Annotated in this window: 113 protein-coding genes and 1 pseudogene (2 of these 114 running past the window's edge); 53 read left to right on the top strand and 61 right to left on the bottom strand. The window is 74.2% G+C overall.

Going from position 1 to position 114,323, the window contains the following annotated elements; all coding sequences use genetic code 11:
• The 7 genes from prcA to CLV37_RS01710 form a co-directional block, all read right to left on the bottom strand.
• Window positions 1-211, bottom strand: the 5' portion of a protein-coding gene (gene prcA / locus CLV37_RS01740; RefSeq protein WP_106206340.1) for a proteasome subunit alpha. The gene continues 503 nt to the left of window position 1, outside the view; the window shows 211 of its 714 coding nt (coding positions 1-211); it begins with the start codon at window positions 209-211; its stop codon lies beyond the left edge, outside the window.
• 2 nt (window positions 212-213) lie between these two features.
• Window positions 214-1,101, bottom strand: coding sequence for a proteasome subunit beta (gene prcB / locus CLV37_RS01735; protein WP_106206338.1), 888 nt, complete (start codon window positions 1,099-1,101; stop codon window positions 214-216).
• An 85-nt stretch (window positions 1,102-1,186) separates the two neighbouring features.
• The gene (locus tag CLV37_RS01730; protein ID WP_106206336.1) at window positions 1,187-1,378 is read right to left on the bottom strand and encodes a ubiquitin-like protein Pup; all 192 of its coding nucleotides are present in this window, start codon (window positions 1,376-1,378) and stop codon (window positions 1,187-1,189) included.
• A gap of 127 nt (window positions 1,379-1,505) precedes the next feature.
• Window positions 1,506-3,101, bottom strand: a complete 1,596-nt coding sequence (gene dop / locus CLV37_RS01725; protein ID WP_106206334.1) for a depupylase/deamidase Dop — start codon at window positions 3,099-3,101, stop codon at window positions 1,506-1,508.
• Between the two features lie 47 nt (window positions 3,102-3,148).
• Window positions 3,149-4,294 (bottom strand): ABC transporter permease, encoded by a 1,146-nt coding sequence (locus CLV37_RS01720; RefSeq protein WP_425433599.1) that lies wholly within the window; start codon window positions 4,292-4,294, stop codon window positions 3,149-3,151.
• A gap of 50 nt (window positions 4,295-4,344) precedes the next feature.
• Window positions 4,345-5,031, bottom strand: a complete 687-nt coding sequence (locus tag CLV37_RS01715) for an ATP-binding cassette domain-containing protein (RefSeq protein ID WP_106207340.1) — start codon at window positions 5,029-5,031, stop codon at window positions 4,345-4,347.
• A gap of 29 nt (window positions 5,032-5,060) precedes the next feature.
• Window positions 5,061-6,491 (bottom strand): efflux RND transporter periplasmic adaptor subunit, encoded by a 1,431-nt coding sequence (locus CLV37_RS01710; protein ID WP_106206330.1) that lies wholly within the window; start codon window positions 6,489-6,491, stop codon window positions 5,061-5,063.
• Between the two features lie 115 nt (window positions 6,492-6,606).
• Between CLV37_RS01710 and CLV37_RS01705 the strand changes: the two genes are divergently transcribed.
• Together CLV37_RS01705 and CLV37_RS01700 are read left to right on the top strand one after the other, a co-directional pair.
• Window positions 6,607-7,191 (top strand): NUDIX domain-containing protein, encoded by a 585-nt coding sequence (locus CLV37_RS01705; RefSeq protein ID WP_106206328.1) that lies wholly within the window; start codon window positions 6,607-6,609, stop codon window positions 7,189-7,191.
• A gap of 45 nt (window positions 7,192-7,236) precedes the next feature.
• A complete protein-coding gene (locus CLV37_RS01700; RefSeq protein WP_106206326.1) occupies window positions 7,237-8,271 on the top strand; it encodes an acyltransferase family protein in 1,035 nt (344 codons plus the stop codon).
• A 15-nt stretch (window positions 8,272-8,286) separates the two neighbouring features.
• Here the strand turns inward: CLV37_RS01700 and arc are convergent.
• Window positions 8,287-9,924, bottom strand: a pseudogene (arc, locus tag CLV37_RS01695) (proteasome ATPase); the annotation flags it as partial.
• A gap of 269 nt (window positions 9,925-10,193) precedes the next feature.
• Between arc and CLV37_RS01690 the strand changes: the two are divergent.
• From CLV37_RS01690 to CLV37_RS01675, 4 genes are all read left to right on the top strand, one after another.
• A complete protein-coding gene (locus tag CLV37_RS01690; RefSeq protein WP_106206322.1) occupies window positions 10,194-11,453 on the top strand; it encodes a kynureninase in 1,260 nt (419 codons plus the stop codon).
• On the top strand, window positions 11,450-12,349 hold the full coding sequence (gene kynA, locus CLV37_RS01685) for a tryptophan 2,3-dioxygenase (protein ID WP_170126999.1): 900 nt from the start codon (window positions 11,450-11,452) through the stop codon (window positions 12,347-12,349). The genes CLV37_RS01690 and kynA overlap by 4 nt, the downstream gene beginning before the upstream one ends.
• A complete protein-coding gene (locus tag CLV37_RS01680) occupies window positions 12,346-13,440 on the top strand; it encodes an alpha/beta hydrolase (RefSeq protein ID WP_106206320.1) in 1,095 nt (364 codons plus the stop codon). Before kynA ends, CLV37_RS01680 begins: the two co-directional genes overlap by 4 nt.
• A gap of 75 nt (window positions 13,441-13,515) precedes the next feature.
• On the top strand, window positions 13,516-14,562 hold the full coding sequence (locus CLV37_RS01675; RefSeq protein WP_106206318.1) for a YihY/virulence factor BrkB family protein: 1,047 nt from the start codon (window positions 13,516-13,518) through the stop codon (window positions 14,560-14,562).
• Here CLV37_RS01675 and CLV37_RS01670 read toward each other — a convergent pair.
• Entirely contained in the window at window positions 14,473-15,459 is a 987-nt protein-coding gene (locus tag CLV37_RS01670) for a bile acid:sodium symporter family protein (RefSeq protein WP_106206316.1), read from the bottom strand. The two genes, CLV37_RS01675 and CLV37_RS01670, sit on opposite strands and share 90 nt — an antisense overlap.
• Before the next feature lie 23 nt (window positions 15,460-15,482).
• The gene (locus CLV37_RS01665) at window positions 15,483-16,838 is read right to left on the bottom strand and encodes a M20/M25/M40 family metallo-hydrolase (protein WP_106206314.1); all 1,356 of its coding nucleotides are present in this window, start codon (window positions 16,836-16,838) and stop codon (window positions 15,483-15,485) included.
• 38 nt (window positions 16,839-16,876) lie between these two features.
• Between CLV37_RS01665 and CLV37_RS01660 the strand changes: the two genes are divergently transcribed.
• From CLV37_RS01660 to CLV37_RS01650, 3 genes are all read left to right on the top strand, one after another.
• Window positions 16,877-17,716 carry a sulfurtransferase gene (locus CLV37_RS01660; RefSeq protein WP_106206312.1) on the top strand — a complete coding sequence of 280 codons (840 nt, stop codon included), beginning with the start codon at window positions 16,877-16,879 and terminating at the stop codon, window positions 17,714-17,716.
• Window positions 17,717-17,829: 113 nt separating this feature from the next.
• Window positions 17,830-18,912, top strand: coding sequence for a Gfo/Idh/MocA family protein (locus CLV37_RS01655; protein ID WP_106207336.1), 1,083 nt, complete (start codon window positions 17,830-17,832; stop codon window positions 18,910-18,912).
• Window positions 18,909-19,643: a ThuA domain-containing protein gene (locus CLV37_RS01650; protein WP_106206310.1), complete on the top strand. Its 735-nt coding sequence runs from the start codon at window positions 18,909-18,911 to the stop codon at window positions 19,641-19,643. Before CLV37_RS01655 ends, CLV37_RS01650 begins: the two co-directional genes overlap by 4 nt.
• A 4-nt stretch (window positions 19,644-19,647) precedes the next feature.
• Here the strand turns inward: CLV37_RS01650 and CLV37_RS01645 are convergent, their stop codons facing one another.
• Together CLV37_RS01645 and CLV37_RS01640 are read right to left on the bottom strand one after the other, a co-directional pair.
• Window positions 19,648-20,709 (bottom strand): tRNA (adenine-N1)-methyltransferase, encoded by a 1,062-nt coding sequence (locus tag CLV37_RS01645; protein WP_106206308.1) that lies wholly within the window; start codon window positions 20,707-20,709, stop codon window positions 19,648-19,650.
• A 38-nt stretch (window positions 20,710-20,747) separates the two neighbouring features.
• Window positions 20,748-21,884, bottom strand: coding sequence for a site-2 protease family protein (locus tag CLV37_RS01640; protein WP_106206306.1), 1,137 nt, complete (start codon window positions 21,882-21,884; stop codon window positions 20,748-20,750).
• 120 nt (window positions 21,885-22,004) lie between these two features.
• On the opposite strand from CLV37_RS01640, the gene CLV37_RS01635 reads away from it, so the two are divergent.
• A complete protein-coding gene (locus CLV37_RS01635; protein WP_245885191.1) occupies window positions 22,005-22,928 on the top strand; it encodes a RecB family exonuclease in 924 nt (307 codons plus the stop codon).
• 8 nt (window positions 22,929-22,936) lie between these two features.
• Here CLV37_RS01635 and CLV37_RS01630 read toward each other — a convergent pair whose 3' ends face one another.
• Window positions 22,937-23,659 (bottom strand): HAD family hydrolase, encoded by a 723-nt coding sequence (locus tag CLV37_RS01630; RefSeq protein ID WP_106206304.1) that lies wholly within the window; start codon window positions 23,657-23,659, stop codon window positions 22,937-22,939.
• 25 nt (window positions 23,660-23,684) lie between these two features.
• Here CLV37_RS01630 and CLV37_RS01625 point away from each other — a divergent pair, with 25 nt between their 5' ends.
• The 7 genes from CLV37_RS01625 to CLV37_RS01595 all read left to right on the top strand — a co-directional run bounded on the left by CLV37_RS01625 (window position 23,685) and on the right by CLV37_RS01595 (window position 29,160).
• Complete coding sequence (locus CLV37_RS01625) at window positions 23,685-24,581, top strand: PAC2 family protein (RefSeq protein WP_281260493.1); 897 nt, start codon at window positions 23,685-23,687, stop codon at window positions 24,579-24,581.
• A 136-nt stretch (window positions 24,582-24,717) separates the two neighbouring features.
• On the top strand, window positions 24,718-25,224 hold the full coding sequence (locus CLV37_RS01620) for a DUF805 domain-containing protein (protein WP_106206302.1): 507 nt from the start codon (window positions 24,718-24,720) through the stop codon (window positions 25,222-25,224).
• A gap of 161 nt (window positions 25,225-25,385) precedes the next feature.
• Complete coding sequence (locus CLV37_RS01615; RefSeq protein WP_106206300.1) at window positions 25,386-25,850, top strand: DUF805 domain-containing protein; 465 nt, start codon at window positions 25,386-25,388, stop codon at window positions 25,848-25,850.
• A gap of 126 nt (window positions 25,851-25,976) precedes the next feature.
• Window positions 25,977-26,606, top strand: coding sequence for an AIM24 family protein (locus CLV37_RS01610; RefSeq protein ID WP_211298294.1), 630 nt, complete (start codon window positions 25,977-25,979; stop codon window positions 26,604-26,606).
• Entirely contained in the window at window positions 26,606-27,274 is a 669-nt protein-coding gene (locus CLV37_RS01605) for an AIM24 family protein (RefSeq protein ID WP_106206298.1), read from the top strand. Before CLV37_RS01610 ends, CLV37_RS01605 begins: the two co-directional genes overlap by 1 nt.
• Complete coding sequence (locus CLV37_RS01600; RefSeq protein WP_106206296.1) at window positions 27,274-28,047, top strand: AIM24 family protein; 774 nt, start codon at window positions 27,274-27,276, stop codon at window positions 28,045-28,047. The genes CLV37_RS01605 and CLV37_RS01600 overlap by 1 nt, the downstream gene beginning before the upstream one ends.
• A 69-nt stretch (window positions 28,048-28,116) precedes the next feature.
• Window positions 28,117-29,160 carry a dipeptidase gene (locus CLV37_RS01595; RefSeq protein WP_106206294.1) on the top strand — a complete coding sequence of 348 codons (1,044 nt, stop codon included), beginning with the start codon at window positions 28,117-28,119 and terminating at the stop codon, window positions 29,158-29,160.
• Between the two features lie 15 nt (window positions 29,161-29,175).
• Here CLV37_RS01595 and mshC read toward each other — a convergent pair whose 3' ends face one another.
• From mshC to CLV37_RS01575, 4 genes are read right to left on the bottom strand one after another with little or no spacing between them, the layout of a single operon-like run.
• Complete coding sequence (gene mshC, locus CLV37_RS01590; RefSeq protein WP_106206292.1) at window positions 29,176-30,435, bottom strand: cysteine--1-D-myo-inosityl 2-amino-2-deoxy-alpha-D-glucopyranoside ligase; 1,260 nt, start codon at window positions 30,433-30,435, stop codon at window positions 29,176-29,178.
• Between the two features lie 29 nt (window positions 30,436-30,464).
• Window positions 30,465-31,340 carry an SCO1664 family protein gene (locus CLV37_RS01585; RefSeq protein ID WP_170126998.1) on the bottom strand — a complete coding sequence of 292 codons (876 nt, stop codon included), beginning with the start codon at window positions 31,338-31,340 and terminating at the stop codon, window positions 30,465-30,467.
• On the bottom strand, window positions 31,310-31,858 hold the full coding sequence (locus CLV37_RS01580) for a DUF3090 domain-containing protein (protein ID WP_106206290.1): 549 nt from the start codon (window positions 31,856-31,858) through the stop codon (window positions 31,310-31,312). Before CLV37_RS01580 ends, CLV37_RS01585 begins: the two co-directional genes overlap by 31 nt.
• Before the next feature lie 9 nt (window positions 31,859-31,867).
• Window positions 31,868-32,596, bottom strand: a complete 729-nt coding sequence (locus tag CLV37_RS01575; RefSeq protein ID WP_106206288.1) for a histidine phosphatase family protein — start codon at window positions 32,594-32,596, stop codon at window positions 31,868-31,870.
• 129 nt (window positions 32,597-32,725) lie between these two features.
• Here CLV37_RS01575 and corA point away from each other — a divergent pair, with 129 nt between their 5' ends.
• Window positions 32,726-33,778 carry a magnesium/cobalt transporter CorA gene (gene corA, locus CLV37_RS01570; RefSeq protein WP_106206286.1) on the top strand — a complete coding sequence of 351 codons (1,053 nt, stop codon included), beginning with the start codon at window positions 32,726-32,728 and terminating at the stop codon, window positions 33,776-33,778.
• 36 nt (window positions 33,779-33,814) lie between these two features.
• On the opposite strand, the gene CLV37_RS01565 is transcribed toward corA, so the two are convergent.
• Together CLV37_RS01565 and CLV37_RS28325 are read right to left on the bottom strand one after the other, a co-directional pair.
• Entirely contained in the window at window positions 33,815-34,657 is an 843-nt protein-coding gene (locus tag CLV37_RS01565; RefSeq protein ID WP_106207324.1) for an undecaprenyl-diphosphate phosphatase, read from the bottom strand.
• A gap of 140 nt (window positions 34,658-34,797) precedes the next feature.
• On the bottom strand, window positions 34,798-35,169 hold the full coding sequence (locus CLV37_RS28325; protein ID WP_245885190.1) for a primosomal protein: 372 nt from the start codon (window positions 35,167-35,169) through the stop codon (window positions 34,798-34,800).
• A 79-nt stretch (window positions 35,170-35,248) separates the two neighbouring features.
• On the opposite strand from CLV37_RS28325, the gene CLV37_RS01555 reads away from it, so the two are divergent.
• The 4 genes from CLV37_RS01555 (at window position 35,249) to CLV37_RS01540 (ending at window position 38,584) form a co-directional block, all read left to right on the top strand.
• Window positions 35,249-35,452, top strand: coding sequence for a DUF5703 family protein (locus CLV37_RS01555; protein WP_106207321.1), 204 nt, complete (start codon window positions 35,249-35,251; stop codon window positions 35,450-35,452).
• Between the two features lie 17 nt (window positions 35,453-35,469).
• Window positions 35,470-36,975, top strand: a complete 1,506-nt coding sequence (locus CLV37_RS01550; protein WP_106206284.1) for an amino acid permease — start codon at window positions 35,470-35,472, stop codon at window positions 36,973-36,975.
• A gap of 75 nt (window positions 36,976-37,050) precedes the next feature.
• Complete coding sequence (locus CLV37_RS01545) at window positions 37,051-38,148, top strand: CE1758 family FMN-dependent luciferase-like monooxygenase (protein WP_106207319.1); 1,098 nt, start codon at window positions 37,051-37,053, stop codon at window positions 38,146-38,148.
• Window positions 38,141-38,584: a MarR family winged helix-turn-helix transcriptional regulator gene (locus CLV37_RS01540; RefSeq protein ID WP_211298291.1), complete on the top strand. Its 444-nt coding sequence runs from the start codon at window positions 38,141-38,143 to the stop codon at window positions 38,582-38,584. The genes CLV37_RS01545 and CLV37_RS01540 overlap by 8 nt, the downstream gene beginning before the upstream one ends.
• Here the strand turns inward: CLV37_RS01540 and CLV37_RS01535 are convergent.
• The 4 genes from CLV37_RS01535 to CLV37_RS01515 all read right to left on the bottom strand — a co-directional run bounded on the left by CLV37_RS01535 (window position 38,550) and on the right by CLV37_RS01515 (window position 43,258).
• Window positions 38,550-38,972, bottom strand: coding sequence for a hypothetical protein (locus CLV37_RS01535; RefSeq protein ID WP_106206282.1), 423 nt, complete (start codon window positions 38,970-38,972; stop codon window positions 38,550-38,552). The genes CLV37_RS01540 and CLV37_RS01535 overlap by 35 nt on opposite strands.
• A gap of 425 nt (window positions 38,973-39,397) precedes the next feature.
• Window positions 39,398-41,266, bottom strand: a complete 1,869-nt coding sequence (locus CLV37_RS01525) for an ABC transporter transmembrane domain-containing protein (protein ID WP_170126997.1) — start codon at window positions 41,264-41,266, stop codon at window positions 39,398-39,400.
• Between the two features lie 64 nt (window positions 41,267-41,330).
• Window positions 41,331-42,665 (bottom strand): hypothetical protein, encoded by a 1,335-nt coding sequence (locus CLV37_RS01520; protein ID WP_146149254.1) that lies wholly within the window; start codon window positions 42,663-42,665, stop codon window positions 41,331-41,333.
• Window positions 42,666-42,721: 56 nt separating this feature from the next.
• The gene (locus CLV37_RS01515) at window positions 42,722-43,258 is read right to left on the bottom strand and encodes a hypothetical protein (RefSeq protein ID WP_146149253.1); all 537 of its coding nucleotides are present in this window, start codon (window positions 43,256-43,258) and stop codon (window positions 42,722-42,724) included.
• 70 nt (window positions 43,259-43,328) lie between these two features.
• On the opposite strand from CLV37_RS01515, the gene CLV37_RS01510 reads away from it, so the two are divergent.
• Window positions 43,329-44,000, top strand: coding sequence for a hypothetical protein (locus CLV37_RS01510; RefSeq protein WP_106206274.1), 672 nt, complete (start codon window positions 43,329-43,331; stop codon window positions 43,998-44,000).
• On the opposite strand, the gene CLV37_RS28750 is transcribed toward CLV37_RS01510, so the two are convergent.
• On the bottom strand, window positions 43,960-46,326 hold the full coding sequence (locus CLV37_RS28750; RefSeq protein ID WP_170126996.1) for a DUF2201 family putative metallopeptidase: 2,367 nt from the start codon (window positions 46,324-46,326) through the stop codon (window positions 43,960-43,962). The two genes, CLV37_RS01510 and CLV37_RS28750, sit on opposite strands and share 41 nt — an antisense overlap.
• Entirely contained in the window at window positions 46,323-47,456 is a 1,134-nt protein-coding gene (locus CLV37_RS01500; protein WP_106207313.1) for an AAA family ATPase, read from the bottom strand. The genes CLV37_RS28750 and CLV37_RS01500 overlap by 4 nt, the downstream gene beginning before the upstream one ends.
• A gap of 115 nt (window positions 47,457-47,571) precedes the next feature.
• On the opposite strand from CLV37_RS01500, the gene CLV37_RS01495 reads away from it, so the two are divergent.
• Complete coding sequence (locus tag CLV37_RS01495) at window positions 47,572-49,074, top strand: sensor histidine kinase (RefSeq protein ID WP_146149251.1); 1,503 nt, start codon at window positions 47,572-47,574, stop codon at window positions 49,072-49,074.
• On the opposite strand, the gene CLV37_RS01490 is transcribed toward CLV37_RS01495, so the two are convergent.
• Complete coding sequence (locus tag CLV37_RS01490) at window positions 49,047-49,724, bottom strand: response regulator transcription factor (RefSeq protein WP_106206268.1); 678 nt, start codon at window positions 49,722-49,724, stop codon at window positions 49,047-49,049. The two genes, CLV37_RS01495 and CLV37_RS01490, sit on opposite strands and share 28 nt — an antisense overlap.
• An 85-nt stretch (window positions 49,725-49,809) precedes the next feature.
• Window positions 49,810-51,222 carry an amino acid permease gene (locus CLV37_RS01485; RefSeq protein ID WP_245885188.1) on the bottom strand — a complete coding sequence of 471 codons (1,413 nt, stop codon included), beginning with the start codon at window positions 51,220-51,222 and terminating at the stop codon, window positions 49,810-49,812.
• Window positions 51,223-51,394: 172 nt separating this feature from the next.
• Between CLV37_RS01485 and CLV37_RS01480 the strand changes: the two genes are divergently transcribed.
• The gene (locus tag CLV37_RS01480; RefSeq protein ID WP_106206263.1) at window positions 51,395-51,862 is read left to right on the top strand and encodes a PPOX class F420-dependent oxidoreductase; all 468 of its coding nucleotides are present in this window, start codon (window positions 51,395-51,397) and stop codon (window positions 51,860-51,862) included.
• Window positions 51,863-51,894: 32 nt separating this feature from the next.
• Here CLV37_RS01480 and CLV37_RS27345 read toward each other — a convergent pair whose 3' ends face one another.
• A complete protein-coding gene (locus CLV37_RS27345; protein WP_170126995.1) occupies window positions 51,895-52,065 on the bottom strand; it encodes a DUF1059 domain-containing protein in 171 nt (56 codons plus the stop codon).
• Entirely contained in the window at window positions 52,062-53,195 is a 1,134-nt protein-coding gene (locus CLV37_RS28745; protein ID WP_170126994.1) for an EAL domain-containing protein, read from the bottom strand. Before CLV37_RS28745 ends, CLV37_RS27345 begins: the two co-directional genes overlap by 4 nt.
• A gap of 243 nt (window positions 53,196-53,438) precedes the next feature.
• On the opposite strand from CLV37_RS28745, the gene CLV37_RS28740 reads away from it, so the two are divergent.
• On the top strand, window positions 53,439-54,596 hold the full coding sequence (locus CLV37_RS28740; RefSeq protein ID WP_211298290.1) for a lytic transglycosylase domain-containing protein: 1,158 nt from the start codon (window positions 53,439-53,441) through the stop codon (window positions 54,594-54,596).
• Between the two features lie 34 nt (window positions 54,597-54,630).
• On the opposite strand, the gene CLV37_RS01455 is transcribed toward CLV37_RS28740, so the two are convergent.
• Window positions 54,631-55,392, bottom strand: a complete 762-nt coding sequence (locus CLV37_RS01455; RefSeq protein WP_106206257.1) for an anti-sigma factor family protein — start codon at window positions 55,390-55,392, stop codon at window positions 54,631-54,633.
• Entirely contained in the window at window positions 55,392-55,898 is a 507-nt protein-coding gene (locus CLV37_RS01450; RefSeq protein ID WP_106206255.1) for a sigma-70 family RNA polymerase sigma factor, read from the bottom strand. The genes CLV37_RS01455 and CLV37_RS01450 overlap by 1 nt, the downstream gene beginning before the upstream one ends.
• Window positions 55,899-55,982: 84 nt before the next feature.
• Here CLV37_RS01450 and CLV37_RS01445 point away from each other — a divergent pair, with 84 nt between their 5' ends.
• Together CLV37_RS01445 and CLV37_RS01440 are read left to right on the top strand one after the other, a co-directional pair.
• Entirely contained in the window at window positions 55,983-56,747 is a 765-nt protein-coding gene (locus CLV37_RS01445) for an aminoglycoside 3'-phosphotransferase (RefSeq protein WP_245885187.1), read from the top strand.
• Window positions 56,748-56,764: 17 nt separating this feature from the next.
• Window positions 56,765-57,427, top strand: a complete 663-nt coding sequence (locus CLV37_RS01440) for a pyridoxine/pyridoxamine 5'-phosphate oxidase (RefSeq protein WP_106207307.1) — start codon at window positions 56,765-56,767, stop codon at window positions 57,425-57,427.
• An 18-nt stretch (window positions 57,428-57,445) separates the two neighbouring features.
• Here CLV37_RS01440 and CLV37_RS01435 read toward each other — a convergent pair whose 3' ends face one another.
• Window positions 57,446-58,228 carry an ABC transporter ATP-binding protein gene (locus CLV37_RS01435; RefSeq protein WP_106206253.1) on the bottom strand — a complete coding sequence of 261 codons (783 nt, stop codon included), beginning with the start codon at window positions 58,226-58,228 and terminating at the stop codon, window positions 57,446-57,448.
• A gap of 37 nt (window positions 58,229-58,265) precedes the next feature.
• Between CLV37_RS01435 and CLV37_RS01430 the strand changes: the two genes are divergently transcribed.
• Complete coding sequence (locus tag CLV37_RS01430) at window positions 58,266-59,063, top strand: hypothetical protein (protein ID WP_211298289.1); 798 nt, start codon at window positions 58,266-58,268, stop codon at window positions 59,061-59,063.
• A 222-nt stretch (window positions 59,064-59,285) separates the two neighbouring features.
• Window positions 59,286-60,542 (top strand): MFS transporter, encoded by a 1,257-nt coding sequence (locus CLV37_RS01425; RefSeq protein WP_342762218.1) that lies wholly within the window; start codon window positions 59,286-59,288, stop codon window positions 60,540-60,542.
• On the opposite strand, the gene CLV37_RS01420 is transcribed toward CLV37_RS01425, so the two are convergent.
• Together CLV37_RS01420 and CLV37_RS01415 are read right to left on the bottom strand one after the other, a co-directional pair.
• Complete coding sequence (locus CLV37_RS01420; protein WP_245885186.1) at window positions 60,433-61,017, bottom strand: isoprenylcysteine carboxyl methyltransferase family protein; 585 nt, start codon at window positions 61,015-61,017, stop codon at window positions 60,433-60,435. The genes CLV37_RS01425 and CLV37_RS01420 overlap by 110 nt on opposite strands.
• On the bottom strand, window positions 61,014-62,093 hold the full coding sequence (locus CLV37_RS01415) for a type III polyketide synthase (RefSeq protein ID WP_106206247.1): 1,080 nt from the start codon (window positions 62,091-62,093) through the stop codon (window positions 61,014-61,016). The genes CLV37_RS01420 and CLV37_RS01415 overlap by 4 nt, the downstream gene beginning before the upstream one ends.
• Window positions 62,094-62,171: 78 nt before the next feature.
• Between CLV37_RS01415 and CLV37_RS01410 the strand changes: the two genes are divergently transcribed.
• The gene (locus CLV37_RS01410; protein ID WP_106206245.1) at window positions 62,172-63,125 is read left to right on the top strand and encodes an epimerase; all 954 of its coding nucleotides are present in this window, start codon (window positions 62,172-62,174) and stop codon (window positions 63,123-63,125) included.
• A 54-nt stretch (window positions 63,126-63,179) separates the two neighbouring features.
• Here CLV37_RS01410 and CLV37_RS01405 read toward each other — a convergent pair whose 3' ends face one another.
• Window positions 63,180-63,962: an IclR family transcriptional regulator gene (locus tag CLV37_RS01405; RefSeq protein ID WP_106207302.1), complete on the bottom strand. Its 783-nt coding sequence runs from the start codon at window positions 63,960-63,962 to the stop codon at window positions 63,180-63,182.
• 149 nt (window positions 63,963-64,111) lie between these two features.
• On the opposite strand from CLV37_RS01405, the gene CLV37_RS01400 reads away from it, so the two are divergent.
• Genes CLV37_RS01400 through CLV37_RS01390 form a run of 3 tightly spaced genes read left to right on the top strand, consistent with a single transcriptional unit; the run spans window position 64,112 to window position 66,714 of the window.
• Entirely contained in the window at window positions 64,112-64,840 is a 729-nt protein-coding gene (locus tag CLV37_RS01400; protein WP_106206243.1) for a CoA transferase subunit A, read from the top strand.
• 48 nt (window positions 64,841-64,888) lie between these two features.
• On the top strand, window positions 64,889-65,557 hold the full coding sequence (locus CLV37_RS01395; protein ID WP_106206241.1) for a CoA transferase subunit B: 669 nt from the start codon (window positions 64,889-64,891) through the stop codon (window positions 65,555-65,557).
• Window positions 65,554-66,714 (top strand): acetyl-CoA C-acyltransferase, encoded by a 1,161-nt coding sequence (locus tag CLV37_RS01390; protein WP_106206239.1) that lies wholly within the window; start codon window positions 65,554-65,556, stop codon window positions 66,712-66,714. The genes CLV37_RS01395 and CLV37_RS01390 overlap by 4 nt, the downstream gene beginning before the upstream one ends.
• Window positions 66,715-66,745: 31 nt before the next feature.
• On the opposite strand, the gene glgA is transcribed toward CLV37_RS01390, so the two are convergent.
• Window positions 66,746-67,936: a glycogen synthase gene (gene glgA, locus CLV37_RS01385; protein WP_106206237.1), complete on the bottom strand. Its 1,191-nt coding sequence runs from the start codon at window positions 67,934-67,936 to the stop codon at window positions 66,746-66,748.
• An 85-nt stretch (window positions 67,937-68,021) separates the two neighbouring features.
• On the opposite strand from glgA, the gene glgC reads away from it, so the two are divergent.
• From glgC to serB, 3 genes are read left to right on the top strand one after another with little or no spacing between them, the layout of a single operon-like run.
• Window positions 68,022-69,257, top strand: a complete 1,236-nt coding sequence (glgC, locus tag CLV37_RS01380; protein WP_170126993.1) for a glucose-1-phosphate adenylyltransferase — start codon at window positions 68,022-68,024, stop codon at window positions 69,255-69,257.
• Window positions 69,254-70,066, top strand: a complete 813-nt coding sequence (locus tag CLV37_RS01375) for an LLM class F420-dependent oxidoreductase (protein ID WP_106206233.1) — start codon at window positions 69,254-69,256, stop codon at window positions 70,064-70,066. Before glgC ends, CLV37_RS01375 begins: the two co-directional genes overlap by 4 nt.
• Before the next feature lie 27 nt (window positions 70,067-70,093).
• A complete protein-coding gene (serB, locus tag CLV37_RS01370) occupies window positions 70,094-71,308 on the top strand; it encodes a phosphoserine phosphatase SerB (RefSeq protein WP_170126992.1) in 1,215 nt (404 codons plus the stop codon).
• A 94-nt stretch (window positions 71,309-71,402) separates the two neighbouring features.
• Here serB and fabG read toward each other — a convergent pair whose 3' ends face one another.
• Window positions 71,403-72,128 (bottom strand): 3-oxoacyl-ACP reductase FabG, encoded by a 726-nt coding sequence (fabG, locus tag CLV37_RS01365; protein ID WP_106206231.1) that lies wholly within the window; start codon window positions 72,126-72,128, stop codon window positions 71,403-71,405.
• Window positions 72,129-72,175: 47 nt separating this feature from the next.
• Here fabG and CLV37_RS01360 point away from each other — a divergent pair, with 47 nt between their 5' ends.
• The 4 genes from CLV37_RS01360 (at window position 72,176) to CLV37_RS01345 (ending at window position 74,725) form a co-directional block, all read left to right on the top strand.
• A complete protein-coding gene (locus CLV37_RS01360; protein WP_211298288.1) occupies window positions 72,176-72,523 on the top strand; it encodes a DUF3099 domain-containing protein in 348 nt (115 codons plus the stop codon).
• A 137-nt stretch (window positions 72,524-72,660) separates the two neighbouring features.
• Window positions 72,661-72,873: a hypothetical protein gene (locus CLV37_RS01355; protein WP_106207298.1), complete on the top strand. Its 213-nt coding sequence runs from the start codon at window positions 72,661-72,663 to the stop codon at window positions 72,871-72,873.
• 51 nt (window positions 72,874-72,924) lie between these two features.
• Window positions 72,925-73,872, top strand: coding sequence for an SURF1 family cytochrome oxidase biogenesis protein (locus tag CLV37_RS01350; protein ID WP_106206227.1), 948 nt, complete (start codon window positions 72,925-72,927; stop codon window positions 73,870-73,872).
• A gap of 100 nt (window positions 73,873-73,972) precedes the next feature.
• A complete protein-coding gene (locus tag CLV37_RS01345; RefSeq protein WP_106206225.1) occupies window positions 73,973-74,725 on the top strand; it encodes an SDR family oxidoreductase in 753 nt (250 codons plus the stop codon).
• A 36-nt stretch (window positions 74,726-74,761) separates the two neighbouring features.
• On the opposite strand, the gene CLV37_RS01340 is transcribed toward CLV37_RS01345, so the two are convergent.
• From CLV37_RS01340 to CLV37_RS01310, 7 genes are all read right to left on the bottom strand, one after another.
• Entirely contained in the window at window positions 74,762-74,980 is a 219-nt protein-coding gene (locus tag CLV37_RS01340) for a helix-turn-helix domain-containing protein (RefSeq protein WP_106207296.1), read from the bottom strand.
• Window positions 74,981-75,337: 357 nt separating this feature from the next.
• Window positions 75,338-76,936: an ABC-F family ATP-binding cassette domain-containing protein gene (locus tag CLV37_RS01335; protein ID WP_106206223.1), complete on the bottom strand. Its 1,599-nt coding sequence runs from the start codon at window positions 76,934-76,936 to the stop codon at window positions 75,338-75,340.
• 105 nt (window positions 76,937-77,041) lie between these two features.
• The gene (locus CLV37_RS01330; protein ID WP_106206221.1) at window positions 77,042-77,383 is read right to left on the bottom strand and encodes a metal-sulfur cluster assembly factor; all 342 of its coding nucleotides are present in this window, start codon (window positions 77,381-77,383) and stop codon (window positions 77,042-77,044) included.
• Between the two features lie 28 nt (window positions 77,384-77,411).
• Window positions 77,412-78,170: a Fe-S cluster assembly ATPase SufC gene (sufC, locus tag CLV37_RS01325; protein WP_106206219.1), complete on the bottom strand. Its 759-nt coding sequence runs from the start codon at window positions 78,168-78,170 to the stop codon at window positions 77,412-77,414.
• Complete coding sequence (sufD, locus tag CLV37_RS01320) at window positions 78,171-79,388, bottom strand: Fe-S cluster assembly protein SufD (protein ID WP_106206217.1); 1,218 nt, start codon at window positions 79,386-79,388, stop codon at window positions 78,171-78,173.
• Entirely contained in the window at window positions 79,388-80,824 is a 1,437-nt protein-coding gene (gene sufB, locus CLV37_RS01315; protein ID WP_106206215.1) for a Fe-S cluster assembly protein SufB, read from the bottom strand. The genes sufD and sufB overlap by 1 nt, the downstream gene beginning before the upstream one ends.
• Entirely contained in the window at window positions 80,821-81,549 is a 729-nt protein-coding gene (locus CLV37_RS01310) for a helix-turn-helix transcriptional regulator (RefSeq protein WP_211298286.1), read from the bottom strand. The genes sufB and CLV37_RS01310 overlap by 4 nt, the downstream gene beginning before the upstream one ends.
• 183 nt (window positions 81,550-81,732) lie before the next feature.
• Here CLV37_RS01310 and CLV37_RS01305 point away from each other — a divergent pair, with 183 nt between their 5' ends.
• From CLV37_RS01305 to CLV37_RS01295, 3 genes are read left to right on the top strand one after another with little or no spacing between them, the layout of a single operon-like run.
• Complete coding sequence (locus CLV37_RS01305; RefSeq protein WP_106207294.1) at window positions 81,733-82,668, top strand: ABC transporter ATP-binding protein; 936 nt, start codon at window positions 81,733-81,735, stop codon at window positions 82,666-82,668.
• A complete protein-coding gene (locus tag CLV37_RS01300; RefSeq protein ID WP_106206213.1) occupies window positions 82,665-83,414 on the top strand; it encodes an ABC transporter permease in 750 nt (249 codons plus the stop codon). The genes CLV37_RS01305 and CLV37_RS01300 overlap by 4 nt, the downstream gene beginning before the upstream one ends.
• Window positions 83,411-83,698, top strand: a complete 288-nt coding sequence (locus CLV37_RS01295) for a hypothetical protein (protein WP_245885184.1) — start codon at window positions 83,411-83,413, stop codon at window positions 83,696-83,698. Before CLV37_RS01300 ends, CLV37_RS01295 begins: the two co-directional genes overlap by 4 nt.
• A gap of 75 nt (window positions 83,699-83,773) precedes the next feature.
• Here CLV37_RS01295 and CLV37_RS01290 read toward each other — a convergent pair whose 3' ends face one another.
• A complete protein-coding gene (locus CLV37_RS01290) occupies window positions 83,774-84,793 on the bottom strand; it encodes a heme o synthase (RefSeq protein WP_106206211.1) in 1,020 nt (339 codons plus the stop codon).
• Window positions 84,794-85,168: 375 nt separating this feature from the next.
• Here CLV37_RS01290 and tkt point away from each other — a divergent pair, with 375 nt between their 5' ends.
• The 5 genes from tkt to pgl all read left to right on the top strand — a co-directional run bounded on the left by tkt (window position 85,169) and on the right by pgl (window position 92,085).
• Window positions 85,169-87,262 carry a transketolase gene (gene tkt, locus CLV37_RS01285; RefSeq protein WP_106206209.1) on the top strand — a complete coding sequence of 698 codons (2,094 nt, stop codon included), beginning with the start codon at window positions 85,169-85,171 and terminating at the stop codon, window positions 87,260-87,262.
• Between the two features lie 93 nt (window positions 87,263-87,355).
• A complete protein-coding gene (gene tal / locus CLV37_RS01280; protein WP_106206207.1) occupies window positions 87,356-88,480 on the top strand; it encodes a transaldolase in 1,125 nt (374 codons plus the stop codon).
• Complete coding sequence (gene zwf / locus CLV37_RS01275) at window positions 88,477-90,018, top strand: glucose-6-phosphate dehydrogenase (RefSeq protein ID WP_106206205.1); 1,542 nt, start codon at window positions 88,477-88,479, stop codon at window positions 90,016-90,018. Before tal ends, zwf begins: the two co-directional genes overlap by 4 nt.
• 31 nt (window positions 90,019-90,049) lie before the next feature.
• Window positions 90,050-91,339: a glucose-6-phosphate dehydrogenase assembly protein OpcA gene (locus CLV37_RS01270; protein WP_106206203.1), complete on the top strand. Its 1,290-nt coding sequence runs from the start codon at window positions 90,050-90,052 to the stop codon at window positions 91,337-91,339.
• The gene (gene pgl / locus CLV37_RS01265) at window positions 91,336-92,085 is read left to right on the top strand and encodes a 6-phosphogluconolactonase (protein WP_106206201.1); all 750 of its coding nucleotides are present in this window, start codon (window positions 91,336-91,338) and stop codon (window positions 92,083-92,085) included. Before CLV37_RS01270 ends, pgl begins: the two co-directional genes overlap by 4 nt.
• A gap of 43 nt (window positions 92,086-92,128) precedes the next feature.
• On the opposite strand, the gene CLV37_RS01260 is transcribed toward pgl, so the two are convergent.
• Window positions 92,129-92,602, bottom strand: coding sequence for a MarR family winged helix-turn-helix transcriptional regulator (locus tag CLV37_RS01260; protein ID WP_106206199.1), 474 nt, complete (start codon window positions 92,600-92,602; stop codon window positions 92,129-92,131).
• Window positions 92,603-92,664: 62 nt separating this feature from the next.
• On the opposite strand from CLV37_RS01260, the gene CLV37_RS01255 reads away from it, so the two are divergent.
• A complete protein-coding gene (locus tag CLV37_RS01255; RefSeq protein WP_106206198.1) occupies window positions 92,665-93,033 on the top strand; it encodes a VOC family protein in 369 nt (122 codons plus the stop codon).
• 63 nt (window positions 93,034-93,096) lie between these two features.
• Here CLV37_RS01255 and CLV37_RS01250 read toward each other — a convergent pair whose 3' ends face one another.
• The 9 genes from CLV37_RS01250 to uvrC form a co-directional block, all read right to left on the bottom strand.
• Entirely contained in the window at window positions 93,097-93,447 is a 351-nt protein-coding gene (locus CLV37_RS01250; RefSeq protein ID WP_106206196.1) for an RNA polymerase-binding protein RbpA, read from the bottom strand.
• A gap of 13 nt (window positions 93,448-93,460) precedes the next feature.
• Window positions 93,461-93,712 (bottom strand): preprotein translocase subunit SecG, encoded by a 252-nt coding sequence (secG, locus tag CLV37_RS01245; protein ID WP_106206194.1) that lies wholly within the window; start codon window positions 93,710-93,712, stop codon window positions 93,461-93,463.
• Window positions 93,713-93,769: 57 nt separating this feature from the next.
• Window positions 93,770-94,555 carry a triose-phosphate isomerase gene (gene tpiA / locus CLV37_RS01240; RefSeq protein WP_106206192.1) on the bottom strand — a complete coding sequence of 262 codons (786 nt, stop codon included), beginning with the start codon at window positions 94,553-94,555 and terminating at the stop codon, window positions 93,770-93,772.
• Between the two features lie 33 nt (window positions 94,556-94,588).
• Window positions 94,589-95,827 carry a phosphoglycerate kinase gene (locus tag CLV37_RS01235; RefSeq protein ID WP_106206190.1) on the bottom strand — a complete coding sequence of 413 codons (1,239 nt, stop codon included), beginning with the start codon at window positions 95,825-95,827 and terminating at the stop codon, window positions 94,589-94,591.
• Window positions 95,828-95,933: 106 nt separating this feature from the next.
• Window positions 95,934-96,938, bottom strand: a complete 1,005-nt coding sequence (gene gap, locus CLV37_RS01230) for a type I glyceraldehyde-3-phosphate dehydrogenase (protein WP_106206188.1) — start codon at window positions 96,936-96,938, stop codon at window positions 95,934-95,936.
• Between the two features lie 198 nt (window positions 96,939-97,136).
• A complete protein-coding gene (whiA, locus tag CLV37_RS01225) occupies window positions 97,137-98,117 on the bottom strand; it encodes a DNA-binding protein WhiA (RefSeq protein ID WP_106206186.1) in 981 nt (326 codons plus the stop codon).
• 55 nt (window positions 98,118-98,172) lie between these two features.
• Entirely contained in the window at window positions 98,173-99,150 is a 978-nt protein-coding gene (locus tag CLV37_RS01220) for a uridine diphosphate-N-acetylglucosamine-binding protein YvcK (protein WP_170127048.1), read from the bottom strand.
• Between the two features lie 110 nt (window positions 99,151-99,260).
• The gene (gene rapZ / locus CLV37_RS01215) at window positions 99,261-100,184 is read right to left on the bottom strand and encodes an RNase adapter RapZ (RefSeq protein ID WP_106206184.1); all 924 of its coding nucleotides are present in this window, start codon (window positions 100,182-100,184) and stop codon (window positions 99,261-99,263) included.
• Between the two features lie 116 nt (window positions 100,185-100,300).
• Complete coding sequence (gene uvrC, locus CLV37_RS01210) at window positions 100,301-102,310, bottom strand: excinuclease ABC subunit UvrC (protein ID WP_106206182.1); 2,010 nt, start codon at window positions 102,308-102,310, stop codon at window positions 100,301-100,303.
• Between the two features lie 266 nt (window positions 102,311-102,576).
• Here uvrC and wecB point away from each other — a divergent pair, with 266 nt between their 5' ends.
• Window positions 102,577-103,689, top strand: a complete 1,113-nt coding sequence (gene wecB / locus CLV37_RS01205) for a non-hydrolyzing UDP-N-acetylglucosamine 2-epimerase (RefSeq protein WP_211298360.1) — start codon at window positions 102,577-102,579, stop codon at window positions 103,687-103,689.
• Window positions 103,690-103,814: 125 nt separating this feature from the next.
• Window positions 103,815-104,276 carry a PH domain-containing protein gene (locus tag CLV37_RS01200; RefSeq protein WP_106206180.1) on the top strand — a complete coding sequence of 154 codons (462 nt, stop codon included), beginning with the start codon at window positions 103,815-103,817 and terminating at the stop codon, window positions 104,274-104,276.
• 50 nt (window positions 104,277-104,326) lie between these two features.
• Here the strand turns inward: CLV37_RS01200 and CLV37_RS01195 are convergent, their stop codons facing one another.
• The 5 genes from CLV37_RS01195 to uvrA all read right to left on the bottom strand — a co-directional run bounded on the left by CLV37_RS01195 (window position 104,327) and on the right by uvrA (window position 112,187).
• The gene (locus CLV37_RS01195; RefSeq protein WP_211298283.1) at window positions 104,327-104,851 is read right to left on the bottom strand and encodes a P-loop nucleotide/nucleoside kinase family protein; all 525 of its coding nucleotides are present in this window, start codon (window positions 104,849-104,851) and stop codon (window positions 104,327-104,329) included.
• Between the two features lie 231 nt (window positions 104,852-105,082).
• Window positions 105,083-106,456 carry a protoporphyrinogen/coproporphyrinogen oxidase gene (locus CLV37_RS01190; RefSeq protein WP_170126991.1) on the bottom strand — a complete coding sequence of 458 codons (1,374 nt, stop codon included), beginning with the start codon at window positions 106,454-106,456 and terminating at the stop codon, window positions 105,083-105,085.
• The gene (locus CLV37_RS01185; protein WP_106206177.1) at window positions 106,453-107,772 is read right to left on the bottom strand and encodes a glycosyltransferase; all 1,320 of its coding nucleotides are present in this window, start codon (window positions 107,770-107,772) and stop codon (window positions 106,453-106,455) included. Before CLV37_RS01185 ends, CLV37_RS01190 begins: the two co-directional genes overlap by 4 nt.
• 14 nt (window positions 107,773-107,786) lie before the next feature.
• Window positions 107,787-109,055 carry a glycoside hydrolase family 127 protein gene (locus CLV37_RS01180; RefSeq protein ID WP_106206175.1) on the bottom strand — a complete coding sequence of 423 codons (1,269 nt, stop codon included), beginning with the start codon at window positions 109,053-109,055 and terminating at the stop codon, window positions 107,787-107,789.
• 237 nt (window positions 109,056-109,292) lie between these two features.
• Window positions 109,293-112,187 (bottom strand): excinuclease ABC subunit UvrA, encoded by a 2,895-nt coding sequence (uvrA, locus tag CLV37_RS01175; protein ID WP_342762214.1) that lies wholly within the window; start codon window positions 112,185-112,187, stop codon window positions 109,293-109,295.
• 254 nt (window positions 112,188-112,441) lie between these two features.
• On the opposite strand from uvrA, the gene CLV37_RS01170 reads away from it, so the two are divergent.
• Window positions 112,442-113,029, top strand: coding sequence for a MarR family winged helix-turn-helix transcriptional regulator (locus CLV37_RS01170; RefSeq protein WP_106206171.1), 588 nt, complete (start codon window positions 112,442-112,444; stop codon window positions 113,027-113,029).
• 118 nt (window positions 113,030-113,147) lie between these two features.
• Here CLV37_RS01170 and uvrB read toward each other — a convergent pair whose 3' ends face one another.
• Window positions 113,148-114,323: the 3' portion of an excinuclease ABC subunit UvrB gene (gene uvrB / locus CLV37_RS01165; protein ID WP_106206169.1), read on the bottom strand. Its footprint extends 972 nt past the window's final position; the window shows 1,176 of its 2,148 coding nt (coding positions 973-2,148); its start codon lies beyond the right edge, outside the window — the gene reads right to left on this strand; its stop codon occupies window positions 113,148-113,150.

The raw sequence follows: 114,323 nt of genomic DNA, 5'->3' as shown, positions 1-114,323 counted from the left end.
ACTCGTTGTACTTGCCGACGGCGGCGAACGCGACGCGGTCGTAGATCTCGGAGATCTTGTGCAGCGCCCGGGAGGCGTTCTCGGAGGCGAACACGATGCCGTCGGCGAAGGCCACGACGACGACGGCGCGGCCGCGGGCGATGCCCTTGCGCGCGTAGTCGGCCTTGTCCTTCATCAACTGCTCGGGCGAGACGTAGAACGGAACGCTCATGCTCAGGCCTCCCCGCCCGTGATGCCGGGGTTGCCCCCGGGGTTGCCGCGCCGGCCGGCCACGACGGCCTCCACGACGGGTTCGAGCTCGGCGTCGGGGACCTGGCGGAACCCGGCGGCGGTGACGACGGCCACCACGGGCCAGATCTTGCGCAGCAGGTCCGGCCCGCCGGTGGCGGAGTCGTCGTCGGCGGCGTCCCACAGGGCCTCGACGGCGACGCGAACGGTCTCGGCCTCGCTCATGGCGGGCCGGTACAGCTTCTTCAGCGCGCCGCGGGCGAAGATCGAGCCCGACCCGACGGTGTGGTGGTCCTTCTCCTCCGAGCGGCCGCCGGTGACGTCGTAGCCGACGATGCGCCCGCGGCCGGCGTCCAGGTCGTACCCGGCGAACAGCGGGACGACGGCCAGGCCCTGCATGGCCAGGCCCAGGTTGCCGCGGATCATCGTCGAGAGGCGGTTCGCCTTGCCCTCGAAGGACATCAGCGTCCCCTCGAGCTTCTCGAAGTGCTCCAGCTCCACCTGGAACAGGCGGATCATCTCCACGGCCAGCCCGGCGACGCCGGCGATCCCGGCGCAGGAGTGCTCGTCGGTCTGGAAGACCTTCTTGATGTCGCGCTGGGCGATCATCGGCCCGGCGGTGGCGCGCCGGTCACCGGCCATGACGACCCCGTCGGCGAAGACCAGCGCCACGATCGTCGTGGCGTGCGGCGCCTCCCCGTTGCCGGGCCCGCCCCCGGGCAGGCCCCCCGCGCTCGGCAGCGGGCGGGCGGCGGGCAGCAGTTCGGGTGAGTACTCGCGCACGAAGTCGGTGAAGGAGGCCGAACCGGGCCGCAGGAAGGCGGCCGGCAGCCGGCCCGCCTGGTCCCTCGACTGATCGCTGGTGTGGTTCACCCCTCGGACCCTACCCGGCGCCCCCGGCGCGTGCCGGGAGTGCCGGGCGGGACGCGGGAGGGTCCGCGCCGGCCCGTCGCGGGGGCTACTGCCCGCCCTTCTGGACGAAGCCGCGCACGAACTCCTCGGAGTTGGACTCCAGGACCTCGTCGATCTCGTCCAGCAGGGCGTCGACGTCGGCGTCGGTCTCGGTGGCCTTGGCCTGCGCGGGGACCGCCGCGGCGTCCTCGACCTCGTCCTCGCGCCGGCTCGGGCGCTGCTGCTCCTGTCCAGGCATGGCTGGCTCCCCCTGACGTCTCGTCCGCACCGGACCACGCGGTCCGGTTCCGTCCGACACTAACCCCGCGACCCGGGCCGACGCCGGTCGCGGCGCGAGTCGTCACCCGTTCGTGAGGCCCGGCCGCTCAGCCGGTCAGGGCGGCGACGAGCTCCTCGGCGGTCTCGCACCGGTCCAGCAGCGCCCCCACGTGCTCGCGGGTGCCGCGCAGGGGTTCCAGCGTCGGGACGCGCTGCAGGGCCCCGCGCCCGGCGACGTCGAAGATCACCGAGTCCCAGCTGGCGGCCGCCACCCGCGGCCCGTACCGGGCCAGGCACTCGCCCCGGAAGTAGGCGCGCGTGTCGGTCGGGGGGTGGTCAACGGCGTGGCGGACCGCGGCCTCGGGCACGAGCCGTTCGACCTGGTCGCGTTCGGCCAGCTTGAGGTAGAGCCCCTTCTCGGGCCGCACGTCCGACCACTGCAGGTCCACCGCGGCCAGCCGGGCGTTGTCCCAGTCCAGGCCGTCGCGGGAGCGGTAGCCCTCCAGCAGGCGCAGCTTGGCGACCCAGTCGACCTCGCGGGCGGCGGAGAACACGTCGGTCTCCAGCCGGGTCAGGACCTGCTCCCAGCGGGTGAGGACCTCGGCGGTGTCGGCGTCGACGTCGTCGCCGTAGCGGTCGGCGACGTAGGCGCGGGCGGCCTCCAGGTAGGCCCACTGCAGCTGCACGGCGCTGAGGCGGCGGCCGTCGCGCAGCCGCACGAGGTGCCGCAGGGACGGGTCGTGGGAGACCTCGTGCAGGGCCCGGACCGGTTCGGACAGCAGCAGCCGCCCCGCGGGGCTGTCCTCCAGCCAGCCGGACTCCAGCATGGCCAGGACCAGGGACGTGGTGCCGACCTTCAGCAGCGTCGCGACCTCGCACATCGTCGCGTCGCCGACGATCACGTGCAGCCGGCGGTACTTCTCCACGGTCGCGTGCGGCTCGTCGCGGGTGTTGATGATGGGCCGCTTCATGGTGGTCTCCAGCCCCACCTCGACCTCGAAGAAGTCGGCGCGCTGGCTGATCTGGAACCCGGCCTCGCGCGAGTCCTGGCCGAGACCGACCCGGCCGGCGCCGGCGAAGACCTGCCGGGAGACGAAGAACGGCGTCAGGTGCCGCACGACGTCGCCGAACGGCGTCGAGCGGTTCATCAGGTAGTTCTCGTGGGTGCCGTAGGAGGCGCCCTTGCCGTCGGTGTTGTTCTTGTAGATCGTCACCGGCGTCAGCCCCGGGGTCGCCGCCACCCGGCGCAGCGACTCCAGCAGGATCAGCTCCCCCGCCCGGTCCCACGTCACCGCGTCGCGGGGGGTCAGGACCTCCGGGGAGGAGTACTCCGGGTGGGCGTGGTCGACGTAGAAGCGGGCCCCGTTGGTGAGGATGACGTTGGCCATCGTCGGGTCCTCGGTCTCGGCGCTGACGACGTCGGAGGCGTTCGGCGCGGCCCGCCGGCCCTCGCCGGCGGCCCTGCCGGGGGCGTCGGTCAGCTGGGAGGGGTGGGCACGGGCGCGCTCGACCTCGAACCCGCGCGCGTCGCGCAGCGGGGCCTCGTCCTCGTAGTCCCACCGCGGCCGCGACCGCCCACCCGTCGTGGCGGTCGCGTAGGCGTTCACGACCTGCGCCGACAGCAGCATCGGGTTCGCGCCCGGGTCCCCCGGCACCGAGATGCCGTACTCCGTCTCCAGCCCCACGACCCGCCGCACCGTCATGTCCGCACCCGTCCGCTCGTCACGGGCACGACCCTACGTGCGGCCGATCACTCGGTCCGCAGCGCCACCACCGGGTCCAGCCGGCCGGCCCGGCGCGCCGGGAAGACCCCGAAGAAGATCCCCACCGCGGCCGAGACCACGAAGGCCACCACCGGGCTCCACCACTCGATCGTCGCCGGCAGCGGCGAGAGCTGGTTCACCGCGATCGAGCCGGCGACCCCGATGGCGATGCCGATGGCCCCCCCGACGCTGGTCAGCAGCACGGCCTCGACGAGGAACTGCACGAGCACGTCGCGCTGGCGGGCGCCCAGGGCCTTGCGCAGCCCGATCTCCCTGGTCCGTTCCCGGACCGAGACGAGCATGATGTTGGAGACCCCGACCCCGCCGACGAGCAGCGAGATGCCCGCGATGGCGGCCAGCACCCCGGTCAGCAGGCCGAGGATCTGCCCGATGACGCCCAGGATCTGCGTCTGCGTGATCGCCGAGAACGTCTGGTCGGGGTACTTCTCCTTCATGGCCTTCCACAGCCGGTCCGACAGCGCCCCCACCCCGGACGCCGAGGGCGCCTTCACCGCGAACGCGTCGACGCGCTGGATGCTGAACATCCGCTGCGCCGTGGTGATCGGGATGTGGATCTCGTTGTCCTGGGAGACCCCGAAGCTCTCGCCCTGCTCCTTCAGGACCCCGATGACCTCGAAGCGGGTCCCGGCGATCGTGACCTGCCGGCCCACGGGGTCGGCCCCGGGGAACAGCACGCGCGCCGAGACCGACCCCAGCACCGCCACCCGCCGGCGCGTGTCCACGTCGACGGTCGAGAAGTACTGCCCCTCGGCCAGCGGCCGGTTCATGACGCGCGGCAGGTTCTGGTCGGCGCCCTGGATCGTCTGGAAGTGCTCCGAGCCCCCCGCGGCCCGCACCTGGGCCCCCGTGCTGACGCGGGCCGTCACCGACTGCGGGTCGCCCGTCACCGCGGCCAGGACCTCGGCGTCGGCGATCTGCATCGTCGAGGTCGCCGCCGCGCTGCGCGAGAGGTTGTTCGTGTCGAACTGCCCCGGCACCACGAGGATGAGGTTCGAGCCCAGCCCCTCGACCTGCTTCTCGATCTGCTGGCGGGCCCCGGAACCGATCGAGACGACCACGATGACCGCCGCGATCCCGATGATGATGCCCAGCATCGTCAGCAGGCTGCGCATCCGGTTGCCGCGCAACGCGTCCAGCGCGACGCGGAACGCCTCCCAGCCCTTCACGCGATCAGCCCGTCGCGCACCCGCACCTGACGGCGGGCCCGGCCGGCGACCTCGTCGTCGTGCGTCACCAGGACCACCGCGACCCCGCGCGCGGAGTTCAGCTCCTCCAGGATCCGCATGACCTCCGCCCCGTTCCTCGAGTCCAGGTTGCCCGTCGGCTCGTCGGCCAGCAGGATCCGCGGCTCACCCACGAGGGCCCGCGCGATCGCCACCCGCTGCTGCTCCCCGCCGGACATCTGGGTGGGCCGGTGCGTCAGGCGGTGCCCCAGGTTCACCGCCGTCAGCGCCGCCGCCGCCCGCTCGCGCCGCTCGGGGGCCTTCACCCCGCGGTACAGCAGCGGCAGCGCGACGTTGTCCACCGCGCTGGAGCGCGGCAGCAGCTGGAAGGCCTGGAACACGAACCCGATCTCCCGGTTGCGCAGGTCCGCCAGCTCGGCGTCGGACAGCTGCGACACGTCGCGCCCCCCCACCCGCAACGTGCCCGACGTGGGCCGGTCCAGGCACCCCAGCAGGTGCATCAGCGTCGACTTGCCCGAACCGCTGGGCCCCACGATCGCCGCGTACTCGCCCTCGGCGACGGTGAAGCTCACCCCGCGCAGCGCCTCGACGGTCGTGTCCCCGAACCGGTACGACCGCCTGACGTCGACGGCCTCGATGGCCGCGGCCGGCTGCGGCCCGCTCAGGGCGTGCTCCTGCTCGTCGGTCCGGGACGTCACGAGACCTGCTGCCCCTGGCTCACGTCGGCCGCGCCCCCGGTCACGATCGTCTCCCCGCCCTTCAGCCCGTCGGTGATCTCGACCTCGGTGTCGCCGCGGACCCCCACGGTCACCGGCCGCCGCTCGGCCTTGCCGGCGGCCACCACCCACACCGTGTCCGAGGTCGGCGAGCCGTTCTGCGCCCCCGCCCGCAGCACCGCCGCCGCCGGGACCTCCACCACGCCCTGCACGCTGCGCACGACCAGCGACACGTTCGCGCTCATGCCCGGCAGCGGCGTGGCCGCCGGCTCGCCGTCCGCACCCGTGCCGCCGTCGTAGCTCAGCCGCACCGTGTACGTCACCGTCCCCCCGCTGCCCGCCTTCGCCGTCGGGTCCACCCCCGTCACCGTCGCGCGGTAGCGCGCCCCGTCGACCGCGTCGATCGTCACGTCCGCCCCCACCCCCGGCTGCACCTGCAGCACGTCCGTCTCGTCGACGTCGGCGGTCAGGCTCAGCGTCGAGGCGTCCAGGACGGTCACCAGCGTCGCGCCCTGCGCGACCGCGGCGCCCTGCGCGATCACCGGCGCCCCCGCGGGCCCGGACCCCGAACCCGTGTCGGGCAGCGACAACCCCGAGGCCCCCGACAACCCGCTGCCGGCCAGCAGCGCCTCGGCCCCCGCCGGCAACGCCGACCCGCCCCCACCGCCGGTGGAGCCCAGCGACACCTTCCCCGAGATCGGGGCCACCACCGTCAGGGCGTCCACCGTCGCCTGCGCCGCCGCGACCGCGGCCCGCGTCTGCACCCGCTGCGCCGAGCCCAGCGAGGCCACCGCGGAGTCCAGGTTCCCCAGCCCCGCGTTGACCTGGTCGATGAGGGCCTGCGTCTGCGACGACAGCAGCTGGTACTGCGTGCGCGAGGAGCGCACCGCCGCCAGCGCCGCCGCCTGCGCCGCCGGGTCCGCGATGGCCTGCGCCTGCGCCTGCGCCTCGTCGAAGCGCTGCTGCGCGTCGGCGTCCGCCTTCTTCTGCTGCGCCGCCAGCTGGGCCGAGGACTTGGCCGACGAACCCGACGAACCGGACGAGCCCGACCGGGCCGCGTCGGCGTCGGCCTGCTTCGCCGACTCCAGCGCCTGCACCGCCGACGGCGAGGAGATCGTCATGAGCACCTGCCCGGCCTGGACCACCTGCCCGTCCGAGACCGCCAGCGTCGCCACCGTCCCCGCGGCCGGGGCCTTGACCACCGCCGACGCCCGCGGCTGCACCTGACCGGTCGCGTCCACGACCTGCTGCACGTCACCACGGGCGACCGTGCCCGTCGCGAACGACGACGTCGCGTCGTCGTCGCTGCACCCGGCCGCCACCAGCAGCACCGCGGCCCCCGCCGCGACCGCGGACAGGACGCGCACGGGTCGACGGGGCAGGCCGGGACGCGGGGGGTGGGGGTGCACGACGTCACCCTAGGTGCTGGCACCGACGGAGCGGGTCCTCCCCAGGGCGGGCACCCGGCGCCCTCGCATCCCCCCACCGTCGCACCCGGAGACCCTGCGTCCTACCGTGACGACGGTGAGTGCACCCGCGCGTGGACCCGCCCGTGGACCTGCCCGCGCACCCGGCCGGGAACTCGTCGCCCTGTACGACCCGGACGACCCCGCCGGCCGCGTCACCGGCACCGCCACCCGCGCCGAGGTCCGCGCCCGCAACCTGCCCCACGCCGCCACCGGCGTCCTGCTGCGCGACGGCCGGCCCGGACGCACCGGCGACGTCTTCGTCCACCGCCGCACCGGCACCAAGGACCTCAACCCCGGCGCCCACGACTGCCTCGCCGGAGGAGTCGTCGACGCCGGCGAGGACCCCCTGGCCGCCGCCCACCGCGAACTGCGCGAGGAGCTCGGCCTCGACGCCGACCTGCGGCACGTCCTGACCCGCTGGTACCGCGACGAGACCACCCACCACCTCGCCCACCTCTACGAAGCCCGCTGGGACGGCACCCCCCTCGTCCTGCAGGCCACCGAGGTCGCCCACGGCTGGTGGGAACCGGCCACCACCCTGCGTGATCGGTTGCGAGACAGGGCGTGGCCGTTCGTGCCCGACACCCGTGAGCTCTTGGAGAACTGGGCCGAATGGTGGAAGGATCCGGCCAGCCCGTGACCACCACGTGACCTCCCGCGGTCACGAGCGACCCCCAGGAGCCTCGTGCCCCCCACCGTCCGCCTGTCCTGGATCGACACCGCCCGCGGCGCCGCCATCGTCCTCGTGATGGTCCACCACGCCGTCCTGTTCGCCGGCGCCGAAGGCCTCGCCCACCACGGCTGGACCGCCGTCGACGAGACCCTGCGCCTGCTGCGCATGCCGCTGTTCTTCTTCCTCTCCGGCCTCCTCGCCGTCCGCGCCGTCCACCGCCCCTGGCCCGACCTCCTGCGCCGCAGGATCACCGGCGACCTGTGGGTCTACCTGCTGTGGGCCACCGCCGCCTTCACCGTCTTCACCCTCGTCCCCTACCACCGCGACCCCCTGCCCGCAGGCCCCCGCGGCTGGCTCGAGCAGACCCTCCTGCTGCCCGGCAACGGCGCCTGGTACCTGCTCGCCTTGGCCCTCTACCTCCTCGCCGGCCGGCTCCTGCGCACCGTGCCCACCCGCCTCCTGCTGCCCGCCGCCGCACTCGTCTCCGCCGCCTTCGGCCCCGGCCCCCTCGTGCAGTACAGCTTCGTCTGGAACGACGTCCTGACCCTCTTCGTCTTCTTCGCCGCCGGGCTGCGCCTGCGCGACCTGACCCTGGCCGCCACCGCCCGCACCCCCGGCTGGACCCCCACCCTGGCCGCCACCGCCGCCGTCGGCGCCCTCGCCCTGACCGTCACCGCGCTCAGCCTCGTGCAGGTCCCCGGCGTCCGCCTCCTCGTCGGCGCCACCGCCGTCGCCGCCGGGACCCTGCTCGCCGTCCGCCTCGCCGACACCGCCCCCGGGCGTCTCCTGGCCGGGATCGGCGCCCGCACCCTGCCCGTCTACGTGACCCACGAGATCGTCCTGGGCCTGCTCGTCCTCGCCCTGGCCACCCTCGACGCCGGCCCCCTGCTCACCCTCACCGCCCCCGTGCTGCTCGTCGCCGCGGCGCTCGCCGTCTGCCTGCCGCTGCGCACGCCCCTGAGCCGCCTGCCGTGGGCCCTGAACGCGCCGTGGGCCGCACCCCGCCAGCGCGAGGTGCGGCCCACGACGGTCCCGCAGCAGGTGTGAGACCAGGGTCCGGGTCTAGAGGTACTGGCCCGTGTTGGCGACCGTGTCGATCGAGCGGCCCGCCTCCGTGCCCTTCTTGCCCTGCATGAGGGTGCGGATGAACACGATCCGTTCCCCCTTCTTGCCCGAGATCCGGGCCCAGTCGTCCGGGTTCGTCGTGTTCGGCAGGTCCTCGTTCTCCTTGAACTCGTCCACGCACGCGCTCATCAGGTGGTCGACCCGCAGACCCCGCTGCTGCGACGTCAGCAGGTCCTTGATCGCCATCTTCTTCGCCCGGTCCACGATGTTCTGGATCATCGCGCCGGAGTTGAAGTCCTTGTAGTACAGGACCTCCTTGTCACCCCCGGCGTAGGTCACCTCCAGGAACTCGTTCTCCGGCGTCTCGGTGTACATCCGCTCCACCGTCGCCTGGATCATCGCGTCCACCGCCTGCTGCGGGCTGCCGTCGTTGACCGCGAGGTCGTCGGCGTGCAGCGGCAGGTCCGGGGTCAGGTACTTGGAGAAGATCTGCCCGGCGGCCTCGGCGTCCGGACGTTCGATCTTGATCTTCACGTCCAGTCGGCCCGGGCGCAGGATCGCCGGGTCGATCATGTCCTCGCGGTTCGAGGCCCCGATGACGATGACGTTCTCCAGCCGCTCCACGCCGTCGAGCTCGCTCAGCAGCTGCGGCACGATCGTCGTCTCCACGTCCGAGGACACCCCCGAACCGCGGGTGCGGAACAGCGACTCCATCTCGTCGAAGAACACGACGACGGGGGTGCCCTGACCGGCCTTCTCCCGGGCCCGGGCGAAGATCAGCCGGATGTGCCGCTCGGTCTCCCCGACGTACTTGTTCAGCAGCTCCGGGCCCTTGATGTTCAGGAAGTAGCTCTTGGGCTGGGTCTCCCCGCGCAGCTCGGCGGCCTTCTTGGCCAGCGAGTTCGCCACCGCCTTGGCGATCAGCGTCTTGCCGCACCCGGGCGGGCCGTACAGCAGGATGCCCTTCGGCGGGCGCAACCCGTGCTCGCGGAACAGGTCGGCGTGCAGGAACGGCAGCTCCACCGCGTCCCGGATGGCCTCGATCTGCGGCCCCAGACCACCGATGTCCTCGTAGTCGATGTCCGGCACCTCCTCCAGGACCAGCTCCTCGACCTCGGCCTTGGGGATCCGCTCGAAGCCGAAGCCCGAGCGCGTGTCGATCGTGAGGGAGTCCCCCACGCGCAGCGGCCCGTCCATCAACGGGCCCGCCAGCCGGATCACGCGCTCCTCGTCGGCGCGGGCCAGGACCAGCGCCCGGCCGTCGGCCAGGACCTCCTTGACCGTCGCCAGCTCACCGGTGCGCTCGTAGTCGAAGGCCGCGACGACGTTCATGGCCTCGTTGACCATCACGTCCTGCCCCGGCCGCAACGCGTCCAGGTCCACGGACGGGCTCACGGCCACGCGCATGCGCCGGCCGGCCGAGACGATGTCGGCGGTCCCTTCCTCCGTGCCGGCTTCCAGGAACGTCGCGAACTGGGCCGGCGGCTGTCCGAGCCGGTCGACCTCGGCCTTCAAGGCGACGATCTGGTCCCGGGCCTCGCGCAGCGTCGTGGCCAGCCGGTCGTTCTGGGCGCTGACCTGCGCGAGCCGGGTGCGGGCTGCTCCGAGCTGCTCCTCGAGGGCGGCGAGGTGGCGGGCATCCCGCTCACCGCCACCGCCGAAGCGGCGTTGGGGCTCCGTCATGGCGCATCTCCCCTCTGGGTGGTGCATTCGACACTAACCCGCGCACCGCGCTCCGCGAGGCGGATCCGCGTCGGCGCGCCACCCACCGGCCCCGTCCGCGCCCGGACGTGACCTGCCGGCAACGTCCCCGAAACACCACCGCCACGACCACCGCGCAGCCCGTCCGACAGACTCGACCCCCAGGGGCGCACCCGCGCCCCCGGAGCACCCGAGGAGAGACCGTGAGCCTGACCGACCGCGCCGCGGAGCTGGACGCAGCCGACCCCCTGGCCGCCCACCGCGACGAGTTCCTCCTCGAGGCCGCCCCCGCCGTCACCTCCTACCTGGACGGCAACTCCCTGGGCCGTCCCCTCAAGGCCACCCCGGCCGCCCTGGACGCCTTCGTGCGCGCCGAGTGGGGCGGGCGGCTCATCCAGGGGTGGACCCACGACGCGCAGGTCGGTGAGGGCGGGTGGATGGACTGGCCCACCGACCTCGGCGACCGCATCGGGCGCGTCGTGCTCGGCGCCGGGCCCGGGCAGACCGTCGTGGCCGACTCCACCACCGTGCTCTTCTACAAACTGGTGCGCGCCGCCCTCGACCACGCCCTGGCCGAGGGGCGCGACGAGATCGTCGCCGACACCGACAACTTCCCCACCGACCGCTTCGTCCTCGAAGGCGTCGCCGCCGAACGCGGCGCCACGCTGCGCTGGATCGAGACCGACCCGGCCGCCGGGATCAGCGCCGCCCAGGTCGCCGCCGCCGTCGGACCCCGCACGGCGCTGGCCACGTTCAGCCACGTCGCCTACCGCTCCGGGCACCTGGCCGACGGCCCGGCCATCACCGCCGCCGTCCACGACGCCGGCGCGCTCGTGCTGTGGGACCTGTCGCACTCGGCCGGGTCCGTGCCGCTGGCCCTGGACGCCTGGGGCGCCGACCTCGCGGTGGGCTGCACCTACAAGTACCTCAACGGCGGGCCCGGCGCGCCCGCGTTCGCCTACCTGGCCCGCCGCCACCACGGCCTGCTGCGCCAGCCGGTCCAGGGCTGGATGGGCCACGCCGACCCCTTCGCCATGGGACAGGGCTACCGACCCGACCCCGGCGTGCGGCAGCTCATCTCCGGCACCCCGCCGATCGTGGCGATGGTCCCCGTGCGCGCCGGCGTCGACCAGCTCGAACGGGTCGGCATCGACGCCGTGCGCGCCAAGTCGACGGCCCTGACGTCCTTCGCCCTCGAAGTGGCCGACGAGCTGCTCGTCCCGCACGGCGTCACCGTCGCCACCCCCCGCGAGCCGGCCGCCCGCGGCGGTCACGTCACCCTGCGCGCCGGGGACAGCGGCAGGGACTTCCGGCAGACCACCGCGAGGTTGTGGACCGAGGGCGTCGTCCCCGACTTCCGCACCCCCGACGGCATCCGGATCGGCCTGGCCCCCCTGTCCACCAGCTTCGGCGAGGTCCTCGACGGCCTGCTCGCCCTGCACCGGATCGTGGAGAACTCGTGAGCGGCGCGACGGGCCCCACCCCCGACCAGACCCCTGACCAGACCCCCGACGAGGGCAACACCCGCGCCGTCGAGGCCGGCGTGGTGACCGACTTCACCCGGGACATGTCCTACGGCGCCTACCTGCACCTCGACGAACTGCTGTCCGCCCAGCACCCCCTGTCGGTGCCCACCCACCACGACGAGATGCTGTTCATCGTCCAGCACCAGACCTCCGAGCTGTGGCTCAAGCTCGTCCTGCACGAACTGCGCTCGGCGGTGGCCGCCATCGCCGCCGACGACCTGAAGACCGCCCTGAAGAACATCGCCCGCGTCAAGCACATCCAGCGCACCCTCACCGAGCAGTGGTCGGTCCTGGCGACCCTGACCCCCACCGAGTACGCCCAGTTCCGCGGGTTCCTCGCCAACTCCTCCGGCTTCCAGTCCCACCAGTACCGGGCCGTGGAGTTCGTGCTGGGCAACAAGAACGCGGCGATGCTCGACGTCTTCGCCCACGACCGCCCCCGGCACGACGAGCTGCGCCAACTGCTCGACGCGCCGAGCCTGTACGACGAGTTCCTGCGCTTCCTGGCCCGGCGCGGGCACGCCGTGCCCGCCGAGGTCCTCGACCGCGACGTCACCCGCGCCCACGTCCACACCCCCGCCCTGGTGCCCGTCCTGACGCGCATCTACGAGAACGCCAGCGAGTTCTGGACCGAGTACGAGGCCTGCGAGGAACTGGTGGACCTGGAGGAGAACTTCCAGCTGTGGCGCTTCCGGCACCTCAAGACCGTCGAACGCACCATCGGCTTCAAACGCGGCACCGGCGGCTCCTCCGGCGTCGACTTCCTCGCCCGGGCCCTGAACCTGACGTTCTTCCCCGAGCTGTACGCCGTACGCACGGAGATCGGGTCGTGAAGCTCACTGCCCTCGCCGCCCCCGGCGTCGCCCCCTCGCGCACCGTCGACGAGACCTTCACCGCCGCCCTGCGCGCCCACGACCTCGACGGCACCCTCGTCCGCACCCCCTCCCTGGACCGGCTGCGGGCCACGGCCGCCGCGGCCACTGAGGAGTTCCTGCTCCTGGCCGCCGACGACACCCCCGTGGCCGACCTCCTGCCCGACCTGAGCGTGGACGTCGTCCGCGTCGACCTCGACGCCCTCGACCTCGACCCCTCCCCCCGGGTGCGCCGCCACGTCCGCTGGCGCGGCACCGACGGGCTGCGCTTCGGCGTCGACGACTGGTACTTCCAGCGCACCAGCCCGCCCCGGCGCATCCCCTACGGACCCGACCCCGACCAGTACGCCCACCTGCGCCTGCCCGCCGCCGGCACCCACCACAGCACCCACGGCCCCTTCCCCGTCGCCGTCCTCGTCCACGGCGGCTACTGGCGCTCGCGGTGGGAGAACGACCTCATGCACGCGATGGCCGTCGACCTCACCGCCCGCGGCTTCGCGACCTGGAACCTGGAGTACCGCCGACCCGACCGGCACGGCTGGGAGGCCACCACCGCCGACGTCGCCGCCGGGTTCGGCGTCCTCGAGGCCGTCGACGCGTCCCTGGACCTCGACCGGGTCGTCACCCTCGGGCACTCCGCCGGCGGCCAGCTCGTCGTGCGGCTCGCCGCCGACCTGGCCCTCGCCGCGTTCCGCCCCGCCCTGACCGTCTCCCTCGCCGGCTGCCTGGACCTGCACACCATCCACGCCCGCGGACTGTCCGAGCACGCCGTCGCCGCCGCCCTGGGCGGACCGCCGGAGGACCTGGCCGCCGAGTACGCCGCCTCCTCGCCCCTGACCCGCGTCCCCGTCGGCTCCCCGCTGGCCGTCGTCTGCTGCCGCGGCGACGACCCCGACCTCCTGGACGCCTCCCGCCGCTTCGCCGACGCCGCCCGCGCCGCCGGCGACGACGTCCGCACCCTCGAGGAGGACGGGAACCACTTCTCGGTCATCGACCCCACCTCCACCGTCTGGCCCCGCGTCCTCGACCTGCTGGCCGGCGTGCGCGGCTGACGCGCCGCCCCTACCCTCGTGCCGACCCGGCGGGGGCGGGCCCCGTCGCACGGACCTGCGGGAGAGATGACGTCGATGTCGGGGGTCGCGCGGCTCGACGGCTTCCAGCGCCGCCACCCGGTGCTCAGCTACCCGCTGGCCGTCGTCTACAAGTTCTTCGAGGACCAGGGCGCCTACCTCGCCGCCATCATCACCTACTACGGCCTGCTCAGCCTCGTCCCGCTGCTGCTGCTGCTCTCGACGATCCTCGGGTACGTCCTGTCCGGGAACCCCGGGGCGCAGGACGCGATCCTGAACTCGGCGGCCGGACAGATCCCCGTCATCAAGTCCGAGATCGGCACCCCCGGTGCGCTGGGCGGCGGCGGGTTCGGGCTGGCCATCGGCATCGCCGGCGCGCTGTACGGGTCCCTCGGCGTGGGCCTCGCGGTCCAGAACGCCGCCAACATCGCCTGGGGCATCCCGCGCAACGAACGCCCCAACCCCTTCAAGGCGCGGCTGCGCAGCCTGCTCCTCATGGTGACCGCAGGGCTCTTCGTCGTCGGGACCACCGTCCTGAACATCGTCCTGGGCGACGTGATCCGCGGGAGCAGCGCCGTGCAGGACTGGGCCAGCACCATCGGCTACACCCTGCTCGCCGGGGTCGGCTTCACCATGGCCTTCTGGCTCGCCGCGGCCCACCGGCCCCCGTTCCGGACCATCCTGCCGGGGGCCCTGGCGATGGCCGTCCTGTGGCAGCTCCTGCAGCGCTTCGGCGGCACCCTCGTCGGGCTCGTGTCCGAACGCTCCAGCGTCTCCAACCAGGTCTTCACCGCCGTCCTGGGGCTCATCGCCTTCCTCTTCGTCACCAGCTGCTGCGTCGTGCTGTGCCTCGAAGCCGACGTCGTGCGCAGCCGCCGGCTCTACCCCCGGGCCCTGCTCACCCCCTTCACCGACGCCGTGGAACTCACCGAGGGCGACGAACGCGCCTACACCCGCATCGCCCAGGCCCAGCGGCACAAGGGGTTCGAACGGGTCCACGTCGAGTTCGACGACTCACCCCTGGAGCAGCGGCGCGCGGCCCAGACGGGTCGCGAGGACCGAGCAGACCGTGATCTGGAGCGGGTGGTAGAGGATGACCGGTAGCGCCACCAGCCCCACCACGTGCGGGTCGAACAACACCGTCGCCATCGGCAGCCCCGTCGCCAGCGACTTGTTGGAACCGCAGAACGCGATCGTCACCCGGTCCGCGCGCCCGGCCCCCCACAACCGCGGGACCCACCAGGCCAGAGCCAGGACCGCGGCCAGGAACACCGCCGCACACCCCAGCACCACCGCCACCTCCCCCACCCCGACCTCCCGCCAGACCCCCTGCCGCACACCACGGCTGAACGCCGCGTAGACGACCCCGACGATGACGGCGCGGTCCAGCAACGTCAGCGGCCCGCGGTGGGCCCGGACCCACGGCCCGATCCAGCGCCCGGCCAGCAGCCCGACCAGGAACGGCACCAGCAGCTGCAGCAGGATCCGGCCCACCGCACCGCCGTCCGGACCCGCACCGGCCGACCCCAGCAGCAGGGCCGCCAGCAACGGCGTGACGCCGATGCCGGCCAGGTTGGAGACGGTCGCGCTGACGACCGCCCCCGGGACGTTGCCGTGCGCCATCGCCGTGAACACCACGCACGACTGCACCGTGGACGGCAACGCCGCCAGGAACAGCACCCCCGCCACCAGGCCGTCGTCCAGGAAGCGCCCCACCAGCAGGCTCAACAGCAGCCCCAGCAGGGGGAACACGACGTACGTCGTGGCCGCGACCGCCCCCTGCAGCCGCCAGTTCCGCAACCCCGCCACCGCCTCCGCCGGCGCCATCCGCGCCCCGTACACGAAGAACAGCACCCCGACCCCGACCGTCGTACCCCACGACAACCCCGTCGCGACCCCGCCACCCGCCGGCAGGAGCGCCGCGACCGCGACCGCGGTGAGGATGGCCACGACGAACGGCTCGACGCGGCGCAGGACGGGGACGTCGGACCAGCGGGGCACCCGCGGGACGCTACCCGTCACCCTCAGCGCGGCGACGTCCCCCGCCGCCCCAGCGCCTCGAACAACGCCAGCACCGTCCGCAGACCGTCGCGGGCCACCTCCACGGGCAAGTGCTCGTCGGCGGCGTGCTGACCGCAGCCCGGGTAGGAGTGCGGCACCCACAACGTCGCCAGACCCAGGTCCTCGGTGAACACCCGGTTCGGCAAGGTCCCCCCCAGGCTCGGCAGCACGAGGAGCCGGCCACCGGTGGCCGGCTCCAGCACCTCGCGCGCCCAAACGACCCAGGGGTCGCTCAACGGGGTACGGCCGGCGGCCCCGCCCCCGGCGGTCACTCGCACCATCCCGAACCCGTGCCTGCGCAGGTGCCCGGTGACCACCTCCGCCAGCCGGCTCACGTCCGTACCGGCCACGTGCCGCAGCTGCAGCACCGCCCGGGCCCGGCCCGGGATCGCCCCCACCGGACGCTCCACGTCCCCGGCCTCCAGGGCCAGGACCTCCAGGGTGTTCCCCGCGTGCAACCGCTCCGCAGCGCTCAACCCCGGTTCGCCCCAGCCCTGCTCACCCTCGACGGGCACCCGGGCCAGGGCCGCGCGCACCTCGTCGTCGACGCCCGGCGGCAGCAGCGCCGGGACCAGCACCCGGCCGTGACCGTCCACCAGCGTGCCGATCGCCCCGGCCAGCGTCGTGGCCGGGTTGCGCAGCACCCCGCCCCAGTTGCCGCTGTGCCGCGCGTCCGCCCGCAGGTCCACGTCGAGGCGGATCTGCGCCGCCGCCCGCGTCCCCAGGAACAGCGTCGGCCGGTCCGCGGCCACCCGCGGCCCGTCCGAGGCCACCAGGACGTCCGCCCGCAGGTCCCGCCCGTGCACCGCGGCCAGCTCGGCCAGCCCCGGCGACCCGACCTCCTCCCCACCGTCGAGCAGGAACGTCACGTTGAACCCCAACATGCCCCGGTGCTCCAGCAGCAACCGCAACGCCGCCAGGTTCAGCAGGTGCTGACCCTTGTTGTCCGCCGACCCCCGCCCGTACCAGCGGTCCCCCTCACGGGTCAGGGTCCACGGGTCCAGGCCGGCGCGCCACGGGATCGACACGTCCACCACGTCGGCGTGCCCGTACAGCAGGACCGTCGGACGGGCCGGGTCCTCCACGCGCGAGGCGAGCAGGAACGGCCACCCGCCCACCGAGTTCGGCACCGTCCGGACCGCGAACCCCAGCCCCTCCAGCACCGGTGCGACCACCCGCCGGTGGTAGGCGTCCAGGGGCGCACCGCACCCCGGGTCGCTGCTGACGGTCCGGTGAGCCACGGCGCTCGCGAGCTCGGCGGCGAAGGCACCGTCGAGGACGTACGCGTCGGCGGCGGCGGCCAGGTCGGTGGGGAGCACGCCCGCACGCTACGGAACGGGCGTGGCACAGTGGCGCCGTGGTCCTCACCTCGGCGGCGGAACTGCACCGCGACCTGACCGGCCCCACCCCGCCGGTCCTGCTCGACGTGCGCTGGGCCCTCGGCGGGCCCGACGGCGCGCAGGAGTACGCCGCCGGGCACCTGCCGGGGGCCGTGTACGTCGACCTGGACACCCAGCTGTCCCGGCCCCGCCGCCCCGGCGAGGGCCGCCACCCGCTGCCCGATCCCGCCGCCCTGCAGGAGGTCCTGCGCGACGCTGGGGTGTCCGCCGGCTCCCGGGTGGTCGTGTACGACGCCGCGACCTCGACCAGCGCCGCGCGCGGCTGGTGGGTCCTGCGCTGGGCCGGGATCGCCGACGTGCGGGTCCTCGACGGTGGGCTGGCGGCCTGGGTCGCCGCGGGCGGGGACCTCAGCACCGACGTGCCGCTGCCCGAGCCCGGCGACGTCGTCGTGCACGCCGGGTCGCTGCCGGTCCTGGACGCCGCGGCCGTGGCCGACCTGGCCCGCACCGGGCTGGTCCTGGACGCCCGCGCCCCGGAGCGCTACCGCGGCGAGGTCGAACCCGTCGACCCGGTCGCCGGTCACGTGCCCGGGGCCGTCAACGCCCCCACGACGCAGAACGTGGACACGGCCGGGACGTTCCTGCCCCCCGACGCCCTGCGCGAACGGTTCGCCGCCCTCGGCGTGCGCGACGGCGCGCCCGGCGTCGGCGTCTACTGCGGCAGCGGGGTCACCGCCGCGCACACGCTGCTGGCCCTGGAGGTCGCCGGGCTCACCGGCGTCCTCTACCCGGGGTCGTGGTCGGAGTGGGTGGCCGACCCGTCCCGGCCCGTCGCCACGGGCGGGCAGCCGGGCTGACCCGGCCCCGGCACACCACGCCCGGCCCGGGTCCGGGAACGATCCCAGAAACGCGCCCGGAAACGCTGCGCAGCCCCTCCCCCGCCTCACGGCCAGCGTGTAGCGTCGTGATCGTGGTCACCGCCGACAGCCCCCAGACCCCGAGCACCGTCCCGCGGACCAGGCTCATCCACGTAGGACTCGGGGGGTGGGGCGGTGACTGGGAACGCAACGCCATCCCCCCGGTCACCGAGGTCGACCGCGTCGCCATCGTCGACGCCCACGAACCGACGCTGCGCGCCGCCCAGGAGGCGCTCGACCTGCCCGACGAGGTGTGCTTCACCTCCCTCACCGAGGCCGCCCGCGCCGTCGAGGCCGAAGGCGTCATCGTCACCGCCCCCATGACGTTCCACGTCCCCGTGGCGATGGAGGCGTTCGACGCCGGGCTGCACGTCCTCGTCGAGAAACCCTTCGCCGGCACCGTCGCCGAGGCCCGCACCGCCGTCGAGCGGGCCGAGGAACTCGGCCTGGTCCTGCAGGTCAGCCAGAACTACCGCTTCTACCCCGGCGCGCAGAAGGCCCGCGAGCTCATCGCCGCAGGGGCCGTCGGGGACCTGTCCGTCGTCCACGTCGACTTCCGCCGCTGGGACCACGACGCCCCCGTCGAGACGTACCGGCACTACCAGTTCCCGCACCCGCTCATCTACGACATGGCCATCCACCACTTCGACCTGCTGCGCATGACGACCGGCCGCGAAGCGGTCAGCGTCTACGCCAAGGTCACCGACCCCCCGTGGAGCAAGTACACCGAGGAGGCCTCCGCCGTCCTCGTCGTCGAGCTCGAGGGCGGCCTGGTCGCCAGCTACCGCGGCAGCTGGGTCTCGCGCGCCCCGCAGACCTTCTGGGACGGGGAGTGGACCTTCGACGGTCAGGACGGCTACCTCACCCTGACCGGCCGCGGCGACGGCCCCGCCGACGACGAGGTGCGCCTGGGCCTGAAGGGCGAGGTCGCCACCCCCGTCGAGCTGCCCGCCCTGGACCTGTGGGGACGCTCGGCGGGCCTGCGGCAGTTCGCCCGCGCGATCCGCGGCGGCGCGGCCCCCGACGTGACGGGCCGCTCCAACCTCGGCAGCATCGCCCTCATGGAAGCCGCCGCGAAGTCCGCCGAGACCGGCAAGGTCGAACCCGTCGAGCAGATCGGAGGGACCGTCGCATGAGCCTGCGCGTCCTGGTCTGGAACGAAGGCGTCCACGAGGCGAACGGCAGCCCCGCGAACATCGCCGAGTACTACCCCGAGGGCATGCACGGCGCCATCGCCGCCGGCCTGCGCCGCCTGCTGCCCGACGCGCAGGTGACGACGGCCACCCTCGCCGACCCCGAGCACGGACTGAGCGAAGAGGTCCTGGCGGGCACCGACGTCATCCTGTGGTGGGGCCACGTCGCCCACGACCAGGTCGACGACGCCGTCGTGGAACGCGTCAAGGAGCACGTCCTGGCGGGCACGGGCCTCCTCGTCCTGCACTCCGGGCACTTCTCGAAGATCTTCCGCAGCCTGCTCGGGACGACCTGCTCGCTGGCCTGGCGCAACGAGGGCGAGCAGGAACTGGTGTGGACGGTCAAACCGTCGCACCCCATCGCCGCCGGGATCCCGCACCCGCTCGTCATCCCCCGCCAGGAGATGTACGGCGAACTGTTCGACATCCCCGACCCCGACGACCTGGTCTTCATCAGCTCCTTCGCCGGCGGGGAGGTCTTCCGCTCCGGGGTCACCTTCACCCGCGGCAAGGGGAGGATCTTCTACTTCTCCCCCGGCGACCAGGAGTACCCCGTCTACCAGCAGGCCGAGATCCAGCAGGTCCTGGCCAACGGCGTGCGCTGGGCCGCGCCGGCCCCCGGGGACCGTCAGGTCCCCGGGGTCACCAACCCGCCCCGGCAGTGGCTGCTCTGAGGGCTCAGTCCTCAGCCCCGGCGCCGGCGCTGTCAGCGTCGGCGTCGGTCCCGGCCGAGGCCTGCGCACCGCGCGCGGCCTCCCGGGCGGCCTTGCGGACCTTGCGGTCCGAGATCGGCCGGTCCCCGTACTCGGTGCCCTCCACGACCTCCACCTCGGCGCCCGCCCCGTCGCCGCCCTCGACGTCGACCGGGTAGGCACCGGGGGCCGGACGGCGCTTGCGCAGCGGCGGGGTGAACCCGTCCGCCAGGCGCCGGGAGGTGATGAGGAACCCCGTGTGCCCGATCATCCGGTGCTGCGGGCGCACCGCCAGCCCTTCCAGGTGCCAGCCGCGCACCATCGACTCCCACGCCTCCGGCTCGGTCCAGCGGCCCGCGGCCCGCATCGCCTCCGCCACCCGCGACAACTGCGTGGCCGTCGCCACGTAGCAGATCAGCACACCCCCGGGGGCGAGGTGGTCGGCGACGGCGTCCAGGCACTCCCACGGCGCGAGCATGTCCAGCACCGCCCGGTCGGCCAGCAGGCCCGTCGACGGCAGCGTCTCCACCAGGTCGCCCACCCGCAGCGTCCACGCCGGGTGCGGCCCGCCGAAGAACGTCTCCACGTTGCCGGTGGCGACGTCGGCGAAGTCCTGGCGCCGCTCGAAGGAGTGCACCTGCCCGCCGTCGCCGACGGACCGCAGCAGCGACATCGTCAACGCCCCCGACCCGACCCCGGCCTCGATGACCGTGGCCCCGGGGAACACGTCGGCCATCTGCACGATCTGGCCCGCGTCCTTGGGGTAGACGACCGCGGCCCCGCGCGGCATCGACAGCACGAAGTCCGTCAGCAGCGGGCGCATCACGAGGTACTCGATCATGGCCGTGTTCACGATCGTCGTCGCGTCGGGACGGCCGATGAGATCGTCGTGCAGGAACTTGCCCCGGTGGGTGTGGAACTCGGCCCCCGCGGTCAGGGTGATCGTGTGCATCCGGCCCCGCGGGTCGGTCAACTGCACCCGCTCGCCCTCGCGCAGCGGACCACGGCGGGTGTTCGCACCCGTCGGCGGGTGGGCAGGGTCGATCACGAAGAGCCTCTTCCAGTCGGTCGAACGTCGGGCGACGCTCAGCGGGCCGTCACGGCCGCGATCACGTCACCGGTGTGCAGCAGTCCCCGCACCCGCCCAGCAGTGTCCACCACCACGTGCTCGCCCGGGCGCACCTGCACCGCCTGCAGCAGGTCCTCCCCGGCCAGGTCCTCCGGCAGCCACGACCGCGGCGGCAACGCCCGCGCCGTGGCCCCGGCCCCCAGCGACGTCCGCCGCTCGGCCGGCACCTGCCGCAGCGCCGCGGTGTCCACGACCGCCACCGGGACCCCGTCGTCGGTGACCAGCACGACCTCCAGGTCCCGCTGCGAGGCCGCCGTGGCGCCCGCGTCGATCGCCGCCCGCGCCGAGCGCACGACCTCCTCGACGGTGGCCCGCGCGTTCACCCCGATCGCCGGCCGCTGCAGCGCCCGCGCCGACAGCGCCGGCACCCGCCGGGCCACCGTCGCGAACTTCAGCGCCTCCGAGGCGCCCTGCCACAGCAGCGCCCCGACCAGCCCGGCCCACACGATGTCCGTCAGGGACTGGCCCCAGCCCAGCAGGCGCGGCACCAGCAGCCCGGCGACGAAGACCAGCACCGCCAGGACCCGCCCGACCCACCCGGCCGCCACCGTCCCGGCCAGCCGGTCCCCGCGGACCTTCCAGACGACCGCCTCCAGCGCGTGACCACCGTCCAGCGGCAGCCCCGGCAGCAGGTTGAACACCGCCAGCAGCGCGTTCGACAACGTCAGCGCCCCCAGCAACAACCCCACGACGCCCCCGCCGTCGGGCTCGGCCCGCACGACCAGACCCACCCGCCACGCGACCAGCGCGATGACGGCGTTCACGACCGGCCCCACCACGGCGATGAGCAGGCTGCGCCCCGGCCCCGTGCGGCCCTCGTGCGAGGTGAACCCGCCCCACACGTTCAGGACGATCCCCGTCACCCGCATCCCCGACCACCGCGCGGCCAGCGCGTGCGCGACCTCGTGCAGCAGCACCGAGACCAGCAGCAGCACCGCGTACCCGAACGCCACCACGTACGACGCCGGACCCGGCACCCGGTACTGCACCACGGGCGCGAAGAACCACACGATGACCGCCGCGAACAGGAACCACGACGGGGCCAGCCACAACGGCACCCCGAACGGCCGCCCCAGGGAGATGCCGGCCCTCACGAGGCTCCACCGACGACGGGACCGCGGACACGACCGCACCACACCTGCATCCACCGATCCTAGGTGGGCCCGCCGGGCGACCCGCCCGGGGACCACCCGAGCGCGCCGTAGAGTGGACCCGTGACCGACGGCGTCCAGCAACCGCCTCCCGCCGAGGCCGGACCCGACGCCCAGGCCCCCGCCGAGGTCACCCCCCGCCGGGCCCTGTCACCCTCGCGCGCCGCCGACTTCATGCAGTGCCCGCTGCTGTACCGCTTCCGCACCATCGACCGGCTCCCCGAGACCCCCAGCGCGTCCGCCGCGCGCGGCACCGTCGTCCACGCCGTCCTCGAACGCCTCTTCGACCTGCCCGCCGACCAGCGCACCCCCGAACGGGCCTGCTCCATGGTCGAGGACCAGTGGCGCGAGCTCGTCGAGCGCGAACCGCGCGTCGGAACGCTCTTCGCCCCACCCGCCGACGCCGCCGACGACGACGCGGACCGCACCGACGCCCCCCTGCAGGCCTGGCTCGACAGCGCCCGCAAGCTCCTGCAGCGCTACTTCGACCTCGAGGACCCCACCCGCCTCGAACCCGCCGGGCGCGAGGTGCGCGTCGAGGTCGACCTCACCGACGACCTGCTGCTGCGCGGCATCGTCGACCGCCTCGACGTCGCCCCCGGCGGGGCCATGCGCGTCGTGGACTACAAGACCGGCCGCGCCCCCTCGCAGACCTTCGAGGCCAAGGCCATGTTCCAGATGCGCTTCTACGCCCTCGTCCTGTGGCGGCTGCGCGGCCGGGTCCCCCAGCTCCTGCAGCTCGTCTACCTCGGCTCCGGCGAGATCGTCAGCTACGCCCCCGACGAGGACGACCTGCTCGCCACCGAACGCAAGGTCCGCGCCCTGTGGGACGCCATCGAACGCAACCGCCGCAGCGGCGACTGGCGCCCCCGGCCCGGGCGGACGTGCGCCTGGTGCGACCACAAGGCCCTCTGCCCCAGCTTCGGCGGCACACCCCCGCCCCTGCCGGCCGCGGCCCGCCCCGGCCCGCAGGTGGCACCCGCGTAGGCGGGGCCTCAGACCTCCACGAGCGCGTCCAGCGACTCGCCCGCCGCGATCCGCCCCAGCGCCGCCGGGTCCACCTGCGCCAGCGACGCCACCCGGCTGCGCCCGGGCGCCGCGGGGATCGGCACCATGTGCGGGCACGCCAGCACGTTCGCCCCCGCAGCCTCCCCCGAGGCCACCCCCGTCGGGGAGTCCTCGATCACCACGCACCGCCGCACGTCCACCCCCAGCAGCTGCGCCGCCCGCAGGTACGGGTCCGGCGACGGCTTGCCGCGCTCCACCTCGTCACCGGCGACCACCACCGAGAACGCCCCCGGCACCATCGCCGCGACCGTGTCCGCCAGCGACCGGTACGACATCGTCACCAGCGCGCACGGCACCCCCGCCGCCCCCAGCGCCGCCAGCAGCTCCAGCGCCCCCGGCCGCCACACCACCGCCGCCCGCACCTGGACGTTCACCGCCTCGACGAGCTCGGCGACCACCGCCGCCGGGTCCAGCACCACGCCCGTGCAGGCCCGCACGTGCTCGGCCAGCACCCGCCCCGACTCCGGCAGCGCGCTGCCCACCAGCGCCAGCGCCTGCTCGTGCGACCACGACGCCCCGTGACGCCCCAGCAGGGCCGTCTCCGCCGCGATCCAGTGCGGCTCGGAGTCCACCAACGTCCCGTCCATGTCCCACAGCACGGCGGCGGGGAGCTGGACGGCTGGTCCTGGAGTCGTGCTGTCGGGGTTCATCAGGGCGTGAGTCTAGGGTTGGGACGTGCCAGAGCAGCCTGCCGACCCCACGACGGACGACGCCACGGACGAGTCCACCGACGACGTCGTCCTGCGCAACCCCGTCGTCATCGCGGCCTTCGAGGGCTGGAACGACGCCGGCGAGTCCGCCAGCCAGGCCGTCGCCCACCTGCACGACGTGTGGGACGCCGCCGATCTCACCGAGTTCGACCCCGAGCTCTACCACGACTTCCAGGTCAACCGGCCCACCGTCCACTTCGACGACGACGGCCGCCGGCGCCTCACCTGGCCCACCACCCGGATCTCCTACGTCCAGCTGCCCGACGCCCCCCGCGACGTCATCCTCGTGCGCGGCATCGAACCGTCCATGCGCTGGCGCACCTACGCCCAGGAGATCGTCGCCGTCGCCGTCGAGCACGGCGCCACCCTCGTCCTCACCCTCGGCGCCCTCCTCGCCGACGTCCCCCACACCCGCCCCCTGCCCGTCACCTCCAGCAGCGAGGACCCCGAGCTCGTCGACAAGCTCGACATCGAACCCTCCCGCTACGAAGGCCCCACCGGCATCGTCGGCGTCGTCCAGGACGCCGTCAGCACCGCCGGCATCGCCTCCGTGTCCCTGTGGGCCGCCGTCCCCCACTACGTCGGGCAACCCCCCTCGCCCAAGGGCACCCTCGCCCTCCTGCGCCGCGTCGAGGAGCTCCTCGACCTGTCCATCCCCCTCGGCGACCTGCCCGAGGACGCCCGCGCCTGGGAACGCGGCGTCGACGAGCTCGCCGAGGAGGACTCCGAGATCGCCGAGTACGTCCAGCAGCTCGAAGAGGCCAAGGACACCGCCGAACTGCCCGAAGCCTCCGGCGAAGCCATCGCCCGTGAGTTCGAGCGGTACCTGCGCCGGCGCGACGACCCACCCCGCCGCGGCTGACCCCCCCGTCGTGGTCACCCCCAGTGACCACAACGGGTGATTGCTCCCCAGAACACTCACAGCCGGTGATCAACTGCGTCACGATGAGTGCTCCCCGCGCGGAACCACCGCGCACCGCACCAGAAGGGGCCTCCCCGTGGGCTTCGTGGACGCCGTCAAGACCTGCCTGCGCCAGTACGCGACCTTCACCGGCCGGGCCCGCCGCTCCGAGTACTGGTACTTCTACCTCTTCCAGACCCTCCTCGGCCTCGTCCTCGGCGTCGCCCTGGTCATCGCCCTCGTCGCCGTCGGCGGCGCCGCCAGCGCCACCGGGTCCGACACCGTCGGCGCCGGCGGATCGATCGCCCTCGTCCTGCTCTACCTCCTCGTCGGCGCGGTCAGCCTCGCCCTGCTCCTGCCCTCCCTGGCCGTCCACGTCCGGCGCCTGCACGACACCGGACGCTCCGGCTGGTGGATCCTCATCAGCCTCGTCCCCCTCGGCGGCATCGTCCTGCTCGTCTTCAACGTCATGGACTCCGTCCCCGGCCCCAACCAGCACGGCCCCAACCCCAAGGGCGTCGGCGACGCGTACGGCCAGTTCCCCGGCCAGCCCAACCAGTTCGGCGGCCAGCCCGGCCAGTACGGCCAGCCCGGCCGGTTCTGACCCCACCGGCCGCCGAGGGGGGTGAGCACCGCACCGCGCTCCCCCCCTCCCCCGCGCCGTCCCCGCACGACACACCCCCCCGTCCTCGACGCCACGACCGCAAGATCACGCCACACTGGACGGACCCGCCCGGAGTCGCCGGGCCCGACGGAGGGACCGCCGTGAGCTTCGGCCAAGCGATCAGATCCGGGTTCTCGAACTACGTGAGGTTCTCCGGGCGCGCACGCCGCTCCGAGTTCTGGTTCTGGGTGCTCTTCAACGTCATCGTCAGCGCCGTCGCCGGCCTCCTCGACACCGCCCTCGGCACCTCCTACACCACCGAGTACGGCCGCAGCGGCGGACTCGTCCAGAGCCTCGCCGGCCTCGCCCTCCTGCTGCCCAACCTGGCCATCGGCTGGCGCCGCTTCCACGACATCGGCAAGTCCGGCCTCTGGTGGTTGCTGGTCCTCATCCCGATCGTCCAGATCGTCTTCGTCATCATCTTCATCGTCTGGGCCTGCAAGGACAGCGAGCCCGGCGCGAACCGCTTCGGCCCCAACCCCAAGGGGATCGTGGGCCCGGGCCACGGCGGCCCGTTCCCGCCCTTCGGCCGCTCGAGCGCGTACGGCCCCCCCGGCCAGTCCTGACCCGCACGGCACCCGCCGCGGGGGCGGTCACGAGGTCGTGACCGCCCCCGCGACGTCCGGGCCCCACCCGCACCACGACGGCCCACCCGACGCACTCCCGACGTGCCGAACCCCGAGGAGGAACCCGTGTCCTGGCGGTTGGAAACACCGCGCGTCCTCGTCGTCGACCTCGACGGGTCCAAGGGCAGCGCCGTGCGCGCCCAGACCGGCTCGATGGTCGCCTACGAGGGCGACGTCCAGTTCAAGCACACCGGCTCCGGCGGCGGCAGCGGCCTGCGCGCCGCCTTCAAGCAGCGACTCACCGGCGAATCCCTGTCCCTCATGGACGTCACCGGCCGCGGCACCGTCCACTTCGCCGTCGACGCCGGCCACCTCCTCGTCCTCGACCTCGCCGGCGACACCCTCAAAGCCGAGTCCGAGAGCATCCTCTGCCTGTCCGACGGCCTGCGCACCGACGTCGCCTTCACCGGCCTGCAGGGCGCCTCCAGCGGCCAGGGCCTGTTCACCACCACCGTCACCGGCCACGGCCAGGTCGCGCTGCTGTCCCTCGGCGGACCACCGATCTCCCTGCGCGTCACCCCCGCCACCCCCCTCGTCGTCGACCCCGACGCCTACATCGGCTCCACCGGCGACCTCCGCCAGTCCTTCGTCACCGACGTCTCCTGGCGCAACCTCGTCGGCGAGAGCTCCGGCGAAGCCTTCTCCCTGCGCTTCGAAGGCCACGGCGTCGTCCACATCCAGCCCGAGGAGCGCTGATGGGCTTCACCAAGGTCACCTCCAAGGTCGTCCTCGCCGACGTCCGCCCCGGAGCCGAGGTCCTCGCCCGCCGCGGCGCCATGCTCGCCACCACCGGGCGCATCACCTTCTCCCCCGTCGTCGGCGGACCCGGCGGCGGGACCTACGGCGGCGGCATCGCCTCGGCGCTCGCCCGCGGGATGCAGGGCGAGGCGGTCCCGCTGATGGTCGCCGAGGGCACCGGGACCGTCCACTACGGGTTCCGCGGCCACCACGTGACCATCGTCGACCTCGACGGGTCCCAGCCGATGTCCGTCGAGGCGGACCGCCTCCTCGCCCACGACGCGAGCATGTCGAGCTCGGTGGTGTTCCTCGGCCAGCAGGGCGGGTTGCGCGGCGCCGTGCGCGGCGCCGTCACCGGACAGGGCCTGTTCACCACGCAGCTGTCCGGCCGCGGATCGGTCGCGCTCCTGTCCCACGGCGGCACGTTCACGCTGCGCGTCGGCGGCTCCCGGCAGGTCGTCGTCGACCCGCAGGCCTACGTCGCGCACGTGGGCGACCTCCGCCTCGACGTCGCCACGGCCCTGTCGTGGCGCGACGCCGTGGGCCGCGGATCGGGAGAAGGCGTGCAGCTGAAGGTGTCCGGCGAGGGAACCGTCTACGTGCAGGCGAGCGAGGAGAAGCTCTGATGGCCCCCACCAGCCCCCAGCCCCTCGACCCGCAGTCGCTGCCGGACCACGACAACCTGCCCGACAACCCCCACGCGTACTGCGTGCGGCTGACCGGTCCCCTGTTCGTCCAGACGGGCCGGATGATCGCCTACTACCCCGCCGGGGGCGGGACGATCCGCTTCGAACCCCTCACCGCGACGTCGATGACCGCGATGGTCGCGGCGAGGTTCTCCTCCCCGCTCTACAGCCGGGACTGGGTCGTCGCCGACGGCCAGGGCCACGTCCTGCTCGGCGACCGCGGGTACGACATCAACTCCTACGACCTCGACGACGGGAACCTCACCGTCCGGGCCGCGAACCTGCTCGCGTTCGACGCCGGCCTGGAACTCAAGGAGTCCATCATCCCGGGGTTCCTCACCCTGCTCGGGACGGGCAAGTTCCTCGCCAGCTCCTCGGGACCGGTCGTCTTCGTCGAGCCGCCCGTCCGGGTGGACCCCGAGGCGCTCGTCGGCTGGGCCGACTGCCCCGCCCCGTCGCAGCACTTCGACGCCGGCTGGATGGGCCACTTCCTCGGCGCCGCCCGCGGCGCCCTGTTCGGCACCCGCTCGGGCGAGGAACGGCAGTACGACTTCACCGGCGCCGGGACCGTCCTGCTGCAGAGCTCCGAACGGGTCCTGGAGGACCCGCACGTGGTACGACGCCTGGAGGCCGAGGTCCAGCAGCTCGGCCCGAACCAGCTGCGCCACCTCGCAGGCGTCATCCAGTCCGAGCTGCAGCAGCACCAGCAGTGACCGGGACGCCCCCGCGCCCCGCACCGCCCGGACCCCGGCCACGGGGTCCGGGCGGCGTAGCGTGCCCCCGTGATCGACCTGCACCGCGACGTCCTGCGCACCCACCCGGTCTTCGACGGGCACAACGACCTCGCCTGGGAACTGCGGGAGCAGTTCGGCTCCGACCCCGCCGCGGCCGGGCTGCTCGACCAGCCCGCCCTGCACACCGACGTCCCCCGGCTGCGCGCCGGCGGGGTCGGCGCCCAGTTCTGGTCCGTGTACGTCCCCTCCGACGGCGACCCGGCGGCCGCCGTCGTCGCGACGTTCGAGCAGGTCGACCTCGTGCGCCGGCTCGTCCTGACCCACCCCGACGTCTTCGCGTGGACCCCCACCGCGTCCGCGGTGCGCGACACGATCGCCGCCGGCCGCATCGCGTCCCTGCCCGGCGCCGAGGGCGGGCACAGCATCGGCGGCTCCCTGGGGGTGCTGCGCGAACTGCGCCGCGCCGGGCTCGCGTACCTGACGCTGACCCACAACGACAACACCCCGTGGGCGGCCTCGGCCACCGGGGAGCCCGTCGGGCACGGGCTCACCGCCTTCGGCCACGACGTCGTCCGCGAGATGAACCGGATCGGGGTGCTCGTCGACCTCTCCCACGTCCACGAACGCACGATGCACGACGCCCTCGACACCACCACCCGGCCGGTCCTGTTCTCGCACTCCTCCTGCCGGGCCGTCACCGACCACCCCCGCAACGTCCCCGACACCGTCCTGGAACGGTTGCCGCGCAACGGAGGAGTCCTGATGGTGACGTTCGTCCCGGCGTTCGTGAACCAGGCCTGCGCGGACCACCGCCGGGACGGGACCGGCCCCGCGCCGCGGGCCGCTCTGCCCGACGTCGTCGCGCACCTGGAACACGCCCGAGACGTCGTCGGCATCGACCACGTCGGTCTCGGCGGCGACTACGACGGCGTCGACCGGCTGCCCGACGGCCTGGAGGACGTCTCGACGTACCCGGCCCTGCTGACGGCGCTCGCCGACCGCGGCTGGTCCGCCGCCGACCTGCGGGCCCTGACGTGCGGCAACGTCCTGCGCGTCCTGGAGGACGCGCAGGACGGGACGTCCGTCGACTGAGGGGGCCGGGACGCCTCAGGCCAGTTCGACGCCCAGCAGGGCGGCGACGACGTCCCGGACCAGCGCCGGAGCGCCGTGGTCGTCACCGGTCCCGGCGTTCGCCCCGGCCACCCACGCGTCGACCGCGGCCACCGCACCCGGCGCGTCGAGGTCGTCGGCCATCCGCTCACGCACGGTCCGCAGCAGCGCCGTCGCGTCCGGGCCCACCGGCCGCGCCACGGCCGAGCTCCACGCGGAGAACCGCTCGCGCGCCGTCGCCAGCACTTCGTCGGTCCACTCCCACTCGCTGCGCCAGTGGTGGGCGACGATCGCCAACCGGATCGCGCCCGCCTCGACGCCGGCCGCCCGCAGCTTGGAGACGAGGACGAGGTTCCCCTTCGACTTGCTCATCTTCTCGCCGTCGAGGGCGACCATCCCCGAGTGCGCGTAGGCCCGCGCGAAGGGCCGTGAACCCGGCCGCAGCAGGTGCGCGTGCGCGGCCCCCATCTCGTGGTGGGGGAACACCAGGTCGGACCCGCCCGCCTGCACGTCGATGGGCATCCCCAGGTGCTGCAACGCGATCGCCGAGCACTCGATGTGCCAGCCGGGGCGCCCGCGCCCCAGTTCCCCGGCCTCCCAGGCCGGTTCACCCGGACGTTCCACCCGCCACAGCAGCGGGTCCAGCGGGTTCCGCTTGCCCGGGCGGTCCGGGTCCCCGCCGCGTTCGGCCGACAGCGTGAGCATCGTCGCCACGTCGTAGTTCCCGACCGTGCCGAAGGCCGGGTCGGCGTCCACGGGGAAGTAGACGTCGCCGTCCGGACCGCCGTCGACCCCGGGAACCCGGTACGCCGCACCGGCCGCGAGCAGCTCGCGCACGGCGGCCGCGACGAGTTCCACGGCCTCGACGACCCCGAGGTACTCCTGCGGCGGGACCACGGACAGGGCTTCCATGTCACCGCGGAACAACTCGATCTGCGACGCGGCGAGGTCGCGCCAGTCCACGCCGGTCGCCTCGGCGCGTTCGAGCAGCGGGTCGTCGACGTCGGTCACGTTCTGCACGTAGTTCACGTCCAGGCCCGCGTCGCGCCACGCCCGCCCCAGCAGGTCGAACGAGACGTAGGTGTTCGCGTGACCCAGGTGCGTCGCGTCGTACGGCGTGATGCCGCACACGTACAGCGTCGCCGTGCCCTCGGTCGGGCCGACGGGCACCAGCCCACCGGTCGCGGTGTCGTGCAGGTGCACGCGGGGACCCCGACCGGGCAGGGTCGGGACGGAGGGGACGGGCCAGGAACGCACGGCCCGAACCTACCTCCCCGCCGGGCGAGTCAGAACGGGGGCCACGGGATCGTGCGGTGGCCGCGGGGACGCGGCAACCTGTCCTCGCGCAGCAGGCGCTCGGCGCGCTCCAGCGTCGCGACGGCCTCCTCGACCGTGAGGAGCTGCTCCAGCAGCTCCCCCAGCGGGCCGTCCAGGTCGGCGACCAGGACAGCGAGCACCTCGCGCTCCTCGGCGAGCAGCCGCTGACCGCCGAAACCCCACAGGACCGTCCGCAGCTTCGGCTCGACGTGGAACGTCAGGCCGTGGTCCACCCCGTGAACCGCGCCCGACCAGCCCGGCAGGACGTGCCCGCCCTTGCGGTCGGCGTTGTTCAGGACGACGTCGAGGATCGCGATGCGCCGCAGTCGCAGGTCGTCGGCGTGCACCAGCGCCACGGGCCGCCCGCCGCCGTCCTCGGCCTCCAGCACGGTGTGCCAGCCCGGCTCGACCCGGCGCAGGCCCACGATGTCGATGAGCCCGGCCCCCGGCGCGGGCAGGACCACGTCCTCGGCGTCGGCCGGGTCCGCCCCGTCCTGCTGCAACCACAGCTGGACCGACCCAGGCCCCAGCGGACCGTCCCGGAACACCGTGGGCGGCACCACGTGCCAGCCCGTCGTCGCCGACACCGCGTACGAGGCGACCTCGCGCCGGGCGAGCGTCTCGTCGGGGAAGTCCCACAGCGGCCGCTCCCCCGAGACGGGCTTGTAGACGCAGGCGAGCTCGTCCTCACCCGTCCCCACCGTCGCGTACAGCGTGGCGTTGGACGCGTCGGCCAGCCGGCCCCGGATCCGGATCTCCCCCGCGACGAGCCGCGAGAGCGCCTCCTGCTCGCCGACGCCGGCGAAGGTGCCGTTCAGCGCCGGTACCCGTTCGCCCGCGGGCACACGTGGCCGGTGGGGTCCAGCGGCCCGGCGCAGAACGGGCACGGCGGGCGGCCGGCGGCGACCAGCGCCGACGAGCGCGCCGCGAACGCCCGCGCGCTCGTGCCGTCCAGGTGCACGCGCAGGACGTTGCGCTGCAGGCCCACGTCGGGGGCCTCGGGGTCCACGTCCTCCTCGCTGACCTCGAAGCACTCGATGACCACGGTCTCGTGCTCGCCGTCCCAGGCCAGGCTCATCGTGCCGACCCGGAACTCCTCCTCGATGGGCAGTTCCAGCGGCGCGGTGTCCTCGGTGCCGGCCGCGGGCATCGCCGGCACGGGTGCCGAACCCCCGGAGCGGCGCACGATCTCGTCCAGCAGTTCCCCGACGCGCTCGGCCAGCGCCGAGACCTGCGCCTTCTCCAGGGCGACCGACGTCAGCCGGGCACCGCTGCGCGCCTGCAGGAAGAAGGTGCGCTGGCCGGGCTCGCCGACGGTCCCCGCCACGAAGCGTTCCGGCGGGTCGTAGTCGTAGACGGGCATGCGCCCAACCTACGCCGCGCCGGTGCTGCCGCCGACGACCGCATCGTTGTTCGCGGGCCGCCGGGTCGCACGCCGCTTCTTCCTCGCCGGCGCGAACCCCGACAGGTCGCCGCCGGAGTCGTTCATCCGCAGCACGAACGGACGCAGCGGGGCGTACCGGACCACCGAGACCGAGCAGGGATCGGGCGAGATCCGCTGGAACAGGTCCAGGTGCATCCCGAGGGCGTCGGCCAGGATCGCCTTGATGACGTCGCCGTGGGTGACCGCGACCCACACGGCGTCGTCGCCGTGCTCGGCGGTGATCCGCGCGTCGTGCTCGCGGACCGCCTCCAGGGCGCGGTGCTGCATCGTCGCCAGCCCCTCACCCTCCGGCCCCGGGAACACCGCGGCCGACGGGTGCGACTGCACCGTGCGCCACAGCGGCTCCTTGGCCAGGTCCTTCAGCGCCTTGCCGGTCCAGTCGCCGTACTTGCACTCCCCCAGCCGGTCGTCGGTGCGCAGCGCGGGACGGGGACCGGTGGGGCCGTCCACCGCGGTGAGCGCCGCAGCCGTCTCCTGGCACCGTTCCAGCGGGGACACGACCACGTCGGCCAGCGGGAGCGACGCCATCCGCTGCCCCAGCGCCCGTGCCTGTTCCTTCCCCGTGTCGTCGAGGTGGACCCCGGGGGTCCAGCCGGCCAGGACGCCGGCGGTGTTGGCCGTGCTGCGGCCGTGGCGGACGAGCAGGAGGGTCGGCACGCCCCCACCTTAGGGCCGTGTTCTTTCCGCAGTGGTTGTGAGGTACCTCGACGATGAATCGAGATTGGCTCCGGTAACTGAACTTCTACAGCTACTGCGGGTGAGGGACCTGCGGGGCACGATGTGCGGGTGATCGTCGATGTCGCCTCCTACCGCGACGGGCGCCGCGAGGAGGTCCCCGACCTGGCCGCCGCCCTGGCGCAGTGCCGCGTCGAGTCCACCCAGGCGGGGCCCCTCCCCCCGCAGGACGTGGCGCCCGACGAACCCGCTCCCCCGTTCCTGTGGCTCGGTCTCGTGGACCCGACGGCCGAGGAGTTCAGCGACGTCGCCCAGACCCTGCACCTGCACCGCCTGGCCGTCGAGGACGCCGTCACCGGCCACCAGCGGCCCAAGATCGAGCGGTACGGCGAGACGGTCTTCGTCGTGCTGAAGGTGCTGGAGTACTTCGACGACACCTCCACCGTGGAGACCGGCGAGGTCATGCTCTTCGTCGGGCGCCGGTTCGTCGTCACGGTGCGCCGCGGCGACAGCACCGTCCTGCGCCAGGTCCGGCACGAGGTGGACTCGGGCGCCCGCCCGCTGCGCCGCGGGCCCAAGGGGGTGCTGCACGCCGTGATGGAGCACGTCGTCGCCGGCTACACCACGATCGACTCCGAGCTGGAGCAGGACGTCGAGGAGGTCGAGGAGCAGGTCTTCTCCCCCAGCCGCAGCTCCGACGCCCAGCGCATCTACTCCCTCAAGCGGGAGGTGCTGGAGGTGCGCCGCGGCGCCTTCCCGCTGGTGGCCCCGCTCAAGAGGCTCGTGGAGGACGACGGCGCGGACGAGCGGGACGAGCCGGACGGCGTGCACCACATCGACGACCAGGCGCGCCTGGTCCTGCGGGACGTGCTCGACAACCTCGTGCGCACGGTGGAGCACGTCGAGACCTACGACCGGCTGCTCACGGACATCCTCAACGCGCACCTGGCGCAGGTGTCCGTGCGGCAGAACGACGACATGCGCAAGATCTCCGCCTGGGCCGCGATCGCCGCCGTGCCGACCCTCATCGCCGGGGTCTACGGCATGAACTTCCAGCACATGCCGGAGCTGTCGTGGCGGTTCGGCTACCCGGCGTGCGTCCTGGCCATGGTCGCGATCTGCGTCGGGCTGTACCGGGTGTTCAAGCGGTCGGGCTGGCTGTGAGCCCGACCGCTCGCGCCCGGGGGGGCCGTCGCAGGGTCAGCCGAAGTCCGTCCCGTTCCAGGCGGGCAGCACGTCGGTGAACACCAGGACGTACACGACGGCGGCCAGCGCGATCCGGTACACCACGAACCCGCGGTAGCTGTGGGTGGTGATGAAGCGCATCAGCCAGGCGATGACGACGAACCCGACGACGAACGCGACGACCGTCGCGACCGCAGTGGGCGCCCACGCGATCGCCGCGCCGCTGCTCACCTCGTCGTACAGCTGGTAGAAGCCCGACAGGACGACGGCGGGGATGGCCAGCAGGAACGAGTAGCGCGCCGCGGCCTCGCGCGTGTAGCCGAGCAGCAGCCCCATCGTGATCGTCCCCCCCGAGCGGGAGACCCCGGGGATGAGCGCCAGCGCCTGCGCGAGCCCGAACAGCACGCCGTGCTTCCAGGTCAGCCGGTCGAGCGTGCGCTCCTTGCGCCCGTACCGGTCGGCCGCGCCGAGCAGGAGGGCGAACACCCACAGGGTGGTCGCGATGACGGCGAACCCGCGCAGGGACGTCTCGATGGCGTCCTGGAACAGCAGCCCGAGGAGACCGATGGGGATGGTCCCCAGGATGACGAGCCAGCCCATCCGGGCGTCGGGGTCGTCGCGGGGCACCCGGCCGGCCAGCGACAGGGCCCAGCGGCTGACGATGCGGGCGATGTCCTCGCGGAAGTACAGGATGACCGCGGCCTCGGTGCCCAGCTGGCAGATGGCCGTGAAGGCGGCACCGGGGTCGGACGCGCCGATGAGCGTCCCGACGATGGCGAGGTGCCCGCTGGAGGAGATGGGCAGGAACTCGGTGAGGCCCTGCACGAGGCCGAGGAAGGCGCCTTCGAGGAGACCCATGCTCACGCCGCGGCACCTCCGGGGTGCGGGCAGCGGACGGTCCGGGTGGGTACGGGGATCGGCACGGGCCGCACGCTATCGGCTCCCCCGCCGGGTGCGGGCCCGTGCCGCGCGCGGGCGCGGCACGGGCCCCCCACGGGTCAGCGGACCGGCCGGACCTCCTCGCCCCCGGTCTGCCCGTCGTCCTCCGAGTCGTCCTCCTCGTCGGAGTCGTCGTCGGACTCCTCGTCCTCGTCCTCTTCGTCGTCCTCTTCGTCGTCCTCTTCGTCGTCCTCGTCGTCGTCCTCGTCATCGTCACGCTCGTCCTCGACGTCGTCGTAGAGGACGAACGGGGTGACCTCGTCGTAGGCGTCGTACAGCGCCTCCTCGTAGGCCTCGAAGGCGTCGGCGACGCGCTGGTAGGCATCGGCGACGGCGGGGTCGGTCTCCCCGCGTCGGTTGGCGGCGGCAGCGAGGTGGTCCTCGAGCGTGGCCACGAGACGAGCGAGGGCCGCGCGCGGGTCTGGCGTCATGGTCCGACCGTACCGAAGATCGCACCGGGCGCCCCAGGGGGTTCTGCTCCGGACCTGCGGCGGGTGCATCATGGACCCGATGGCTGACCACACGAGCGGTGAGCAGTACGAGTACCGCGTGCTGACCCTGTCCCGCGAGACGTCCCGCTCGGCCGCGCGCCAGTTGCTGACCGAGCACGCCGAGTACGGCCGCTGGGAGCTGGCGCGGGTGCGCCTGTACATGGGCGGCAGCCGCAAGGTGTGGCTGCGCCGCAAGATCATCCGGGTCGCACGCACCGCCTGACGGTCCTACCGTCGGGCGTGGGCATCTTCCGGACGAAGAGCGTCGAGGACGCGATCGCGAGCACGGACGAGCCGGGGCACCGGTTGCGCAAGACGCTCGGGGCCTGGGACCTGACGGTCTTCGGGGTCGGCGTCATCATCGGGACGGGCATCTTCGTCCTGACCGGCGAGGCGGCCGGGACGCGGGCCGGACCCGCGGTGGCCGTGTCGTTCGTCGTCGCGGGCGTCGTCTGCGCGCTCGCGGCGCTGTGCTACGCGGAGTTCGCCTCGACCGTCCCGGTGGCCGGGTCGGCGTACACGTTCTCCTACGCAAGCCTCGGGGAGGTCGTGGCGTGGATCATCGGCTGGGACCTCGTGCTGGAGCTGGCCCTGGGCGCCTCGACCGTGGCGGTCGGCTGGTCCAGCTACGCGGCGGACCTGCTGGACCAGACGCTGGGCCTGGACGTGCCGGGGTGGCTGTACTCCACGACCCCCTCCCCCACCCACCCGAACCTCATCGCCGCGGCCGTGATCCTCGTGCTGACGGCGGTGCTGTGCGTGGGGACGAAGACGTCGGCCCGGGTGAACGCCGTCGTGGTCGTCGTCAAGCTGCTGGTGGTCGCGATCGTCATCGTCGCCGGGCTGTTCTTCGTCAAGGTGTCGAACTGGTCGCCGTTCCTGCCCCCGACGGGCTCGCGCGGGGCCTCGAGCACGCCGGCGGACCCGTCCCTGTGGCAGGACCTCGGGGTCCCGCTCGGGACGTTCGGGATCGGCGGGGTGCTCACCGCCGCGGCCCTGGTGTTCTTCGCCTTCATCGGCTTCGACATCGTCGCGACGGCCGCGGAGGAGACGAAGGAGCCGCAGCGCGACGTGCCGCGGGGGATCTTCGGGTCGCTGGCGATCTGCACGGTCCTCTACGTCGTCGTGTCCCTGGTCGTGACGGGGATGGTGAAGTACGACCGGATCTCGGTGGAGGCGCCGCTGGCGAACGCCTTCCGCGCCGTGGGTGCGGACGTGGTGGCGACGCTCATCTCGGTCGGGACCGTCGCCGGGCTGCTGACGGTCATGATGATCCTCATGCTGGGCCAGAACCGGGTCCTGTTCGCGATGGCGCGCGACCGGCTCATCCCCTCGTGGTTCTCGGCGGTCAGCGGCCGCACGGGCGTGCCCACGCGCATCACGGCGGTGACGGGCGTCGTGGTCGCGGTGGTCGCCGCCGTCACCCCGATCTCGGAGCTGGCCGAGATGGTGAACATCGGGACGCTGTTCGCGTTCGTGCTGGTCTCGGTGGGCGTCGTGGTGCTGCGACGGACGCGGCCGGACCTGCCGCGGGCCTTCCGGATGCCGGGGGTGCCGGTGCTGCCGGTCGTCTCGGCCGTCGCCGCGCTGGTGCTCATGGGCTTCCTGCCGGGGATCAGCTGGGTGCGCCTCGGCATCTGGATGGCGATCGGCCTCGTCGTGTACTCCGCCTACGGGTACCGGCACTCGCGGCTGGCGGGGCGGACCACCGACGTGCGGGGGGAACGGGCCGAACACCGGGACTGACCCGGGAACAACCCGAGGTCCTGTACGCTTCAAGCAGGTACATGCAACCGCATGGACTTCCAGGAGGAGCGGGACATGCAGTTCGGGATCTTCAGCGTCGGCGACATCACCCCCGACCCCACCACCGGTCGCGCGCCGAGCGAGCACGAGCGCATCAAGGCGCTCGTGACCATGGCCGAGCACGCCGAGCAGGTCGGCCTGGACGTCTTCGCGGTCGGTGAGCACCACAACCCGCCCTTCGTGCCGTCGGCCATGACCACCCTGCTGGGCTGGATCGCGGCCCGCACCACCCGGCTGACCGTCTCGACGTCCATCGCGCACATCACCACCAACGACCCGGTGCGGATGGCCGAGGACTACGCGATGCTCCAGCACCTCAGCGACGGGCGCGTCGACCTCGTCCTCGGACGCGGCAACGACGGCCGGCTCTACCCCTGGTTCGGCCAGGACCCCCGCCGCGGCGTCGAGCTGACGGTGGAGAACTACCAGCTGCTGCGCCGCCTGTGGGACGAGGAGGTCGTCGACTGGGAGGGCGAGTTCCGCACCCCGCTGCAGGGCTTCACCTCCACCCCGCGCCCCCTGGACGGCGTGCCGCCCTTCGTCTGGCACGGGTCGATCCGCACGCCGCAGGTCGCCGAGATCGCCGCCTACTTCGGCGACGGGTACTTCGCGAACAACATCTTCTGGCCCAAGGAGCACTACATCCGGCTCATCGACCTCTACCGCGAGCGCTACGCCCACTACGGGCACGGCACGCCGGAGCAGGCGATCGTCGGTCTCGGCGGGCAGGTGTTCATGGCGAAGAACTCCCAGGACGCGGTCCGGGAGTTCCGCCCGTACTTCGACAACGCCCCCGTCTACGGTCACGGGCCCTCGCTGGAGGAGTTCACCCGCCAGACCCCGCTGACCGTCGGCACCCCCGAGCAGGTCGTCGAGAAGACGCTGACCTTCCAGGAGTTCTTCGGCGACTACCAGCGGCAGATGTTCCTGATGGACCACGCCGGGCTGCCGCTGAAGACCGTGCTGGAGCAGCTCGACCTCCTCGGTGAGCACGTCGTCCCGGTGCTGCGCAGGGAGTTCGAGGCCCGCCGGGCCGCGGGGGTGCCCAGCGACCCGCCCTCGCACGCCGCGCGGGTGGCCGCCCGGGCCGCTTCGACCGAGACCCGTGTCTGAGGACGGTCCCGACGGCCGCACCCGTGCGGCCGTCGACGCCTGGGAGTCGGTGTTCCGGCTCCAGGCGACGATGCTGCGCCGGTTCGCGGCCCAGGACGTCTGGGGCGGGCTCAGCGTGCGCGAGTACGACGTGCTCTACACGCTGGCCCGCTGCGGGGGCCGGTCCCGGCTCGGAGAGCTCAGCGAGGACGCGTACCTGCCGCAGCCGTCCCTTAGCCGGCTGGTCGACCGGCTCGCGGCGCAGGGGCTGCTGACCCGCGAACCCGACCCGCGCGACGGCCGGGGCGTCGTCGTCGTGCTCACCCCCGAGGGTGCGGCCCGCCAGCGCGAGATCGGCGGCCGGCACGCCGCCGGGATCGCCCGCGAGTTCGCGGGGCTGTCCGCGCAGGAGCTGACCGAGCTCACACGTCTGTGCGCGAAGCTCCTGCCAGGGTGACCTCGTCGGTCCACCCGGCGTGGTCGCCCGTCAGGTCGTTGTCGACCTCGACCCATGCACCGGTCGCGTCGTCCACACCCGTGAAGCACACCTGGAAGGACTCGCTGCGGCCGTGGGCCAGGTCCGGCAGGTCGGCGGCGTCCGGCGACAGGGGTTCGTCGCAGTCGGTCGCGTCGTGGGAGTACCCGTCGGCGTCGTACAGGTAGCTGTGGAGGTCCTCGTAGGCGTCCCCCGCGCCCGGCCCGGCGTAGGTGACCGTGAGGTCGGCGACCACGACGTCACCGCGCAGCGTGACCCCGTCGACGCTGACCGTGTAGTCGCCGAGGACGGTGCTCTGGCCGTAGGCGTACTCCCCCGCCGACGCGCCGTCGCCGGCCGGGTCCTGCACGCCCGGGTCCCGGCCGTCGAGGGTGCCAGCAGGAAGAGCGTGCCGTGCAGCACGACCAGCGCGATCGTCACGACGACGGTGACGAGGAGGCCGACGATCCCCGTGACGAGCCCGGCGATCGCCATCGCCCGCCCCGGCCGGCGGTGGGCGAGCGCGATCGCGCCCGTGACGACGGCGGCCACCCCCGGTCCCCCGGCCAGGGGTCCGAGCACCGGGACGAGCACGACCGCGCCGATCCCCGTGCACAGCGCCACGACCGCGAGCGCCGTCGAGGGTGGGGGTGGTGGCTGGGGCCGGGGGGTGCGGGTGGGGCTGGGGTGGGGCTGGGGTGGGGCCAGGACACGGGTCCGGTGCAGCACCGTCCGGGGCTGCGGGGTGTCGTGCGGGGGTGCTGACCCCCGGACGGCGCGAGGGTGGTGGTGGGTTCAGGGCTGGGGGTCGTCGGTGAAGACGCTGAGGCGGTGCAGTTCGGCGTAGCGGCCGTCGGCGGCGAGGAGCTCGGTGTGGGTGCCGTGCTCGACGATGCGGCCGGCTTCGAGGACGAGGATCCGGTCGGCGCCGCGGATGGTGGACAGGCGGTGGGCGATGACGAGGGCGGTGCGGCCTTCGAGGGCTTCGTCGAGGGCGGCCTGGACGGCGGTCTCGGAGGCGTTGTCGAGGTGGGCGGTGGCTTCGTCGAGGACGACGACGCGGGGGTGGGCGAGCAGGAGGCGGGCGATGGTGAGGCGTTGGCGTTCGCCGCCGGAGAAGCGGTAGCCGCGTTCGCCGACGACGGTGTCGAGGCCTTCGGGCAGGGCGGCGACGAGGTCGGCGAGGCGGGCGCGGCGCAGGGCGTCGTGGAGTTCGTCGTCGGTGGCGGTGGGGTGGGCCAGGCGCAGGTTGGCGCGCAGGGACTCGTGGAAGAGGTGCCCGTCCTGGGTGACGACGCCGACGGTGCGGCGCAGGGAGTCGGCGGTGAGGTGGCGGACGTCGGTGCCGCCGATGCGGACGGCGCCGGAGTCGACGTCGTAGAGGCGGGCGAGGAGCTGGGCGAGGGTGGACTTGCCGGCGCCGGAGGAGCCGACGAGGGCGATGACCTGGCCGGGTTCGACGCGGAAGGTGACGTCGCGGATGACGGGGGTGCCGCCGCGGGGGTCGAGGGTGGCGACGTCTTCGAGGGAGGCCAGGGAGACGTCGGTGGCGGCGGGGTAGGCGAAGTGGACGTGGTCGAACTCGACGGCGACGGGGCCGTCGGGGACGGGGGTGGCGTGGGGGTCTTCGCGGACGAGGGGTTCGAGGTCGAGGACCTCGAAGACGCGGTCGAAGCTGACGAGGGCGCTGGTGACGTCGGCGCGGGCGGAGGCGAGGGCGGTGAGGGGTGCGTAGAGGCGGGTGAGCAGGAGGGCGAGGGCGACGATGCTGCCGGCGTCGAGGGTGCCGGCGATGGCGGCCACTCCCCCGACGCCGTAGACGACGGCGAGGGCGAGGGCGGAGACGAGGGTGAGGGCGGTGACGAAGACGGACTGGCGCACGGCGGAGCGGACGCCGATGTCGCGGACGGCGCGGGCGGCGGCGGCGAAGGCGGCGGACTCGTCGGCGGGGCGGCCGAAGAGCTTGACGAGGGTGGCACCGGGGGCGGAGAAGCGTTCGGTGGTCTGGTTGAGCATGGCGGCGTCGAGCTGGGCGGCGCGGCGGGCCATGAGGGCGAGGCTGCGGCCCATGCGGCGGGCGGGCAGGAGGAAGACGGGGAGCAGGACGAGGGCGAGGGCGGTGATGCGCCAGGAGATGCCGATCATGACGACGGCGGTGAGGGCGACGGCGACGACGTTGCTGACGATGCCGGACAGGGTGACGGAGAAGGCGCGTTGGGCGCCGAGGACGTCGTTGTTGAGGCGGCTGACGAGGGCGCCGGTGCGGGTGCGGGTGAAGAAGGCGACGGGCATGCGCTGGACGTGGTCGTAGACGCGGGTGCGCAGGTCGAGGATGAGGTCTTCGCCGAGGGTGGAGGACAGCCAGCGGACGGCGAGGCCGAGGGCGGCTTCGGCGAGGGCGACGGCGGCGATGAGCAGGGCGAGGGTGATGACGCGGTGGCGGTCGCCGGTGCCGACGGCGTCGACGGCGCGGCCGGCGAGGACGGGGGTGGCGACGGCGAGGACGGCGAGGACGACGCTGCCGGTGACGAACAGGGCGAGGGCGTGGCCGCGTTCGCGGGCCATGGCCAGGACGCGGCGGGGGGTGCCGGGGCGGAAGGGGCGCTGGTCGGGGGCGCTCATGGCGCGCCACATGGCGTTGCGGGCGGCGATGTCCATGCTCACGGGCTGAACGCTAGGTGCTGCAGCGGGCTGCAGGTCCAGGGGGTGCCTGGTGGGTCCGGGGTGCTCAGGCGCGCAGGGCGGCGAGCAGGTCGAGGGTGTCGGGGTCGGGGTAGGTGCCGGTGGCGTGCATGTGGAGCAGTTCGTCGCCGGTGATGCCGGCGGAGAGCATCTGGAAGAGCTGCTGGGCTGCGGGTGGGTCGGGGTGGGGGCTGCGCAGGAGGTGGTTGACGGCGTCGGTGGCGTCGTGGATGGCGAGGACGTCGTGGCCGGTGAGGGCGAGGTGGGTGCCGGCGGCGGTGGCGGCGGTGCGCAGGGCGCTTCGGGGGTCTGCTCCCGGGCCTGGTGCGGGGTCGGCTGCGGGGTCGGTCCAGGTGGTGAGGGCGGTGCGCAGGGCGTGGGCGGCGCGGTCCTGCTCGTGGGGCAGGTGGGGGTCGCGGGCCAGGGCGCGGTGGCGGGCGGTGGCGCGCTGCAGGTGGGTGCGCAGGGGCCGGCGGGCGGTGGCGGGCAGGTCGGGGTGGGTGAGCAGGGCGAAGGCTTCGCGCTGCAGGGCGGCGGGGTCGAGGGCGGCGACGGCGGCGCTGACGGGGCCGGTGGTGGCGGCGAGGTGGGCGAGCAGGTGGTGCTCGTGGCGTTCCTCGGGGACGCCGGGGTGCAGGAACGGGGGCAGGGGCCGTTCGCCGGGCAGGAGGTGGGCGGGGGGTTCGACGTCGAGGGGGGCCGGGCAGGACGGGCAGCGCGGTGGGGCCGGTCGCAGGCCGAGGTCGGCCTCGGTGGGGCAGGGCACGTCGGCGAGGGGGTTGACGCGCAGGACGAGCAGTTCGAGGCCGGCGTCCTGGCAGGCGCGGGCGACGGTGCGCTGGGCGGCGGTGAGGGTCTGCCCGGGGGCGGTGACGTGCAGGAGGTGGGCCTGGCCGGCGAAGCGCCCGGCTCCGGGTGGGCCGTCGTGGACGAGGTGGGTGGGCCAGCCGTTGCGGTGGGGGCGGCCGTGCTCGGCGGTCCAGCGCAGCAGGTGCACGAGGGTCTGGGCGGGCAGGGCGTGCAGGAGGGTGCTGGCGGCGCGGCGGTCGCAGTCGTCGTCGGGGACGGCGGGGGCCGGGCCGGTGAGGGTGCGGCGGTGGGCGGCGCTGGCGGTCCAGTCGCGTTGCAGCCGGGTGGCCAGCGCCTCGGTGTCGGCCGGCAGGTGGGGGTCGTGGAGGGTGAGGGCGCCGAGGAGGTCGGCGACGGTGCGCGGGCCCACGGCGCTGACGTGGTGGCCGGCGGCCAGCAGGTGGCGCACGGCGAGGCGTTCGCGGCTGAGGGCGCTGCGGGGGTCGTCGTCGGGGTGGGTGAGGAAGGACCCGCGGCCGGTGAGGGTCCAGGCGAACAGGTCGTCGGTGGGGATGACGAGGCGTTCGCGCACCCCGGCACGGTAGGTCGTCGACGGCGGCGGGTTCACCCGGGGGTTCACCACAGGGGTCACCAGGGGGCGAGGAGGGCGGCGAGCAGGTCGACGCGGTCGGCGGTGAGGGTGCCGGTGCGGTGGGCGGCGGCGAGGTCGGCGGCGCGCAGCCCGGCGGCGGCGCCGGCCAGGACGAGGCGCAGGTCCAGCGTGGTGCCGGGGTGGGGGTCGGTGAGGTCGTCGCCGAGGAGGGCGGCGAGGTCGTCGCGTTCGGCGGCGTAGGCCAGGACGTGGGTGCGCTGCAGGCTCACGCGGTCCCCGGCCAGGACGGTGCGGGCGCGCAGGACGCTGGTGGTCTCGCTCAGCCGGATCGGGTGGCCGTCGAGGTGGGTGGCCAGGACGCGGGTGCCCACGGCGGCGACGTCGACGCGGTGGCCGGTGCGGGCGGTGGTGGTCGGCAGCAGCAGGTGGCGGAAGAGGTCGGCGTGGGCCTCGGGGGCGCCGGGCAGCGCGGGCCGGGTGGTGGCGGGGGCGAGCAGGTCGGCGGCGTCGAGGACGAACACGGGCGCGGGGGGTGCGGGGCGGGGGTGGCGGTGACGCCGTCGGGCGGGCACCGCTCGAGCGTAGGTGTCGGGGTGGGTGTCGGGGGCGGGTGCCAGGGTGGGTGCGTGAGCGAGGTCGCCGGTGTCCCCCCCGCTGCGCCGTGACGAGCCGTTGCCGGTGCGCTGGCACGAGGTGGACTGGCCGCGGCCGGGGGCCGCGGCGCTGCTGACGGTGCTGGTCCGGGCCCACGAGGTGACGGCCCACGAGGCGCGGGGACCCGCCGCCTGGCGCGCGGAGCGGGCGGTGGGCCCGGTGGGGGCCCGGTCCCCGTGGCGTGCCCTGCGGGGTCCGCAGGGGGCGCCGCGGGTGGTGCTGCCGGTCGCGGTGTCGGCGTTGCCGGACGTCGGGCGGGTCCGGGCGCAGTGCGGTGTGGCGGCGTTGTCGGCGGCGGAGTTCGGGGACGACGACGCGTTCGCGGCGGAGGTGTGGCTGCGTGCGTGGGTGCGCCGGCACCGGTCGGTGGCGGTGCGGGCGTGGCTGCGCGAGCGCTACCCGGACCGGCCGCCGGAGGTCGTGGTGGCCGCGGCCCGCGAGGTGCCGGTGGCGCTGGCGCTGGCGGTGGTCGACGTGGCGGTCCTGGTGGTGGGGTTGCGGGAGGGCTGGGAGGACGAGTGGATGCTCGCGGTGCAGGAGAACGGGTTCGGGGCGCGCGAGGCGCTGCAGCTGCGGGCCCGGCCGGACGGGTGGCAGGTGCTGCGGGCGATGGCCGCGTTCAGCGGTGGGGCCGGGGGTCGCGGGCCTCTTCCGGGATGACGATCTTGTGCATCCACTCGGGCACGGTGTCGCGGTCGCCGTCCAGGAGCAGGACGACGTAGCGCGCGTCGGGGTTCTGCTCCGGTGGGGCGGCGGGCCAGGGGGTGTCGCCGTCGGTCATGGTGATGACGAGGTCGGCGGCGGGGCGGGTGGCGGCGGCGGCGGCCAGCCCGGCGCGCATGTCGGTGCCGCCGCCCCCGGTCATGGTCAGCTCGCGCAGGGTCCGGACCCGCTGGGGGCGGGCGGCGGCGGCGTCGCAGGCGATGACGGTGACCCCGTCGCCGTGGCAGCGGCGCACGACGGCCTCGGTCTCGGCGTGGACCTGGGCGAGCATCTCGTCGCTGATGGACCCGGAGGTGTCGACGACCTCCACGACGCGCGGTGGCCGGGGTTGGCGCAGCGCCGGCAGGACGACGCCGGGGACGGCGGCGGCCCGGCGCGAGGGGCGGCGGTAGGTGTAGTCGCGCAGGCCCGCGACGTGGGCGCCGGCGCGGCGGGTGACGGCGTGCAGCTCACGGCGCCAGTCGACCCGCGGGGTCAGGACGTCACCGGCCCAGCGTTCCCAGCCGGCGGGGACGCTGCCGTGGCTGCGGGCGTGCTCCAGGACCTGCTCGGCGGTGCGCCGGCGCAGGAGTTCGGCGCGGCCGGCGTCCACGCTGCCGTCGTCGCCTCCCCCGCCTGCCCCGTCCGCCGCGTCCGTCCCGGGCGCGGGGTGGGTGCCGGTGTCGTCGCGCTCCCAGGCGCGGCGGGGGCCGCCGGCCCCCGAACCGCAGTCGCCGCCGTCCCGGTCCCGCTCCTGGCCCTGCTCCCAGTCCTGCTCCCGGTCCTGCTCCCGGTCCTGCTCCTCCTCGGGTCCCGGGCCGCCGGGACCGCCCCGTCGCGCGGCGTCGTCGGTGTCGTTCGTGTCCTCGGCGTCGGTGTCCGGGTCCGCGTCGGCGTCCTGCCCCTGTCCCGCCCCCTCGGGTCCGCCGCCGCCGCCGACGCGCAGGACCGCGAGCGCCGTGTCCTCGCCGGTGCTGACGAGCACGTCGTGGTGGCCGTCGGGGAGGGGGCGGGTCAGGGTGATCTGCAGGGCACCGGTGCCCGGGGGCCCCTCCTGGGGGTCGTTCGCGGGGTCCTCGCGCACGGTGGCGCGGGCGGCGTCGGTGAGGTCGAGGCCGGCGGTGCGGACGGTGGCGGTGGTGCTGCGGTCCAGGGGCAGGTCGGTGGTGGTGGCGGTCAGGGTGAGCGGGACGGCGAAGCCGCTGGGCACGGCGGCGGGGGTGAGGTCGAGGTGGGGGCGGGCGACGGGCAGGGCGGTGGTGAGGGTCTGCTCGCCGGTGCGCACGCGCAGGGTGTGCAGGCCGTCGGGGACGTCGGTGAGGGTGAGGGTGAGGTGGGTGGCGTCGACGACGGTGACGTCGCCGACGGTGGTGGGGGCCGGCAGGGCGCGGCCGTCGGGTCCGTGCAGGTGCACGCGGGTGCCGGTGCTGAAGGTGGTGTCGTGGCCGACGACGGTGAGGTGGACGGCGGCGGGGCGCGAGCGGGGCAGGTGGTCGGGGCGCAGCCGCAGGCCGGGGGTGGTCAGTTCGACGGTGGCGCTGGCGCTGCGGGCCCCGCGGGTGAGGCGGACGGTGAGGGGGCCGGCGGGGTGGTCGGTGTCGAGGGTGAGTTCGGCGCCGTGGGCGTCGCGGACGGTGAGCGGCTGGGAGTGGGGGCGGCCGCCGGGGCCGGTGGCGGTGGCCGTGGTGCCGGCGCCGAGGAACGCCTCGCGGGTCAGGCACACGACGGTGCGCGGGCCCTGGCCGGCGCGCAGGGTGTCGGGGATCAGGGTCAGGGCCGCCTGGCGGGGCCGGCCGGTGGGCTGGGCCTGCAGCAGGAGGCGGTAGAGCCGCTCGGCGGTGTCCGCGGCGGACCCGCCGGGGACGTGCTCGGGGTACCAGGCCTTGACGGCGGGCAGGCGGACGCCGGCGGTGCGCAGGTCGGCGTTGACGGCGGCGTCGGCGGCCTGGTTGAACAGGCGGGCGCGGTCGGCGGGTTCGGCCAGGGCGGCGAAGCGGGTGGCGTGCTCGCGCAGGGGGTGGGCGACCTCGTGGAGCCAGGCGCCGGCGAGTTCGTCGACGGTGCAGGTCAGGACGAAGACGGGGTTGTAGTACAGGCGCCAGCGGGTGTCGATGGCGACGGTGGGCACGTCGGGGGTGGCGACGGTGGTGACGGCGTAGAGGGCGTCGGCGAGGTAGGGCAGGCGTTCGCCGGCCAGGGCGCGGCCGGCGGCCAGGCGCAGGGCCGCGCGGGCGCCGGCGTCGTCGGGGGGCGCGTCGGTGGGTCCGTCGCCGGGTCCGTTCACGACTGGGTCAGCAGGTTCAGCTCGCGCAGGATGGGGGCCAGGCCGGCCACGACGCGCGGGCTGGGCAGGGCGCCGGTGGGGCGGGCCGCGGCCCAGCGGCGGCCGTGGCTGAAGGCGATGTCGGCGCTGCCGGCGTCGGCGATGGCGGCCAGGACGGCGCCGCAGGCGTTCCAGCGCTCGGGGGTGGTGCGGGCAGCGGTGGCGGCCCACACGGAAGCGGCCACGGCGTAGGTCTGGTCGGTGCGGCGACGGTCGACGACGTAGCTGTCGGGGTCGGCGAGCAGGGCCTCGGGGTCGGGCAGGTCCAGTTCACGCAGGTGGTTGAGGAACATGGCCGCGGCGGTGGTGCCGACGGTGCCGGCCAGCAGGGTCGTGGTGACGGTGGTGTTGACCCCGGCGGCGACGGCGTGGGCGTGCAGGCGGGCGGCCATCTCCCAGGAGCGGGGGGTGGGGAAGGCGCGCCCGGCGTCCTCGGCGCTGCGCGGCAGCTGGGTGAGCAGTTCGGGTTTGGCTCCGACGAAGACGCCGACGAGGGCGCGCGAGCGCACGAGGGCCTCGCGCAGCGCGTCGTCCTCGACGGTGGGGACGGTGACCGCCGGCCAGCCGGTGGTGAAGCCCTCCCGGACGGTGTCGGCGTCCAGTTCCCAGGTGAGGTGGCAGAAGCGGTTGGCCACCGGCGGGGCCAGGTCCCAGCCGTCGGCGGCCAGGTCGGGCGGGTTGGCGGCGGCGACGGTGCGCACGGCGGCGGGCAGCTGCAGGTCGCCGACGACGCCCTCGAGGATGGGGCGCAGCAGCGCGGCCTGGGTGGCCGGGGGTGCGGTGGAGACCTCGTCGTAGAACTGGATGCCGAGGCGGCCGGTGCCCTCGACGGCCTCGCGCAGGCGCACGGCCCAGGACGGGGCGGCCAGGGAGGCGGTGCCGGTGGCGGGGTCGATGACGGGCAGGCCGGCGAAGTCGGACGGTTCGCGGATGGAGGCGATGACGGTCTCGAGGTGGGCGCCGAGGCCGTCGGCCAGTTCGCGGACCACCGAGGACTTGCCCTGTCCGGGCGGTCCCCACAGGACCACGGGGACGTTGGCCAGGAGCGCGACGCCGAGGGCGGTGCAGGTGTCGGTGTGGCGTTGGCTCACGGGTGCTGGCTCACGGGTGCTGGTCCATCGGGTGGGGGTCCTCGCGGATCGGGTCGGGGGTCGGCTCTCGGGGGTCGGCTCGGCTCTCCGGCCGGTCGTGAGCATCCTAGGTTTCGTGACGGGTGGGTGGTGGCGGGCGGCCGGGGTGCGGGTGCGCTCGACGGTGGCCGCGACGGCGCTGCTGGCGGTGCTGGTCGCCGCGGGCGCGGCCGTGGGGCTGGCGGTGCTGCGGCACGCGCTGGTCTCGGCGTCGGTGGAGAGCGCGAGCGTGCAGGCGCGCCTGGTGCGGGTGGCGGTGACGGCCCCGGCGCTGGGCGGTGAGCAGGTCCCGGCGCTGCGGGCGGCGGTGGGCGCCGACGTCGAGCGCGGCTCGCACGTGCAGGTGCTGGGCGCGGACGGGCAGGTGGTGGTGGCCAGCGCGGAGCTGGCGGGGCAGCCGGCGCTGTCGGGGGCGCGCCCGGACGTCGGCGTCCTGGCCGACGAGGTGGTCGACCTGCCGCAGCTGGGCCGTTCGGCGCCGTGGGTGGTGACGGTGGCCGGTGCCGAGGTCGAGGGGCAGCGGTTCTGGGTGGTGGCCGCGGAGGACACCACCGACGCGCAGCGGGTGCTGCGGGTGGCGCTGGCGGTCCTGGCGGTCACCGGGCCGGGGCTGCTGGCGGTGGTGGCGGGGCTGACGTGGACGTTCGTGGGGCGCTCGCTGCGGCCGGTGGAGGCGATCCGCTCGACGGTGCAGGGCATCACCTCCGGCGGGCTGGACGGGCGGGTGCCGGTGCCGGCCGGCGACGACGAGGTGTCGCGGCTGGCGGTGACGATGAACTCGATGCTGGCGCGGTTGCAGGCCGCGCAGGACGCGCAGCGCAGGTTCGTGGCCGACGCCAGCCACGAGCTGCGCTCACCGGTGGCGACGTTGCGGGCCGCGGCGCACGTGTGGTCGCGGCCGCACCCCGGCGGGCCGGGGACCGTGGGGTCGGTGGAGGCCGCCGCGTCGCCCGACGCGGAGTTCGTCGAGCTCGTGGGGGCCGAGAGCGCGCGGTTGCAGTCCCTGGTCGACGACCTGCTGTGGCTGGCCCGGGCCGACGAGGGCCGAGCCGGGCCGGCGGTGGAGGTCGACGTCGACGAGGTGGTCGAGGCCGAGGCGTCGCGGTTGCGGTCGCTCGGCGGGGTGCGGGTGGTGCTGACGGCGGTGCCGGTGCGGGTCGTGGGTGACGCGGCGGCGCTGGCGCGGGCGGTGCGCAACGTCGTGGACAACGCGCGCCGGTACGCGGCCTCGACGGTGTGGCTGGAACTGGCCCAGGAGGGGCGCGAGGGGCAGGCAGGATCGGCGGAGGCGGTGGTGCGCGTCGGCGACGACGGCCCGGGCGTGCCGACGCCGGACCGGGAACGGGTGCTGGGGCGCTTCGTGCGGGTGGAGGAGGGCCGCGCGCGCTCGGAGCGGGCCGGGCGGGGCGACGGCGGGGTCGACGGCGGGGGCGCCGGGCTGGGGCTGGCGATCGTGGCCGAGGTCCTCGCCGCGCACGGCGGGTCGGTGCTCGTCGGCGAGCGGGCCGGGGGCGGGGCGCTGGTGGAACTGCGCTGGCCGCTGCGGCCTGCTCAGCCGCCGTCGGCGGCCAGCCGGTAACCGGCCCCGCGCACGGTCTGCAGCGCGTTGCGGCCGTAGGGGATGTCGATCTTCTTGCGCAGGTAGCGGATGTAGACCTCCACCACGTTGGGGTCGGTGACGACGGTGGGGTCCCACACGGCGTGCAGGAGGTCGGGTTTGGACACGACCTCGTCGCGGTGGCGCAGGAGGTGCTCGAGCAGGGCGAACTCGCGGGCGGTGAGGGTGACGGGGTCCCCGGCGCGGGTGACGCGGCGGGTCCCGGGGTCCAGGACGAGGTCGCCGGCGGCCAGGACGACGGGCCGTTCGGGGGCACCGCGGCGGTGCAGGGCCCGCAGCCGGGCCAGCAGCACGGGGAAGGAGAAGGGTTTGGTGAGGTAGTCGTCGGCGCCGAGGTCGAAGGCGTCGACCTGGTCGTACTCGCCGTCCTTGGCCGTCAGGACCAGCACGGGGGTCCACACCCCGGCCGCGCGCAGGTCCCGGCACACCTCGTAGCCGTTGCGGCCGGGCAGTTGCAGGTCCAGGACCAGGACGTCGTAGCCGCCGTCGCGGGCCCGGGCGAAGCCGGTGTTCCCGTCGTGGGCGACGTCGACGCTGGCGCCCTCGGCGGCCAGGCCGCGGCGGACGGTGTCGGCGAGGCGGACCTCGTCCTCGACGAGCAGGACCTTCACCCCTCCAGTCCTACACGCACTGCGGGCGGGGGACCCACCGGCCGGTGGGTCCCCCGCCCGCGGCGGGTCGGCGCGGCGGGGGGTCTCAGCCCTCGACGCGCGAGGCGGTCGCGGTCACGTCGACGGCGCGGGCCGTGGTGCGCTGGTGGCGGACGCCGATCGCGACGACGACGGCGGTCAGGACCAGGGACAGGACCAGTTCCACGCGCTGGCCGGGCAGGATCACCATGAGGGCCAGGACCACGACGATGAAGGCGATGGCCGCGTACGTCAGCCACGGGAACAGCCACATCCGCACCACGGGGCGTTCCCCGGCGGCGTCGAGGGTGCGGCGCATCCGCAGCTGACTCAGGGCGATGATCCCGTAGACGACCAGGGCCAGGGCGCCGCTGGTGGCCAGCAGCATGGAGAAGATCTTGTCCGGCAGGGCGTAGTTGCCCAGGACGGCCAGGAACCCGACGGCGGTGGAGGCCAGGATGGCCGGGTAGGGCACGCCGCGACCGGAGACGTGGGACAGCCAGCGCGGGCCGTCACCGCGCCGGGACAGGGAGAACACCATGCGCGAGGCGGTGTAGAGGGCCGAGTTCAGGCAGCTGGCGACGGCGGTGAGGATGACGATGTCCATGATCGTCGCAGCGCCGGGGATGCCGATGGTCTGCAGGGTCGTCTGGAACGACCCGACGTCCTCCAGCACCGGGGAGTTCCACGGCACGAGCGCGACGACGACGAAGATGGACAGCAGGTAGAAGACGGCGATGCGCCCGATGACGGAGTTCACCGCGCGCCGCACGCCCTTCTGAGGGTCGGGGGACTCGGCGGCGGCGATGGTGACGATCTCGGTGCCCATGAAGCTGAACATCGTCAGCAGCATCGCGGCCAGGACGGCGCCGAAGCCGTTGGGCAGGAACCCGCCGTCGAGGGTGAGGCCGGGGGTGCCGGTGACGTCGGAGCCGGGCAGGACGCCGGTGATGGCCAGGACGCCGACGACGATGAACCCGACGATGGCGACGACCTTGATGCCGGCGAACCAGAACTCGAACTCGCCGTAGTTGCCGACGCTGGCGAGGTTGGTGGCGGTGAGCAGGAGGGTGACGGCCAGGGCCCAGACCCACTGCGGGGCACCGAGCCAGGAGCTGAGGATGTCGGCGGCGGCGGTGGCCTCGACGGGGATGACCAGGACCCAGAACCACCAGTACAGCCAGCCGACGCTGAACCCGGCCCAGCGGCCCAGGGCGCGGTCGGCGTAGGTGGAGAAGGAGCCGGTGTCGGGCTGGGCGGTGGCCATCTCCCCGAGCATGCGCATGACCAGGACGACCAGGGTGCCGGCGAGGGCGTAGGACAGCAGCACCCCGGGGCCGGCTTCGGCGATGGCGTTCTTGGACCCCACGAACAGGCCGGCGCCGATGACCCCGGCGATGGAGATCATGGTGATGTGGCGGGGTTTGAGGCCCTGCCCCAGGCCCTGCCCGGGCCCGGTGTCCTCGTGTTGCACCTGCACGACGCCTCCTTCGCGGACTTCGACTCTGAAGTTCCGCATCTCGATATTTCGCTTGCGTGACCTGCGCGTCAAGCCTTCGTGACGCGCCGTGACGGCGCCCGGGGTCGACCTGCCGGCTCCCGGGAGGAGCCGGGGACGTCCCGGGCGCCGGACGACGGTAGCGTCCAGGGCCATGAGCCCGCGAACCATCGCCACCGCGCGTCGTGTCGACCTGCCCCAACTGCTCGACTTCGTGCGGGTGCGCCACCAGGTGGTGCTGTCCACGTTCCGCAGCGACGGTTTCCCGCAGTCCTCCCCCGTCACCGCCGGGATCGACGACGCCGGGCGCCTGGTCGTGTCCACCTACCCCGACCGGGCCAAGGCGAACAACGCCCGGCGCGACCCGCGCGGCTCGGCCCTGGTGCTGTCGGACGACTTCGGCGGGGCCTGGGTCCAGCTCGACGGGACGCTGGAGGTCCTCGACGGCGAGGCGGCCGTCGAACCGCTGGTGGACTACTTCCGCTGCATCTCCGGTGAGCACCCCGACTGGCAGGAGTACCGCCAGGCCATGCGCACCCAGGGCAAGTCGCTGCTGCGCCTAACGATCACCCGCTGGGGCCCCATCGCCACCGGCGGGTTCCCGGCCCGGCTCGCCGACTGAGCCCACCGCGGCGTCCCCGGCCCCGGGGACGCTCAGCGCTCGCGCAGGTTCGCCTCGACGGCCTGCACCAGGCTCGCGTCGACCTCGACGTGGTGGTCGGTGCGGGCGTGCTCGGCGACCTGCGCCAGGATCTCGTGCCGGTCGGCGCCGGTGAACTCACGACTGCAGCCGGGCACGACGTCCCCGCAGCGGAACGCCTTCACGCGCCCACGGCCCCCACCGTCCACGGCACCCGGTGCGCCGAGGCGAGCGCCGCCGGGGTCGGCGCGGCGAGGTCGAGCACCACGTCCTCGAAGCCCACGACCCCCACGTAGCGGCCCGCGGGGTCGGTGCACACCAGCGGGTCGTAGCGCACCGGCACCGGCCGGGCCACCGCCCGCGCCGCGACCGCGCTCACCGGCGTCTCGGGGGCCAGGGTGACCTCCACCGGCTCCACCCGGGGCCGCTCCCCCGGGCGCTGGCCCGGCAGCACGATGACCCGCGGGACGTCCTCGGCGTCGACGACGACGACGGGTGCGGACTCCGCCTGCACCGCCTGCACCGCCCCCGAGACCGAACGGGAGGTCTTGGTCCGGCGCGCCAGGTCCCCGGCGTGCCGGGCGTGCGCGGGCACCGCGCCCGGCACCTGCGGGTGGTTCAGCAGCCGGGCCGCCTCGGCGCTCAGCGGCGCGAAGTCGTCCCCGGGCCGGGCCAGCAGGAAACCCTGGACCAGCGGGACCCCCATGCCGCGCAGGACCTCCAGCTCGTCGGCCGTCTCCACGCCCTCGGCGATGATCCAGGCATCCAGCCGCCCGGCGCACTCGCCCAGGAACTGCACCAGGGAACGCTTGACGAGGTCCTGGTGCAGGCCGCGGACCAGCTGCAGGTCGACCTTGAGGATCTCGGGGCGGACCACGGCCATCCGCAGCAGCCCCGAGTGCCCGGTCCCGACGTCGTCCAGGGCGATGAGCGCACCGCGGGCCCGCAGCAGCGTCAGCGGCCCGACCAGGTCCCGGGGGTCGCAGTCGGCGTGCTCGGTCAGTTCCAGCACCACACCGGTCAGGTCCTGGGCCAGCAGGACCGCCATGACCTCGGGGTCGGCCAGGGACGTGGGGCTGGCGTTGACCGTCAGGAACGTGCCCGGCGGCAGGTCCGGGAGGCGCTCCAGCGCCGCGGCCAGCACGACCCGGTCCAGGTCGGCGTCGCGCCCCAGCGCCCGCGCGGCGCGGAACCACTCCTCGGTCGGCACCGGGGACCCGAAGCGCGACAGGACCTCGTACCCGGCGACGCGGCCGGCGGCGACGTCAACGACGGGGTGCAGGACCAGGCGCAGGAGGGCGGGGTCGGAGCACACGGCGTCCAGCCTGCGGTGCCACCTGCCGCGGTGCGTCACCCCGCCCGGTCCAGCCACTGTCTCGCCTTCCCTCACCATCGCTCTCGGGGGGCTTTCCCCGTCACAGCGCGGACGAATCCCTCCCGTGAGGGAAACGTGCAGATCCGTCGTCGTGCTGGGGAGCATAACGGGGTAGTCGCCTGGTCACCCACCGCATCCGGGCGCCGGCTCAAGACCCCACCGGCGCCGGCCGATCCCCCCGGGGTGATCCCTCGTCCGCGCCCCCGGCACCTGCCCGTGCGCCTGCTCGTCCCGGCCTGCGTCGCAGCCCTGGTCATCGGGTCCACCGCCGGGACCGCGAGCGCCGCCCCGGGTCCGTCCTCGGGGGCGCCCACGACGGCGGCGGCGGCCCGGGCGCAGGCCCTGGCCGCGCAGGCCGCGGCCGAGGAGGCGGGTGCGCAGGTGCAGGCGGTGCAGGCGCAGCTGGTGCGTTCGCAGGCGGCGGTGGCCTCGGCGGTCAGCGCCAGCGTGCGGGCCCAGGTGGGGGCCGACGCCGCCGACCGGGCGGCGTCGCGGGAGCGGGCGCTGGCCACCCAGCGGGTGCGCTCGATCTACATGGGCGCCGGAACCTCGCAGGCCCGCCGGGGGCTGGCGCTGCTCACGTCGGCGGTCGGCGGTGGGGACCCGGTGGTGACGGTCCGCGCGTACGAGGTGGTGCGCCGTCAGGACGAGGCGGGCGTGGCGCGAGCCGAGGCGGCGGCGCGGGCGGGCCGGGTCGCGGCGAGCACCGAGGGTGCCGGGGCGGTGGCGGCAGTGGCGACGGTGCGCGACGTGGGTCAGCAGCTGACGCGGATGCAGGACGCGCTGGCGGCGGCGCAGGCGAAGGTGCAGGCGTTGCAGGGCGAGGCGGCGCGGCTGCAGGCCGCGGAGGACGCGGCGGAGGCCCTGGCCGCGGCGCAGGCGGCCGCCGCGGCGGCGCAGGCGGCCGCGGCCGCGTCGGTGGCGCAGCGGGCGGCGGGGGTGCGTGCGGGGGCGGTGCCGGCCGACTACGCGGACCTGTACGTGCGGGCGGCGGCGACGTGCGCGGGGATGCGCCCGGCGCTGCTGGCGGCGGTCGGGCAGGTCGAGAGCGGGCACGGGGTGGACGCGGGGACCAGTTCGGCCGGGGCGCAGGGGCCGATGCAGTTCCTGCCCTCGACGTTCGCGGCCTACGGGGTCGACGGCGACGGGGACGGGGCCGTGCGCATCGACGACGCGGCCGACGCGGTGTTCAGCGCGGCGAGGTACCTGTGCGCGAACGGCGCCGGCGGGGGCCGGGACGCGGAGGCGGCGGCGGTGTTCCGGTACAACCACGCCGACTGGTACGTGCAGATGGTGCAGCGGGTGGCCGACGAGCTGGCGGCGCGCGGCTTCGGCGGCTGAACCCCGGGCCTGAGACCTGGCCCCGGGCCCGGGGTCAGGTCTCGTCGAGCTGCAGGACGGTCAGGCCCGAGGTGGTCCGGACCTCGACCGCGGCAATCTGCCGGCGGGTCCAGGACGTGGCCCCGGTCAAGGAGGCGTCCTTGCCGGGCACGGCGGTCCAGGTGCCGATCTGCTGGTCGGTGCCGTCGCGGCCGGTGACGACGAGGACGTAGGGGTAGGGCTCCTCGCTGCGGGTGTGGGCGTAGGCGCACACGAGGTCGACCTTGGTGCCCCAGCCGACCTCGGTCAGGGCCACGGTGGCGGTGATGGGCGTGGGCAGGAGGGGGTCCATGGTCTGCGGGGTCCCCGCCACCGGGCCGGTGCTGCGGGGGGTCGCGGCGACGGCGGGTGCGGGCGCGCTCTGGTCGTGGACGCTGCGGGTGGCCACCGTGGCGACCAGGGCCGCGGCGGCGACCAGGCCGGCGGTCAGGACGGCGCGGCGGGTGGTGCGGCGGCGGCGCACGGTGCGCAGCAGGGCGGGCAGGACGGTGTCGGGGACCCCGGTGCCCTCGCGCAGCGCGGCGGCGGGGTCGCCGGAGGTGAGGGCCTCGACGACCTCGCGGGGGGTGCGGGCCAGCAGGCCGGGCAGGCCGGCGAGCTCGGCCACGGCCCGGCGGCACTCGGGGCAGGTCTTCAGGTGGTGCTCGAAGTCGGTGCGCTCGCTGGGCGACAGCGCCCCCAGGACGTAGGCGCCGGCGCTGGTCTCGTACGGGTCGTGCAGCGCGCCGGTCGTCGGGTCGTCGGTCGGGTCGCTCATCAGCGGCTCACCCCCATCTCCTGCAGGGCCAGTCTGAGGTTCATCAGGGCGTAGTGGGTGCGTGACTTCACGGTGCCCTCGGGGATGGCCAGGACGCGGGCGGCCTCGGCGACCGAGCGGCCGGCGAAGTAGCACTCGCGCAGGACGGCGCGGTGCTCGGGGGACAGCCGGGTCAGGGCCTGGGCCAGGACCCACTGCTGCAGGAGGCGTTCGGACTCGTCGACGACCTCGCGGTCGGGGACCTCGGCGTGTACGCTCTCGCGGCGGTTGCGGGCCGAGCGCCAGTCGTCGATGACGAGGCGGCGCGCGACGGTGAACAGCCAGGCGCGGGTGGACCCGCGGGCCGGGTCGAGGGACTCGGGGTGGCGCCAGGCGCGCAGCAGGGTCTCCTGGACGATGTCCTGGGCGCTGACGCGGTCGCCCGTGAGGGAAACGACGAAGGCCCACAGGGCCCCGGCGTGCTCGTCGTGCAGGGCGCGGACGAGGTCCTCGTCGGCGTCGGTCATCGGTCCCTCTTCCTCGTGCGTGCTCTCGAGCTCATCACGCAGCAGCCCGGGAAACGGTTCGACGGCGCGCCTAGGTTGGGCCGGGTGAGGATCTCGATCTCCCAGGTCCCCGCGGACCCGGTGCCGGTGCCCGTCGCGTTGCGGCCCGTCGTGGCCCGCTGGGGTGGGCCGGCCGGGGCGGGGGAACTGCCGGCGGCGTGGGTGAACGCCGCCGGCGGGACGACGTTCCGGGTCCAGGGTGCGCGGGGCGCGGTGTTCTGCAAGTGGGCCCCGGCGGGCACGGGGCTGGACCTGGCCGCGGAGGCCGAGCGCGCGGCGTGGGCCGCGGCGTTCGTGCCGGTGCCGCGGGTGCTGGAGCACGGCGAGGACGCGAGCGGGTCGTGGCTGGTGACCCGCGCGCTGCCCGGCGCCAGCGCGGTGGCCCCGCAGTGGGTCACGGCCCCGCAGGTGGCGGTGCCGGCGCTGGGGCGGGCGCTGCGGTGGTGGCACGACGCGGTCCCGGTCGGCGGGTGCCCGTTCGACTGGTCGGTGCCGTACCGGCTGACCCGCGCGGTCGGGGACACCACCGGCCTGCACGAGGCGCCGGCGGTGGACCGGCTCGTGGTCTGCCACGGCGACGCGTGCTCGCCGAACACGCTGCTGGCCGACGGTTCGGGCGAGCCGGTGGGGTTCGTGGACCTGGCGGCGGTGGGGGTCGCCGACCGGTGGGCGGACCTGGCGGTGGCCACCGTGAGCCTGGACTGGAACTACGGCGAGGGCTGGCAGGAGACGTTCCTGGCCGCCTACGGCGTGGCCCCCGATCCCGTGCGCACGGCGTACTACCGGGCGTTGTGGGACGTGGGTCCGTGACCGGTACCGTCGGGCCCGTGCGCAGTGAGCTGTCCGAATTCCTCGCGGGTCTGTCCTGGCCCCGGCCCCAGAGCCCGGAGTTCGACCCCGAGCACGCCCCGGCGGACCCGGTGGTGCTGTTCGGGACGTGGCTGCGCGAGGCCGTGGCCGCCGGTGTCCCGGCCGCGCACGTCATGACGCTGGCCACGGTCGACGCCGCAGGGCGCCCGGACGCGCGGGTGACGGTCCTGGAGGACGTCGACGAGCACGCCTTCTGGGTGGCGGCCAGCGAGTCCAGCCCCAAGGGCAAGCAGCTGGGGCGGGTGCCGGTGGCGGCGCTGGTGTTCCACTGGCCGCAGCTGGGCCGGCAGGTGCGGGTGCGCGGCACGGTGCGGCCCGCGGACGCCGCGCGCACCGAGGCCGCCTTCGAGCGGCTGTCCGCGCACGCGCGCGCCGAGGCGCTGGTGGACCGCCAGAGCCGGCCGCTGCACGACGAGGCGTGGCTGTCGAACGCCCTGGGCGACCCCACCGAGCTGCTGGAGCTGGAGGTCCCCGGCGCGGCCTCGGCCCCGGCGTGGCGGTTGTGGGGCGTGGACGCGGGCCGGATGGAGTTCTTCCAGGCCTCCACCTCCGAGCACCACCAGCGGTTGCGGTACTCGCGCACCGAGCAGACCTGGACGACGGAGCTGCTGCGCCCCTGAGGGCGAGCCGGTCGGGTCCTACAGGGCGCGGGCGGCGTAGCGCCCGGCGCGCGCGGTGACCTCCAGCGCCAGCCCGAAGGTGTCCGACAGGTGGGCGGAGGTGAGGGTCTGCGGCGCGGGGCCGGCGGCGACGACCTGCCCGCCGCGCAGCAGCAGCGCGTGGGTGGTGCCCACGGGGATCTCCTCGACGTGGTGGGTGACCATCACCGGCGTCGGGGCGTCCGGGTCGGCGGCCAGGGCCGTGAGCCGGCGCAGCAGGTCCTCGCGCCCGCCGAGGTCGAGGCCGCCGGCGGGTTCGTCGAGCAGCAGCAGCTCGGGGTCGGTCATCAGGGCCCGGGCGATCTGGGTGCGCTTGCGCTCCCCGTCCGACAGGGTCCCGAAGGCGCGCCCGGCCAGGTGCGCCACGCCCAGCAGGGCGAGCAGGTCCGCGGCGCGGGCCTCGTCGTCGGGGTCGTAGGCCTCGCGCCAGCGACCGGTGACGCCGTAGGCGGCGGTCACGACGACGTCGCTGACCCTCTCGTGCCCCGGCACGGCCCCGGCCAGGGCGGTGGAGGCCAGCCCGATGCGCGGGCGCAGCTCGAAGACGTCGACGCGGCCCAGGGTCTCGCCCAGGATCCCCACCGTCCCCGAGGTCGGGAACAGCCGCCCGGCGGCCACCGACAGCAGCGTCGACTTCCCGGCGCCGTTGGGGCCCAGGACCACCCAGCGTTCCCCGGCGGCCACGGCGAAGGAGACGGAATCCAGCAGCACGCTCGTGCCTCGCCGGACGGTCACCGCGGACAGGTCGAGCACGTCACTCATGGTCGCGACCCTAACGAGTCGTATCCTCGCGCCTGTGATGGACCTGCCCCGCTCCGCGCGGTTGGCCGCCTGGGGCACGGGCGTGCTGAGCGCCTCCGTGCCGCTGGAGGCCGCCGTGGCGGCCGTCGTGCGCGACGACGAACCCCACACCGTGCGCTTCGAGGACGCGGCGCTGCCGCGAGTCGCGGCCGAGCCCGACGACGTGCCGAGCCTGCTGGCGGGGCTGGGCGGGTGCGGGGCCACCGGGCTGCTGCTGGCGCTGCCGGTGCCCGGTGACCCCCGCGGCCTGCCCGGGCCGGCCGCGGTGAACGTGGCCGCGCTGGAGGCCGGTGAGTGCGTCGTGGCCGAGGTCGCCGGGCACCCCGAGCGGTGGGCGCTGGTGCCGGCGGTCACCGAGTTCGGCTCGGCGTGGGAACCGGGCGCGTTCGTGACGTGGACCGTGCGCACCGCCGCGCCGCGCAGGGCGCCGGAGAGCTCCAGCGTCGCCGAGTCCGAGCGGGAGCTGCGGGTGGCGCTGCAGACGGCGACGCAGGCGCTGGCGAGCCTGGACGTGGCGCGCTGGCGCGAGGAGGCCGCCGACCGGATCGCCGCGGTGCGCGACGGGGCCCTGGTCCGCGACGCGGTGCCGCCGGGCACGTCCCCGCGGGCGCTGCGGGTGCTGCAGACCGCCGCGCGGGTCCTGGCGATCGTGGACCTGGCCACCGAGGACGACGGCGCGGCGATCACCAGCCTGGAGGCGACCTCGCGCGCGGCGGCGCTGCGCGAGGTCGCGGCGGTGGCGCGCCGGGCGCTGGTGGCCGCCGTCAACGCGCACACCGAACCGGCGCGGCCCTGAGGACACCCGCCGTCCCGGACGGGGCAGGGACCCGCGGCAGGGACCCGTGGCAGGGACCCGTGGCAGGAAGTGGACGAACGACGTCCCGGCAGCCACTGCCGCCGGGGTGCCCGCCTCGGCCACGATGAGCCGGTGAGCACTCCCCCGCCCTCCTCCACGGCCCCGGCCACCCCCGCACCCGGCGCAGGCCCTGGAGCCCCCGGGGACCGCCGGCGGGCGCGGCTGCACCCGGCGTGGGTCGTGGCCGCCGTCACCTTCGCCACGCTGCTGGCCGCCGGCGCGTTCCGGTCGGTGCCGGCCACGCTGCTGGAACCGGTCTCGGCGGAGTTCGGGTGGTCGACGGCGAGCGTGTCGGCCGCGGTGAGCGTCAACCTCGTCCTGTACGGGCTCATCGCCCCGTTCGCCGCGGCCCTCATGCAGCGCTTCGGCGTCCAGCGGGTGGTGTCGGTGGCGCTGCTGCTGGTGGCGGCCGGCTCGGCGGGCTCGGCCTTCGTCCACGACCGCTGGCAGCTCGTGGCCACCTGGGGCGTGCTGGTGGGGGTGGGCACGGGGTCGATGGCGATGTCGCTGGCGGCCACGGTCGTGGGCCGCTGGTTCGTGGCCCGCCGGGGCCTGGTGACGGGTCTGCTCGCGGCGGCGGCCTCGGCCGGGCAGCTGGTGTTCCTGCCGCTGGTGGCGCACCTGGCGGCCGCGCACGGGTGGCGCACCCCGTGCCTGGTCATCGCGGCGGTCGCGCTCGTCGTCGTGCCGCTGGTGCTGGCCCGGCTGCACGAGCACCCCGCCGACCGGGGGGTCGCCCCCTACGGCGGCACCGGGCAGGAGGCCGAACCGGGCCGGGCGGCCGGCGCGCTGGCCGGGTTGCGCCTGGCGGTGCGGCACCGCGCGTTCTGGTTCCTGGCCGCCGGGTTCGCGGTCTGCGGGGCCTCCACGAACGGGCTGGTCGGCACCCACTTCGTCGCCGCCGCCCACGACCACGGGATGCCCGCCACGACGGCCGCCTCCCTGCTGGCCCTGGTCGGGCTGTTCGACGTGGCCGGCACGATCGCCTCGGGCTGGCTGACCGACCGCGTCGACCCGCGCCTGCTGCTGCTGGCGTACTACGCGCTGCGCGGGGTGTCGCTGCTGCTGCTGCCGCACGTGCTGTCCCCCGGGGTCGAACCGGCCACGTGGGTGTTCGTGGTGTTCTACGGCCTGGACTGGATCGCGACGGTGCCGCCCACGGTCGTCCTGGCGCGCCGGCACTTCGGCCTGGCCGGGCCGGTGGTGTTCGGGTGGGTGTTCGCCTCCCACCAGCTGGGGGCCGCGGCCATGGCGTTCGCGGCGGGCGTCGTGCGCGACCGCACGGGCGACTACGCGGCGGCGTTCGTCGTCAGCGGGGGCCTGTGCCTGCTGGCGGCGCTGTGCTCGCTGCTGGTGGGAGCCCCGCGAGCGCCCGGTTCTCCGCGGGCAGCCGGAAGCGCAGCAGCAGCACCGCGTTGAGGACGCTGAAGCCCAGCGCCGTCCACCAGCACGAGCCCACCAGCGGCAGCGCGAAACCTTCCACGACGACGGCGACGTAGTTGGGGTGCTTCAGCCACCGGTAGGGGCCGCGGGCGACGAGCTGCAGGCCCGGCACGACGATGACGCGGGTGTTCCAGCGCACCCCCAGGGTCGCGATGCACCACCAGCGCAGGCCCTCGGAGGCGGCGACCAGGGCCAGCATCGGCCAGCCCAGCGCGGGGGTGAAGTGCCGGTCGGCGGCGAGGAACTCCACCAGGCAGGCCAGCAGCAGACCGGTGTGCAGGGCCACCATGGGCGGGAAGTGGGCGCGGCCGGACTCCACGCCGCCGCGGGCGAAGGACCAGCGCGCGTTGCGGGTGGACACGACGAGCTCGGCGACGCGTTCGAGGCCGGTGGCCAGGACGAGGGCGATGAACAGCACGGTCGACGGCTCGCCGGGCCAGCCGGTGCTCACACGGCCTCCAGCAGCACGGTCTCGGTGCTGACCCCGGGCCCCACGGCCAGGACGAGGACCCGTTCGCCGGGCACGTGCGGGGTGTCGGCCAGGACGTGCAGCACCGCCGAGCTGGACAGGTTCCCGGTGCGCCGCAGCACGTCCCAGGACAGCTCCAGCGCCGCCTCGGGCAGTTCCAGGGCATCGGCGACGGCGTCGAGGACCTTCGGGCCGCCGGGGTGCACGACCCAGCGGTCCACCGCGTCCGGGCCGCCGTGGGCGGTGAGGAAGTCGCGCACGTCACCGCCGACGTGGCGGGCCAGGACCTGCGGCAGCCCGGCCGACAGCACGATGCGGAACCCGCTGGTGCCCACCCGCCAGCCGAGGGCGTCGGCGGAGTCCGGCAGCAGCCGGGAGGTGTGGTCGACGACGTCCCAGCCCGGCGCGGTGCCGGCGCGCTCGGCGCCGGTGAGCACGACGGCGCTGGCGCCGTCGCCGAACAGCCCGCTGGCGACGAGGTTGGCGACCGAGGGGTCGCCGGCCTGCAGCGTCAGCGAGCACAGTTCCACGCTGACCAGCAGGCCCACCGCGCCGGGACGCCCGGCCAGGAACTCCTCCAACCGGGCCAGGCCCGCCGCCCCGGCCACGCAGCCCAGCCCGAACCCGGGCCAGCGCACGACGTCGGGGCGCAGCCCCACCCGCTGGGCCAGCACCGCGTCCACCGACGGCGCCCCCACCCCGGTGACGGTCGTGAACAGCAGCACGTCCACGTCGGCCGGGTCCAGCCCGGCGCTCGTCAGCGCGCCCTTGACGGCGCGTTCGGCCAGGTCCAGGGCGACGTCGGCGAAGACGGCGTTGGTGGCGTCGAAGGCGTCGGGGCGGGTGACGAGGGCGGGGTAGGCCTCCAGGGGCAGGGCCAGGTGGCGGGTGCGGACCCCCGTGGCGGCGTGCAGGCGGTGCAGCAGCGCGGGGCTGGCCCCGGAGGCGGACAGCAGCGGGGCGAGGACGTCGGCGATGTCGTCCTGGCTGTGCCGATGGGCCGGCAGGACGGGTTCGACCGCCACCACCCGGGCCCGGGACCTGCCGCTGGAGCTCACGCGGTGATGCTCGCACCCCGTCCGGGCACCGGCGCGCGCGGGCGGCCCACCCGTCGCGCCGCCCCGTAGGGTCGCGGGGTGAAGATCGTCATCCCGGGCGGCACCGGGCAGGTCGGCGGGGTCCTGCGCCGGGCGTTCCTCGCCCGCGGCGACGAGGTGGTCGTGCTCTCGCGCCACCCCGGGCCCCTGGAACCGGGGGTGCGGCACGTCGGGTGGGACGGGCGGACCCTGGGGGCGTGGGCCGGTGAGCTCGACGGCGCCGACGCCGTCGTGAACCTCGCCGGGCGGACCGTCAACTGCCGCTACACCGAGGAGAACCTGCGGCAGATGATGGACTCGCGGGTCGAGTCCACCCGGGTCGTGGGGCAGGCGGTCGCCGCGGCCGCGCGCCCGCCTGCGACGTGGCTGCAGATGTCGACGGCGACGATCTACGCCGACACCCGCGGGCCGGCGCACGACGAGGACGGGGAACTGGGCGGGCGGGAGCCGCACGTCCCGGCCTACTGGGAGTACTCGGTGCGCATCGCGCGGCGCTGGGAGCAGGCGCAGCTCGAGGCACGTACCCCGGCCACGCGCCGGGTCCAGCTGCGCGCGGCGATGGTGATGACCCCCGACCGCGGGGGCGTGTTCGACGTCCTGTCGTGGATGGCGCGCCTCGGGCTGGGCGGGCCCGTGGCCGGCGGCGGGCAGTACGTCTCGTGGATCCACGGCGACGACGCCGTGCGGGCGGTGCAGTTCCTGCTGGCGCGCGCCGACCTGTCCGGCCCGTTCAACCTCGCTGCGCCGCAGCCGTTGCCGCAGGCCGAGACCATGCGGGTCCTGCGCCGGGCCTGGGGCCGTCCGGTCGGGCTGCCCGCGACGGCGTGGATGGCCTCGGCGGGGGCGTTCGTGCTGCGCACCGATCCCGAACTGCTGCTGAAGAGCCGGCGCGTGGTCTCCTCGCGGTTGCCGGCGGCCGGGTTCGCCTTCGAGCACCCGACGTGGCCCGAGGCGGCCCGCGACCTGGTGGCGCGCCGCGCGGGCCGGGCCTGAACCAGGCTCTGAACCGGACGCTGCGCCCGTCGTCGCGCCCGCGGGGCCGCCCGCTCAGCCCGTGCGGGGTCGCCGGCCCCCGCCGGCCAGCCGCAGCGACAGGTCGTGGGCGTGCTCGAGCAGCAGCCGGCCCAGGTCGGCCTGCCGCCGCCCGGCCAGGCGCGGTTCGATGCCCGTGATGCTCAGCGCCCACGTCGCGCGCCCGGAGGCCTCGAACACGGGAGCGGCCATCCCCCAGCTGCCCTCTACGAGCAGTCCGGGGTTCAGCGCATACCCGCGGCGCACGGCCTGCCGGGCGCGCCGGCGCACCGAGGTCTCGTCGTGCCCGGGGTAGCGCTGCTCGAGGTCGCGGTGGTGGCGGAAGAACTCCTCGACCTCGCCCGGCGGGCTGAAGGCCAGCAGCACCAGCCCGGCCGAGGCGACGCCCAGCGGCAGCCGGATTCCCTCGTGCAGGACGTGCGAGCGGACCGGGAAGCTGCCCTCCTCGGCCAGCAGGCACACCGATTCCGACCCGCGGCGCACCGACAGGAACACCGACTCCTCGCTGCGCGCGGCCAGCGAGCGGACCACCGGGCGGGCGACGTCGACGACGTCGAAGCGGGCCGCGGCGGCCGCGCCGAAGATGAACAGCTCCGGGCCGGTCACCCAGTTGCCCGCCGCGTCCTGGTCGAGCAGACCCTCGCGCTGCAGGGCGCTCAGCAGCCGGTGGGCCGTGGCCCGGGCCAGGCCGGTGGCCTGCACCACCTGCGCGGTGCCCAGGCCCGCCGGCTGCGCCGCCACGAGGCGCAGCAGCGTCGCGACCCGGCTGACCACCTGCGTCCCCGTCCGGTTGTCCACGTTGTGGACGCTACCGCGGTCGCTGCCCACCAGGTGGGAGGATCCGCGGCCCGCACGCCCGTGGCCTTGCCCGCGGGTGCGACGGCGACGCAGGCTGCAGCGCAGGGGGATCCACGGGGATCCCCGGGGACCTGGGTGAGGAGGCCGCCATGACCGGTTCGACCCGGACCGCGTCCACGAGCGCGGCGCAGGCGCTGGCCGGCCGGCTGCACGACGGCATGACGATCGCCGTCGGAGGTTTCGGCCTGTGCGGGGTCCCCTACGACCTCGTCGAGGCCGTGCGCGACAGCGGTGTGCGCGGGTTGACGGTCGTCTCGAACAACCTGGGCGTCGACGGCCAGGGCCTGGGGCTGCTGCTGGAGAACGACCAGATCGAGCGTGTGCTGGCCTCCTACGTCGGGGAGAACAAGCTGTTCGCGCAGCGCTACCTCGACGGTGCGCTGCAGGTGGAGTTCGTCCCGCAGGGCACCCTGGCCGAACGCCTGCGCGCCGGCGGCGCCGGGATCCCGGCGTTCTACACCGCCACCGGCGTGGGCACCGAGGTCGCCGAGGGCAAACCCACCGCCGAGTTCGACGGGCGGACCTACGTCCTGGAACGGGCCATCACGGCCGACGTCGGCCTCGTCCACGCCCGCACCGCCGACGGGTTCGGGAACCTGCGCTACCGCCTCACCGCCCGCAACTTCAACCCGCTGGTCGCCGCGGCCGCCGCCTTCACCGTGGCCGAGGCCGAGGTCGTGCGCGACAGCCCGCTGGACCCCGACGACGTCGTGACGCCCGGCGTCTTCGTGGACGCCGTCGTGCCCACCGCGCGGCGCAGCGAGTTCGAGCAGCGCACCACCCGGCCCCGCCCCGACGCCGCGCTCACCGCCCGCTGACCCCCTGAGCCCGCTGCACCCCGCTGCACTTCGAGGAGGAGGACGACGATGCCCTGGACCCGCGAGGAGATGGCCGCGGTCGCGGCCCTGGAACTGCACGACGGCGACCACGTCAACCTCGGGATCGGGATCCCGACGCTGGTCGCCAACCACCTGCCCCCCGGGGTGCACGTCACCCTGCACAGCGAGAACGGCCTGCTGGGCACCGGCCCGTTCCCGGTCGAGGGGGACGAGGACGCCGACCTCATCAACGCCGGCAAGCAGACCGTCACCGCGCTGCCCGGCGCGTCCGTCTTCGACTCCGCGACCTCGTTCGCGATGATCCGCGGCGGTCACGTCGCCGTCGCCGTCCTGGGTGCCCTGCAGGTCTCGGTGCGCGGGGACCTGGCCAACTGGCAGGTGCCCGGCAAGATGGTCAAGGGCATGGGCGGGGCCATGGACCTCGTCGCCGGGACCCGGCGGGTCGTGGTCGTCATGGACCACACCGCCAAGGACGGCACCCCCAAGCTCGTCGAGGAGTGCACCCTGCCGCTGACCGGGGCCGGGGTCGTGGACCGCGTCGTCACCGACCTCGCCGTCTTCGACTGCGGCCCGGACGGTCTGAGCCTGGTGCGCACCGCCCCCGGCGTGGAGGTCGAGGACCTGCGCGCCCTCACCGCACCCTTCACCGTCCCGGCTGCCCCCGCCGGGGCACCGGACGCGCCGGTGCCGGCGTGAGCGTCCTGCTGGGCTACGCGCGCACGCCCTTCGTGCGCTTCAACGGCGCCTTCGCCGCCGTGCCGGCGACCGTGCTGGGCGCGCACGCGATCCGCGCGGCCCTGGCCCGGGCCGGGATCGGGGCGGGCGACGTCGACGCCGTCGTGGGCGGGCAGGTGCTGCAGGCCGGGGCCGGGCAGAACCCGGCCCGCCAGTCCGCCGCGGGCGCCGGGATCGGGCTGGAGGTGCCGGCCGTCACCGTGAACTCGGTGTGCCTGTCCGGGATGGAGGCCGTCGTGCAGGCCCACCGCCTCGTCAGCGCCGGCGAGGCCCGCGTCGTGGTGGCCGTCGGCCAGGAGTCGATGTCGCGGGCCCCGCACCTGTGGCCCACCGCCCGCGCCGGGCAGCCGTTCGGGGCCGCGGCCCTACTCGACAGCGTCGAGACCGACGCCCTGAGCGACGCCTTCGACGGCGCGGCCATGGGCCTGGGCACCGACGTCGCCAACGAGGCCCTGGGCCTGGACCGCGCCGCGCAGGACGCCTGGGCCGAACGCTCCCACCGGCTCGCGGCCGCCGCGGCCGACCTGCTGGCCGGTGAGGTCGTCGCCGTCGAGGTGCCCGGGCGGCGCGGGGCCACCACCGTCGCGCACGACGACGGGGTCCGGCCCGACACCAGCCTCGAACGGCTCGCCGCGCTGCGCCCGGCCTTCCGCCCCGGCGGGAGCGTGACCGCGGGCAACGCCTCGCAGATCTCCGACGGCGCCGCGGCCGTCGTGGTGGCCGACGCGCGTTTCGCCCGCGAGCGGGGACCGGGCGCGCTGGCCGAGGTCGTCGGGCACGCCGTCGTCGCCGGACCGGACACCACGCTGCACTCCCAGCCCGCCCGGGCGATCGCGCGCGCCCTGCAGCGGGCCGGGCTCGCCGTGGCGGACCTGGACGCCGTGGAGGTCAACGAGGCGTTCGCCGCGGTGGCGGTGCAGTCGGTGCGCGAGCTGGGGATCGAGGCCGCCCGCGTCAACCGCCACGGCGGCGCCATCGCCCTGGGCCACCCCGTCGGGGCCTCGGGGACCCGCGTCACCGGGCACCTGGCCCGCACGCTCGGCCCGGGCCGCCTCGGTGCCGCCGCGATCTGCGGCGGCGGCGGCCAGGGCGCGGCGGTCCTGCTGCGCGGGCTCTGAACCGGCTCTCGGCGGCTGTGCGCGGCCCCGCTCACAGCACCGAGCGGTAGACCTCCACGGTCCGGGCCGCGATCGCGTCCCAGGAGAAGCGCTCGAGCGCGCGGGTGCGCCCGGCCGCGCCGAAGGCCCGGGCCCGGTCGGGGTCGGAGACGGCCTCGGCCAGCGCCGCGGCCAGGTCGGCGACGAAGGCGTCGGGGTCCACGGGGGCGCCGGTGCCGTCGGTGACCTGCTCGATGGGCACCAGCCAGCCGGTGACGCCGTCCTCGACGACCTCGGGGATGCCGCCGGTGGCGGTGCCGACGACGGCGGCGCCGCAGGCCATGGCCTCGAGGTTGACGATGCCCAGGGGTTCGTAGACCGACGGGCAGACGAAGACGGTGGCCTGCGACAGGTGCTCGAGCAGCTCCGCGCGCGACAGGTGCCGGTCCAGCCACACGACGCCGTCGCGGGTCCGCTGCAGCTCGGCGACGAGCCCGGCGACCTCGGCGGCGATCTCGGGGGTGTCCGGCGCCCCGGCGCACAGGACGAGCTGGACCTGCGGCGGCAGCTGCGCGGCGGCGCGCAGCAGGTGCGGCAGCCCCTTCTGCCGGGTGATGCGCCCGACGAAGACGACCGAGGGGCGGTCGGGGTCGACGCCGTTGGCGCGCACCAGGTCCCGGCCCTCGACGGGGACCCACTCGGAGGCGTCGATGCCGTTGTGGACGACGTGGACGCGGGCGGGGTCCAGCGCGGGGTAGGACCGCAGGATGTCGGCGCGCATCCCGGCGCTGACCGCGACGACGGCCGCGGCGGCCTCGAAGGCGGTCCGCTCGGCCCAGGACGAGACGCGGTATCCGCCGCCGAGCTGCTCGGCCTTCCACGGCCGCAACGGTTCCAGGCTGTGGGCGGTCACGACGTGCGGGACGCCGTGCAGCAGCGAGGCCAGGTGCCCGGCCAGGTTCGCGTACCAGGTGTGGGAGTGGACCAGGTCGGCCCCGGCCGCGTCGGCGGCGATGGTCAGGTCCACGCCCAGGGTCTTCAGCGCGGCGTTGGCCCCGGCCAGCTCGGCCAGGTCCGGGTACCCGGTGGCGCCCGCCTCGGCGCGCGGGCCGCCGAAGGCCCGCACGGCGACCTCGGGCCCGTCGGGCAGGGCCCGCAGGGCCTTGACGAGTTCGGCGACGTGGACCCCGGCCCCGCCGTAGATCTCCGGCGGGTACTCCTTGGTCAGCAGGTCGACACGCATCGAACTCCCCTTCCCGCAAACCGGTCGCGGCGACACCGCCGGACCTGATGGGCAACCCACCCTACTGGGGCCTAGTGTGCCCCTCGTGGCTACTCCGAACGTCCTCGCGATCGTCCTCGCCGGCGGGGAGGGCAAACGGCTCATGCCACTCACCGCGGACCGGGCCAAACCCGCCGTGCCCTTCGGGGGCACCTACCGGCTCATCGACTTCGCCCTGTCGAACCTGGTGAACGCCGCCTACCGCAAGATCGTCGTGCTGACCCAGTACAAGTCGCACTCCCTGGACCGCCACCTCTCGCAGAACTGGCGCATGTCGAACCTGTTCGGTTCCTACATCGCCTCCGTCCCCGCCCAGCAGCGCGTGGGCCAGCGCTGGTACGCGGGGTCGGCCGACGCCATCTACCAGTCGCTGAACCTCATCAGCGACGAGCGGCCCGACATCGTCGTCGTGGTCGGCGCCGACCACGTGTACCGGATGGACTTCTCCCAGATGGTCGACGCCCACGTCGCGTCGGGCTCGCCGTGCACCGTCGCCGCGATCCGCCAGCCCATCTCGCTGGCCGACCAGTTCGGGGTCATCCAGACCGAACACGGTTCGAACAAGATCGCGGAGTTCCTGGAGAAACCCAAGGACCCCAAGGGCCTGGACGACTCCCCCCACGAGGTCCTGGCCTCGATGGGCAACTACGTGTTCGACGCCGACGCCCTCGTCGAGGCCGTCACCCGCGACGCCGAGCGCGAGGACTCCAAGCACGACATGGGCGGCGACATCGTCCCCAGCTTCGTCGAGCGCGGCCTGGCCTCGGTGTACGACTTCAAGGACAACGAGGTCCCCGGGGCCACCGACCGCGACCGCGCCTACTGGCGCGACGTGGGGACGCTGGACGCCTACTTCGAGGCGCAGATGGACCTCATCTCGGTGCTGCCGGTGTTCAACCTCTACAACTACGAGTGGCCCATCGTCGCCGCGCAGGACTTCTACCCGCCGGCGAAGTTCGTCCACGGCTGGCAGGGCACGTACGGGCACGCCGTGAACTCCATCATCAGCCAGGGCACGGTCGTCTCCGGTGCGCTGGTGGAGAAGTCGGTCGTCTCCCCCAACGTGCGCCTGGACTCCTGGGCGCACGTGTCGGAGTCCGTCCTCATGGACGGCGTCAAGGTCGGCCGGCACGCCGTGGTCCAGCGCGCCATCGTCGACAAGTTCGTCACCATCCCCGACGACGCCCGCATCGGGGTCGACGCCGAGGAGGACCGCGCCCGGGGTTTCCACGTCACCCCCTCGGGCATCACCGTCGTCGGGAAGGGACAGACCATCTCGTGAGCACCACCACCGGCCAGAGCCCGCAGGAACGGCCCACGCGCATCGGCGTGCAGATCCAGCCGCAGCACGCCCCGTACCCCGCGATCCGCGCCGCCGCCGCGCGCGCGGAGGAGATCGGGGCGGACATCGCGTTCAACTGGGACCACTTCTACCCCCTGTACGGAGACCCCGACGGCCTGCACTTCGAGTGCTGGACGATGCTCGCCGCCTGGGCCGAGGCCACCCGCCGCATCGAGATCGGCGCTCTGGTCTCCTGCAACAGCTACCGCAACCCCGAACTGCTGGCCGACATGGCCCGCACCGTCGACCACGTCTCGGCCCACGACTCCGGCACGGGCCGGCTGATCCTCGGGATCGGCTCGGGCTGGTTCGAGAAGGACTACGACGAGTACGGCTACGAGTTCGGCACCGCCGGCGGCCGGCTGAACCAGCTGCGCGACGACCTGCCGCGCATCGAGTCGCGCCTGGGCAAGCTGAACCCGGGTCCGACGCGCAAGGTCCCCGTCCTCATCGGCGGCGGCGGGGAGCAGAAGACGCTGCGGCTGGTCGCCAAGCACGCCGACATCTGGCACTCCTTCTCCGACGTGGAGACCTTCACCCGCAAGGTCGGGGTCCTCGGCGAACGCTGCGCCGAGATCGGCCGCGACCCGGGCGAGATCGAGCTGTCGGTCGGGGTGGAGAACGTCGAGCAGGCCGAGGCGCTGCACGCCGCGGGGGCCCGGCTGTTCACCATCGGCGTCAACGGGCCCGACTACGACCTGTCGGTGCTCGCCGAGCTGGTCGCCTGGCGCGACGGCAAGAACGGCTGAGAACCCCTCCCCGGTAGGGTCACGGGCGTGCTGAACCACCCGCCCGACAGCGTGCTCGTGACCGTCACCGGCCCGGACCGCCCCGGGGTGACCTCGGCCCTGTTCGCCGCGCTCGACGGCACCGGGGCCGAGGTCCTGGACGTCGAGCAGGTCGTCGCGGGCGGCGTCCTGACGCTGTCGGTGCTGACGACGGCCGAGGACGCCGTGCGCGCCACGGTCGCCGGGCTGCGCCTGGAGGGTCTGCGGATCCACTGCAGCGCACCGCAACCCATCGCCGCCGAACGTCCGCGCCGGCTGCACGTGACTCTGCTGGGCGCCCCGCTGCGCCCGGCGGCCGTGGCGCGCATCACCACCGTCCTGGCCGACGCAGGCGCCAACGTCGACCGCATCCGGCGGATGTCGTCCGAACCGGTCACGAGCCTGGAGCTGGACGTGTCCACCCGCGGCAGCGCCGCCGACGTCCTGCGACTGCGCCGCACCCTGGCGAGCGAGGCGAGCCGGCACGGCTTGGACGCCGCCGTCTCCCCCGCCGGCCTGGCCCGGATGGGCCGGCGGCTGGTCGTCATGGACGTCGACTCCACCCTCATCCGCCAGGAGGTCATCGAACTGCTGGCGGCCCACGCCGGGCGCGAGGCCGAGGTCGCGGCCGTCACCGAGCGCGCCATGCGCGGCGAGATCGACTTCACCGCCTCGCTGCGCGAGCGCGTCGCCTGCCTGGAGGGGCTGGACGTCTCGGTCGTGGCGGCCGTGCGCGAGGCCGTGGAACTGACCCCCGGTGCCCGCACCCTGTGCCGCACCCTGCACCGGCTCGGGTTCACCCTGGCGCTGGTCTCGGGGGGTTTCCTGGAGGTCGTGGGCCCGCTGGCCGCCGAGCTGGGCATCGCCCACGTGCGGGCCAACCGGCTGCAGGTCGTGCACGGGCGCTTCACCGGGCGCGTGGTGGGCCCGGTCGTGGACCGGGCCGCGAAGGCCACGGCGCTGCGCGAGTTCGCCGCCGCCGAGGGGCTGCCGCTGCACCGCACCGTCGCCATCGGTGACGGCGCCAACGACCTCGACATGATCGGCGCGGCGGGGCTGGGGATCGCGTTCAACGCCAAACCCGTCGTGCGGGCCCAGGCCGACGCCGCGCTGAACGTGCCCTACCTCGACGCCGTCCTGCCGCTGCTGGGCATCACCCGCGACGACGTCGAGGACGCCGACTTGGCCGACGCCGCCCTGGGCGGGACGCTCACCCGCGGTTGAGCGCCCACGTGGACAGCAGGGCGAGCGCGGCGATGAACAGGACCATCAGCCCGCCCAGGACCGCGAGCTTGCGCCCGCCGGAGGGGCCGGGCACTCAGTGCCCCATCCCGAGGCCGCCGTCGACGGGCAGCACGGCACCGTTGACGTACCCCGCCTCGGCCAGGAACAGCGCGGCCCGCGCGATGTCGTCGACGTCGCCGAAGCGGGCGGCGGGGATGCGGGCCTTGTAGTCGGCCTGGGTGGCCTCGGGCAGCTCGCGGGTCATGTCGGTGTCGATGAACCCCGGCGCGATGACGTTGGCGGTGATGCCGCGGCTGCCGAGCTCGCGGGCGATGGAGCGGGCCAGGCCGATCATCCCGGACTTGCTCGCCGCGTAGTTCGTCTGCCCGGGCGAGCCGTACAGGCCCACGACGGACGACATGAAGATGATGCGGCCCCTCTTGGCGCGCACCATGCCGCGCACCGCGCGCCGCGCGACCCGCCAGGCCCCCGAGAGGTTGGCGTCGACGACGGCGTCGAACTCCTCGTCGCTCATCCGCATGAGCAGCTGGTCGCGGGTGGTGCCGGCGTTGGCGACCAGGACCTCCACGGCCCCCTGCTGCGCCTCCACGGCGGCGAACGCGGCGTCCAGGGACGCGGGGTCGGTCACGTCGGCCTGGACGGCGAGGAAGCCCTGCGGCGGCTGGCCCGAGCGGTAGGTGACCGCGACGTGGTCGCCGGCGTCGGCGAAGGCGCGCGCAACGGCCAGGCCGATGCCGCGGTTGCCACCGGTCACCAGGACGCTGCGGGCAGGACGCTGGGTGGGGTTGACGGAGGTCACGGTCGTTCAACGTAACGCACCGGCCGATGCGGGCTTACCGTGGGAGCGTGCAGGAGCAGGGAACCCAGGACGGGACGTACCGGATCACCGACGCCCCGACCTCCCAGACCGACGACATCGGCGTCCGTTACCGCAAGTACGTGATCTCCATGGTGATCCGCACGATCTGCGTGATCTGCTTCGCCTTCATCGACCACTGGTCACGCTGGCTGTTCGTGGCCGGTGCGGTCTTCCTGCCCTACATCGCCGTCGTGCTGGCCAACGCCGGCCGCGAGTCGCGCGGACCGCGGCCGGAGTCGTTCGACGTCACCCCGGCCGAACCCCCGGCCCCGCGGGACCTGCCCGCGCTCGAGGCGAAGATCACCGGGATCCACTCCCCGCGCGATGACCGCTGAGGTGGCGCACAGCCGCACGACAGCTGCGCGACACCGGCGGTTCACCGCTTGGACAGCCGCCGGTCCGGTGCCATGCTGAGGCCGTGGAACCTCGCGTGCAGTCCCGGGGAACGTCTGCCTACTCGTCGGCCACGTCCCTGCACGAACCACCGTCCGACTTCGTCTGCAGCGCGCGGGGGTGCACCCACCCCGCCGACTTCGGCCTGCTGTGGAACAACCCGAGCCTGCACACCCCTGAGCGCCGCAAGACGTGGCTGGCGTGCACCGAGCACCGCGAGCACCTCTCGCAGTTCCTCGGCGCCCGCGGGTTCCTGCGCGAGGTCGTCGAGGTCGCGCAGCTGCGCCCCTGAGACCGTCGGCGGCACGCGTGCCGGGGACGCGGCGGGACGGGCACTGACCCGGTGAACGTCCTGCGACTGCTGCGCGAGCCCAGGTGGCTGCGCGGCCTGGCCGTGGCGATCCTGATCGCCCTGGTGTGTTGCCTGCTGGGCCGCTGGCAGTGGCACCGGCGCGAGGAGCGCCTGGCGGCCAACGCCCCGCTGGTGCGCAACTACGACGCGGCCCCCGTCGACGTGACGTCGGTGCTGCCCGCCGGGACGCAGCTCAGCCCGGCACGGGTGTGGACGCCGGTGCGGGTGAGCGGGCGCTACGACGCCGACGCGACGGTGCTGGTGCGCAACCGCCCCCGGGACGAGCAGTTCGGCTACGAGGTCCTCGTCCCCCTCGTGCTCTCCGACGGCACGGCCCTGCTGGTCGACCGCGGCTGGCTGCCCGCCGGGTCCGACTCCGACCAGCCCGACACCGTCCCGGCCCCGCCGTCCGGGGAGGTGACGGTGACCGCGCGGTTGCGCCGGTGGGAGAGCGACAAGCGCGGCTCGGTCCCCGGCGGGCAGGTCGCCTCGATCGCCCGCGACAGCGTGACCCGGGCCGTGGCCGACGGCTCGCCCGCCTCGGGCGCCCCGCGGCTGCTGGACGGGTACGCGCTGCTGGCCACCGAGACGCCCGCGCCCGCCGACGCCCCCGCGGCGGCCGTCCGCCCGGACGTCGACGAAGGGCCGCACCTGGCCTACACCGTGCAGTGGTTCGGGTTCGCCCTGACGGCCCTGGTGGTGTGGGTCGTGGCCGGCCGGCGCGAGCTGGCGGCGAGGGCCGAGGGTTCGGAGGGCTCGGCCGAGCCCGGGCCGGTGGGTGCCGGCGGAGCCGACGAGAGCGGCACGAGGAGCACGGGCCCGGTCGGGAACGGCCGCGAGAGCGCCCGCGAGAGTCCCGAGCAGGCCCGCCGCCGCCGGCGCGAGGGCCTCGACGAGGCCGCCGAGGACGCCGAACTGGACGCCGTCGACCGGCTCTGACCTGCCCTTCTCCCCGGCGAGAGGATTCCCAGAATCGCCCGTTCGGGTGCTTCCGATCATGCTGTGTGTCTCACCGGCCACTCTGCGCAACAATGTCCGCATGGACTTGGGCCTCAGCGACCGCGTGTACATCGTCTCCGGTGCGTCCACCGGTCTCGGCCTGGAGTGCGCGCGGGTGCTCGCCGACGAGGGAGCGCTGCTCGTGCTGCACTCCGGGGACGAGGACGAGCTGGCCGCCGTGGCCCCCGGCATCGGCGATCCGTCGCGGATCCTGCTGGTCCCCGGGGACATCTCCGACCCCGGCACCGAGACCCGCCTCGTCGCCGCCGCCAACGCCCGCTTCGGGCGCCTGGACGGGGCCGTCATCTCCTGCGGCACCCCACCCACCTCCAGCGTCCTGGAGGCCGCCGACGGGGCCTGGCGCGAGGCGTTCGAGTCCAGCCTGCTGGGTCCGCTGCGCCTGGCCCGCTCGGTCGGCAAGGCCGCCACGGCCGAGGGCGCCTCGATGGTGCTGCTGCTGTCCAGCACGGTTCGCACCCCCGTCATGGACGCCGGGGTCGCCAACGGCCTGCGTCCCGGGCTGGCGATGGCCGCCAAGGCCCTGGCCGACGAGCTCGGCCCCCGGGGGGTCCGCATCAACAACCTGCTCGCCGGGCACGTGGACTCCAGCTCGCCGCTGGAGTTCGAGGACTCCGACGACCTGGCCACCGAACTGCTCGAGACCATCCCGCTGCGCCGGGCCGGCCTGCCGCACGAGTTCGCCCGCGCGGCGGTCTTCCTGCTGTCCCCCGCCGCCAGCTACATCACCGGTGCGTCGCTGACGGTGGACGGGGGCACCGACCGCTCGCTGTAGAACGGCCGGGACCCCGTCGTGGGGGTGGGCCCGGTCTCAGACCTGGCGGGCCCGTCCCCTCGTCGCCCCACCGCGGCTGCGCAGCGTCACGTCGTTCTCGCTGAGCAGGCGGTGCACGAACCCGTAGGACCGTCCCGTCTCCTCGGCCAGAGCGCGGATGCTCTTGCCCTCGGCGTACCCCTTGGTCAGCTCGTCGGCGAGCTGTTCCCGCTCGGTCCCGCTCAACCGGGTTCCCCGCTTGATCGTCTCGGTCACCCCGACCTCCTCCACCGTCGCTGTCGACCTCAGACCCTCACCATGGTCACCATTCAGCGCCGTCCTGGCCAGTCGAACAGCCGGATCACTGATCCGTCCGTGATCACCGCCGCCGTCCCCGGACGGCGGGAGACCGACGTCCCGCAGGGAGGCACTGCCGGACCACGCACTGCGGCGACCCGGGAGGGCGCCGACGGGGTGGGGGTCCCGGACGTCCGGAGTGAGCGCTGACGCCAGCAGGCGAGGCGACGCGAGGAGCCGGCGCGAACGGAGAGTCCGGGACCCCCACCCCATCGGCGCCCGGCCGCGCACCCCACCACGGCACCGCACGAGCCGCAGCGCGACACCGCCCGAGGCTCAGGCGAGCGAGACCAGCTCCGCGTACTCCGCGTTCCACAGGTCCTCGACCCCGTCCGGCAGCAGCACGACCCGCTCGGGCCCCAGCGCCTCCACGGCCCCCTCGTCGTGCGTGACGAGCACGACGGCGCCCTCGTAGTGCTTGAGGGCGTCGAGGATCTCGGCCCGCGAGGCGGGGTCGAGGTTGTTGGTGGGCTCGTCCAGCAGCAGCACGTTGGCGCTGGAGACCACGAGCGTGGCCAGCGCCAGCCGCGTCTTCTCCCCGCCCGACAGGACCCCGGCGGGCTTGTCGACGTCCTCGCCGGAGAACAGGAACGAGCCCAGCACGGTCCGCACGCGGGTGTCGTCGAGGTCGGGCGAGGCCGAGCGCATGTTCTCCAGGACCGAGCGGTCGTGGTCGAGGGTCTCGTGCTCCTGGGCGTAGTACCCGATCTTGACGCCGTGACCGCCGATGATCCGGCCGGTGTCGGGTTCCTCCACGCCGCCGAGCATCCGCAGCAGCGTCGTCTTCCCGGCGCCGTTGAGGCCGAGGATGACCACGCGCGAGCCGCGGTCGATGGCCAGGTCGACGGCCGTGAAGATCTCCAGCGACCCGTAGGACTTCGACAGGCCCTCGGCCATGAGCGGCGTCTTGCCGCAGGGGGCGGGCTTGGGGAAGCGCAGCTTGGCGACCTTGTCCTGGACGCGCACGTCCTCCAGGCCGTCCAGGAGCCGTTCGGCGCGCTTGGCCATGTTCTGCGCGGCGACGGCCTTGGTGGCCTTGGCGCCCATCTTGGCGGCCTGCAGCAGCAGGGTCCCGGCCTTCTTCTCGGCGTTGGCGCGTTCGCGCACGCGGCGCTTCTCATCGGTCTCGCGCTGCTTGAGGTAGTTCTTCCACCCGACGTTGTAGAGGTCGATGGTGGCGCGGTTGGCGTCGAGGTGGAAGACGCGGTTGACGACGACCTCGAGCAGCTCGACGTCGTGGCTGATGACGATGAGCCCGCCGGAGTAGTTCTTCAGGTGCTCGCGCAGCCAGGTGATGGAGTCGGCGTCGAGGTGGTTGGTGGGTTCGTCCAGCAGCAGCGTCTCGCTGGCCGAGAAGAGGATCCGGGCCAGCTCCACGCGGCGGCGCTGACCACCCGACAGCGTCTTGAGCTGCTGGTCGAGGATGCGGTCGGGCAGGTTGAGGTTCGCGCAGATCCGGGCGGCCTCGCTCTCGGCGGTGTACCCGCCGAGGGCCACGAACCGGGCGTCGAGCTTGGTGTAGCGGTCCATGGCCTTGTCGCGGACCTTGGGGTCGTCGCTGGCCATGTCGACCTCGGCCTTGCGCAGCCGGGCGGTGATGTCGTCCAGGCCCCGCGCGGCCAGGATCCGGTCGCGGGCCAGCATCTCGGGGTCCCCGGCGCGCGGGTCCTGCGGCAGGTAGCCGATCTCGCCCGAGCGGGTGACGGTGCCCGAGGCGGGCTGCCCCTCGCCGGCGAGGACCTTGGTCAGCGTCGTCTTGCCGGCGCCGTTGCGGCCGACGAGCCCGATGCGGTCCCCGGCGGCGACCCGGAAGTTCACCCCCTCCATCAGGAGGCGGGCTCCTGCTCGGAGTTCGATGTCGGTGGCGACGATCACGGGGGGCGGCTCTCACTTCAGGTGCGGGACGGGGTTCGCGCCCAGTCTACGGGCGCACGGCAGCGGACCCCCGGAACGAGTTCCGGGGGTCCGCGAGGGGGTGGGTCAGACGTTGAAGCCGAGCGCGCGCAGCTGCTCGCGCCCGTCGTCGGTGATCTTCTCCGGGCCCCACGGCGGCATCCACACCCAGTTGATGCGGTGGTCGGCCACGACGTCGGTGAGGGCCTGCGCGGTCTGGTCCTCGATGACGTCGGTCAGCGGGCAGGCCGCGCTGGTCAGCGTCATGTCGATCGTCGCGACGTTGTCGTCGGAGACGGTCAGGCCGTAGATGAGGCCCAGGTCGACGACGTTGATCCCCAGCTCGGGGTCGACGACGTCCTTGAGGGCCTCCTCCACGTCGGCCAGGGCCGCCGGGGTGGGACCGCTCGCCGCGGTGGTCTCGCTCACGGTCGTTCCTCCAGTCCTCGGGTGGGGCTCAGGCGTGGGTGAGGAACCGGTCGTAGCCGGTCTCCTCGAGGGAGTCGGCCAGTTCCGGGCCGCCCTGCTCGGCGACCTTCCCGTTCACGAACACGTGGACGAACTGCGGCTTGATGTAGCGCAGGATCCGCGTGTAGTGGGTGATGAGCAGGACACCGGGGTTGGCCTGCGCCAGCGACCGGTTGACGCCCTCGGAGACGATCTTGAGGGCGTCGACGTCGAGGCCGGAGTCGGTCTCGTCGAGCACGGCGAACTTGGGCTTGAGCAGTTCCATCTGCAGGATCTCGTGGCGCTTCTTCTCCCCGCCGGAGAAGTGCTCGTTGACGTTGCGCTCGGCGAAGGAGGAGTCCATCTTCAGGTCGTCCATCGCCTGCTTGACGTCCTTGACCCAGGTGCGCAGCTTCGGCGCCTCGCCGTCGATGGCGGTCTTGGCGGTGCGCAGGAAGTTCGACACCGTGACGCCGGGGACCTCGACGGGGTACTGCATGGCCAGGAAGAGCCCGGCGCGGGCGCGTTCGTCGACGCTCATCGCCAGGACGTCCTCACCGTCGAGGGTGACGGTGCCGCCGGTGACGGTGTACTTGGGGTGCCCGGCGATCGAGTACGCCAGGGTCGACTTGCCCGAGCCGTTGGGGCCCATGACGGCGTGGACCTCGCCGGAGGCGATGGTGAGGTCGACCCCGCGCAGGATCTCCTTGACGGAACCGTCCGCCTCGTCGACCGTCACGTGCAGGTCGCGGATCTCCAGGGTGGACATTCAGTTCTCCTCAACGTTCTGCGCGAGCTGGGTCTCGATCGTGGTCATCAGGCGGGTCGAGATCTCGGGGATGCCGATCTTCTCGACGATGGAGGCGAAGAACCCGCGCACGACCAGGCGACGGGCCTCCTCGGCGGTGATGCCGCGCGACTGCAGGTAGAACAGCTGCTCGTCGTCGAACCGGCCCGTGGCGCTGGCGTGCCCGGCACCGACGATCTCGCCGGTCTCGATCTCCAGGTTCGGCACCGAGTCGGCGCGCGCGCCGTCGGTCAGGACGAGGTTGCGGTTCAGCTCGTAGGTCTCGGTGCCCTCGGCGCTGGCGCGGATGAGGACGTCACCGATCCACACGGCGTGCGCGGACTCGCCCTGCAGGGCGCCCTTGTACTCCACGTAGCTCTTGCAGTTCACGGCCGTGTGGTCGACGAACTGGCGGTGCTCGGAGTGCTGGCCGGCGCCGGCGAAGTACACGCCGAGCGCGGTCGCGTCGCCGCCGGGGGCGGCGTAGGAGATGTTCGCCGAGACGCGCACGGCCTTGCCGCCGAGGGTGACGACGATGTGCCGCACCCGCGCGTCGCGACCGACGAGGACGTCCTGCTGGCCGACGTGCAGCGCGTCGGCGTCCCACTCCTGCAGGCTGACCACGGTCAGGTCGGAGGCGTCGCCGGCGCGGACCTCGACGTTGCCGCGGTGCGCGCCGCCGCCGAGGTGGGACAGCACGACGAGGGCCTTGGCGTGGTGGCCGGTCTCGACCACGACGTGCCCGGAGGTGGTGACGCCGGTCTCGCCGCGGACCGTGACGACGACGGGGGCGTCCAGCTCGGCCTCGGCCGGCACCTTCACGAGGTGGGCGACGTCGGTGGTGGCCCAGCCGGTCACGGCGGCGCGGTCGCCGGGGACGAACGCGCTGCCCGCACCGACCTCGGCGAGGGTGCCGGTGCGGTGCTCGACGACGTCGGGTGCGGAGACCTCGACGGCCGCCGAGCGCGCCGGGGCGGCGTCGTCGAACAGCGGGGCGAGTTCGCGCAGCGGCGAGAACTTCCACTCCTCCTCCCGGCCCGTGGGGACCGGGAAGTCGGCGACGTCGAAGCTCGTCGCGCGCGCGGCGCGGGAGGCCTCGGGGACGACCGGCCCGCCGTGGGTGTGGGCCCCGGAGGTGTCCGCCGTGCCGGTCCTCGTCCCGGGTGCGGACGCGGTGGTCTCTTCGTTCACGAGGGTCATCAGCCGACGGCCCCTTCCATCTGCAGCTCGATCAGGCGGTTCAGTTCCAGCGCGTACTCCATGGGCAGCTCGCGCGCGACGGGCTCGATGAACCCGCGCACGATCATCGCCATGGCCTCGTCCTCGGCCATGCCGCGGCTCATGAGGTAGAAGAGCTGGTCGTCGGAGACCTTCGAGACGGTGGCCTCGTGCCCCATGACGACGTCGTCCTCGCGGATGTCGTTGTAGGGGTAGGTGTCCGACCGGGAGATCGTGTCGACCAGGAGCGCGTCGCAGCGCACCGTGGACGCCGAGTGGTGCGCGCCCTCGAGGACCTGGATGAGCCCGCGGTAGGAGGTGCGGCCGCCGCCGCGGGCGATCGACTTGGACACGATCGAGCTGGCGGTGTGCGGTGCGGCGTGGACCATCTTGGCGCCGGCGTCCTGGTGCTGGCCCTCACCGGCCATGGCGATCGACAGGGTCTCGCCCTTGGCGTGCTCGCCCATGAGGTAGACGGCCGGGTACTTCATCGTGACCTTGGACCCGATGTTGCCGTCGATCCACTCCATGGTCGCGCCCTCGGCGGCCGTGGCGCGCTTGGTGACCAGGTTGTAGACGTTGTTCGACCAGTTCTGGATGGTCGTGTACCGCACGCGGGCGTTCTTCTTCACGACGATCTCGACGACCGCGGAGTGCAGCGAGTCGGACTGGTAGATCGGCGCCGTGCAGCCCTCGACGTAGTGCACGTAGGAGCCCTCGTCGGCGATGATCAGCGTCCGCTCGAACTGGCCCATGTTCTCGGTGTTGATCCGGAAGTAGGCCTGCAGCGGGATGTCCACGTGGACGCCCTTGGGCACGTAGATGAACGACCCGCCGGACCACACCGCGGTGTTCAGCGAGGCGAACTTGTTGTCGCCCACCGGGATGACCGTGCCGAAGTACTCCTTGAAGAGCTCCTCGTGCTCGCGCAGCCCCGTGTCGGTGTCGACGAAGATGACGCCCTTCTCCTCCAGGTCCTCGCGGATCTGGTGGTAGACGACCTCGGACTCGTACTGGGCCGCGACGCCGGCGATGAGGCGCTGCTTCTCGGCCTCGGGGATGCCCAGGCGGTCGTAGGTCGCCTTGATGTCCTCGGGCAGCTCGTCCCAGCTGGTCGCCTGCTTCTCCGTGGAGCGCACGAAGTACTTGATGTTGTCGAAGTCGATCCCGGTCAGGTCCGAGCCCCAGTCCGGCATGGGCTTGCGGCCGAACAGGCGCAGGGCCTTCAGGCGCAGCGCGAGCATCCACTCGGGCTCGTCCTTGAGCGCGGAGATGTTGCGCACCACGTCCTCGGACAGGCCGCGCCGGGCCGAGGCACCGGCGGCGTCGGAGTCCGCCCAGCCGTACTGGTACTTGCCGAGGCCCTCCAGTTCGGGCGGACCCGCGGTGGTGGTGGTCTCGGAGACGGTGTCGGTCACAGTCGTCGTCCTTCCGTGGCGTGCTGGGTGTCGTGCGCTGGGTCGGGCTGGGGGTCGTGCGCTGGGTCGGGCTGGTGGAGCGTCTCGAGCGGGATGAACGTCGTGCAGACGTGGTCCCCGTGGGCCAGGGTCGCCAGGCGCTGGACCCGGGTGCCCAGGATCGTCTCGAAGGTCCGCCGCTCGGCCTCGCACAGCTGCGGGAACGCCTCGGCGACCTTCTGGACCGGGCAGTGCCCCTGGCACAACTGGGTCCCCTCGGCCGGTGTTCCCTGCGCGACGGGCCGGGAGCTGGCCGAGTAGCCCTGGTCGGCCAGAGCCCGCACCAGCGCCTCGACGCGGTCCGGCAGCGGGCCCTGCAGACCGGCCAGGGACTGCTCCAGGGCCGCGAAGCGCTGCCGCGCGAAGTCGGTGACGGCCTGCGGGCCGAGCGTGTCGGCCAGGTACCGCAGGGCGCCGAGGGCGAGGTCGTCGTACCCCGAGGGCAGGTCGTCGTGACCGGCGGAGCCGATGACGTACTCCTTGGCGGGCCGGCCCCGGCCGCGGCGGGCGTCCGGGCGCGGGTCGCGCACCTCCAGGACCCCCTCGGCGACCATGGCCTCGAGGTGGCGCCGCACGGCGGCGCCGGTCAGCCCGAGCAGGTCGGCGATGCGAGCGGCGCTGACCGGGCCGAGCTCGGCGACGGTGGTGCGCACCCGGGTCCGGGTGCGGGCCTCCTCCGAGGTCACCGCGGGGCCCGCTCCCGCGACGGGCCGGTGCCCCGCGGGTAAGGCCGTCCTCACCATTTCCACAACACCCATGTTACCTAATTGCCCGCCGAGGCCCCAACCGACCCCCCGCGTCCGGTCGGGGACCTACTACTCCTCCTCGTAGACTCCTGCCTCGTGGCGCTCGGTTCCCCCTCACCCTCGATGGCCAAGGACGCCCGCGCGGACGCGGCCGTCGAGGTCGTCGACCTGCGCAAGAGCTACCGCGCCGGCGCACCCGTCCTCGACGGCCTCACCTTCCGCGCCGAGCGCGGGCGGGTCACCGCCCTGCTCGGGCCCAACGGAGCCGGCAAGACGACGACCGTGGGGATCTGCGAGGGCCTGCAGCGGGCCGACTCCGGTCGCGTGCGCGTCCTGGGCCTGGACCCGGTCGCCGACGCCGGCGCGCTGCGCCCGCGGGTGGGGGTGATGCTGCAGGACGGCGGGTTGCCGACCGGCGTGGGTGCCCTCGAGGCCCTGCGGCACCTCGCCTCCCTGCACTCCGACCCCCTCGACGTGGGCGCCCTGGCCGAGCGCCTGGGCCTGACCTCCTTCGCGCGCACCCGCGTCCGGCGGCTGTCCGGCGGCCAGCGCCAGCGCCTGGCGATGGCCTGCGCGCTCGTGGGCCGCCCCGAGCTGGTCTTCCTCGACGAACCCAGCGCCGGCCTGGACCCGCAGGCCCGCCTCGCCGTGTGGGACGTCGTGCGCGAGGTGCGCGCGGCCGGGGTCGCCGTCGTCCTGACCACCCACCTCATGGAGGAGGCCGAGCGCCTGGCCGACGACGTCGTGGTCGTCGACCACGGCCGGGTCGTGGCCACCGGCTCCCCCGACGACCTGACCCGGGGCCCGGCCGCGCTGAGCTTCCGCTCCCGCCCCGGCCTGCCGACCGCCTCCCTGACCCGTGCCCTGCCCGCGGGGGCCGAGGTCAGCGAGCTGGAACCGGGCCGCTACGTCGTCGCCGGGATCGACGTCGACCCGCGCGTCGTGGCGACCGTGACGAACTGGTGCGCCTCCCACGACGTGCTCGCCGAAGGCGTCGGCCCCGTCCGGCGCACCCTGGAGGACGTGTTCCTCGACCTGACCGGGAGGACCCTGCGGTGACGGCCCTGGACTTCAGCCCCGCGGGCGGGGCCACCCCGTTCCTGCCCCGGGTCCTGCGCCAGGCGGGCTTCGAGGCCGCGGTGGCGCTGCGCAACGGCGAGCAGCTGCTGCTCACCCTCCTGCTGCCGGCCCTGGTGCTGGTGGGCGTGACGCGCGTGCGCTCCCTCGACCTCGGGACCGGGCCCCGCCCGGCGCTCGCCCTCGGCGGTGTGATCGCCCTGGCCGTGGTCTCCACCGCCTTCACCGGCCAGGCCATCGGCACCGGCTTCGACCGGCGCAACGGGGTGCTGCGCCTGCTGGCCACCTCACCGCTGGGGCGCTCGGGCCTGCTGGCGGGCAAGGTCCTGGCCGTCCTGGGCCTGGTCGTCGTCCAGGTCGTCGTGCTGGGCCTGATCGCCCTGCCGCTGGGCTGGTCCCCCACCGCCGGGGCCCTGGCCGCGGTGCCCGCGCTGCTGCTGGGCGTGGCGGCCTTCACCTGCCTCGGCCTGCTGCTGGCCGGCACCGTGCGGGCCGAGGGGACGCTGGCCGTCGCCAACTTCGTCTGGGTCCTGCTGCTGGCCGGGGGCGGGCTCGTGCTGCCCTCACCGCTGGGGCCGGTCGCCGCACTGCTGCCGTCCGGCGCCCTGGGCACGGCCGTGCGCGAGGCGCTGGCCTCGGGGACGGTCGCGGTCGGCCCGCTGGTGGTGCTCGCGGTCTGGGCCGTGCTGTGCGGCCTGGCCTGCGCGCGCTGGTTCCGCTGGGAGTGAGCGCGCTGCTCGGCCTGGGCGTCCTCGCCCTCGGCGCGCTCGTGGTCCTCGCCGCCGTCCTGCTGGCCCTGGCGGGGCGGCGACGCACCCCGGCGACCATCGGCTGCGCCCTGGCCGGCGCGGCGCTGCTCGTCGTGTGGGTCGTCCTGACCGCCCGCGCCGGCGTCCGCGCCGACGGGCGGGGCACCACCGCGACCGTCTACGACGACGCGCAGTGGTGGGCCCTCGCGGTCCTCGCCGCGCTCACCTCCCTGGCCCTGACCGCGCGCCACCGGCGCCGCTGACCCCCGCCGCACGACGGCGAAACCCCTCCCGGAGCAAGGTCCGGGAGGGGTTTCGCCGTGCAGCGGGCAGGAGCCTCAGGAGGGCCAGGAGAACGACAGGAACGGGTCCAGCGCGACCGCGATCGAGAGCAGCGTCAGGTACGTGATCGAGCCGTGGAACACCCCCATCGGGGAGATCCGCCGCAACTGCTCCAGGGTCCCCGCGTCCTGCCCGCCGGTCTCGCGCTCGAAGCGGGTCGCCCTGCGGTGCAGGCCGACCGTCTGGGCGAGGAACCCCACGCCGAGCACCAGCGCCGCGACGCCGTAGACCACCCCGGCCCCGCCGAGGGGCACGAGCAGCAGGGAGCAGAGCACCATCGCCACCGTGTAGAGCACGATCTGGCGCGAGACCGTCGTGGGCTTGGCCACGACCGGCAGCATCGGCACCCCGGCGTTGGCGTAGTCCTCGCGGTAGCGCACCGACAGGGGCCAGTAGTGCGGCGGGGTCCACAGGAAGATGACGCCGAACAGGACGAACGGCGCCCAGGACAGCGAGTTCGTGACCGCCGTCCAGCCGATGAGGACCTGCATGCAGCCCGCGACCCCGCCCCAGACGATGTTCTGCGACGTGCGGCGCTTGAGCAGCAGCGTGTAGCCCACGACGTAGAGCAGGATCGCGCCGACGGCCAGGGCGGCCGAGAGGACGTTGACGAACAGGACGAACAGCGCGGTCGAGGCGAGGCCGAGGACGACGGCGAACAGCAGCGCCTGGTTCGGCGTCACCGCACCCGTCACCAGCGGCCGGTTCTCGGTGCGCTTCATGAGCGCGTCGATGTCGCGGTCGAAGTAGCAGTTCAGGGTGTTCGCGCAGCCCGCGGCCAGCGCCCCCCCGACGAAGGTCGTCAGGATGAGCCACCCCGAGGGCATGCCGTCCGCGGCGAAGAGCATCACCGGGATAGTCGTGATGAGCAGCAGCTCCACGATGCGGGGCTTGGTGAGCGCGACGTAGGCGGCGGCCCGGGGGAAGCGCGGGGGGCGCCCGCTGCGGCGGCGGCCCAGCAAGCTGGTCCGGGAGTGCGCAGGGGCGTCGGAGAGACGCGGGTCGGCGACGGTCACAGTGTCCTCGGGGCGAGGCGGCAGCGGGCGGTCCAGAGCTTACGCCTCTGCTACGCAGTGTCGTATCCGGCCCGTGCCGCACGGCGCGCCCCGCGGGCCCTCCCCGCCCGCGCCTCGCGCCCCCGCGGGGGGCGCCACCCCTGCCCAGAGGCGCCCGACCCCGCTGCGAGTAGGCTCACCTGTGGTGACGCACCCCACACCCGCGGCGGACGACGTCCGGCCCCGGCCGGGGTGGGCACCGCACACGAACGCCTCGATCGCCGGGCCGCCACGAGCGGGCCGGCGCGCGACGGGAGACGACAGAGCGGACCACGGCCGGTCCCCCACCGCCATCCGGGCGTTGGTCGGTCAGCTGGTTCGCACGGGAGGAGATACGTGAGCCAGCAGTCCCTCGAGTGGAGCGACCTCGACACCAGGACGGTGGACACCGTCCGCGTCCTGGCCATGGACGCCGTGCAGCGTGCCGGCAACGGGCACCCCGGCACCGCGATGAGCCTCGCGCCGGTCGCGTACCTGCTCTTCCAGAAGATGCTGCGCCAGGACCCCTCGGACCCGGACTGGGTGGGCCGCGACCGGTTCGTCCTGTCCTGCGGGCACTCCAGCCTGACGCTGTACATCCAGCTGTACCTGGCCGGCTACGGCCTGGAGCTGGACGACCTGAAGGCCCTGCGCAAGTGGGGTTCGAAGACCCCGGGCCACCCCGAGCACGGGCACACCGCCGGGGTCGAGATGACGACCGGCCCGCTGGGCCAGGGCCTGTCCTCGGCCGTCGGGATGGCCATGGCCGCCCGCCGCGAGCGCGGTCTGTTCGACCCCGAGGCGGCGCCGGGCACCAGCCCGTTCGACCACTTCATCTACGTCCTGGCCTCCGACGGCGACATCGAGGAGGGCGTGACCTCCGAGGCCTCGGCCATCGCCGGGGTCCAGGAGCTGGGCAACCTGGTCGTCATCTACGACCAGAACCACATCTCCATCGAGGACGACACCGCGATCGCCCTGGGCGAGGACACCGCCGCGCGCTACGAGGCCTACGGCTGGCACGTCCAGACCGTCGACTGGACCAACGGCGGCGAGGGCCCGTACACCGAGGACGTCCACGCGCTGCACGCGGCGATCGAGGCGGCCAAGGCCGAGACCGGCAAGCCGTCCTTCATCCAGCTGCGCACCGTCATCGCCTACCCGGCGCCGACCCTGCAGGGCACCGGCAAGTCGCACGGCTCCGCGCTCGGCGAGGCCGAGGTCAAGGCGACCAAGGAGATCCTCGGGTTCGACCCGGAGAAGGACTTCGACGTCTCCGACGAGGTCATCTCCTTCGCCCGCCAGGCGCGCGAGCGCGGCAAGGCCGACCACGAGGCGTGGCAGACGTCGTTCGACGCGTGGCGCTCCGGCGCCGGTGAGCGCGCGGAGCTGTTCGACCGCATCCGCACCCGCACGCTGCCCGCCGGCTGGGAGCAGGCGCTGCCCGTCTTCGAGCCCGGCAAGGCGATCGCCTCGCGCAAGGCCTCCGGTGAGGTCCTCAACGCCCTGGCCGCCGGTCTGCCGGAGCTGTGGGGCGGGTCGGCCGACCTGGCCGAGTCGAACCTGACCTCGATGAAGGGCGAACCGTCCTTCCTGCCGCCGAACCGCACGACGAAGACGTGGGACGGCAACATCTACGGCCGCACCCTGCACTTCGGCATCCGCGAGCACGCGATGGGCTCGATCCTCAACGGGATCGCGCTGCACGGCGGGACCCGCCCCTACGGCGGCACGTTCCTCGTCTTCAGCGACTACATGCGCCCGGCGGTCCGCCTCGCGGCGATCATGAAGCTGCCGGTGACGTACGTGTGGACGCACGACTCCATCGGCCTGGGCGAGGACGGCCCGACGCACCAGCCGATCGAGCACCTCGCCGCGCTGCGCGCCATCCCCGGCCTCGACGTCGTCCGCCCGGGCGACGCCAACGAGACCGCGTGGGCCTGGCGCACGATCCTGGGGCACACCGACCGTCCCGCCGGCCTGGCGCTGTCGCGCCAGAACCTGCCGACGTTCGACCGCTCGCAGGCCGGCTGGGGCGACGCCTCCGGTGTCGCCAAGGGCGCCTACACGCTGGTGGAGAGCTCGGCGGCCACGCCGCAGGTCATCCTCATCGGCACCGGCTCGGAGGTCCAGATCGCCGTGGCCGCCCGCGAGCAGCTCGAGGCCGAGGGCATCCCCACCCGCGTCGTCTCGATGCCCAGCCGCGAGTGGTTCCTCCAGCAGGACCAGGCCTACCGCGACACCGTCCTGCTGCCGCAGGTCAAGGCGCGCGTCTCCGTCGAGGCGGGGCTGGCCTTCGGCTGGGAGCAGTTCGTCGGCGACGCCGGCCGCTCGGTCTCCATCGAGCACTTCGGCGCCTCGGCCGACTACCAGGACCTGTACCGCGAGTTCGGCCTGACCGACACCGCGGTCGTGGCCGCCGCGAAGGAATCCCTCGCCGGCCTGCAGTGACCCGTGCCCGGGGGCCCGTCAGGGCCCCCGGGTCTCCTTGCGGGCGCCGACCCGGCGCCCACTCGTAGTGGAACCCCGGAACGGAGAAACCCCGTGAGCAGCACCAACCTCGAAACCCTGCACCGCAACGGCGTGTCGGTCTGGCTGGACGACCTGTCCCGCGAGCTGACCGACGGCGGCGAGCTGCAGCGCCTGGTCGACCTCGGCGTCCTGGGCGTCACGTCCAACCCGACGATCTTCGCGACCGCCCTGTCCAAGGGCGACCGCTACACCGAGCAGGTCACCGAGCTCGTCAAGGCCGGCGCCGACACCGAGAAGGCCGTCTTCGAGATCACCACCGAGGACGTGCGCCGCGCCGCCGACGTCCTCAAGCCGGTCTTCGACCGCACCGACGGCCTCGACGGCCGCGTCTCCCTCGAGGTCGACCCGCGCCTGGCGCGCGACACCGCGGCCACCGAGGAGTCGGCCCGGCAGCTGTGGAAGGCCGTCGGCAAGGAGAACCTCTACATCAAGATCCCGGCGACCGTCGAGGGTCTGGCCGCGATCTCCACGGCCCTGTCCGAGGGCATCAGCGTCAACGTCACGCTGATCTTCTCCCTGGACCGCTACCGCGCCGTCATGCAGGCCTTCCTGACGGGTCTGGAGCAGGCCAAGCTCAACGGGCACGACATCTCCAAGATCGAGTCGGTCGCCTCGTTCTTCGTCTCCCGCGTCGACACCGAGATCGACAAGCGCCTCGACGAGATCGGCACCGAGGAGGCGAAGGCCCTGCGCTCCAAGGCGGGGCTGGCCAACGCCCGCCTGGCCTACCAGGCCTACGAGGAGGTCTTCTCGACCCCGCGCTGGCAGGTGCTCAAGGAGTCCGGCGCCCGCGCGCAGCGTCCGCTGTGGGCCTCCACCGGCGTCAAGGACCCGAACCTGCCCGACACCCTGTACGTGACCGGGCTGGTGGCGCCGAACACGGTGAACACCATGCCGGGCAAGACGCTGGACGCCACGGTCGACCACGCCGAGGTCAGCGGCGACACCATCCGCGGCTCCTACGGCGAGTCCCAGCAGGTGCTGGACGACCTCGAGCGTCTGGGCATCTCCTACTCCGAGGTCGTCGAGCTGCTCGAGACCGAGGGCCTGGACAAGTTCGAGAAGAGCTGGACCGAACTCCTGCAGACCGTCACCGACGAGCTGGAGCGCGTGAAGACGCAGGTCGACGCCCAGTGAGCCCCGCGCGGGTGCTGCCCGCAGAGAATCCGCTCCGCGATCCTCGGGACAAGCGGCTCCCGCGCATCGCCGGCCCGTGCGGCATGGTCATGTTCGGCGTGACGGGCGACCTGGCCCGCAAGAAGCTCATGCCGGCCATCTACGACCTGTCCAACCGGGGCCTGCTCCCGCCGGGCTTCGCCCTCACGGGCTTCGCCCGGCGGGACTGGGTCGACCAGGACTTCGGCAAGATCGTCTACGACTCGGTGCGCCAGCACGCGCGGACCCCGTTCCGCGAGTCCGTCTGGGCGCAGCTGGCCGAGGGTTTCCGGTTCGTGCCCGGTGAGTTCGACGACGACGAGGCGTTCGACCAGCTCGCCGCCACCGTCGCCGACCTCGACCGCGTGCGCGGGACCGGCGGGAACCACGCGTTCTACATGTCGATCCCGCCCCGGTTCTTCCCGGTCGTCGCCAAGCAGCTGGCGCGCAGCGGGTTGAGCGCCCAGCACGGCGACCAGTGGCGTCGCGTCGTCATCGAGAAGCCGTTCGGGCACGACCTGAAGTCGGCCCGTGAGCTGAACGCCGTGGTGGAGAAGGTGTTCCCGCCGGACTCGGTGTTCCGCATCGACCACTACCTGGGCAAGGAGACGGTCCAGAACATCCTGGCGCTGCGCTTCGCCAACCAGATGTTCGAGCCGCTGTGGAACGCCAACCACGTCGACCACGTGCAGATCACCATGGCCGAGGACATCGGCATCGGCGGCCGCGCGGGGTACTACGACGGCATCGGCGCGGCGCGCGACGTCATCCAGAACCACCTGCTGCAGCTGCTCGCGCTGACGGCGATGGAGGAGCCCGTCTCCTTCGACGCCGACGACCTGCGCGCCGAGAAGGCCAAGGTCCTCTCGGCCGTGCGCCCGGCCAAGGACATCGCCCGCTCCACCGCGCGCGGTCAGTACGCGTCGGGCTGGCAGGGTTCGGAGTACGTCAAGGGGTACCTGGACGAGGACGGCATCCCCTCGGACTCCACGACCGAGACGTTCGCGGCGATCGAGCTGGAGATCGACACCCGCCGCTGGGCCGGTGTCCCGTTCTACCTGCGCGCCGGCAAGCGCCTGGGCCGGCGGGTGACGGAGATCGCCGTCGTGTTCAAGCGCGCCCCGCACCTGCCGTTCGAGAAGACGGCCACCGAGGAGCTCGGGCAGAACGCCCTGGTGATCCGCGTGCAGCCGGACGAGGGCATCACCATGCGGTTCGGCTCGAAGGTCCCCGGCACCGCGATGGAGGTGCGCGACGTGACGATGGACTTCGGCTACGGCCACGCCTTCACCGAGTCCTCCCCCGAGGCGTACGAGCGGCTCATCCTCGACGTCCTGCTGGGCGACCCGCCGCTCTTCCCCAGCCACACCGAGGTCGAGCTGTCGTGGAAGGTGCTGGACCCGATCACGTCGTTCTGGGCCAAGAACGGTCGCCCGGAGCCGTACGCGTCGGGCAACTGGGGTCCGGCTTCGGCCGATGCCATGCTCGCGCGCACCGGCCGGCAGTGGCGGCGACCGTGACCCCGAACCCCACCCCGCAGGAGGTCCTGCCGTGATCATCGACCTGCCCAGCACGTCGACCAGCGCCATCAACAAGGCCATGGTCGACCTGCGGGACTCCGGTGGCGCCGTGGCGCTCGGCCGGGTCCTGACCCTCGTCGTCATCACCGACGACGCCCACGCCGAGGACGCGATCTCGGCGGCCAACGAGGCCAGCCGCGAGCACCCGTGCCGGGTCCTCGTGCTGGCCCGCGGCAACAAGCGCGGGGCGGCGCGCCTCGACGCGCAGATCCGCGTCGGCGGCGACGCCGGCGCCAGCGAGGTCATCGTGCTGCGCGCCTACGGCCCGTTGGTGGAGCACGGGGAGACGACCATCGTGTCCCTGCTGCTGCCCGACGCGCCGATCGTGGCGTACTGGCCCGGCGCCGCGCCCGACGACCTGCGCTCGGACCCCATCGGGCGGATCGCGCAGCGGCGCATCACCGACTCCGCCGAGGCGCGCGACCCCGCGAAGGCCCTCGAGGCCCGCCGGGCGACCTACCGGGCCGGGGACACCGACCTGGCCTGGACGCGGCTGACCAACTGGCGGGCCCTGCTGGCCGCGGCCCTGGACCAGCCGCCGTACGAGCCGGTCTCGGCGATCACGGTCGCCGGCGCGCCGGACAGCCCCAGCACCGAACTGCTGGCGGCCTGGCTCGCGGCCAAGCTCAAGGCCCCCGTCGTGCGGGCCCGGACCCGTCGGGGCACGGGGGTGCAGAGCGTGCGCCTGACCCGCAAGTCCGGTGCGGTGGAACTGATCCGCCCCGACCAGAACGTCGCCACGCTCACCCAGCCCGGTCAGCCCGACCGCCGGCTGTCCCTGGCCCGGCGCCTGGTCAAGGACTGCCTGACCGAGGAGCTGCGCCGCCTGGACCCCGACGACGTGTACGGCGAGGTCCTGGCCGACGGCCTGCCGCAGGTCGGCAAGAAGGTCATGTCGGTGCGCGACGCCGAGAACGCCGGGAAGCTGTCGACGACCAAGACGGCCGCGGCCCGGCAGGCGGCGGCCGAGAAGGCCTCCGCGAAGGTGTCGGCGTCCATGAAGGGCGCACCGCCCGAGCCCGAGCACGGTGACGGGACGACACCGGCGAACGAGGAGCACGAGTCGGCCGCCGCGCCCCGGCGGGCGACGGCGAAGCGGACCACCGCTGCGAAGCGGACCACCGCTGCGAAGCGGACCACCGCTGCGAAGCGGACCACCGCTGCGAAGCGGACCACCGCGGGCACCGGGACCACGGGGACCGGCGCGGCGAAGAAGACCGCCCCCCGCAAGCGGGCGGCGGCCGGGGGGGCGGGCGCGTGACCCGCGAGACCGTCCTGGTCGTCCGGCACGAGTCCCCGGAGGTGCTCGCCGCCGCGACCGCGGGCCGGTTGCTCGCGGCGATCGCCGATGCGCAGGCGGCCCGGGGGCTCGCCCACGTGTCGCTGACGGGCGGGACCATCGGGGGCAAGACCCTCGCCGCCGTCGCGGCCTCCCCCGCCCGGGAGTCCGTGGACTGGAAGCGCGTGCACCTGTGGTGGTCCGACGAGCGGTTTCTGCCCGCCGGCGACCCCGAGCGCAACGCGACCCAGGCCCAGGACGCGCTGCTGGGCGCGCTGGACCTCGACCCGGCGACGGTGCACCTGCCGCCGGCGAGCGACGGGCCCGACGGCGACGACCTCGACGCGGCCGCCGCGCGCTACGCGGCGGAACTGCTGCAGTTCGGCGCCGGGGCCGAGGCGCCGGAGTTCGACGTCCTGCTGCTCGGGATGGGTCCGGACGGGCACGTGGCCTCGCTGTTCCCGCACCACGCGGGGTTGGGCCGTGACGACTCCAGCGTCGTGGGGGTCCGCGAGTCCCCCAAGCCCCCGCCGCTGCGGGTGTCGTTCACCTTCGGGGCGATCGCCCGGGCCCGGCAGGTGTGGCTCGTGGCCGCCGGCGCCGAGAAGGCCGCCGCCGTGGCCCGCGGCGTGGCGGCCGGTGACGTGTCCGAGACCCCCGCGGCGGGTGTGTTCGGCACCGAGCGGACCCTGTGGCTCATCGACCAGGCGGCTGCGACCGACCTCTGAGACCGGCGCCGCCCGGAGCCCGGGGTGGTCGAGCAGCGCTCGATCACCCCGGGCTCTCGTCGTGCAGGGCGTCGACCATGGCGCGCAGCGCGCTGAACGCCTGCGCCTGCTGCTGCGGGCTGAGCCGGGACAGCATCCTGAACTCGACGGAACGGACCGCCGCGGTCGCCGCCCGCAGGGCGTCGCGACCGGCGGGGGTGAGTTCGGCGGGCAGGACCTTGCCGACGAGTGCCTGCGCCGGGCGGGTGACGAGACCCTCGCGCTCGAGGGTCTGCAGGAGCACGTTCATGGACTGCCGGGTGACGAAGGCCCCGCGGGCCAGGTCGGAGTTCGACAGCCCGGGTCGCTGGGCGAGCAGTTCCAGGCACGAGTAGCGGGTCACGCTCATCCCGAGCGGGCGCAGGACGTCGTCCAGGGCGGTGCGCAGCGCGCTGGAGGCCTCCTTCAGCAGATAGCCGAGCGAGGTCGGCAGGTCGATCCCCGCCTCGGTCCCCGGCGCGGGACTCTCTTGACTCATGTCAGCATCCTGACATACCGTCTGTCGTGTCAGAGAACTGACACGAACAAGAGGAGCCCCCCGTGCCGGTCACCGGTCCCGACTTCATCTCGCTGCAGACCCGCGACCTGGCTGCGGCGCAGGCGTTCTACGAGCGCTACCTCGGCCTGGTGCGCTCCCCCGCCGGCCCCCCGCACGCCGTCGTCTTCGACACCGCCCCCGTGACCTTCGCGCTGCGCGACGTCATCCCCGGCACCGACCTGTCCTCGGGGGAACGACCCGGCCTCGGGGTGGCGCTGTGGCTGCACGCCACGGACGTCCAGGAGATCCACGACGCGCTCGCCGCGGACGGTCACCGGATCGTCTCGGCTCCCGTCGACGGTCCCTTCGGGCGGACGTTCACGTTCGCCGACCCCGACGGGTACCACGTGACGCTGCACGACCGCGCCTGACCCGGGCACGACGAAGGCCCCCTGCGTTGCGCAGGGGGCCTTCGTCGTGCAGTGGGTCCAGAGTCAGCGGATGAGGCCGCGTGCCCGCAGGCTCTCGAGGGCCTCGTTGAGGATCGCTTCCCCGTCGGAGTCCGAGCGCCGCTCCTTCACGTACGCCAGGTGCGTCTTGTACGGCTCGTTCTTCGGCGGAGCGGGCGGGTTGGCTCGGTCGGTGCCCGCCGGGAACCCGCAGCGCGGGCAGTCCCAGGTCTCGGGCGGCTCGACCCCGGACTCCTCGGCGAAGCTGGGCTTGGTCTCGTGCCCGTTCGCGCACCAGTAGGAGATGCGGATGCGGGGAGCGGTGTCCCCCCGTTCCGCCTCGCCCATGGGGCCGGCGCCGACCCTGCTGCCCCGGATGGCGTTGCCACCTGCCACGTCGGTCGTCTCCTCAGAACTCGTTGGTGAAGCGCTCGACGAGGCCGAGCAGCACGACGGTGGCGAACCAGACGCAACCGATCGTGATGGTGAAGCGGTTGAGGTTGCGTTCCGCCATGCTCGACCCGGACAGGCTCGTGGTGACGCCGCCGCCGAACATGTCCGACAGCCCGCCGCCCTTGCCCTTGTGGAGCAGGATCAGCAGGGTCAGGAAGAGGCTGGAGATCGCGAGGATCACCTGCAGCACGATGCGGAGGACGCTCACACGATCAGCTTAGGTCATCGGGAGGCGTGGTCCGGCAGGTTCGCCGGGCGCGTCCCCTCAGGCCGGGTGGTCCCTGAACCGCACGATGGCGGCGAAGTCCGCGGCGTCGGTGCTGGCCCCGCCCACGAGGGCGCCGTCCACGTCGGGCTGCTTCATGATGGCCGCGATGCTGGCCGGCTTCACGCTCCCGCCGTACAGGACGCGGGTCGCCGCGGCGGTCTCGGCGTCGAACTGCTCGGCGACGGCCGCCCGCAGGGCGGCGCACACCTCCTGCGCGTCCTCGGGGGTGGCGACCTCACCGGTGCCGATGGCCCAGACCGGTTCGTAGGCCAGCACCAGCCCGGCGACCTGCTCCTTCGCCAGCCCGGACAGGGCCTGGGTGACCTGGCCGACGGTGAACTCGACGTGCTGGGCGGCCTTGCGGACGTCCAGCGGTTCGCCGACGCACACGATCGGCACGAGGCCGTGCGCGAGCGCCTGCTTCGTCTTGGTGTTGACGAGCTCGTCGGTCTCGCCGTGGTACTGGCGGCGCTCGGAGTGGCCGACGGCCACGTACCGCACGCCGAGCTTGGCGAGCTGCGCGCCGGAGACCTCGCCGGTGTAGGCGCCGGACTCGTGCGCCGAGAGGTCCTGCGCCCCCAGCTTCAGGGACAGCTTGTCGCCCTCGATGAGGGTCTGGACGGTGCGCAGGCTGGTGTATGACGGCAGGACGGCGACCTCGACGGCCGAGTAGTCGTGCTTGGCGTCCTTGAGGGTCCAGTCCAGCTTCTGCACCAGCAGGGTGCCCTGCTGGTGGTCCAGGACCATCTTCCAGTTGCCGGCGATCAGGGGGGTGCGGGTCATCGTCGAACCTCCGGTTTGCGGGGGGTGAGCGGGTCAGTCGAGGACGTCGAGGCCGGGCAGCTGCTTGCCCTCGAGGTACTCCAGGCTCGCTCCACCGCCGGTGGAGATGTGCCCGAACTGCGAGTCGGCGAAGCCGAGGGTGCGCACGGCCGCGGCGGAATCGCCCCCGCCGACGACGCTGAACGCGCCCGAGGCGGTCCCGGCGTCGACGATGGCCTGCGCCACGGCACGGGTACCACCGGCGTAGGGCTCCATCTCGAACACGCCCATGGGCCCGTTCCAGAAGACCGTGCGCGCGTCGGCCAGGGCCGCGGCGAAGGCGGCCGAGGAGTCGGGGCCGATGTCGAGCCCGAGGCGGTCGGCGGGGATGGCGTCGGCGGGCACGACCTGCGGGTCGGCGTCGGCGGCGAACGCGGTCGCGGCCACGACGTCGGTCGGCAGGACCAGCTGCACGCCCTTGGCCTTCGCCGTGGCGATGTACTCGTTGACCTTCTCCAGCTGGTCGGCCTCGAGCAGGCTCTTGCCGACCTCGTGGCCGACGGCCTTGAGGAAGGTGAAGACCATGCCGCCGCCGACGAGGAGCCGGTCGCCCTCGGTCAGCAGCGTGCCGAGCAGGTTGTCGATGACGCCGAGTTTGTCGGAGACCTTCGACCCGCCGAGCACGACCGCGTACGGGCGCTCGGGGTCGGTGGTGAGGCGCTGCAGCACGGCCACCTCGGCGGCGACGAGCAGTCCGGCGGCGTGCGGCAGGCGGCGGGCGACGTCGAAGACGCTGGCGTGCTTGCGGTGCACCGCGCCGAAGCCGTCGGAGACGAAGCCGTCGGCCAGGGCCGCGAGCTCGTCGGCGAACGCGCCGCGCTCGCCGTCGTCCTTGCTCGTCTCGCCGGGGGCGAAGCGGATGTTCTCCAGCAGCAGCAGCTGCCCGTCCTCTAGGGCGGCCACGGCGGCCTTGGCCTGCGCTCCGACCGTCTCGGGGCTGAACCCGACGTGGACCCCGGGCAGCAGCTCGGCCAGGCGCGCGTGGACGGGGGCCAGGGAGTACTTCGCCTCGGGGACGCCCTCGGGTCGGCCCAGGTGCGCGGTGACGACGACGCGGGCGCCGGCGTCGAGCAGGCGCCGCAGCGTCGGCACGGAAGCGCGGATGCGGCCGTCGTCGGTGATGGCGGGCGCCCCGCCGGAGTGGTCGAGCGGGACGTTGAGGTCGCTGCGGACGAGGACGCGCTTGCCGGCGAACCCGCCGAGCTGGGTCTCGAGGTCGTCGATGGTCTTCACGGACGTTCCCTTCTGCTGTCGGGTCCGTCCCCGGCGGGGCGCGGTGGACGGACGACGGCCCGGACCCTCCGTCGTGGAGGGCCCGGGCCGGATCATGTCTCCAGGCTCAGAGGGAGGAGCCCACGAGCGTGACGAGGTCCACGAGGCGGTTGGAGTAGCCCCACTCGTTGTCGTACCAGCCGACGACCTTGACCTGGTTGCCGATGACCTTCGTCAGGCCGGAGTCGTAGATGCACGACGAGGGGTCGGTGACGATGTCGGAGGAGACCAGCGGCTCGTCCGAGTAGGTCAGGTAGCCCTTGAGGGGGCCCTCGGCCGCGGCCTTGTAGGCGGCGTTGATCTCCTCGACCGTGGTCTCGCGACCCACGGTCACGGTCAGGTCGGTGGCCGAGCCCGTCGGGACCGGCACGCGCAGCGCGTAGCCGTCGAGCTTGCCCTTCAGCTGCGGCAGCACCAGGCCGATGGCCTTGGCCGCGCCGGTGGAGGTCGGCACGATGTTCAGGGCCGCGGCGCGGGCGCGGCGCAGGTCCTTGTGCGGGCCGTCCTGCAGGTTCTGGTCGGCGGTGTAGGCGTGGACCGTGGTCATGAGACCGCGCTCGATGCCGAAGGTGTCGTCGAGGACCTTGGCCAGCGGCGCGAGGCAGTTCGTCGTGCACGAGGCGTTCGAGATGATCGAGTGCTTCGCGCCGTCGTACTCGGAGTCGTTGACGCCCATGACGACGGTGACGTCGTCGTTGGTGGCGGGCGCGGAGATGACGACCTTCTTGGCGCCGGCGCTCAGGTGGGCCTTGGCCTTCTCGCCGTCGGTGAAGAAGCCGGTGGACTCCACGACGACGTCGACGCCGAGGTCGCCCCAGCCGAGGTTGGCGGGGTCGCGGTCGGCGAGGACCTTGACGGTCCTGTCGCCGACGACGATGGAGTCGCCCTCCACGCGCACGTCCTCGGCCAGCTTGCCGAGGATCGAGTCGTGCTTGAGCAGGTGCGCCAGCGCCTTGGCGTCGGTGAGGTCGTTGACCGCGACGACCTCGAGGTCCGCGCCCTGCGCCAGGGCTGCGCGGAAGAAGTTGCGGCCGATGCGACCGAATCCGTTGATGCCGACCCGAGTGGTCATGCGCTCTCCATCCTTGACGCCCCCCTGGACCGGGCGGTCGGGTGCGTCTCGTGCGTCCGGTACGTGATCTGCACTGGTGCGGCGCCCCCTGCAGGCAGGGGGAACCCGCCGCGGGCCCCGCGGCGTCGGTCCGACCCTATGGCCTGCGTCACGTCGACGCGGACCCGGGGGGTCGCTCCCCCGCCGCCCGGGGCCGGCTCAGGCGTCCAGCATGTCGGCGGTGAGCCCGGACTCGGTGCCGGGCACCCCCAGTTCGATCGCCTTCTTGTCCGCCATGCCGAGCAGGCGCCGGATCCGCCCGGCGATGGCGTCCTTGGTCATGGGCGGGTCGGCGAGCTGCCCGAGCTCCTCCAGGCTGGCCTGCTTGTGCTCCAGGCGCAGCCGCCCGGCCTGCAGGAGGTGGTCGGGGATCTCGTCGCCCAGCAGTTCGAGGGCCCGTTCGACGCGGGCCCCGGCCGCGACGGCGGCGCGCGCCGAGCGCCGGAGGTTCGCGTCGTCGAAGTTGGCCAGGCGGTTGGCGGTGGCCCGGACCTCGCGCCGCATCCGGCGCTCCTCCCAGGTCATCATCGCGTCGTGCGCGCCGAGGCGGGTCAGCAGCGCCGAGATCGCGTCCCCGTCGCGCAGGACGACGCGGTCGACGCCGCGGACCTCGCGGGCCTTGGCCGCCAACTCCAGCCGGCGCGCGGCGCCGACGAGGGCCAGGGCGGCCTCGGGCCCGGGGCAGGTGACCTCCAGGGCCGCGGACCGGCCCGGTTCGGTCAGGGACCCGCGGGCCAGGAAGGCCCCGCGCCAGGCGGCCTCGGCGATCTGGGTCGAGCTGGACACGATGTGCGAGGGCAGCCCGCGCACCGGGCGCCCGCGCCCGTCGAGCAGACCCGTCTGCCGGGCCAGCGACTCCCCGTCGCGGGCCACGCGCAGCACGTAGCGCGTCGCGCGGCGCAGCCCGCCGGCCTGCACGACGAGCAGGTCGCTGGGGTGCCCGAAGACGTCCGCGATGTCCCGGCGCAGCCGTCGCGCGATCGAGGCCGAGTCCAGCTCGGCCTCGATGACGATGCGCCCGGAGACGATGTGCAGCCCGCCGGCGAACCGCAGCATGACCGAGACCTCGGCCTTGCGGGCCGCCGTCGTCGTCACCGGCAGCCGGCTCAGCTCGTCCTTGACCGCCGCCGTCATCGCCATGCCCGGTCCTCCCCCGACGTCGTCTTCCCCTGCACCCAGCGCACGTTCCCCACCTTCAACCACCACTCGCGAACACGTCACGGTAGGCCGCCGCCAGCCGCAGCGCGTCGTGCCGCGGCGATCCGTCCCCGACGGAGACGGTCCGCAGCAGCAGCTGCGCCCCCAGGCTCCGGGTGACCCGGGTCAACGCCTCCACGTCGGCCACGGCCACCGGGTCGGCCACCACGGCGTCCACGACCAGGTCGGGGGCGTGGGCGGCGAGGACCTCCAGGTGCGCCTCGGCGCTGAACCCGTCGGTCTCCCCCGGCTGCACGGCGAGGTTGAGGGTGACGCACGTGCGGGCCGACGTGGCCGTCAGGGCCCGGGCCAGACCGGGGACCATGAGGTGCGGCAGGACGCTGGTGAACCACGAGCCCGGCCCCAGGACGACCCAGTCGGCCTGCTCGATGGCCTCCACGACCTCGGGGCGCACGGGCGGGTCGGCCGGTACGAGCCGGACGCCGGCCACCCGGCCCGCGGTGGAGGCCACGGCCACCTGGCCCCGCACGGCTCTCACCTCGTCGGGGGCCCCGGGCACCAGGCCCAGGACGTCGGCCTCGATGTCCAGCGGCACGGCGGCCATCGGCAGCACCCGGCCGCGGGCCCCGAGCAGGCGCCCGACCCAGTCCAGACCGGCGACCTCGTCGCCCAGCAGCTCCCACAGGGTGGCGATGAGCAGGTTCCCGGTGGCGTGCTGGTGCAGGGACCCCTCGCTGGAGAACCGGTGCTGCAGCACGTCGCGCCAGGTGCGGCCCCACTCGGAGTCGTCGCACAGCGCCGACAGCGCCATCCGCAGGTCCCCCGGGGGCAGGCCGCCGAGCTCGCGGCGCAACCGCCCGGAGGAACCCCCGTCGTCGGCGACGGTGACGACGGCCGTCAGGCGGTCGGTGAGGTGGCGCAGGGCCGACAGCGACGCCGACAGGCCGTGGCCGCCGCCGAGGGCGACCACGGCGGGGGCGCTGGAGGCTCCGACCCCGCCGGTGGGCAGGGGCAGCGCTCCCGGCCCCTGAGCGGGCCCGACCGTGGGGATCAGGCCGGTCGGGAAGCTGGTCGTGGCGGGGTGGGTGGAGCCGGTCGTGCCGGTCCCGGCCCGCTGACCCGGGCTCACTCCCGACCCAGGTCGCGGTGCAGCACCCGCACGGTGAGCCCGTCGCGCCGCAACCGGGCGCCGAGCTCCTCGGCCATGGCCACGGACCGGTGCTTGCCGCCCGTGCAGCCGATGGCGATCGTCGCGTAGCGCTTGTTCTCCCGGCGGTAGCCGTCGAAGACGGGGTGCAGGGCGGACTCGTAGCGGTCCAGGAACGGCGTGGCCCCCTCGGCGGCGAGCACGAACTGCGCGACGGGCGCGTCGCGCCCCGTCAGCGGCCGCAGCTCCGGTTCCCAGTGCGGGTTCGGGATGAACCGGACGTCGGCGACGTGCTCGGCGTCGGCCGGGGTGCCGTACTTGAACCCGAAGCTCATGACGGTGACCCGCAGGTCGTCGGCGCGCTCGGCCTCGAAGAGGGAGGCCACCAGCGCCCCGAGCTGGTGGACGTTGAAGGAGCTGGAGTCCACGACGACGTCGGCCCGGGCGCGCAGTTCACCGGTCAGCGAGCGCTCGCGGGCGATGCCGTCGACGATCCGGTCGTCGCCCTGCAGGGGGTGCGGCCGGCGCACGCCCTCGAAGCGGCGCACCAGGACGTCGTCGGTGGCGTCGAGGAACAGCACGCGCGGCGAGACGTGCCGGGTGTCGAGCGTGGCCAGCGCCCCCGTCAGCTCGGCGAAGAAGCTGCGGCCGCGGACGTCGACGACGACGGCCAGGCGCGGGATCGCCTGTCCCGCACGGGCTGCGAGCTCGGCGAGGGGTTCGAGCATCTGCGGCGGCAGGTTGTCGACGACGTACCAGCCGAGGTCCTCGAGGGCCTTGCCCGTGGTGGACCGGCCGGCCCCGGACATGCCGGTGATGATGAGCAGCTCGGGACGTCGTGGCTTGTCGGGCCCGTTCCCCCCGCTGCCGCCGGGGTTCGCGCCCTCTGCCGTCTCGTGCACCCGCTCATCCTGTCATCCCGGGCGTGTCGTCCGCGACGAGGTGGGTACGCGTCGCGGTCGCACGGTCACCTCCGGTGTTCGGCGAGGTGTTCGGTCGGGGAGTTCGGCCGGGGAGTTCAGTCGAGGAGCTCACCCGTCGCGGTGTTCACCGCCGGCTCGCTCGCCGCGGCCTGGCCCGCGAGCGCCTCCACGACGGCCGCGGCGGTGCGCGGGCCCATGCCGGGGACGGCGGCCACCTCGTCGGCGGTCGCGGCGCGCAGGCGCTTGACGGAACCGAAGTGCTTGAGCAGCGCGCTCTTGCGGGCCTGGCCCAGACCGGGGACCCCGTCCAGGGCGGAGGTCGTCATGGCCTTGGACCGCTTGCTGCGGTGGTAGGTGATGGCGAACCGGTGGGCCTCGTCGCGCACCCGCTGCAGCAGGAAGAGGCCCTGGCTGGTGCGGGGCAGGACGACGGGGTGGTCCTCGCCCGGCAGCCAGACCTCCTCGAGCCGCTTGGCCAGGCCGCACAGGGCGACGTCGACGACGCCGACGTCGGCCAGGGCGCGGGCGGCGGCCTCGACCTGCGGGCGGCCGCCGTCGACGACGACGAGGTTGGGGGCGTAGGCGAAGCGGCGGGGGCGGCCGGTGTCGGGGTCGACGCCGGCCAGGACCTCCCCCCCGGTGCCCCCGGTCAGGGGCCCGGAGGTCTCGACCTCGACACCGTCGGCGGTCTCGGTGATCTGCTCGTCGTGCTGCATCCGCTTGAACCGGCGGGTGAGGACCTCGCGCATGGCGCGGGTGTCGTCGACGCCGCCCTCGTCGCCGCGGACGGCGAAGCGGCGGTAGTCGCTCTTCTTGGGCAGGCCGTCCTCGAAGACGACCATGGAGGCCACGACGTTGGTCTCCTGGGTGTGCGAGACGTCGTAGCACTCGATGCGCAGCGGGGCATCCTCGAGGCCGAGGGCCTCCTGCAGCTCGGTGAGGGCCAGGCTGCGCGTGGTCAGGTCCCCGCCGCGGCGCGTCTTGTGCAGGGCCAGGGCCTGGGTGGCGTTGCGGTGCACGGTCTCCATGAGCGCCTTCTTGTCCCCGCGCTGGGGCACCCGCAGGTCGACGCGCGAACCGCGCAGTTCGGACAGCCAGTCCTCGACGTCGGACTCGACGGTGGCGGGCAGGGCGGGGACGAGGACCTCGCGGGGGACGCCCTCGCCGCTCTCGCCGCCGTAGACCTGCAGCAGGAGCTGCTCGACGAGTTCGGGGGTGCCGACGTCCTCGACCTTCTCCGACACCCAGCCGCGCTGGCCGCGGACGCGGCCACCGCGGACGTGGAAGACCTGCACGGCGGCCTCGAGCTCGTCGTCGGCGATGGCGAAGACGTCGGCGTCGGTGGCGTCGGGCAGGACGACGGCGGACTTCTCCAGGGCCTTGGTCAGGGCGCCGAGGTCGTCGCGCAGGCGGGCGGCGCGCTCGTAGTCCATCTCGGCGGCGGCGGTCTTCATCTGCTGCTCTGCGCGGCGGACGAACCGGGCGGTGTTGCCGGCCATGAAGTCGCAGAAGTCCTGGGCGAGCGCCTTGTGGTCCTCGGCGGAGATCTTGCCGACGCAGGGTGCGGAGCACTTGTCGATGTAGCCGAGCAGGCAGGGGCGCCCGACCTGACCGGCGCGCTTGTAGACGCCGGTGGAGCAGGTGCGCACGGGGAAGACGCGCAGGAGCAGGTCCACGGTCTCGCGGATGGCCCAGGCGTGGGTGTAGGGGCCGAAGTAGCGGGTGCCCTTGCGCTTGGCCCCGCGCAGGACCTGGACGCGGGGCACGGCCTCACCCATGGTCACGGCGAGGTAGGGGTAGGACTTGTCGTCGCGGTACTTGACGTTGAACCGCGGGTCGAACTCCTTGATCCAGGAGTACTCCAGCTGCAGGGCCTCGACCTCGGTGGACACGACGGTCCACTCCACGCTCGCCGCGGTGGTGACCATGGCCATGGTCCGCGGGTGCAGGGCCGACAGGTCCTGGAAGTAGTTGGCCAGCCGGGCGCGCAGGCTGATGGCCTTGCCGACGTAGATGACGCGCCCCTGCGGGTCGCGGAAGCGGTACACCCCGGGCTCGACGGGGATCTCCCCCGGCTTGGGGCGGTAGGTGGCGGGGTCGGGCACGGGTACGAGGTTAGGTCGCGGTCCGGACACGGGCCCGCCGCCCCGCCGCACGACCCGCCGTGCTGGCCCGGCCACGTTCTGCGACACCAGGACGGCAGTCGTGTGGTGCTGCCCGCCGACCGGGTGCGACGGGCCCCGCCGCGGGGAACGGCGGCCCTACCGTCCCGTGCGTGGCCACGCCGACGCTCAGCTCCCCCGGACCCTCCGGCTCCCTGCCCGCCGCCTCCGCGGCCGCGCAGGTGCCGCCGCAGACGGTGCGCCGGCCGCTGGGCTTCCCCGTCGGCGAGGGGGCGCCCGGCCCCGTGGCCGTCGTGGTGGGCACGCGCCCGGAGGCCATCAAGGTCGCCGAGATCGTGCGCCGGCTCGGGGCGGCCGGGTTGCTGGTGCACACCGGTCAGCACTACGACGCCGCCCTGTGGGCGGACGTGACGGCCCAGCTGGGGTTCGGCCCGCCGGCCGTGGCGCTGGGGGTCGGGGGGACCTCGCGCGGGCAGCAGCTCGGCGCGGCCGTCGCGGGCCTGGACGAGACGTTCGCCCGGCACCGCCCCAGCGCCGTGCTCGTGCAGGGGGACACGACGGCCGCGCTGGCGGGGGCGCTGGCCGCCAACGCCGCCGGCGTGCCCCTGGTCCACGTGGAGGCCGGGCTGCGCAGCTTCGACCGGCGGATGCCCGAGGAGCACCACCGGGTGCTCATCGACCACCTCGCCGACCTGTGCTGCGCACCGACACCGGTGGCGGTGGCGAACCTGCGCGCCGAGGGGATCGCGGACGAGCGGATCCTGCTCACCGGCAACACGGTCGTGGAGTCCGTGCTGCACCTGCTGCCGGACGAGGCCGGGCAGGACGCGGTGCTGGCCGCGCTGGGGCTGCCCGAGCGGTACCTGCTGCTGACGGTGCACCGCCCGGAGAACGCCGACAACCCGGCGGTGCTGCGGCAGATCCTCAACGAGGTCGTCGGCCTGGTCGACGACGGCCTGCCGGTCGTCTTCCCCGCCCACCCCCGCACGCTGGACCGGCTGCGCGGCGCAGGGCTGGGCGACCTGCTGGACCGCCTCACGGTCATCGCCCCGCAGCCGCCGGCGCAGTTCCTGGCCCTGCTGAACCGGGCCCGGATCGTCGTGTCGGACTCCGGCGGTGTCCAGGAGGAGGTCTCGGTCCTGAAGAAGCGGCTCGTGGTGGTGCGCCGCTCCACCGAGCGCCCGGAGGTCGTGGGGACGTTCGCCTCGCTGGTGCCCGCCGGGCTGCGGCTGGGCGCCGCGGTCCGCGCCGCGCTGGCCGAGGACCCCGCGGCGCTGCGCGAGGTGCCCTCCCCCTACGGCGACGGGTCGGCCAGCCGCGTCGTCGTGGAGTCGATCGTCAAGCTCGTCGCCCCGTTCTGAGGACCGTCCAGCGGATCACGACGGGTGCCTGACGCGTCCGGTCATCGCCGAGGTGCGCGTGTCCGACGACGGTCGAGACCGCTCGATCGTGAGCGCACGGCGTGCGGCGGGGAGACGCTGCTGGAGTGAGCTCCGACGATCTGCCGCGCGCCCCGGACGACGCCGGGATCGACCTGACCGGCCTGCGCGAGGAGTACCCCCGCCCCTTCACGGGCACCCTGCGCTGGACGGTGCTCGCCGCTCAGGTGCTCGCACTCGTCACCGCCGTCCCCCAGCTGCTCTCCGGCTCCTGGCCGGCCCGGGCCGCCGCCGTCGTGCTGGTGGCCTTCGTGGTCCTCGGCGTGCTGATGCAGTTCTGGCGCCCGCCCGCCACGTCGGTCAGCGCCGAAGGACTGCGGGTGCGCAAGGTGCTCGTGCCCGGCCCACTCGTGCCCTGGGCAGACCTCGCGCGCATCGACGTGCAGGGCCGGTTCGAAGCCCAGAGCACCGCGCGCACCACCGACGGACGTCGGGTCCCGCTGATCGGCCTGACCCGCGACGCCGCCGAGCACCTCGCTCGAGGGATCGACGGACCCGCTCGTCACTGACGCACGGTCGTCCCGCGGTGCGCGGGCGTGGCGCGCCAGCTCCCACGACGTCAGACGGACGCTGCCGCGCGCACCCGGGCCACCAGCCCGTTGACGTCCACCGGTCCGCTGGTGTCCGCTCGCACCAGCGAACCGATCCCCAACGGCACCCCTTCGGCGACCCACCGGTCGAAGTCGGTGGCCAGCCGCGCGCCGTCGTCGTGCACCGCCGCCCGGTGACGTCCGGCGTAGCGCTCCCGCGCCACCGCCGGAGCGACGTCGCACCACACCTCCACCACCCGCACCGCCCCGGCGAGGGCCACGCCCGCCCGGGCGAAGCCGAGATCGCGTGGACGGAACCACCACGACTCCACGATCACCTCACCGTCCACGGCTGCCGCCATCGACCACACCGTGTCCATCGCCACCGCGCCCAACCGGCCCGAGCCCACGGCGCCGTCGGCGATCAGCGCCAGCGCCTCCTTGACCGCGTCCTTCGACAGCAGCGGCCAGCCGGAGGCCTCCTTCAGCTGCTGAGCCAAGGTGGTCTTGCCCGCACCGGGCAGGCCGTTGACGAGGATGACGGTGTCGGCCACGCGATCACCCTGGCAGAACGGGGATCGCCGCGGCAGCTCAGCACGATCGCCCGCTCATCCCGCCGTCCGGGCCTGCTCTCGGCTGCCCGCGATCGGCAGGACGGGCCCTGTGCCCCGACCCGTTCCAGGGCCCGGTGCGGACGGGGTGACGCGGCTCGCTCAGCGCTGCGCCACCGGGCGCCGCGACGCCGCACCGGGTCGGGAGCCGGGGCGGCGTCGGTGCGTCCGGGCTCAGCCGCGGGTGGCCAGCACGTGCGCGCCGATGCTGCGCCCGGTCAGCAGGGCGTCCTCCTGCCCGTCCCAGTCGTGGCGGCCGTGGCGTCCCACGCAAGCCAGGTTGGCGAACCGGTCGAGCTGGGTGTCGACGGCGGCGCGGGCCTGCTCGACGCCGCGGGTCAGGACGGGCACGCTGCGCGGCAGCCGCAGGACGTCGTGGTCCACGACCCGCACCCGCGGGTCGACCCCGAAGCGGGACAGCTCGGCGACGGCGAGCTCGGCCAGCTCGCGGTCGCCGCGGGCCGACAGGTCGTCGTCGCCGGAGCTCCAGAACTCCGCGCACAGGACGGTGCGGGGGTCGGCGGCGAACGTCCGGGGCCGCCAGACGCGGGTGTTGGTCAGCCGGCCCACCCGCAGGGCCTCGTCGTAGGCGGTGACGTAGTGGCTGTCCTGCCCGACCGCGCCCGAGCCCGGTGCGCCCTCCAGCAGCAGGTGCACGAGGTAGGTGTCGCGCGAGCCCAGGACCGGGCCGGCGGGTGCGGTGGTGCCCGGCAGCCAGCGCAGCAGGACCGGGGTCGGCACGCTGGAGACCACCGCGCGCGCCGGCAGCGTCGCCGTCCCGGCCCCGTCGCGGACCCGGACACCGGTGACCAGCTCCCCCTCGGTGGCCAGGCCGACGACCGCGGTGCCGAGCAGGATCCGCGCCCCCCGCGCCCGCAGCCGGCGGGCCAGCTCGTCCCAGACGGCGCCGGTGCCCTCGCGCGGGGTGAGCAGCTCGACCGGACCGCGCCAGCCGCGGCGGGTGCCCTGCAGCTTGTCGGCGAACGCCGGGGACAGCTCCGCCGGGTGCACGCCGAGGTACTTGCGGCAGTAGGGGACGAACAGCTCCTCGACGACGGCCGCGCCGTGCCGGGCGACGAGCGCGTCGTGCGCCGAGACCGCCGGGGCATCGGGGCGCACCCGGGGGCGCACCCGAGAGCGGACCCGGGAGGCGGCCAGCTGCGCGGTGCGCCGCGGGCCTGCGGTCCGCAGCACGTCGGCGGGTCCGGGCGGGAACCCCACGACGCGGCCGCGCCACACCGCGGAGCGGACGGCCTCGGTCCGCTCGATCCCGCCGGCGGCCCCGGCCAGGTCCAGCCACCGGGTGACCGACTCCGGGTGGGAGTTCGACAGGAAGCTGTGCGGGCCCAGGTCGAAGCGGTGCCCCCACAGCTCGACGGACCGGCTCAGGCCCCCGACCCCGGGCGCGCCGTCGACCACGACGACCTGCTGCCCGGCGTCGAGCAGGTGCTCAGCCGCGGCCAGGCCGGCCGGCCCGGCGCCGATCACGACGACCGGCTCGTCCACCTCGGCCCGTCGCGGGCTGTCGTCCACGCTCACCGTGCTCACCGCTGGGTCCTCTCCCCCACGAGCCCGTCCGGGCCGTCCACCTGCGTCCGGGGGCGCGGCGCGCCCCCGGGGACCAGCTGCTGCACCACGGCGCCCCAGCGCCGGGTCAGGACCTCGGCGGCGAAGCTGTCGCGGGCCCACGCCCGGGCCCGGGCGGCCAGGGCGGCGGTCTGCCGCCCGCCCTCGGCGGCCCAGCGCTCCACGGTGGACAGCGCCTCGGCCAGTTCCGGGCCGTCGCGAAAGAGGAGCACCTGCTCGCCGTGGGTCACCGCCATCCCCGAGGCCCCCTGCGGGGTCGTCAGCGGGACCAGACCGAGCACCGCGGCCTCGACGACCTTGACCGTCAGGCCCAGGGCCTCGCGCTGCGGAGCCAGCAGGAACGAGTGCTGCACTAGCTCGGCGTGCAGCGCCTCGCGGTCGAAGGCGCCGCGCAGGACGACCGAGGGGGCGCTGACGCGGGCCCGCACCGAGGGCGGCACCTCGCCGTAGACGTGCAGCTCCCACCCGGTCAGCCCGGCGGCGCGCAGCGCCGGTTCCAGCTCGTCCACCCACCAGCGGACGGCCTCCTCGTTGGCGTAGGCCGTCAGCGAGCCGGGGAAGGCCAGCCGCCGGTCCAGCGGTGCCCCGCCGGTCCACGTGCGGCGCACGCCGGCCGTGACGGCCATGGGCAGCGCCTGCACGGGGACGCCCGCGCGCTCGGACAGCCGGGCCGCCTCGATCGGGGACACGAGTGAGGTGCCGTGCGCGGTGCGCGCCAGGACCTCCTCGCGCTCGCGCAGCCGGCGCGCCTCGCGCGCCAGCAGCGCCCCGACCGGCACGCGCCGCAGGACGGCGCCGGCCAGGGCCGAGGACGGCCGCCGGTGCCCCAGGAGCTGGTGCAGGTCCATGGACCGCGAGCGCCACAGGTCGTAGCGGTCGGAGAGCAGGTCGTCGAGGTCGACGAACCAGGGACGTCCGGAGTCCTGGGCGTAGGGCGCCAGCCGCAGCCCGTCGGCCACGACGGCGTCGATGCGTTCGGTCTCGACGAGTCGGCGCACGTGCCGGGCCACCCGCGGAGACCAGTAGAGCCGTTCGTTGAGGGAGCGCAGCCCGCGCCGGCGGGCGGCGGGCGAGGCGACCTCCCACCAGCGGACGTCGGGCAGCCGGTGGGTGGCGACCGAGCGGTCGACGGGGACGGCGGGGCTCGGGCCGCCGACGACGGCGCAGACCACGTCGTGGCCGCTGCCGGTGAGGGAGTCGACGATGGTGCGCAGCACCAGTCCGCGACCGCCGGCGCCGGCCAGCGGGCGGGTCATGAGGAGCAGGATCCTGGCCACGGGTGCGGTCCGCCTCAGACGAGGTGGCGCCAGTCGAGGACCGCGGTGCCGCGGCGCTCACCGGCGGCCAGGACGAGGGCCTGGACGGCGAAGGCGGTGACCCACACGTTGGCGTGGGGCAGGGGTGTGCCGTCGGTGCCGGCGCCGAAGGCGAAGCCGCCGTCGGCGCGCGGTTCGTCGGGGGCCTGGACCTGCCGGTCCAACAGGGTCGTCACGAGGCGCTGGGCGGCGCGGGTGCCGTGGGCGGAGTGCAGCGCGGCCAGGCGCAGGACCTGGGCGACGCCGTCGACGCGGGGGTGGCGCACGACGCTGACCGTCCCGTCGCCGGCGCGGGCGTAGCGGCGCGGCGGCAGCCCGTCGCGGTCGGTGGCGGCCAGGGCCCACAGGGCGGCGCGTTCGGAGGCGGCGACGAGGTCGTCGCGGCCGGTGGCGGTGCCGACGGCCCACAACGCCTCCGCGGCGTAGCTGTGGGGGTGGATGTTGGTGCCGGCGGTGGTGGGGTTGGTGACGAAGCGGCCCGAGGGCAGCTGGAGCTCGAGGGCGTTCTCGCAGACCGCGACGGCGGCGCGGGTGAAGCGCTCGTCGCCGCTCACCTCGCCCAGGGCGGCCAGGCCGATGCCGACCTTGGCGTGGTGCACGCCGGGGCGGGTGGACCAGTCGGCGGGCGCGTCCTGCCAGCGGCCGGCCTCGGCGGTGGCGGGCCAGGGTGCGACGACGCCGGTGGCGTCGACGTGGCGCAGCAGCCACTCGCCGGTGTCGAGCGCGGTGCGCAGCGCCGTGGTGCTGCCGGTGGCGACGTGGTGGGCGACCAGGCCCTGCAGGATGATCCCGGCGTCGAAGGTGTAGAGCCGCTCGGCCTTGCCCGCGAAACGGCCCACCGCGCCGGCGGTGCGGGAGGCCTCCAGGCAGCGGAAGGCGCCGGGGACGGGCTGGACGGCGGTGGTGAGCCACCGGACGGCGCGGTCGGCGGCGGCGAGGACCTCCTCGCGCAGCAGGGGGTCACCGGCGGGGGCGAGGTCCTCGCGGGCGGCGAGCCAGGCGGCGAGGGTGACCTGGTAGCCGGTGACCTCGGAGTACTCGAAGGGGTAGTCGCCGCGCGTGCGGTCGAACCAGGAGTGGTAGCCACCGGTGGCGCTCTGGATGCCGGACTCCTGCAGCCAGCGGACGCCGCGCCGGGCGGCGGCCAGGGCGGGCACCGCCTCGCTGCTGCGAGGCCGGGGGACGGTGCCCAGCGTGCGGGGCCCCTCGGCGTGTCCGTGCGTGCGCTCCGCGGTCTGGCTCATGCGTCTCCCTCGTCGGTGACGACCCGGGCGTCTCCCCCGTCCCGGGTCGTGATCGCCGCCGAGTGTGGCAGTCCGCGGGCACGCTCCGGAGGGTCTTCACCGAACGCCGCACGAATACCACGCAGGGTTCCACGCGCATCACCCGCGGTGCGGGGTCGCACCCCGGGATCCGCTACTGCCCGTGAGGGATCGGGACCGTTCGCAGTCCCGATCCCCCACCTGGGCAACGCCTGGTCGTCAGCTGGCGCGGGCCCGCCGGCGCCGGGCCCCGGCCCCGCCGCCGGGCACCTCGAGGACCTCGGCGAGGAACTGGCCGGTGTAGCTGTCCGGGTTGGCCGCGACCTCTTCGGGGGTCCCCGTGCAGATGACGGTGCCGCCCCCGTTGCCCCCCTCGGGGCCCATGTCGACCAGCCAGTCGGCCGACTTGATGACGTCGAGGTTGTGCTCGATGACCAGGACGCTGTTGCCCTTGTCGACCAGGCCCTGCACGACGCCGAGGAGCTTGCGGATGTCCTCGAAGTGCAGGCCCGTCGTGGGCTCGTCCAGGACGTAGACGGTCCGGCCGTTGGAGCGCCGCTGCAGCTCCGAGGCCAGCTTGACGCGCTGGGCCTCCCCGCCGGACAGCGTCGTGGCGGGCTGACCGAGGCGGACGTAGCCCAGGCCGACCTCGGTGAGGGTCGTCATGTAGCGGGCGATGGCAGGGACGGCGGCGAAGAACTCCGCGGCCTCCTCGATCGGCATGTCCAGGACCTGGGCGATGGTCTTGCCCTTGAAGTGGACCTCGAGGGTCTCGCGGTTGTACCGCGCCCCGTGGCAGACCTCGCAGGGCACGTAGACGTCGGGCAGGAAGTTCATCTCGATCTTCAGGGTGCCGTCACCGGCGCACGCCTCGCAGCGCCCGCCCTTGATGTTGAACGAGAACCGGCCCGGCTGGTACCCGCGCAGCTTCGACTCCGGGGCCGAGGCGAACAGCTTGCGGATGTGGTCGAAGACCCCCGTGTAGGTCGCGGGGTTCGAGCGCGGGGTGCGGCCGATGGGGCTCTGGTCGACGTGCACGACCTTGTCGAGGTGCTCCAGGCCCTGGACGGACTTGTGCCGGCCCGGCACCCGGCGGGCGCCGTTGAGCTTGTTCGCCAGCACCGTGTAGAGGATGTCGTTGACCAGAGTCGACTTGCCCGAGCCGGACACCCCCGTCACCGCGACGAGCTGGCCCAGGGGGAACTCGACGGTGACGTCCTTGAGGTTGTGCTCGCGGGCGCCGGTGACGACCAGCGTGCGGCCGTCGCCGGGACGGCGGACGGCGGGCACCTCGATGGCCCGGCGCCCCGACAGGTACTGCCCGGTCAGCGACTTCGGGTTCTCCAGCAGCCCGGCCAGGTCCCCGGAGTGCACGACCTCCCCGCCGCGCTCGCCCGCGCCGGGGCCGAAGTCGACGATCCAGTCCGCGACGCGCACGGTGTCCTCGTCGTGCTCGACGACGATGAGGGTGTTGCCGAGGTCGCGCAGACGGGTCAGGGTCTCGATGAGCCGCCGGTTGTCGCGCTGGTGCAGGCCGATCGACGGCTCGTCCAGGACGTAGAGGACGCCGACGAGCCCGGAGCCGATCTGGGTGGCCAGCCGGATGCGCTGGGCCTCCCCGCCGGACAGGGTCCCGGCGGGCCGGGCCAGGGACAGGTAGTCCAGGCCGACGTCGAGCAGGAAGCCCATGCGGGCCTGGATCTCCTTGAGGACCTGCCCGGCGATCTTCTTCTCCCGCGCGGACAGCTGCATGGTGTCCAGGAAGCGCGAGCACTCGTCGATGGGCATCGCGCAGATCTCCGAGATGGACCGGCCTGCGATCTTCACGGCCAGCGACGTCGGCTTCAGGCGGTCCCCGCGGCACGCCGGGCACGGGGTCTCGCGCATGTACCCCTCGTAGCGCTCCTTGGAGGAGTCCGAGTCGGTCTCGGCGTGCCGGCGCTTGACGAACTCGATGACCCCCTCGAAGCCGGTGGAGTACGAGCGCTCCCGGCCCCAGCGGTTCTTGTACCGGACGTGGACCTGGTGGTCCTTGCCGTGCAGCAGCGCGTCCTTGGCCCGCTTGGGCAGCGCCCGCCACGGGGTGTCGACCGAGAAGGACAGGTCGTCGGCCAGCGCCTTGACCAGGCGCTCGAAGTACTCCGAGGACCCCACCGTCCAGGGGGCGATGGCGCCCTCGCGCAGGGTCAGGTCCTCGTCGGGGACGACGAGCTCGGGGTCGACCTCCATCTGGGTGCCGATGCCCGTGCACTCCGGGCACGCCCCGAACGGGGAGTTGAAGGAGAACGAGCGCGGCTCGATCTCGTCGAGCTCCAGGGGGTGCTCGTTGGGGCAGGCCATCTTCTCGGAGAAGCGCCGCTCCCCCTCCGGGCCCTCGACGTCGACGAGGTCGGCCACCAGCAGCCCGGAGGACAGCACCAGGGCCGTCTCGACGGAGTCGGTCAGGCGCCGCTTGACGCCGTCCTTGACGACGAGGCGGTCGACGACGACCTCGATGGTGTGCTTGAGGCGCTTCTGCAGCGCCGGCGGGTCGTCCAGCGGGACGACCTGCCCGTCCACGCGCGCGCGGGCGAAGCCCTTGGCCTGCAGCTCGCGGAACAGCTCGGCGTACTCGCCCTTGCGCTCGCGGACCACCGGGGCCAGCAGCTGGAAGCGGGTGCCCTCGGGCATCTCCACCAGCTGGTCGACGATCTGCTGCGGCGTCTGGCGTCCCACGGGTTCCCCGCAGACGGGGCAGTGCGGCTTGCCGGCGCGGGCGAACAGCAGGCGCAGGTAGTCGTAGACCTCGGTGATCGTCCCGACCGTCGAGCGGGGGTTGCGCGAGGTCGACTTCTGGTCGATGGAGACCGCGGGCGACAGGCCCTCGATGAAGTCGACGTCGGGCTTGTCCATCTGCCCGAGGAACTGCCGGGCGTAGGCCGACAGGGACTCCACGTAGCGCCGCTGGCCCTCGGCGAAGATCGTGTCGAAGGCCAGCGAGCTCTTGCCCGACCCGGACAGGCCGGTGAAGACGACGAGGCTGTCCCGGGGCAGGTCGACCGAGACGTCCTTGAGGTTGTGCTCGCGGGCGCCGCGCACGACGAGGCGGTCACCGGCGATGCGGGCGGAGGTCACCGGGCGCGCCGCCGCGCTGGCGGCGGTGCGCTTGGTGGTGCGGGAACTGCTGGAGGGGGCGGGTGTCCGGGAAGCCACGGGGGCAACCCTAGGCGCCACCTCCGACACCGGCCTCCAGACGCCCGCCCGGGGCTGGTCCGGGGACGGTCCGACGCAGGTCGGGGAGCGCGCCGGGACGCACCCGCAGGACGGCGGGGCCATCGTCCACCGTTCGGGGGACGACGGTAGTTGAACGCGATGCATACGCTCTGTGCATGGTTCCATCCGCATCGACTCTCGAGCACGATTCCGTCGACCCCGCTGCCGCGTCCGACCCCCCTCCCGGGGCCGCGCCGGTCCGCTGGCTCGACGAGGCCGAGCAGGCCACCTGGCGGACCTTCCTGTCGACGGTGCAGCTGCTGCTGGACCGCTTCGACCGTCAGCTGCAGCACGACTCCGGGATCGTGCTGACGTACTACGAGATGCTCGTGCGCCTGTCCGAGGCCCCCGAGCGCTCGCTGCGCATGAGCGAGCTGGCCGAGTCCTCGCTGTCCTCGCGCAGCCGCGTCTCGCACGCCGTGGCCCGCATGGAGGAACGCGGCTGGGTGCGCCGGCAGTCCTGCCCCACCGACGGCCGCGGGTTCATCGCCGTCCTGACCGACGCCGGCCACGAGGCCCTCGCGGCCGCCGCCCCCGGTCACGTCGAGACCGTCCGGGACGCGCTGTTCGACCAGCTCAGCCCCGAGCAGGTGGACCAGCTGCGCTCCATCAGCACGACCCTGCTGCAGCACCTGACCGCCACGGGCAGCGTCCCGCCCGTCCCCGGCGTCCAGGACGTCCTCGCCCGCCTCGACCAGCGCTGAGCCCACCCCGAGGGGCGACGCGGGGGCGCCGCCGCGCCGGCCGGCCGGGAGGGGACGGCCGGCGCGGCGGCGCCCCGCAGGCGGGCACCGGCCCGTCCGCCGGAACGGGTGCGGCCGGTCAGGCCCCCTGCGCCGCGCGCATCCCGCGCAGCTCCTTCTTCAGGTCCCCCACCTCGTCGCGCAACCGCGCCGCCAGCTCGAACTGCAGTTCCGCCGCCGCCGAGTGCATCTGGTCGGTCAGTTCCTGGATGAGCTGGGCCAGGTCCGCCTGCGGCATCCCCTCGCGCGGCTCCGGGCCCACCTCACGGCCCACGTTCTTGCCCTTGCTGCCCTTCGCCGGGGTCGGCGCCTTGCCCCGCGACTGGGTGCGCCCGCTGCCGCCGGCTCCCTTCCCGCCCCGGGCCGCCGCGGCGAGGAGCTCGGCGGTGTCGGCGTCCTCGCGGGCGATGAGGTCGGTGATGTCGGCGATCTTCTTGCGCAGCGGCTGCGGGTCCACCCCGCGCTCGGTGTTGTACGCGACCTGCTTCTCCCGGCGCCGGTTCGTCTCCTCGATGGCCTCCGCCATCGACGGGGTGATCCGGTCGGCGTACATGTGCACCTGCCCGGACACGTTGCGGGCCGCGCGCCCGATCGTCTGGATGAGCGACTTGGCCGAGCGCAGGAAACCCTCCTTGTCGGCGTCGAGGATCGCCACGAGGGAGACCTCCGGCAGGTCCAGGCCCTCGCGCAGCAGGTTGATGCCGACCAGCACGTCGTAGTCGCCCTGCCGCAGCTCGCGCAGCAGTTCCACGCGGCGCAGGGTGTCCACCTCCGAGTGCAGGTACCGCACGCGCACGCCCTGGTCGAGGAAGTAGTCCGTGAGGTCCTCGGCCATCTTCTTCGTCAGGGTCGTGACCAGGACGCGCTCGTCCTTGGCGGTGCGCAGCGAGATCTCGTGCAGCAGGTCGTCGATCTGGCCCTTGGTGGGCTTGACGACGACCTCGGGGTCGACCAGGCCCGTCGGGCGGATGATCTGCTCGACGACCCCCTTGCCGCGCGACAGCTCGTAGTCGCCGGGGGTGGCCGACAGGTAGACCGTCTGCCCGATGCGCTCGAGGAACTCCTCCCAGCGCAGCGGCCGGTTGTCCATCGCGCTGGGCAGGCGGAACCCGAAGTCGACGAGGGTGCGCTTGCGCGACATGTCGCCCTCGTACATGGCCCCGATCTGGGGGACGGTGACGTGCGACTCGTCGACGACGAGCAGGAAGTCCTCGGGGAAGTAGTCCAGCAGCGTGTTCGACGCCGACCCCGGTTC

The organism is Kineococcus rhizosphaerae (assembly GCF_003002055.1).
In the GTDB taxonomy this organism is placed as follows: Bacteria; Actinomycetota; Actinomycetes; order Actinomycetales; family Kineococcaceae; genus Kineococcus; species Kineococcus rhizosphaerae.
The sequence above is the reverse complement of the archived record's forward strand: the minus strand, read 5'-3'. Positions and strand labels throughout refer to the sequence as shown.

Excerpts from the sequence above, each read along its gene's own strand:
- CLV37_RS01730 (WP_106206336.1), bottom strand. The coding sequence starts at position 1,378 with ATGCCTGGACAGGAGCAGCAGCGCCCGAGCCGGCGCGAGGACGAGGTC.
- dop (WP_106206334.1), bottom strand. The coding sequence starts at position 3,101 with ATGACGGTGCGGCGGGTCGTGGGGCTGGAGACGGAGTACGGCATCTCG.
- CLV37_RS01720 (WP_425433599.1), bottom strand. The coding sequence starts at position 4,294 with ATGCGCAGCCTGCTGACGATGCTGGGCATCATCATCGGGATCGCGGCG.
- CLV37_RS01675 (WP_106206318.1), top strand. The coding sequence starts at position 13,516 with ATGTCGGGGGTCGCGCGGCTCGACGGCTTCCAGCGCCGCCACCCGGTG.
- CLV37_RS01650 (WP_106206310.1), top strand. The coding sequence starts at position 18,909 with ATGAGCCTGCGCGTCCTGGTCTGGAACGAAGGCGTCCACGAGGCGAAC.
- CLV37_RS01630 (WP_106206304.1), bottom strand. The coding sequence starts at position 23,659 with ATGAACCCCGACAGCACGACTCCAGGACCAGCCGTCCAGCTCCCCGCC.
- CLV37_RS01605 (WP_106206298.1), top strand. The coding sequence starts at position 26,606 with ATGGGCTTCACCAAGGTCACCTCCAAGGTCGTCCTCGCCGACGTCCGC.
- CLV37_RS01600 (WP_106206296.1), top strand. The coding sequence starts at position 27,274 with ATGGCCCCCACCAGCCCCCAGCCCCTCGACCCGCAGTCGCTGCCGGAC.
- CLV37_RS01580 (WP_106206290.1), bottom strand. The coding sequence starts at position 31,858 with ATGCCCGTCTACGACTACGACCCGCCGGAACGCTTCGTGGCGGGGACC.
- CLV37_RS01565 (WP_106207324.1), bottom strand. The coding sequence starts at position 34,657 with ATGGGTCTCCTCGAAGGCGCCTTCCTCGGCCTCGTGCAGGGCCTCACC.
- CLV37_RS28325 (WP_245885190.1), bottom strand. The coding sequence starts at position 35,169 with ATGACGCCAGACCCGCGCGCGGCCCTCGCTCGTCTCGTGGCCACGCTC.
- CLV37_RS01555 (WP_106207321.1), top strand. The coding sequence starts at position 35,249 with ATGGCTGACCACACGAGCGGTGAGCAGTACGAGTACCGCGTGCTGACC.
- CLV37_RS01545 (WP_106207319.1), top strand. The coding sequence starts at position 37,051 with ATGCAGTTCGGGATCTTCAGCGTCGGCGACATCACCCCCGACCCCACC.
- CLV37_RS01480 (WP_106206263.1), top strand. The coding sequence starts at position 51,395 with ATGAGCCCGCGAACCATCGCCACCGCGCGTCGTGTCGACCTGCCCCAA.
- CLV37_RS01455 (WP_106206257.1), bottom strand. The coding sequence starts at position 55,392 with ATGAGCGACCCGACCGACGACCCGACGACCGGCGCGCTGCACGACCCG.
- CLV37_RS01450 (WP_106206255.1), bottom strand. The coding sequence starts at position 55,898 with ATGACCGACGCCGACGAGGACCTCGTCCGCGCCCTGCACGACGAGCAC.
- CLV37_RS01435 (WP_106206253.1), bottom strand. The coding sequence starts at position 58,228 with ATGAGTGACGTGCTCGACCTGTCCGCGGTGACCGTCCGGCGAGGCACG.
- CLV37_RS01430 (WP_211298289.1), top strand. The coding sequence starts at position 58,266 with ATGGACCTGCCCCGCTCCGCGCGGTTGGCCGCCTGGGGCACGGGCGTG.
- CLV37_RS01400 (WP_106206243.1), top strand. The coding sequence starts at position 64,112 with ATGACCGGTTCGACCCGGACCGCGTCCACGAGCGCGGCGCAGGCGCTG.
- CLV37_RS01395 (WP_106206241.1), top strand. The coding sequence starts at position 64,889 with ATGCCCTGGACCCGCGAGGAGATGGCCGCGGTCGCGGCCCTGGAACTG.
- glgA (WP_106206237.1), bottom strand. The coding sequence starts at position 67,936 with ATGCGTGTCGACCTGCTGACCAAGGAGTACCCGCCGGAGATCTACGGC.
- CLV37_RS01345 (WP_106206225.1), top strand. The coding sequence starts at position 73,973 with ATGGACTTGGGCCTCAGCGACCGCGTGTACATCGTCTCCGGTGCGTCC.
- sufC (WP_106206219.1), bottom strand. The coding sequence starts at position 78,170 with ATGTCCACCCTGGAGATCCGCGACCTGCACGTGACGGTCGACGAGGCG.
- sufD (WP_106206217.1), bottom strand. The coding sequence starts at position 79,388 with ATGACCCTCGTGAACGAAGAGACCACCGCGTCCGCACCCGGGACGAGG.
- CLV37_RS01305 (WP_106207294.1), top strand. The coding sequence starts at position 81,733 with ATGGCCAAGGACGCCCGCGCGGACGCGGCCGTCGAGGTCGTCGACCTG.
- CLV37_RS01260 (WP_106206199.1), bottom strand. The coding sequence starts at position 92,602 with ATGAGTCAAGAGAGTCCCGCGCCGGGGACCGAGGCGGGGATCGACCTG.
- tpiA (WP_106206192.1), bottom strand. The coding sequence starts at position 94,555 with ATGACCCGCACCCCCCTGATCGCCGGCAACTGGAAGATGGTCCTGGAC.
- gap (WP_106206188.1), bottom strand. The coding sequence starts at position 96,938 with ATGACCACTCGGGTCGGCATCAACGGATTCGGTCGCATCGGCCGCAAC.
- whiA (WP_106206186.1), bottom strand. The coding sequence starts at position 98,117 with ATGGCGATGACGGCGGCGGTCAAGGACGAGCTGAGCCGGCTGCCGGTG.
- CLV37_RS01180 (WP_106206175.1), bottom strand. The coding sequence starts at position 109,055 with ATGAGCCAGACCGCGGAGCGCACGCACGGACACGCCGAGGGGCCCCGC.
- CLV37_RS01170 (WP_106206171.1), top strand. The coding sequence starts at position 112,442 with ATGGTTCCATCCGCATCGACTCTCGAGCACGATTCCGTCGACCCCGCT.